Raw genomic sequence first — 115,343 nt, 5'->3', positions numbered from 1 at the left:
GGCCAGCGTGGTCGCGCCGAACAGGCGGGCGGGTGCTGTCGCGGCCATGTTCATGGGCTTGACGATCGCCAACGTCACCGGCGTTCCCCTTGCCTCCTGGGCGGGCGAGTGCTTGGGCTGGCGCGCCTCCTTCTGGGGCATCGCGGGGCTGGGCGCCCTGGCGATGGTCGCGCTTCGCTTGACCCTACCGCACGGCCGGGTCGAGCCCTCCGCCGACAGCGGCGTCATGAAGGCCGAAGTGGCGGTGCTCCGACGCGGCCCTGTTTTGATTGCCCTCGGCCTGACCGTTATCGGCTCGAGCGCCATGTTCACCGTCTTCACCTACATCGCTCCAATCTTGAAGGAGCAGACCGTGGCCTCGACGGGCTTCGTCACCGCCATGCTGGTGACCTATGGACTGGGGCTGACGATCGGAAACTGGCTGGGGGGCCGCTTCGCCGACAGGTCGGTGGACCGTACTTTGATTACCACCCTGGCAGGCCTTGCCTCCCTGCTGGTCGCATTTGCCGGGGTCATGCCGTGGCAGGTGCCCTCCGCCGTGGTGATCTTCCTCTGGGGCGTGGCGAGCTTCGCGCTGGTGCCGCCGCTGCAGATGCGCGTGATGCTCGCCGCCAGCGACGCACCGAACCTGGCATCGGCCATGAACATCGGGGCCTTCAACTTGGGCAACGCCCTCGGTGCGGCCCTCGGTGGGGCAGTCATTGGCCTCAACCTCGGCTATCCCGCCGTGGCCTTGGCCGGGGCGGCGATGGCGGGAGCGGGTCTCATCCTGGTCTTGTTGCTGGTTCGCCGCGAGGCCCGCGTGGTCGCGACGCTCCCGGCGCGCTGCTAAACCGAGCTTCGTGATTCGTGAGAGGCTTCAGGTGGCCTGCCTGCGGTTGCCTGGTGCAGGAATGGACTGGCGGCGCGCCGAGCGTTGCATGCGCTGAGCTGGCCGTACGGGGTCGCATGCTGACCCGTTCAGCGCCGTTGCGGGTCTTTCGCACGCGTGACACCTGTACTGGATACCGACCGGCTTGCTGGCGGCGATGTTTCTGATGTCCGGCACCTTCAACTTCACTCATCAGCCCAATGTGATGCAGATTCTGGCGCGTCTGGGCTCCCCCCCGTCCGGGGCACTGGGCCGTGGGCCGCCTCGAACACGCTCTGGGCGCGGGTCGCCTCGCCCGGAGCGTGTAGGGCGAGCGCTTCGGGCTGATTCGGAGCGAGACTCAGCGCTCGGCCGGGCTTTCGCTGGGTCACGTCCGTCCCCATGGGTCTTCTGTTCGTGGCGAAGTTTTGCCACAGGGGCGTTTGCCTGGTGGTCAACAGGTGTGCTTTGGAGGAGGCCCCGTATCGGTCACTCCGGAGTTCTTCATGTCTTGGTCGTCCCGATGGCTGCTGGTGCCGCTTTGTGCGGTGACCGTGCTGCTATCCGCGTGTGGTGACAACGATCCTGTCTGTGGAAACGGCATCGTCGAGAAGGGCGAAGCCTGCGACGACGGCAACGTCGCGGATGGGGATTCCTGCAGTCACACGTGCCAGCCGGCGAAGCCGGGGAGCGGCTCGCCGGTCTGCGGCAACGGGAAGGTCGAGACGGGCGAGGCCTGTGACGACGGCAACCGAGTCAACGGGGATGGGTGCGAGAACACGTGCACCGTCACGCCGGTGAATCCGAAGCCGGACGCGGGCGACGACGCGGGGACGCAGACGGACGCGGGCTCGGATGATGCCGGGACGCACACCGACGCCGGCACGAATGAGGATGCTGGCACGCAGACCGACGCGGGCACGACCACGGATGCCGGCACGTCGACGGATGCGGGAACGCAGACCGACGCGGGCACGACCACGGACGCCGGCACGTCGACGGATGCGGGAACGCAGACCGACGCCGGGACGTCCACGGACGCCGGTACGTCGACGGATGCGGGAACGCAGACCGACGCCGGGACGTCCACGGACGCCGGTACGTCGACGGAGGCGGGAACGCAGACCGACGCCGGGACGTCCACGGACGCCGGTACGTCGACGGAGGCGGGAACGCAGACCGACGCCGGGACGTCCACGGACGCCGGTACGTCGACGGATGCGGGAACGCAGACCGACGCGGGTACCTCCACGGATGCCGGTACGTCGACGGATGCGGGTACCTCTACGGACGCGGGCACGCAGACCGACGCGGGTACCTCTACGGACGCGGGAACGCAGACGGATGCCGGGACGCAGACCGATGCGGGTACGTCCACGGATGCCGGTTCCAACGATGATGCCGGCACGCAGACCGACGCGGGTACCACTACGGACGCGGGAACGCAGACGGATGCGGGGACGCAGACCGATGCGGGTACGTCCACGGACGCCGGCTCCAACGATGATGCCGGCACGCAGACCGACGCTGGCACGACCACCGACGCGGGCACGCAGACCGACGCCGGGACGTCCACGGATGCAGGAATGCAGACCGACGCCGGGACGTCCACGGATGCAGGTACGGGTGGACCGGGCACGGTGGTGATGTGCCCCGCGGCGTCGCTGCCGCCTCCGACGAGCGGCACGTGCCAGGTGACCCCGGGCACGGGGACGAGCAAGTTGATCACCGGTGTCATCCTGGCTCCGGACAAGGTGTACGCGGGCGGTCAGGTGCTGTTCGACTCGGCCGGCGTCATCCAGTGCGTGAGCTGCGATTGCAGCGCGGCGGCCGGCGCTGCGACGGCGACGCAGGTGGTCTGCCCGCAGGGCGTCGTGTCGCCGGGTCTCATCAACTCGCACGACCACATCACGTTCCAGGGCAAGCCCTACACGTTCAATGATCAGCGCTACGAGCACCGCCACGACTGGCGCAAGGGCAACAACGGGCACACGATGATCCCCTCGGGGGGGACCACGAGCTCGGCGGGCATCGAGTGGGCCGAGCTGCGGCAGGTGATGGCGGGCACCACGTCCATCGCGGGCTCTGGCGGACAGAACGGCCTGCTGCGCAACCTGGACAGGGCGAACACGAGCAGCAGCGGCGGCAACCAGGAGGGCCTCAATGCGAGCAGCAGCGGCGTGAACTACCAGACGTTCCCGCTGGGCGACGGCGCCACGGGCACGGAGCTCACGAGCGGCTGCGGCTACCCGAGCATCGACAAGCCCAGCGATATCCCGCAGGACGCGGCCTACCTCCCGCACGTCTCCGAGGGCATCGAGAAGTCCGCCAACAACGAGTTCCTGTGCCTCTCCGGCCAGGCCACGGGCGGCCAGAACCTGATCGGCGCTCGCACGGCGATCATCCACGGCATTGGCCTGCGCGTGTCGGACGTCGCCCTCATGAGCACGCAGGGCAGCAGCCTCATCTGGTCGCCGCGCTCGAACGTGGCGCTCTACGGCGACACGGCGGACATCCCGCTCTACAAGCGGCTCGGCGTGAACGTCGCGCTGGGCACGGACTGGCTGCCCACCGGCTCCATGAACCTGCTGCGCGAGCTGCGGTGCGCGGACAACCTGAACGCGACCTATTACAACTTCGCGCTGAGCGACGCGGACCTGTGGGCGACCGTGACGGGCAACGCGGCGAACGCGCTGAAGGCGAACCGCATCGGCGCGCTGGCGGTGGGCAAGGTGGCGGACGTGGCCATCTTCCGGCTGGGGACGCACGGAGACTCGCCGCACCGCGCGGTCATCTCCGCGATGCCGGCCGACGTGGCGCTGACGCTGCGTGGCGGCAAGGTGCTCTACGGCGAGCAGGCGCTCGTCAACGCGCTGTCCACCGGCTGTGACACGGTGGACGTGTGCGGCACGCCCCACGCGGTGTGCCTCCAGTCCGAGCTGAACAAGTCGTACACGACGCTGGCGTCGCAGGTCTCCAACCCCTACGGCCTGTTCGCTTGTACGGAGACGCCTCCGAACGAGCCCGCTTGCGAGCCTCAGCGGTCCTCCACCGACTCGCGGTGGCCCGGCTCGGTGAGCAGCTCCACGCGCTACAGCGGCGATCCCACGGGGACGGACATCGACGGCGACGGCATCCCGGACACGCAGGACAACTGCCCGGCGGTCTTCAACCCGGTGCGCCCGATGGACCAGGGCGTCCAGGGTGACGTGGACGGCGACGGCGTGGGCGATGCCTGCGACGTGTGCCCGCTCCAGGCGTACTCCGTGCAGTGCACGGCGCCCAACCCCAACGACTCGGATGGGGATGGCGTGGGCAACAGCATCGACAACTGCCCCACCACGCCCAACCCGGGTCAGGAGGACTCGGACGGCGACGGAATGGGTGATGCGTGCGACCTGTGCCCCACGCCCAACGGCAACGGCGAGGCGTGCCTCCTGAGCATCTACTCCGTGAAGCGCCCGAACGCGGCGGGCAACTCGCCGTGGGTGGGCAAGGTGGTCGCGCTGAACCAGGCGCTCGTCACCGGCGTGGGTCGCAACGGCTACTTCGTGCAGACGCACCCGATGGACAACGGCTACGAGGGCGCGGACTACTCGGGCCTGTTCGTCTTCACGAGCACCGACCCGAGCGCGACGGTGAGCATGGGCGACCGCGTGAACATCTCGTCGGCGTCCGTGGCCACCTACTTCGGCCAGGTGGAGCTCACCAACCCCGTGTTCACCGTGACCAGTCACGGCAGCTCGGCGCCCCCGGCGCAGACCGTGTTGGCCTCGGAGGTCGCGACGGGTGGCTCGCGCGCCACCGCGCTGGAGAGCGTGCTCGTGCGCGTGGCTCCGGTGACGGTGACGGCGGTGTCCCTGCCGCCCGTCAATGGCGACACGGCGCCCACCAATGAGTTCGAGGTGGCGGGCGTGCTGCGCATCAACGACTACCTGTTCAAGGCGACCATGCCCACCGTGGGGACGGTGTTCCAGTCCATCACCGGAGTGTTGGAGCTGCGCAACAGCAACTCGAAGATCGAGCCGCGCTCCGCCACGGATCTGGTCACGACGCCGAGCGCGCCTGTCACGCTCAGCGCCATGACCCCCGCGTTCACCTACGCGCACTCGGGCACCACGGGCCCCACCATCCCGGAGCCGCTGACCGTCACGCTCAGCGCGCCGGCGCCGGTGAACACGGTGGTGACGGTGACGTCGTCCAGTCCCATCCTCACGGTGGCGAACGAGGGCAAGGTGGTGGTGCCAGCCGGAGCCACCTCCGCGCAGGTCATCGTCACGGCGACTGAGCAGACGCAGCCGGGCCAGGAGGACGTGCAGATGACGGCCACGCTGGACGCGGTGTCCCTCACGTCCCGCCTCTGGGTCCTGGCCGCGAACCAGCCGGCGTACGCGTCCTCGATGACGCCGACCGCCGTGGACCTGACCTCGGGTCAGGCGGTCACCTTCACCGTGCTGGTGGATCCGCCCACGTTCCAGGACACGCCGATGACCATCGAGGTGGTTCCGACCGCCGCGGGCTCGGCGCCGACCACGGTCACCATCCCGGCCAACAAGGACCGCGTGTCGTTCACCTTCATCGCGGGGGCTTACAGCGGGAGCGGCGCGGTGTACGCGACGGTCGGCGGCCACACGGTCTCGGCGACCGTCGACGTGACGGGCAAGCCGCTGCCGTCCATGGACCACGTGGTCATCAGCGAGTTCGCGCCGCAGGGCACGGGTGGCGCGGATGACGAGTTCATCGAGCTGTACAACCCGACGAACCAGGAGGTGGACCTGAGCGGCTGGAAGGTCCAGTACAAGGCGGGCACTGCCACCGGCGACTACGGCGTGGGCTATGCGCTGCCCTCGGGCGCGCGCATCGCGCCGCACGGCTTCTACCTGGTGGTCTCCGGCTCGTATAAGGGCACCGTCTCGGGCGACGCGAACTGGGGCACGGCGATCGCCATGTCCGCCGCGGCGGCCAAGGGCGGCCACGTGCGCCTCGGTTCCGCGGGGTTGGGCGTCACCAACGCGGACCCTCTGGTGGTGGACACCGTCGGCTACGGTCCGGCGGTCACCCCCGAGACCCAGCCCGTGCCCTCGCTGCCTGGCGTGGCGGGGAGCTTCGAGCGCAAGGCGTCCGACAGCTCCACGGCGGCGTCCATGGAGAGCGGCGCGGACGTGAACCTGGGCAACGGGTTCGACTCGAACAACAACGCGGTGGACTTCGTGCTGCGCACCACGCGCGGCCCGCAGAACCGCACCAGTCCTACCGAGCCGTAACAGAAGTGGCGGCGGAGGCCCCCGTCCGGAGCACTGGAGCGGGGGCCTTGCCCGGCTTCCGAGCGGACAGGGCTGGAAAACCCCGCGCGCCCAGGCCATAAGCAGGGGCGTGCGAGTCGTCTCTTGGAACGTCAACGGTCTGCGCTCGGTGCATCGCAAGGGATTCCTCCCGTGGCTCGCGGGAGCGCGGGCGCAGGTGGTGGCCTTGCAAGAGGTCCGGGCCACCGAGGAGCAGCTTCCCGAAGAGGTGCGCGCCCCCGCGCGGTGGCGGACGCACTTCTCCTCGGCGGAGCGCGCGGGCTACAGCGGGGTGGGGCTGTACAGCCGCGCCACGCCCGATGACCTGGAGACGAAGCTGGGTGTGCGGGAGATGGACTGCGAGGGGCGCTTGCAGTTCGCCCGCTTCGGCAAGCTCACCGTGGTGAACGGCTACTTCCCCAACGGCAATGGGAAGGAGCGGGACCTCAGCCGCATCCCCTTCAAGCTCGCCTTCTATCGCAAGCTCTATCAGCGGCTGGAGAAGGCGCTGCGCGATGGCGAGCGCGTGCTGGTGGTGGGCGACTTCAACACCGCGCACCAGGATCTGGACCTGGCCCGTCCCCGCGAGAATCGCGAGACGAGCGGCTTTCGCCCCGAGGAGCGCGAGGAGTTCGACCGGTGGATCCGCTCGGGTTGGGTGGACAGCTTCCGGCACTTCCAGCCCGAAGGCGGCCACTACTCGTGGTGGAGCCAGCGCGTCGGGGTGCGCGAGAAGAACATCGGGTGGCGCATCGACTACGTCCTGGCGACGCCCGCGGCCATGCGGTACGTGCGGCGCGCGGACATCCACGCGCACGTGCTCGGCTCGGACCACTGTCCTGTGAGCGTGGACCTGGCACCGGAGGTCGTCCGGTGAATCCCTTCAACGAGATGCCTCTATGAATGCACTGCTGTCCATCTGGACGTGGTTGGAGATTGCGCTGGTGGCGTTGGTGGGCTTCTGCGTCCAGATCGTCCTGGTGTTCTTCACCTGGCCGTTCGATCGGCGGCGCCACATCCCTGGGAGGACGTTCCGGCGCGTGGGCTGGATGGCCGCGAAGCTGACGCCCTACTGGCGCTTCGGCGTGCACGGCGACATCCCCCGCACGGTGGCGCCGAACACGGTGGTGGTGAGCAACCACGAGTCCAACGCGGATCCGTTCCTCATCTCGCACCTGCCCTGGGAGATGAAGTGGCTGGGCAAGGCGAGCCTCTTCAAGATTCCCGTGGTGGGCTGGATGATGTGGTTCGCGGGCGACGTGCCGGTGGAGCGGGGCGATCGCGACTCGGCCACGGGCGCCATGGGCAAGTGCAAGAAGTGGTTGGCCAAGGGCATGCCGGTGATGATCTTCCCCGAGGGGACGCGCTCGAAGACGGACGAGCTGTTGCCCTTCAAAGACGGCGCGTTCCGCCTGGCCATCGAGGCGCAGGCGGACGTGCTGCCCCTGGCGGTGAGCGGGACGCGGCGCGCGCTGCCGAAGCACTCGTGGCGCTTCAACACCTCGCGCGGGCTGGTGACGGTGGGCACGCCCATCTCCACCCGCGGCATGACGGTGGCCGACCTGGAGCGCCTGAAGGACATGGCGCGGGCGCAGATTGAGTCGCTGCGCGCGTCCCTGGCGCCGCTCACGCGGGTCGAGCCCGCCGAGGCGCGCCCGGTCGCCTCGTAGTCCTCACGACGGAGCGGAGGTCCTCAGACCTCCTTGTCGTCGAGGATGTGGCAGCGCAGGTCCTTGTCGAGCGCGTCGTTGATGACGCCGCGGATGAGGTCCTCGCCGCCCAGCTCGAAGGAGAGGCCCACGCGGTCTCCCTTCACGTCCGACTCCGTGTCCACGGTGAGGCGCCCGCCGAGGGCCACGGCGCTGCCGTCCACGTGCGCGCCGGAGCGGACCCGGACGTCACCGCCAATGGACACGGCCGAGCCGGTGACACGCCCGCCCGCCTCGACGATGACGCGCCCGCGCACGGCGACGGCGTCCTCCACCACGGCGCCCTTGCGGACGATGACGTTGCCGTCCACCGCGACCACGTCCTTCACCTTCTCCCCGGCCTCGATGATGAGGTCGGTGCCCTGCACCGCGCGGCTGCCGTCCTTCGTGGAGTTCATGCAGACGATGCGCGGCGAGCCCGAGGCCTTCTTCGCGGTGTCCGCCGCGAGCGAGGGAGTGGCCAGCATCGAGCAGACGGCGAGGGTGGTGAGGAACGGTGCGCGCATGGGAGGGCTCCTGGCGAGGACTCCGTGACATGGGCTCCTACGGACATCCTGCCGAGCCATTGCATGCCCCTGGGCTGGGGAGGCCGGGACTTTGCGGCGGAATTCTCCGTGGGCACCCTTGCGGCAAGGAGCCACCACCATGCCCGTCACTGGACCCGAGGACCGCTACGCGGGGGTTGACCCCCAGGCCCGTGCCTTCCTGGCCATGCTGGAGGCCCGGGGTGGGCCCCCGCTGTCCACGCTCTCACCCCAGGCGGCGCGGGAGGTGTTGCGCGACCTCCAGTCCGGCGATGTCGCGCGGATGCCGGCCGCCGTGGAGGACCGTGTCATCCCCGGGGGGCCGAGCGGGCAGGTGCACGTTCGCATCGTCCGTCCGCCCGGAGCGTCTGGCCCGCTGCCTGTCTTGGTGTACTGCCATGGCGGCGGATGGGTGCTGGGCGACGGCGACACGCATGACCGACTGATTCGCGAGCTGGCCTTCGGCACGCGGGCGGCCGTGGTGTTCATCCAGTTCTCGCCCGCGCCCGAGGCTCGCTACCCCGTGCAGATCGAGCAGGCCTATGCGGTGCTCCAGTGGGTGGCGAACCACGGGGGCGTGGTGGGCCTCGACAGTGGTCGCATCGCGGTGGTGGGGGACGGCACGGGCGGCAACCTGGCCATCGCGCTCACGATGCTGGCGCGCGAGAGGGGAGGGCCGCGCATCGCGCAGCAGGTGCTGTTCCATCCCGTCACGGACGCACGCTTCGACACGGCCTCGTATGAGCGGTACGCGGAGGGCTACTTCCTCACGCGCCAGTCGATGGCGTGGTTCTGGGACTGCTATGTGCCTGACGCCTCGGCGCGCTCCCTGCCGCTCGTGTCGCCGCTGCGGGCTCCGGCCGCGAAGCTGAAGGGGCTGCCTCCCGCGCTCATCATCACCGGCGAGTGCGACGTGGTGCGCGACGAGGGCGAGGCGTATGCCCATCGGCTCATTGACGTGGGGGTGACTGTCACGCCCACGCGCTACCTGGGCGTCCCGCATGACTTCGTGGTGCTGGATGCGCTGGCCAGTACGCCCGCGGCGCGCGCGGCCGTCATCCAGGCCTGCGTGACGTTGGTGAGCGTGCTGGGCGCGGGGCTGCGCAGCGGGCAGCCCGCCATCCCGACCCGACCCTCGGGTGAAGCCGAAGTCGGGCCGGGCGCCAGCGTTCACTGAGCCTGCTTCCTCAGTCCGGTTGGCCGCCGCTTTCGAGCACGGCACGGGCGGCGTCGATCGCCTCGTGCGTGCCGGCCAATGCGAGGACATCTCCAGCGCGGAGCACCTCCTTCGCGGACGGCACGAGCACGTCCGCGTCCCCGCGCCGGATGGCGAGGACCGTGGCGCCCGTCATGCCGCGCAGGTCGAGCTCCGCGAGCGTGCGACCCACCGCGGGGCTCGTCTGGAGGAGTGAGATGGACTCGGGGTCGCCCATGCCGGGCAGCAGCGCGCGGATGTCCGCGAGCGAGTCCTTCTTCTCCTCGGCGTGCTCGTTGTCGCCCGTGGCGTGGGACTGCGAGGCGAGCGCCGCGACGATGACCTGCGCCCCCGCGCGCATGTGCCCCTGAAGGTTGGTGGCGCTGCGCCAGAAGCTGAAGCCCAGCACGGCGATCATGATCAACAGCAGGGTGGCGCCCGGCATGCCCGGGAGGAACGGCTGCGTGAACGCCATGACAGGGACGCCCACGATGACGACGATGCCGAGTTGGAGCGTGACGACGAGCATGCGGCGGGGCGCCGCCGCCAGGTCCACCTTGCCGTCGGGGGCCGCGGGCAGCGCGGCCTCCGCCAGCGTCCCGCCCAGGCGACGCGCCACGCGCACGATGCCCACGGCGAAGGGCACGCACAGCACGACGGACGCCACGATGAAGATCGTCCGCGCGACGGACTCGAGCAGGCCCACCTCGCGCACGAGGAAGTTCACCACGCGAGCCGAGCCGATGGAGGCGCCGATGACGATGGCCACGAGCAGCGCCGCGTCCAGCAAGAGGAGCAGGATGCTGCGGCGTGCGCGCGCGCCCACCGTCTCGCGTCGGGGCAGGTTGCCCAGGCGCTCCACCCAGCTCCCGTAGAGCGTGACGAAGGTCTGCAGGGGTTGCGGGAGCTTCCGGTCCAACAGGCTGGCGAACGGCCCCGAGGCCTTGATGAGCCACGGGGTGACGAGCGTCGTCACCACGGAGACGGCCACCGCGACCGGGTAGAGGAACGAGCCGGTGGCCTTCAGCGACAGGCCGAGCCCCGCGATGATGAAGGAGAACTCGCCAATCTGCGCCAGGCTCATGCCCGCCTGCACCGACGTGCGTAGGCCGTTGCCCGTGAGGAAGGCGCCCGTGGTGACGCTGAGAATCTTTCCGAAGATGACCACCAGGGTCAGCACCACCACCGCGCCCCAGTGCTGCGCCACGAGGGCCGGATCCAACAGCATGCCCACGGACACGAAGAAGATGGCGGCGAAGATGTCGCGCACGGGCTGCACCAGGTGCTCGATGGTCTTGCCCTCACCGGACTCGGACACGAGCGAGCCCGCGAGGAACGCGCCCAGCGCCACGGAGTAGCCGAGCGTCTGGGCGAGCAGCGCGACGGCGAAGCAGATGCCCACGCTCGCGACGAGCGTCGTCTCCGGGCGGTTGAGCTTGATGATGGCGCGCACGGCCCGAGGCACCACGAGCAAGCCCACCACGACGAGCGCGACGAGGAAGGCCACCAGCTTGCCCACGGTGGCGGCCAGCGCGCCCGCGGACAGGCCCGCGCCGGAGGACACCGCGGTGAGCGTGGCCATCAGCAGGATGGCGATGATGTCCTCGACGACGAGGATGCCGATGACGAGCTTGCGCAGGTTGCCACGGATGTTCTGCTCGTCGAAGGCCTTGGCGATGATGGTGGTGCTGGAGATGGCGATGGCCGCGCCCGCGAACAGGCACTCGAGCCGCGACCACCCGAACGCGCGGCCCGTGATGAAGCCCAGCCACATCATCACGCTGCATTGGATGACGGCGGTGATGCCCGCGGTGGGGCCCACCTGGATGAGCTTGCGCAGGCTGAACTCGAGCCCGAGCGAGAACATCAGGAGGATGACGCCCAGCTCGGACAGCGTCTGGACGATGCCCGCGTCCGCGACGAGTGGGATGGGGACGTGGGGCCCGATGATGAGGCCCGCGATGATGTAGCCCAGCACGACGGGTTGGCGCAGTCGCTGGAACACGACGGTGGTGACCGCCGCGACGCAGAGGACGATGGCGAGAGCTTGGAGGAAGGCGTGGGCGTCGTGCATGGGGCGCCTGCGGGAAGGGAGGTGGGGAAGGGGGCCTCGGCCCCGCGTCGCGCGGAGTCGAGGCCCGGAAGGTCATGCCTGCGCTCTCAGCCGCATTTATCGAACACGACGGCCGCGCCAATGATGAGCACGCACACCAGGATGCTCAACACCAGACGCGCCCACTGCCAGTGGACGTGCTCGGAGGGAGCCGCGGCCTGGGTCGCGGGTTGAGCGGTGGACGAAGTCGCCGGCTTCGGCTGGACACTCTGCTGGGACATGAAGGGACCTCTCGCGCCCGCGAGGCTCGCGGCGCGCGACATGAAGGGATGACGCGTCCGATTCCGGCACCACGGCCGTGCGCGCGACGGCATCGCGCGGGCGCACGACGGACGTGGGGCCGGTCAGACGACGGGAATGGGTGAGGGAAGAGAAGCGGTCCGCGTCACGCCGCGCGCGGTGGGCCCTGCGCGGGACAGTTCACGGTCCGCGGGCGATCCCCCACCGGGACATGGCGCGGGGGCAGGGCACAGGCGCGGATGCGCTGAGTGAGGGCCACGATGGCCGCATCGAGCCGCGTGGCCAGGGCCGCGCGCGAGGACTCCGCGCGCTTGGGAAACGGCGCCGGATGGGCGCTGGGCCGGGGGGCATCGAACCGCCCCGCGGGTGATGGATCGACCGCGCCGTCGCGTGGGTCATGAAGACCCGCGAGGCTCCACGCTCCGCACGAGTCCTCGCGCGCGTCCGCCACGCGAGCGGCCTGGGCCGGCTCGGACGCAGGACTCGCGGAGGGCGCGACGGCTGGCGCATGGGCCAGCCACGCAGCGAAGGTCAGGGCGCACGCCAGCAGCGCGATGGGAGTCCATCGTTCGCGAGGGGCCTGATGCCCTGCTGGACGAAGTGCCTGGGTCATGGGACTGGGAGCGGGCGACAGGGCGCCCCGCTGGCCGCCCGCCGGGGACGGCACGTGCCATCGGTCCCGCCCCTTTCTTCCTGTACACCACGACCGCGGACCGCGCACCCGTGAAGATGGGCGAATCGTGCTTCACGTGCAGGCGGCCAGGCGCGGTCCTTCCTTGTCGCCGCGGGTCCGCCTGGTGGCTCCTCAATGACGACGCGCGCGTGAAGCCGCGTGCTCCACGATGGTGAAGCGCTCGGGCCGTACACCCCACAGCAGCGACGCCTCCAGCTCACTCGCGAAGTCATCGAGCCTGAGCCCGGCCTGGCTTCGCAGCGCGGCATCCAGCTCCGCGTAGGTGGGGCGATGCGAGGGCAGGGTCACCGCGATGTCGCGGGCCTCGCGCCGCAGCTTCGCAGACGATGACAGTCCTTGGGCTCGCAGCTCCTCGAGCAGCATCGGCAAGGGCAGGACCCGCTCAGACAGCGGCGCGCGCAGCGGCCGGGCCATGCCTCGCGTCAGCGGAACCGCTGGCGCCAACGCCGCCGTGACGAGGGTGGTGGCCACCATGGCCATCAATCCGTATCGCCGTGAGGAGGTGCGCACGAGCAGGCGGATGAAGAAGCCCAGACAGCCCGCGGGCAACAGCATCATCAGCACCCCCAGCGGCAACAGGCTCCACACCGCGCCCCAGGCCACGCCCTCCAGTGCGTCACGTGTCATAGGACCCAAGAGCGCGGGATGTGCCTTCCTCAAGCTGGGCGCTGGGGTCGCGGGTGCATCGGTCACGGTCATGGCCAAGGGCCATCGCAAGGCTCGGGCCAGCCCGTGGGGCGCCAGTCCTCCCTTGAGGGCCGTGATGTCCCGGGTCACTTTGTCCCGGTTCGTTCGGGCCTCCGTGACGGGGTGGCCCGCGAATCCTGGCCCTTGGCACCCGGGAGTTCCGCTTTGGCCTGAAATTTGGCGCTTGAGTCATGTTCGAGCGGATTGACGCTCCGGCCGACAGCATGTATCTCTGGCAGCAGTGAAAATGAGAACTGTTCTCAATTTCGAGGATGCCTTGGTGGTGGGTGGCCCGGTCGGCGTCGAGCCGCGGACCGTGGACGCGGTGCGGCAGCGCGTGGAGCCGCCGCCTGGGCTGTTTCGGATGGGAGCACCCGCGCCGGGAGAGCAGGGGCGGGGCCGGTGGAGCCGCGCGTGTCTGATCGCCGGCATCGTGCATGTCGGGCTCTTGGCGGGAGGGATTGCCAGCGCGGGCGCGAACCCTCGCGTGCTTCCGGTCGCGGAGCCTGAGCCGGAGCTGGTGTTGCTGGCGTACGCGGCGCCGCCTCGTGCCGCCGCGGGTGTGCCGACCGAGGCTCGGAGCGCGCCGGTGACTCAGGTGCAGCGCAAGGCCCCGGTGCAGACGCCTCGGCTGAAGGCGCCGACGCCGACGCCGGTGGAGGCTCCGGTGGAGAAGGTGGAGCCGACGCCAGTGGACAGCGCGCCGGAGCCCGAGCCGGAGTCAGCGCCGGTGGCTGCCACGGCGGACACCTCCGCGAGCACGGGGGCCGTGGCGGGAGTCGTGGGCGGTGTGGTCGGGGGCGTGGTGGGTGGCGCGGTCGAGGGCCGCGAGGGTGGCGCGCTGGGGGCTGTGGGTGGGGATGCCCTCACGCTCAAGCAGGTGTCGCGTCCGCCCGTGGTGCTGACGCAGGTGGCTCCGCAGTATCCGCGTCGCGCGAAGGAAGAGCGCGTCACCGGGCTGGTGCTCGTGCGCGTCATCATCGGAACGGATGGGAAGGTCGAGCCGGAGCACACGCGCGTGATGCGCTCGGTGGCCGGGCTGGACGAGGCCGCGGTGGCCGCTGTCTCGCAGTGGCGCTTCTCTCCGGCGCTTGGACGCGAGGGCCGTCCGGTTCGCGTCATCGTCGACATCCCGATGAATTTCACCCTGAAGTGAATGGGTGGGCGCTGGCCGCCCACCTCCCGTTGGCGCGTGCCCGCGCGCGAGAGACTTCCATGTTCAGCCGTCTTCGCTCCGTCCTCTTCTGGGTCCACCTCGTGGCTGGCGTCGTCGCCGGTCTCGTCGTCGCCATCATGGCCTTCACGGGTGTGGCGCTGGCGTTCGAGTCCCAGGTGGTCGACTGGGCCGACCGCGACGCGCGCCACGTGCAGGTGCCTGGTGCGGACGCCTCGCGCCTCTCCGTCGATGCGATGGTGGCGCGCGTGCGCGAAGCACGGCCCGAGGCGCAGGTCTCCGGCATCACGGTCTACTCCGCGCCGGACTCCGTGGTGCTCGTGAGCACCGGTCGCTCGGGTGGCGTCTACGTCAACCCCTACACGGGCGAGGTGCGGGAGCAGGGCGCCGCGGGCTGGCGCGCGTTCTTCCACACGATGGAGGACTGGCACCGCTGGCTCGGCACGGAAGGTGAGCAGCGAGCCCTGGGCAAGGGCGCCACGGGCATCTGCAACGCCGCGTTCCTGCTCATGGCCATCACCGGGCTCTACCTGTGGTGGCCGCGCAAGTGGAACATGCGCGCCATTCGTCCGACGCTCTGGTTCCGCGGGGGACTGCGCGGCAAGGCGCGCGACTTCAACTGGCACAACGTCATCGGGTTCTGGACCTTGCCCGTGCTGATCGTCCTCACGGCGTCCGGCATGGTCATCTCGTACAAGTGGGCCTCGGATCTCGTGTACAAGGCCGCGGGTGAGGCGCCGCCCACCGCGCAGGGGCCGGCCTCGGCACCTCCAGTCAAGGTGCCTGCTCCGCCTCCGGGAGCGCAGCCGCGTGAGCTGGATGCGCAGTTCGCGGCGGCGATGGCTCAAGTCTCCGGATGGGAGAGCGCCACGCTGCGCATGGGCGGACCCGGTGGACAGGGCGGTGCGCCGCGACCTGAGGCGGGCAAGGGTGGTCCGGGCGCGGCTCCTCGCGGTGATGCCGACAAGCGCGGCCCATCCGCGACGAACTTCAACATCAAGGCGCACGGTGCGTGGCCGCCGTTCGCCTCCGTGCAGGTCGCGGTGGATCCCTTCACCGCGCAGTCGCTGCGACGCGACACCTTCGCGGATGCGAGCGCCGGTCGTCGCGTGCGCACGTGGTTGCGCTTCCTTCACACCGGTGAGGCGCTGGGCTGGATGGGACAGCTCATCGCGGCCATCGCCTCGTTCGGCACGCTCTTCCTCGTGTGGACCGGCTACGCGCTGGCGTGGCGCCGCTTCTTCCCCAAGCGCCGCCGTGCCCCCGCCTCGACCGAGGTGGCCTCCGCGCCGCTGTCGCCCGAGTCCGCCACGCCTCGCTCCGAATCAGCCTGACGCCGAGGCCTGAGTGTCCCGCGCGCGAAGTCATCGGTGAACGTCTGTCTTTCATTTGAAGTTGAGAATCATTCTCCAAATCAAGATTCACTGCGCGATGCGCCCGGTTCGCGGCGCGCCAGAGGGAGTGCACGTGTCTGCATCGAAGCTCGATAGGTCTGGGATCCGCTCCGCACAGGGAAACACGGGAGGCCTGCGGGCCGCGCTGAGGCCGTGGGGCCCGGCGGCGGTGGGGTTGGCGTCCGCGCTGGCGGCGAGCGGCGCGGCGGCACAGGAGGCTCCGAAGACCGAGGCGACCGAGGAGCAGTACGTGCTGCCCACCGTGCAGGTGGAGGCCGAGGCCGAGCAGGGCTACCACACCGAGGAGAGCCGCCTGACGAAGCTGCCGCGCCCGCTGGTGGATACGCCGCAGACCGTGGTCGTGGTCCCCGAGAAGGTGATGGAGGAGCAACAGGCGACGACGCTGCGCGATGCGCTGCGCAACGTGTCTGGCATCACCGTGGCCGCGGGCGAGGGGGGCCGTCAGGGTGACACGTTCAACCTGCGCGGCTTCTCCGCGCAGACGGACGTGATGCGCGACGGCGTGCGCGACCTGGGCTGGTTCACGCGCGACACGTTCAACGTGGAGGGCGTGGAGGTCTACTTCGGTCCGTCGTCGGTGCTGTTCGGTCGCGGCTCCACGGGCGGCGCCATCAACATGGTGACGAAGAAGCCCAAGAAGACGTCCTTCCAGGACCTGCGGCTCACCGCGGGCACGTCGCCGTCTGGCCGCTTCGAGGCCGATCTCAACGAGGTCATCTCCGAGTCGTTCCAGATGCGCATCAGCGCGATGGGGCAGCTCTCGGATGTGGCGAGCCGCGACATCGCCCAGGAGAACCGCGCGGGCATCGCGCCCTCGGCGCGGCTGGCGCTCGGCAAGCACGTCACGCTGGACCTGGACTACTTCTACCAGCGCGAGGACAGCGTCCCGGACTACGGCCACCCGTACTACCAGGGGTATCCCGTCTCCACGAGCCTCGACGTGCGCCGCGACGCGTTCTACGGCGTGGAGGGCTCGGACACGGAGAAGGTCAACGTCCACATCGGGACGGGCCGGCTGCTCGTGGACCTGGGCGGTGGCACGCAGCTCACCAACACGGTGCGCCTGGGCGGCGTGGATCGCTTCTCGCGGCCCACGTCTCCGCGCGGGCTCACGCCGGCCGTGGATCCGACGACCATTGGCCGCGAGCGGTACGAGACGGCGACGGACAACATGTACCTGGCGGAGCAGCTCGATCTGCGGGGCGTGTTCCAGACGGGCATCCTGAAGCACGCGGCCAACGTGGGCCTGGAGTACTCGCGCGAGTGGCGTGAGCAGCGCCGCTACAACCTGCGCGCGGTGGGGCTGCCCACGGGGCCCAACATCCCCGCGGACCTGTACGACCCGGAGCCCAAGCCGGACCTGTCCGCGGTGGACCGGACGTTCGGCTCGTCGAGCGGGACGACGCAGTGGTCCGTGGCGGCGTACGCGGCGGATCAGATCGCCATCGGCAAGTACGTGGAGCTGCTGGGCTCGCTGCGCTACGACATCTTCCGCACCGACTACGCGACGGTGAACGCGACGAACGTCACCACGCGCCTGGAGAACAAGAACAAGTACCTCAACTGGCGCGCGGGCGTGGTCGTGCACCCGATGGAGGCCACCAGCGTCTACGCGATGTACGGCACGTCCTCCAACCCGTCGGCCGAGGTGGGCACCATCAGCACGGGCCAGGACACGTTGGACCCGGAGAAGAACGAGACGGTCGAGGTGGGCGCGAAGGCGGACGTCATCTCGGAGCGTCTGAGCGTGAACGCGGCGGCCTTCCGCATCGACAAGAAGAACGCGCGCGTGGCGAACGCGGATCCTGCGGGTCCCCCCACGGTGCTGGATGGTGAGCAGCGCTCGCAGGGCATCAACGTGGGCCTCGCCGGCACGCCGCTGCGCCGCTGGAACGTGTTCCTCAACTACACGTTCCTGGACTCGGAGATACTCAAGCACACCAACGCGTTCATCGTGGGCCAGCGCATGCCGAGCACGCCGAAGCACAGCGGCTCGCTCTGGACGACGTACGGCATCACCGACGCGCTCACCGTGGGCGGCGGCGCCGTCTACCAGGACGTGGCGACGGTGAACAACCCGGCCAAGGACACCGACGTGCTCAACAAGGTGCCCAACTACTGGCGCTTCGACGCGTTCGCCAGCTACGCGGTCAGCCGGTACGACATCCAGCTCAACGTGAACAACCTCACCGACGCGCTCTATTACGAGCAGTACTATGCCGGGCAGGCCGTGCCGGCGAAGGGTCGCTCGGCGCTCTTGTCCGGTCGGGTCCGGTTCTAGGCGCGCTCGCTCGCCAGGAGACACCTCCATGATGCTGCACATCCCCCAGGTCCTCACCGCCGAGCAGGTGGCCCGCTGTCGCGCCGTGTTCGACGCGGCGACCTGGGAGGATGGCCGCAGCACCGCGGGCCACCAGTCCGCCCAGGTGAAGCGCAACGAGCAACTCCCCGAGGGGAGCCGTGAGGCGCGCGAGCTGGGCGACCTGGTGCTCGCGGGCCTCGAGCGCAGCCCGCTGTTCATCTCGGCGGTGCTGCCGCAGCGAGTCTTCCCTCCGCTGTTCAACCGCTACGGGCCAGGGATGACCTTTGGCTCGCACGTGGACAACGCCATCCGCCCCGTGCCGGGCACGCCGCATCGCGTGCGCACGGACGTGTCCGCCACGCTCTTTCTCTCGGAGCCGGAGTCGTATGACGGCGGCGAGCTGGTGGTCGAGGACACCTACGGCGACCACTCCGTGAAGCTGCCGGCAGGCGACCTCATCATCTACCCGTCCAGCAGCCTGCATCACGTCACGCCGGTCACCCGCGGTGTGCGCCTGGCGTCGTTCTTCTGGGTCCAGAGCATGGTGCGAGATGTCTCGCAGCGCGCGCTGCTCTTCGACCTGGATACCTCCATCATCCAGCTCAACAAGGAGGTGCCGAAGAGTCCGGCGCTGGTGATGCTGACGGGCGTGTACCACAACCTCCTGCGGCAGTGGTCGGAGCCCTGAGAGGCGAGCGCCGCGCCCGTCGCTGCTGCACAATGGGGGCATCGCATTCCCGAGGCCCGCCATCACCACGACATCGTCGCACGACGCTTCCCACTCCGACCTCTCCATCTGGCTGTACGCGCTGGGCTACTTCGCGGCCTATGCGCCCTACAGCGCGCTGACGAAGATGCTGTCGAGCGGGATGCTGGGCGGGATGTCGCATGGCATCTCCGGCTTCTCGTTGCTGCCGGCGAGCGCCTCCGCGTCCCTGGTGGGGATGTTCATCTTCCTCACGTGGAAGGGCTGGTGGAAGGACGCCGGCCATCGCGTGGTGCTCGGTCGGAGCGTCCCCGTGCCGGGGCGGTGGACGTTCGTGTCGGGCCTGTGCTCGGCGGCCATCATCGGGACGACGACGCTCGCGTACACGCTGCCGGGCGCGTCCATCGTCTTCATGATGCTGCTGATGCGCGGCGGTGTGCTGGCGCTCGCGCCGCTGGTGGACCTGTGGATTGGGCGCAAGGTCCGGTGGCCCTCGTGGGTGGCGCTGGCGCTGAGCCTGGGCGCGCTCGCGGCGGCGACGGGGCCTGGGGTGAGCCTGGAGCTCACGGCCGTGGCCGTGTTCGACATCTCGGTCTATCTCCTGGCGTACTTCATTCGCTTGTTCGCCATGAGCCACCTGGCGAAGTCTGGCGATCCCGCGGTGGCGCGGCGCTACTTCGTGGAGGAGCAGATGGTGGCGACTCCCGCGCTGGTGCTCGTGTTGAGCACGTTGGCGCTGGTGGGCGGCGATGGCGTCCTCGGAGACATCCGCGCGGGCTTCACCGAGTTCTTCGCGCGAGGGCACATGCTGGCCGAGGTGGCGGTGGGCGTGCTGTCCCAGGGCACGGGCATCTTCGGCGGACTCATCCTGCTGGATGGTCGCGAGAACTCCTTCTCCGTGCCGGTGAACCGGGCCTCCAGCGTGCTCGCGGGCGTGGTGGCCTCGGCGGCCATGGCGATGTGGCTGGGCGTGCCGGGCGCGGATGCGACCGAGCTGTTTGGCGCAGGACTCCTCGTCGCGGCCATGCTCGTGCTGGCCGTGCCCACGGTGCTGGCGGCTCGGCGGATCGCGCGCGCCGTGCCCGCGGCTGGGCGCTGAGCACGCCTACTGCGCGGGTTGCAGGTGCAGCGTCAGAACGGGGCTCGTGGCGCGCGACACGACCTTCTGCGCCACGCTGCCCAGGAGCAGTCGCGACAGGCCGCGCCGCCCATGCGTGCCCATGACGACGAGGTCGAACTTCCCCCGTTGAATCTCATCCAGGATGGTCGCGCCGGGTTCACCCACCAGCACGCGATGTTGGACGGAGACCTCCGGGTGCTCAAGGTCCTTCACGAGCGTGTCGAGGTCCTGCTTCGCCGTGTCCACGGCCACGGTCTCCAGCGTCTGGGAGCTCCAGCCCGGTGACGCCACCAGGAGATCCGGCGCCACGTACTGCGGCGGCTCCCACGCGTGGACGATGTCCACCGAGGCGCCGAAGGGCCGTGCAATCTGGAGGGCGTAGTCCACCACTGCCGCCGAGCCCTCCGTCAGGTCCACGGGCACGAGGATGTGAGAGGGTGCGGTCATGACAGGCCTCCAGGTGAGGGGAGCGCGGCGTCGTCCGCTGGCCCGCGTGTCCGGGCAGCGCCCAGGCGTCCGAGGGCCGTGGTTGTGGGGCGCGGCGCTCGCGCGGCATGGGCAGGTTTGTGGTCGAGACAGCGCCTCATGCGTCCCCCCATCGACAACAGTACCGTGCTCATTGTCGGCGCCGCCGACGGCCTGGGGCCGGAGCTCGCACGGCTGCTGGCTCGACGGGTTCGCACCCTGGTGTTGGTGGCCTCGAGGATTTCACGCTTGGAGCCGCTGCGCACCGAGCTTCGGGCCGCCAACCCCACGCTCGGCGTACTGCTGCGCACCTGCAACTTCTGCGATGCGGCGGACGTGGATGCGCTCCTGGGTTACCTGGAGCAGCGCATCGTTCGGGTGGATGTGCTGATCAACATCGCCGACATGGGCGCCCCCGGACTCTTCGCGCAGGAGCAGTGGGAGCGGCTGCGCCAGACGTTGCGCTCCAACATCGTGGTGCCGGCGCTGATCGCGCATCGGCTGGTGCCGGGCATGGTCGCGCGCGGACGCGGGGGCATCCTCAACGTGGGCTCGGGCGCGAGTCACCTGTTGCTGCCAGGGGCCTCGGTCTTCGCGGGCACCCAGCGCTTCGTGGATGGCTTCACCGAGGCGCTTCGCCTGGAGTTGGAAGGCACGGGCGTCACCGTCACCCAGGTAGCGCCCGGGCCGCTGGACTGGGAGCCGCCGCTGCCGGACGAGTGCACGCCGCTCTTTCATCTCTCCGCGCGGCGCGGCGCGCGTGAGGCGCTCGCGGGCTTCGAGCGGGGCGCGGCCCTCGTCTATCCGGGCGCAGGGCATCGGTGGGTGATGCGAGTCGTGCCTCGGCTGCCGCGTTGGCTTCAGCGCGGCGTGGGGCGCCTGGCGCTGCGGGGCGTGCGCGCGCGGATGTTGCTGACGCCTCCAACTCGGATGACGAGCCCCGGGCCGCCGATGTTGCTGGCCAGCCGCCCGGAGCCCGCCTGAGTCCGTTCTACAGCCCGATTTCAGCCAAGCGCGCGCGCACCCGCGTGGCCTTCACGCCGGTGTTGCCCGTGCCACGGCCCGAGGAGTTGCCGCCCAGGCCGATGTGGTGCAGCGCGACCACCTCGTTGCTGGTGGCCGAGAACACCGGCGAGCCCGACGAGCCACCCAGCGTGTCCGCGTCGTACGAGATGTCGGTGGTGCTGTAGCTGCCGTTGAGCACCTTGCCCGGCGAGTACTTCTTCGTCGGGGAGCAGCCGCTCGTCGTGTAGTAGTCGCAGTTCTGGTGGATGACGTAGACGCTGGCGTTGGTGGCCGCGTTGGTGGCCGAGACCGTCAGCCAGCCATACACCGCGCCCGGGAGGCTGCCGTTGACGGCGTCGCACTTCACCGCGGTCATGTCATCCGAGGACCACGTCTTCACGAACGTGGCGCACGGGTACCAGATGCGATCCGCCGAGGCGACGCCATCCTCGTAGTTGAACGACACCCGAGCGCCCACCGCCTCCGTCGACGAGCCGATGCAGTGGTTGTTGGTGATGATCGTGTCCGCGGACACGAGCCACGCCGTGCAGCGCGTACCGTTGGCGGGGATGGACAGATAGCCCACGGGCAGCGAGCGCGTGCGCAGCGTGCCCGTCAGCGTCGTGGCGCTGCTCCAGTTCACCGAGCCCACGATGACGTTGGACTCCACGGACTGGAGCGGCTCCGGCGCCTCTCCGTTCGGCACGTCCGGTGGCCCCATGGAACCGCAGCCGGTCAGCCCTGCCAGCAACAGCGCTCCAACGACGCTCCTCGTGTCCATTCCAGCCTCCTCGCGCGGAACTGCGCATCCGCCATCCTCGCGAAACCTGCCTAAATTGAATAGATGGTTTCTGAGGGTTCCGCGCGAGGGGAGGGGATCAGCCGATGATCATGTCCTCGCGCTCCAGCTTGCCCTCGGCGAAGCGGCGCAGGTTGAAGCGGGTGAACAGCTCATCGGACTCGTTGCGAGTCATCCACTGGGCCATGCGCTCGGCGACGGCGGGCGCCATCATGAATCCGTGGCCGACGAAGCCGGACATCTGGAGCAGGTTGTCCAGGCCCGGCGTGCGGCCGAGCACCGGGTTGTTGTCGGGCGTGACGTCGTAGCAGCCGGCCCACTGGCGCAGGACCTTGACCGAGCCCACCTGCGGCATCTGCTCGATGAGGGCCTCGGCGAAGCGCTTCACGAAGCGCAGCGTGCTGCCCATGTTGAGGCCCGAGGGCTCCAGCGGATCCCCCATGCCGCCGACGATCTCGCCGCGCATGGACTGGCTGAAGTACAGGCCCGTGTCGAGCACCGACACGAGCGGCGCGAGGAAGGGCTTGAGCGGTTCGGTGCTGAGGATCTCGTGGCGGTGCGGCTCGTTGGGCAGCTGCACGCCCACGAGCTTGGCCACCTCGGGGCTCCACGCACCGGCGGCGAGCACCACGGTGTCGCAGGCGATGTCGCCGCGATCCGTCTTCACCTTGCGCACCTGTCCGTTGCTCGTCTCGAAGCCGGTGACCTGCGTATAGGTCTCGACCTTGATGCCGCGCTTCTGACAGCCCTGCGCGTAACCCCAGAGGAAGGCCCACGGGAAGATGACGCCGTCCTCGGGATTGTAGGCCGCCGTCAGGCAGTCCTTCATGGTGAGGCCGGGGACGATGTCTCGCGCCGCGTCCGGGGTGATGATGCGCGTGGGCACGCCGTACTTGTTGTGCAGCACGGCGTTGCGCTCCAGGCGCTCGGCCACGTCCTTGCGCTTGGCGAGGAAGATGTAGCCGCCCTGGCGCAACCAGACGTTGACGCCCAGGTCGCGCGCGAAGTCCTTCATCAGGTCGATGGAGCGCTTGGCCAGTTCGATCAGCGCGGGCGTGCCCCACTGCATGCGCACGCCGCCGCCGTTGCGGCCGGACGCGCCGGCGCACAGGTAGCCGCGCTCCAGCACCACCACGTCCGTCTCGCCGCGCAGCGCGAGGTTGTACGCGAGCGCCAGGCCCATGATGCCGCCGCCGATGATCACCACCTTGGCCTTGGCGGGCACGGAGCCCTCGGGCCGCAGCGCGGAGGCGAAGTGCTCCAGCTCTTGCGGCACGCCGCCCACGGGCGGCTGGGACTCGTCCACCGGGGCGCTGGCGAGCACGCGCAGCTCGGTGGGGTAGAGCGGTGGGCGCGGGGTGAATGGCACCACCGCGTCCGCCTTGAGCGCCTTCTCACGCTCCAGCAACGAGGCCACCGCCGACAGGCAGTTCTTGCCCTGGCAGATGCCCGTGCCGAAGCCGGTGTAGCGCTTGACGGACTCCACATCGCAGAAGCCGCGGGACACCGCGTGCTTCACGTCGCTGACCGTCACGTCCTCACAGGAGCAGACCAACGCCTTGCTCATGACAGCCCTCCGGCCAGCGCCTCGGCCGCGCGGTGACCAGCGGCCGACGCGGCCTTCGCCGTCCCAGCCCCGGTGATGTCTCCGGCGACGAACACGTCTGGCATCTCGGTGCGCCCGTCCGCGTCCGCCTCCACCTGGAACGCTCCCGCTTGCGCGTCGAACGTCACCTTCGCGCCGCCCTGGCGCGCCAGCTCGAAGCCCGGCGACACCGGCACGGACACGAGCACCGCGTCGCACTCCACCTTGCGCCGCCCGCTGCCCTGCACGTCGAAGCTCAGGGCGCCCACCGCGCGCAGGCCGTGGGCCTTGGGCTCCGCGCCCAGGCACGCCGTCGGGTGTGCGTCCGAGGGCAGCGGTCCGCGCAGGTCCACCACCGCGGCCACCTTCACGCCGCGCTCGTCCAGCAGCCGGGCCAGCGCGTGCAGCTCCGGTCCCCAGCCCACCAGCGCCGCGACCTCGGGAGCCACCGCGTAGCGCCGCAAGAGCAGGCTCGCCGCGCGGCCCGCGTAGACGCCCGGGAGATCATTGTTCTCGAACGGATGGATGGGCGGATGACCGCCCACCGCGAGCAGGAATCGCTCGGCGTAGAGCTTGATGAGCCGCGGTCCTTCCTCTCCGCGCGTCACCACGGCGAGGTAGCGCCCATGCTCGTCGTCATACAGCCCCACCGCCGTCGCGCGCGTCATCACGCTGCCGGCGGGGAACGCGGTGGGCTCGGGGATGAGCGGCGCGTTCGCCTCGGGAGCGCCGTGCGCCAGCCGGCCGCCGAGCACGTCGTCGCGCTCCAGGATCCGGAACGGGATGCCGCGGGAGGACAGCACGCGCGCGGCCTCCAGGCCCGCGGCGCCCGCGCCCACCACCGCCACGCGGGTGCGCAGCGTCTGCGCGGGGGGGATGGGCTCCGCCGCATCGCGCGGCAACAGGCCGAGGCCCGCGAGCTGACGCGCCACCTTGGCCATCACCGTCTCGGCCACCGGCACGCCCGCGAACATCTCGTGATGGTCCAAGCCCTTGGGGAAGAACCAGTCGATGGTTTCGAACACATCCACCTTCGCGGAGGGGTATGCGTTCTGCCGCTCCAGCTTCATGCCGGCCTGCGCGGGCGTGCGGCACGTGTAGACGTTGGGCTGGCCATCCACTCGCATGAGGCAGTGCGAGCAGGCCGCGGCGAAGCAATACGGGCCGCGAGGCCGGTGGTACTTCACGGAGCGGGCAAGCACGGACTCGCCCGCGGCGATGAGCGAGCACGCCACCGGTTCACCTTCGATGGCGGGAATGCTCTCGCCCTCGAGGTCCACGGTGATGGCCCTGCCGCGCGGAGGTACATCGGGGAGGCGTCGCATGGGTGGGCGCAAAATGGCGCACCCGGACCGGGTGGTCAAAGCCTGTCGCGACCCACGCACACACCCCCACGCGGGGCAGTCGACAGTGCGCGTGATGGAGCGCGCGACGTTCTCTTGTACGCACCACCATGGCGCGGCGCGGTGTGCTGCCTCGCTCGGGCCCCAAACGATTTCGGGGACCGCGACGGGCCGTGAGGCACCGTGGCGATCCCCGAAGGGTGTTGCTTGACGCGTTGAGCTAACCGGGCTGGACGGTGTTCTCGTCGCGGAAGATGGGCTCGGGGATGCCGCGCAGCCGCTGACCGAACCGGGTGCGGATGACGGCGCCGAACGCGGCGAGGATGGCGGCGATGTTGGCGAGCCAACCGAGCACCGGGACATGGCCGAGCGCGAGGAGGATCGACAGGCCGAGCGCCAGCACCACAGCCTGCGTCTTGCGACCGCGCATCACCGGAAGCCGCGTGCCCACTTCACTCGCCACCGCCGCGTAGCCCAGGGCCGCCGCGAGCGGCGCCACGACCCAGAGGAGCACGGCCACCGGGATGCCGATGAGCGTGATGATGAGCACCAGCGTGAGCGGCACGAGCGCGAGCGCTCCGAGGAAGCCCGCCATTCCGCTCTGCAGCGGGCGGGTGCGGATCTCCTCGCCCAGCTCCTTCATGCGCGCGGGGAAGAAGAGCTGCCCCAGGAAGCCCAGGCCGAAGAGGACCGCGAACTGGAGGATGAAGCTCGCGAGCCCGCTGGAGCGGCCGTTGTCATCATCCTCGTCGGCGTCGCTGCTCGAGTTGTCGGAGTCATTCGAGTGCTTGCCCGTGTCGTGGCTCTTCGCGTAGCGGCCATTGCGAAGCTCGCGCAGGCCCTCCTTGAGTTCGCCGGCCACGACGCGGCCGATGCCCGCGCCGCCGAAGGACTCGGTGCTGCCGTCCACCTTGGCTCCGTCGGACTTCTGCACGGTGCCGCCGAAGGCGGACACATCGCCCTCGACGACGGCATCGGGACCGAGGATGACGTTGCCGCCGAAGGCGTGCGCGTCACCCTCCACGTGGCCGCGAATCTCCAGCGTCCCGCCAAAGGCCACCGCGTCGTCCTCCACGTGGCCGTTCACCACCAGGTTGCCGCCGTAGACGACGGCGCTCTCCACCGTCTCGCCCTCCTTGACCTCCAGGGACTGACCGCGCGCCACCACGTTCTTGGCGCCGCGGCGACCACTGCGGACCTCGTTCTGGGTCTGCTGGAGCTTCTCGCGCACTGCCTCGCGGACCTGCTCGCGGATCTCTTCCAGGTCCTCGCCCTCGGACGCGGTGTCGTCGGACTTGGCGCCATCCTGCGCGGCGACGGCGGCCGCCGGCTTGGGCGGAGCAGGAGGCGCGGGCGGGGCCACCGGCGCGGTGTCTTCCGGGGTGTTCGCGGCCTGCTCCTGCGCCGTCATGGGCCGCAGCGTGAAGATGGAGCCATCGGTGTCGATGCGCAGCGAGTAGGCGCGGGCCACCGTGCGCAGGGCCTGCTCGGCGGTGACGCCGCGCAGGCGCACCTCGGCGGGCGTGTCCAGCCCACCGGTGACGACGATGTTCAGGCCGCCCTTCTCGGCGATGGCCTTGAGCGCGTCGCGCAGCGTGCCGCGATAGCTCACATCGATGGTGGGCGCGGCGGCGGCAGCGACCGCGGGGGCGGGAGTGGGGGACTCGGCGCCGAGGGCGAGGGGGGCACCGAGCAGGAGGGCGGAGATGACGAGTCGCGAGGGGATTCTCATGGGGCGCTCAGGCTTCGGTGAGGGAGGGGGAACCGCCGACGAGCCGCTTGAGTCCGAACAATGAGGTGAGCAGCAAGAGGGCCAGGATGCCCGCGATGCTCACGCCCACCGTGCTCCACAGCGCATGGGCGCCGCTGAGGAGTCCTTCGAAGAACACCCGTCCGTTCACCACCGTGGATGCCGCGGTGGTGCCCAGCCGGCCCAGGGCCCTGTCGTTGGTGATCAGGTACCCCAGTCCCATGGAAATCGACGTGACGAGGATGATGAGGCCGGACCAGACCTCACGCTGACGCGGCACGGGCGCTTCCGCGACCCGGGCCATGACGGAGGCGACCAGCGTGGGCGGCGGGAGTGGATCCGCCAGCCGATACAGGTCCTGCTCCAGCAGTCGGTGCTCCTCGAGGACTCCAGCGCAGGCGGCGCACTCGGCGGCGTGGTCCAGCGCGGGACCCTCGCCGGCCTCCAGCTCCGTGAAGAGCTGCTCCAGGTCCGGGCAGGGATGCGGGCTCATGCGGACTCCTCCTCCGAGGGGGTCATCTTCTTGCGGAGCTTCTCGCGGGCGCGGAACAGCCTCGCCATGATGGTCCCCGGCGCGCAGCCGAGGATCTGGGCGATCTCCTTCGTCGTGCGCTTCTGGACGTAGTAGAGCGCCAGCACTTCGCGGTCATCCACCGAGAGGGTGTTCATCGCGGCCTCGAGGGACTGCCGCTCCTCGCGGGCGATGGCCCCCTCCTCCTGCGACGCTTCGCCGCTGGCGAGGACCTCCTTCATGGGCTCCAGCTCCTCGGTGCGCACCTTCGTGCGGCGCCGGAGCAGGTCCAGGCAGAGGTTCCGGGTGATGGCGAGCACCCACAGGTCGAACGGACGCGAGTCGTCGTACCGGTGGAGGTTCTGGTAGGCGCGGAGCAGGGCCTCCTGCGCGACCTCGGCGGCCTCCGCCTCGCTTTGGAGCAGGCGCAGCGCCAGGCCGTACACCGGCCGCTGGACGCTGCGCACGAGCGCCGCGAAGGCGGAGGGGTCTCCCCGGCGGGCGGCCTGCACGTCCGCCGTCCAGGGGAGGGGGGCGGCTTCCTCAGCCATCAACATTCCGATGGCCATGGGCAGCGAGTCGAGGGCGAGTGAGTTCACGCCCTCGTCTACGGGAAATCCGCCCAGCCATTGCAGCCCGCGTCACAATCACTTCTTCTTTCGTGATTTCGCGACCTTGGCGGCCTTGTCCGCGCGAGCCTGCGCCTTGACGAGCTTGCGCTGGCGCTGTTTCTCGCGGAAGCCGAGCGGGACGGCGGGCTCGGGAGGCGGCGGGGGCGCGATGACCTCCGGCTCGGGCGCGGCGCGGCGGGGGCGGCCCGTGGACGGGCGGGCGTCCTCTCGGGGGGGCGCCTCGTCGCGGGGCTCGGCCTTGGACCGGCGGGCGCTCCAGGCGGGGGCGCTGCTGGGGCGGGCGGGGCGACCGGCAGGGGCGGCCTGGCTGGCGAGGGTCCGGTGCCGCGAGGGCCCCGTGTCCGACGCGGGGGCCTTGGCTCCCGGGGCGCGGGAGCCACCGGTGGCGCGGGGGCTGGCGGTCCGGGGGGACGCCGCGGCCTCCATCTCGGTGCGCACGGGACGCTGGGTGGCGCGGATGGTCTCGGCCGAGTCCTCGGTGTACTCGAAGTGGAAGAGGCGCTTGACCACGAGGGTGGCGTAGGCGCCCGGCGGCAGGGTGAAGGCGACGTTGACCTTGATGTCGCCGCGGTTCACCTCGTCGCTCTGCGTGCGGCCCACGACGAGCTTGTGCGGGAACATCAACAGCGGGCGCTCCTCGGACTTGAAGTACAGCATCCGGGGGGCTTCCTCGATGGTCAGGTCCTTGAGCGCCAGCTTCTCGCGGCCCAGCACCCACTTCACCGCTTCCTCGATCTGCGGGTTGGTGATGGTGGTGTTCGGGCCCAGCAGGGGGAAGGTGGCGTCGCGCAGGGTGCGGAGCACCTCCGGGCTGGCGTCGCGGTGGTGCAGGAGCGTGCCGGCCTGGTACCGCATGGGGAACAGGTGCTCGCGCGGCATGAGCAGCTGGAGGTAGCGCCGCACGCCCTCGTTCCAGAGGTAGCTCTGGTACTCGAAGAGCATCATCGCCCGGTAGTCCGAGTCGATCTGCATGAAGGCGCGCACCCAGTCATTGGGGTAGTCGCGCAGCGAGCGCAGGACGCGGTGGTACTTGCGCGAGCCCTCGAAGGGGACGCGCGCGTCCCAGCGGCCCCAGTTGTCGCGCCAGAAGGCCTTCACCTTGGCGTCCTCGGTGCGGTCCAGCTCCGAGGGCTTGGCGAAGAAGTTGTGCAGCGCGGCCTCGAAGTCGCCCCGGATGAGGTCCTTGGCGATGAAGCCCTGGCCGTGCTTGAGCGAGCCGAAGCGCTGGCTGTCGAAGTAGTTGATGACCCCGAGGCGGTTGACCTCGGCGGCGGCCATGTTGAGCGGGCCGAGGGACTCCGGGCCCAGGGCGCGCACGGTGACGGAGAAGCGGTTGGAGGTGATGTTGGCCGCGGACAGGGGGCGGTCGGTCCGACCCAGGTACTTCAGGCGCAGGTCGGGGTCCTGCATGTCAACGTCGGAGCCGTCCACCGCGATGATCTGCTCGGTCCGGCCCTGCTTGTCCTTCAGGCCGCAGTAACTGATGGCGCCGGGCTTGAGGCCGAAGGCGTCACGGATACGTCCGACCGCGTCGAAGGTGGACAGCTTCTGCTTGTCCATGAGGTACACCCGGTGCTTACCGGTGGGGACCTCGTCGAAGCGGTAGGACTCTTTAACCGAGAAGTCCTCGGGCTTTTGCTTGATTCGCACGCCAGCCCCCTTACCAGCGCGGGGGCGTGGTTAGAAGGGCGAGCCCCAGGAAAAGGGGGCCCGGACGCTGACCGGCCGTACAGGAGGCGTATCCGGACGTTCCCCCTGGCTTGGTGGCTCTGGTAGTGTCCGGCGCTCTGAGGATCCGCGCGTGAGCCAGGCACCCGCTCCATTCCCACCCAAGCCCGGGTCGCAGCTCCGTGGACCGCACCTGACAGGGCGGTTCGCGGACGGCTCGCTTGGGGAGTTTCCGCTCGGCCCGAAGACGTCGCTCGGCCGCCACCCCTCCAACACGCTCCGGCTGGTGGACCGCGAGGTCTCCAAGGAACACGCCATCATCGAGCGCGTGGGCCGGGACTTCGTCCTGAAGGACCTGGGGTCCTCGAACGGGACCTTCGTCAACGGGCGCAAGGTGCTGGAGCTGAAGCTGCGGGACGGGGACGAGATTGCCCTGGGCGCCTCCCGGCTCGTCTTCCACAGCGGCGAGCCGCCGGCTGCCAGCAACACGGCGCCCACCATGCCGGGCGTGACGGTGGTTGCCCACTCGGTCTCCGTGCCGGCGTTCCTGGCGCAGATGGACGCGGTGCCGCAGAACTTCCGGCCGGCCGAGCAGGTGACGGACACGGAGGCGCTGCGCCGGGACTACGAGAAGCTGCGCATCGCGCACGAGTTCCACCGGCAGGTGACGGTCCAGGGGCGGCAGCAGGACCTGTTCGATCAGATTCTGAAGGTGGCCTTCCAGCTTTTGGCCGCGGACCACGGCGTCATCCTCAAGGTGGCGGACGGCCAGTTCATCCCGGTGGCGGTGCAGCACCGGCAGGGCCGCCAGGCCAACGTGATGCTGTCCGACACGGTGCTCAAGCGCGTGGTGGAGACGCGCAAGGCCGTGCTGACGGCGGACGCCATCATCGACGAGCGGTTCAGCGCCGCGGAGAGCATCGTCGCGCAGGGCATCCGCTCGGCCATGGCCGTGCCGCTGATGGTCAACGAGAAGCTCCAGGCGGTGCTGTTCCTGGACAGCCGGCAGCAGATCAACGCCTTCTCCGAGAAGGACCTGGCCATCCTCTCCGGCATCGCCGCGCAGGCCGGCATCGCGCTGGAGAACGCGGCGCTGGCCGAGCAGATCCGCGCCGAGGCGGTGACGCGCGCCGAGCTGTCGCGCTTCCTGTCCAAGGCGGTGGCGGACGCGGTCATCAACGGCGGGACGGAGGACCTGCGCCAGAGCCGGCTCGCGGAGGTGAGTTGCCTGTTCGCGGACATCCGGGGGTTCACCACCCTGGCGGAGAACGACTCGCCGCAGGAGGTGGTGTCCATGCTCAACGCCTTCTTCACGGCGATGGCGGACGTGGTGTTCCGCTACGAGGGCAACCTGGACAAGTTCATCGGGGACTGCGTGATGGCCGTGTGGGGCCCGCCGTCCTCGCACCCGGATGATCCCGGCCGAGCGCTGCGCGCCGCGCTGGAGATGCAGGACGCGGTGACGGAGCTCAACCGGCAGCGCGTGCTCGCGGGCAAGCGCCCCATCGAGGTGGGCATCGGCATCAACACGGGCCAGGCGGTTGTCGGCTACATGGGCAGCGCCGAGCGGCACGAGTTCACCGCCATCGGCGACACCGTGAACACCGCCTCGCGCCTGTGCGGCCTGGCCAAGAGCGGCGAGGTGCTGGCCTCGGAGATGACCGTGCGCAAGGCGGGCCCGGGCTTCGACGTGGAGGCGCTGCCGGTCGTCCAGGTGAAGGGCAAGGAGAAGGGCGTCCAGACGTACCGCGTCCACGGCGCCGAGCTGACCACCTCCACCTCGCGTCGCGCATGAGCACGACGCGGCAGGCCTGCCCCAACTGTGGCGTGGTGCACGACACGCGCGTGTACGTGAGCGGCCAGAAGGTGGCCTGCCGCTGCGGCATCCGCTTCGAGGTCCGCCGCAACGACGTGTCCGTCATCCGGCCCGCGGCGCGGCTGGAGGACGGGCAGGTCACGCTCGTTCCACACTCCGTGGCTCCTCCCTCGGCGGAAGCGCCTGCCGAGGCGCCGAGCGAGGGCGCGGTGTCACTTTCCGCCGGCTCGGGTGTTTCTCCCGCCATGGACGCGAGCGAACCCGCGCGCGCGGGTCGACCGGGTGGAAGTGAAGTGGCTGGAGCTGCCCCCGTGGGAGGGGCTTGGGCCCCTGCGACTCGAGAGCCCTCGGGCGTCGCCCTGCCGTCCACTTCCAGCGTGGAGGACGCCGAGGGGTCTGGCGCGGCGACCATGGTGCGTGGCTCCACGCCCGTGTCCGCGTCGTCCGCGGTCACTCCGGTGGCGAGCGGGGCAGAGGGGGGCGCGGAGACGTTCGTGGCCACGCCTCGGCCCGAGCTTCCGGGCTTCGAGCTGCAAGAGGTGCTGGGGCGCGGCGGGATGGGCGAGGTGTGGCGCGCGCGGCAGCAGTCGCTCGGGCGCACGGTGGCGGTGAAGCTCTTGCCGCCTCGGCTCGCCAAGGACCCCGAGTTCGTCACCCGCTTCGAGAAGGAGGCCACCGCGCTGGCGGCGCTGAGCCACCCGCACATCGTGCAGATCATCGACCGCGGCGTGGTGGGCGAGCACTACTACTTCGTCATGGAGTACGTGGAGGGCCGCTCGCTGCGCGAGGCGATGAGCACGGGCGAGGGCCTCACGCCGCCGCAGGCCCTGAAGCTGCTGCTCCAGGTGTCGCGGGCCATCGAGTGCGCGCACGACAAGGGCATCATCCACCGCGACCTCAAGCCGGAGAACATCCTGCTGGACGCGCGCGGCCACGTGAAGGTCGCGGACTTCGGGCTGGCGGGTATTCGGGAGCCGGACTCGCGCCTCCAGCTCACCGCGACCGCGGTGGCCATGGGGACGCTCAACTACATGGCCCCCGAGCAGCGCCGCGACGCGAAGAACGTCGACGGGCGCGCGGACCTCTTCTCGCTCGGCGTCATGCTCTACGAGACGCTCACCGGCGAGCTGCCGCTGGGCCGCTTCAAGCTGCCTTCGGCGCGCGTCCCCGGGTTGGATCCGCGCGTGGACGCCGTGGTGGAGCGCCTGCTGGAGACGGAGCCCGCCGCGCGGTACGCGAACGCCGGTGAGGTGTGCGCGGCGCTGGAGTTGATGGTCTCCAGCTCGTCCGCGCCGGCGATGTCGCTGGGTGACACCGCGCGGGTGTTCCCGGCGGGTCCGCATCGGGCGCGCAGCGAGCTGACGCGGCGACTCCGGCTGGGCTGGCGGCGCGTGCGCGCGGGGCTGTCCGTGGTGGGCGGGCTGGCGCTCCTCGGGCTCACGGTGCGATGGGCAGTGGGGCCCGTGAGCCTGCACGTGGGCCAGGATGACAAGGTCGTCATCGGCACCCAGGGCCTCAAGGTCCGGCCGGGCACGCTGCCCTGGCCTCCCAACACGGAGGGCGAGGTGTTCGCCTCGGCCAACGTGGTGGACGGCCCCGGTGGTACCACGCGCTTCGAGGTCGGCTTCGACGCGGGCGAAGAGGAGCTCAACGTCCACAGCGGCGAGTGGAAGATGATGGACGGGCAGCTCCAGGCGCGCCAAGGCGGCAAGGAGACGGACGGACATCGCCTGGTGCCGCGCGCGTACGTGGCCCACCGCTACTTCGTGAGCGACGACTTCACGTCCGAGGTGCTCATGGACGTGAAGCCGCTGGGCCCGGCCTATCCCGAGGAGCCGGACGCGCAGCACTTCGGCGAGCTGGCCTTCCGCATCAAGGACCTCCAGGTGTCCGCCTTCGCCATCCCCGAGGTGGGCATGCGGCTGTCCTGGCGCTACATCACCGACGCGGGGCAGGAGATCGTCGGCAACAGCGCGCAGGACCTGGACAACATGGTCGCGGACGAGATGCCGCTGCCCACGCACGGCCCGTTCCTCGTGCGGCTCCAGCTCCGGCGCCTCAAGAGCGACGCCGTGAAGGTGGAGGCCTTCCTCAACAACCAGCTCTTCGCGAGCAAGGTGCTGCCCGGCTTCCAGGGCCGCGTCGGCAAGGTGGCGCTTGGCTGCCGCAACCTCGCGTGCACCTTCGATGACCTCAAGGTGCGAGGCCTGCTCGGCGCTCGGCCCGCGCGCAAGCTGGCCTCGGGCATCGAGTAGCGCCACGGCCTGTCGCGCCGTGTCCGTCCAGGAAGGCCGGAGTGGGAGCGGACGGCCCCGCCGTGGACGCGGGGTGCGAACCCGCGAAGTCGCTCTACACCCTGGGTCGGGCCGCACGCGGCGCGCCTTCTCCGCGCCCGGACACCTCTGCTGCAATGCAGCGGCTCGCACTGGATTTCCCCCCTCGTCCCCTCACCGCGAGCCCCCTCTCGCCATGCCTCTCTCCACGTGGACCATTGATCCTGCCCACTCCTCCGTCCTCTTCATCGCGCGCCACATGGTGGTGGCGAAGGTGCATGGACGCTTCGAGCGCGTCACCGGGACCCTTCGCGTCGACCCCCAGCAGCCCACGCAGGGAGAGGTCGATGTCGAGGTGGCGACCGCGAGCATCTACACGGGCTCGCCTGAGCGCGACGCGCACCTGCGCTCGCCCGAGTTCTTGGACGTGGAGGTGTCGCCGCGGCTGTCGTTCCGGGGCATCCAGCAGGAGGCCGTGGTGGGCGCGGGCTTCCGCGTCCTGGGGGACCTGACCCTGCGGGGGGTGACGAAGCCCGTGTTGCTCGAGGCGCGCCACCTGGCGGCGCAGAAGGACCTGTGGGGCAACATGCGCCTCATCTACACGGCGCGCACCACGCTGAACCGCTCGGACTTCGGCATCCGCTGGAACAAGACGCTCGACAACGGCGGCTGGCTGGTGGGCGAGAAGGTGGACATCGAGCTGGATATCCAAGCCGTGCCCGCGTCCGCCTGACGTCCATCGTCGGACGGAGGACGGCCGACTGCCCCGGGAGTGGTCTTGTCCGGGGCGGCCTGGCGCCCAACCCTTTGTCCCGCGCGACGCGCCTCCCGAGGACGCGCGCGTGGAACAGCTCGGCGGGGGGTCGGGATGGAGTCGTGGCGCATCCTGCTGGCGCCCTTCTACGCGGCGGCGCTGGCCGCGTGGGTGGTCGCGGCCATCACGTTCGGAAGGCGCGAGCCGGGGCCCTCGCTCGCGCTGCGCGTGCACCTCTTGTGGCTGACGCTGCTCGCGGTCGGCTCGCTGCTGGTGCTCGTGCAGTTCCGGCATGAATCCCTGATGGAAGGGGATCCGTTCGACACGCTGGGGCGCGCCCTGGCCAGCGGCCTCCTGGTGCTGGCGGGAGCGCTCGCGGTGAGCGGCTCTCGCGAGCGCATCCGGGCCGTGGCGCTGCGCTCGTGTGCGCCGCTGTCACTCGACGAGGCGGTGGCGGAGCTGCGCGCGGGGCGTCCTCCCGGCGTCGCGGTCTATCGCGGCGTGCTGGATGCCACGGACTCGCTGCTGTCGCCCGGGGGCGTGACGTGCGCGTTCTACGACGCGGCGGTGCACGCGGTGGCGCCGCGGGGCCGCCGAGGGCCGCTGCTGTCCCGCGAGCGGGCCTACGTGCCCGTGCTGTCGCTTCGGGGCACCACCTCGCGCGCCACCGTGTGCTTCGCGCCGTCGACGCTGCGGGCGCCGTTGGAGGTGCGGCGGTGCCGGAATGTCTCCACGCAGGCCGAGGCGCTCAGGGAGCCCGCGGACGCGCTGTCCTGGGAACGCGTGGGCCTGGCGGGCGAGGCGTGCCTCGTGGAGGGCGAGCTGCGTCCGGGCAGGACCGAAGGCTCGTACGAGCTGCGAGGGCGGGATGGTCGCCCCGCGCTGATCATCCTGGGAGACGAAGCCCCCAGCACGGGCGCCGTGTTGGCGCGCCGGGCGTGGGGGCACTTCGCGGTGGCGGGGGCGCTGTCCGCCACCGCGATGCTCGTGCTGTCTCGCGCGATGTGAGCGCTACTTCGCGCCCGAGCCGCGCGCGGTGGTGAAGACGAGCTGCTGATCCTTCTCCACGCGCTTGATGGTGAACGTGCGCTCCACGCTGGCCAGCCCCTGCGAGGTGCCCTTCGCCAGCTCCAGCAGCAGGGCGCCGGTGGCGCGCAGGTGGAACCCGGTGTTCCACATGCCCTCGAGCTTGCCGAACACCGTCTGGAAGGACTCCGGACCCCAGCGCTGCGCGAACGCGTTGTTCAGGTGCGTCACGCCGTCCACGAAGTCCAGGCACTTGCCCAGCGTGCGTGGGTTCTTGTCCGTCACCTCCGCGAAGGAGAACGCGCCACCGGGCGGACGGAAGATGGACTCCATGGCCATCAGGTCCTGGCCCAGCGCGTGGGCGGAGGTGTCGTTCTTCAGGACCCAGGCGGCGATCTGCGCGGCGCGGGTGGGGGCGAGGTCCTGCACGCGGGCGCTGCCGTTCTGCCGCACCTCGCGCAGGTACGCGTCCCACATGGGGCCGTAGACAATCTGCCGGGTGTCCGCGCGAGCGCGAGCGGTGTTGGTGCTCCACGGCATGGCGCGCGCGAGCACCCGCGCGAACAGCGCGACGTCGAAGCCCTGGAGTCCGGAGAGCAGGGCGCGGAAGGTGTCGTTGTCGACCTTCAGGTCGAGCCGCGTCTCCAGCGCCTCCGAGTTCAGCGCGTCCTTCAGCGAGTCCAGGATGCCGGGCACGTCCTTCTCATCCAGCGCGCCCCAGACGACCGCGTCATCCAGCGCGGTGGAGAGGTCATCGCGCGACAGCTTCTTCTTGCTGCCCGACAGCATGAAGTGCAGGCCGCAGTAGAAGTCCGAAGCCACGGGGGTGGGGGAGAACTGCGTCATCTCCGCCTTGAGGTCCACCAGCCACTGGCCCCGGGTGCCGAGCAGCTTGTCCTCGTAGCCGCGCTGTCCCTGGAAGGCCATCCGGCGGGCGCCCTGCACGTTCTCCTGCGTCACCCAGCTCAGCTCGCGCGTGGTGCGCGACGTGAGCACCTCGGTGCCCCCGAGTCCCAGCGTGAAGCCATAGCTGTGGCGCTCGGCGAGGCTCGTCTGGCGCAGGAAGCTCTTGAGGGTGAAGGCCTGGGCGTTGGCGGGATCCCTCAGCCAGCCGAGCAGATCCTCCAGGTTGCCGCGGATGAGCGCGCCATGGAACCGCATGGCCACGGCGTCATCCAGTTCCACTTGCAACAGCGTAGAGGATTGGGGGATCCGCAGGTACTCGTAGCGGAAGCCTGCGGTGATCTGCGCCTGGGCCACCTTCTCCAGGGTGGACTGGATGTTGGCCTTCAGCTCCTCCCACTTCGTCTTGACGGTGGCCAGGTCCGCGAGCTGCGGATCCAACCCCAGGCGCTCCAGGACGAACGCGAGCGCCTTCTTCTCCAGGTCCGAGAGCTGGAGGTTGGCGGCCTTCTCCACGAGCGCGTCCACCTCCGCCATGGGCTTGCCGGCGATGGCCGTGACGAGGTCCGCGAGCTTGTTCTTCACCGCGTCCTTGTCCGCGAACTCCAGGGACAGGCTCAGCCCCGCGCCCAGCGCCGTCTCTCGGGACTTCGCCTTGCGCACCGCGAGTTCGATGCGCCCCGCGCGCGGGCGGGAGAAGGACACCTGGAAGTCATCCGTGACGGACACGGACGCCGTCACGGAGGCGCTCATGGCGAGCTTGATGCCGAGCAGCTCGCCGCCCTTCACGAAGGTGAGCGCCGCCAGGTTCGCCGTGAACAGGTCCGCCCAGTTGACCGCCACGGACGTCTTGAGCTGTCCGCGCGTCTGCCAGCCCAGCGCATCGCCCACGCCCAGCTTGGCCAGGTCCGTCTGCTGCACCGCGAGCCGAGGCGCGGAGAGGTCCGCCTTCACGGCGGCGGGCATGCGCTCGTTTAGGCCGTGGGCCCGGTAGTCGGACAGCGTCGCCGCGAACTCGCCCTGGCCCGAGGCAGTCGCGAAGAAGACCTTCGCGGTCGCGCCGGACTTGATGCGCGCGGACACCTGGTAGCGCAGCCAGCCCCGGGTTCCATCCAGCAGGAGCTGGGGCTGGAGCGACGTGCCCACGCCATTCGAGGACGTTTGCGGCGGATCCCCCACGATGCCGTTGTCGTCCTTGTCCCCAGCCGAGTTGAAGTTGCGGATGGTGCCGTCGCCCGCGGCCTCGAACGAGAGGGCGAAGTCCTTCAGGTCGAGGATGGGCGGGAGGATGTTCTCTCGCGTGAAGGTCCCTTGGGCCACGGACACGTCGATGTCCTGCGCGCCCAGGTTCACGTCCGGAATCTTCTGAGCGAGTGCGTCCGGAATCTTGTCCAGCAGTCGGTTCAGCGTGTCCGCCATGTGGGAACCCCCCAGGGGTGTGTCAGCGCCACCGCGGGCGCCGAGGCCTTGGTCGTATGCTGTCATCGCGCGTCCGGCAAGCTGCACTCGAATTCCATGAAAGGCGGCGTATCGCCCTCGACGAGAGGCCATATGCTCGGGGGCCTCCGGGAGCCCCATGTCCGAGTTCGTGTTGGATCTCCGCCTCGCGCTGCGGCGAATGCGCCGCGAGCCAGGCTTCACCCTCGTGGTCGTGGCCACGCTCGCGCTGGCGATGGGCGCGACCACGGCCGTGTTCAGCGCTGTCTACGGAGTCGCTGGTGGAGCGGATGCGCGGGCTGCCGGGCGTGGAGTCCGTGGGGCTCGCGAGCACGGTGCCGCGCTGGGACCGCGATGGGTTGGTGCCGGTGGTGCTTCCGGGTGAGGCCGCGGCCGTCGCGGAGTCGCGCGAGCCCATCCATTTTCGCACGGTGGGTGGGGACTACTTCGCCACCTTGGGGTTCGTGCTCAAGGAGGGCCGTCGCCTCGCGGCCTCGGATCGCTCCGGCGCGGCTCCGGTGATGGTCGTGAGCGAGGCGTTCGCGCAGCGCTATTTCCCGGGCCGCAGCGCCGTGGGCCAGCACGCCCGGCTCGCGTTCGACGACGAGCCCCTGCGGGAGGTGGTGGGGGTGGTGGGGGTGGTGGGGGACGTGCGGCACGGGGGACCGTGGGAGCCTCCGTCCTTGGAGGTGTACCTGCCATTGGGGCAGTTCTCCGCGCTGCGCATGCTGCTGACCGTGCGGACGCGGGGCGATGCTGTCTGGCTCGGGCCCGCGCTGCGCGAGCAGCTCCGGGCCGTGGACCCCAGCGTGCCGCTGGTGCACCTCCGCTCGATGGATGACGTGGTGGATGCGAGCCTGGGTGGCACGCGGGTGTTGGCCTCCCTCTTGGCCGCCCTGGCGGTGCTCGGGCTGGGGATCGCGGGCGTGGGCCTCTACGGTGTCCTGTCCTACGCCGCGAGCATGCGGACGCGTGAGCTGGGCATCCGGAGCGCGCTGGGCGCCTCGCGCGAGCACCTGGTGTGGCTGGTGGTGGGGCAGGGGCTGCGGCTCACCGCGCTGGGGGTGGCGCTGGGGCTCGCGGGGGCCGCGATGTTGGCGCGGAGCCTCGAGGGGATGGTCCACGGGGTCGCGCCGTTGGATCCGCTGACATTCGTGGCGGTGCCCGGCGTGTTGGCGACAGTGGCGCTGCTGGCGAGCTGGCTGCCCACGCGTCGGGCGTTGCGCGTGTCCCCGGGCGAGGCGCTGCGGCGCGACGGGTAGCGCTTGAAACGAAGAGGGCCGCTGTCGGAGAGGTCTCCGTCAGCGGCCCTCGGACATCTCAGCGCGACTCAGCCGATGATGGACTTGCAGACGGCGCTGCACGTGCGCGTCGGGCCGCCGTCGTCGCACTCCTCGCCGTAGTCCGAGTCGATGTGCTTGTCACCGCAGCGAGGGCCCCACACGCAGCCCGGGGAGCACTGGTTGTAGCCGCCGAGGTTGCCATTCTTGTTGTCGCACTCCTCACCGGCTTCGACCGTGCCGTTGCCGCAGGTCGAGGTGCACGAGGTCGTCCTGGTGGTGAAGTTGCTCAGGGTCAGCTTGTACGAGGACGCGGTCGTGTGGCGCTCGGCCTGGAGCACGACGACCTCGTAGATGCGGCCCTTCTGGAGTCCCAGGCTGCTCACCGGCGCGGCCTTGGTGAGGTCGACCGAGCCGGTCAGCGCTCCGTGCACGCCGCCCAGATCCAGCGCGAGCTTGCCGTTGATGTAGACCCAGACGTCGTCGTCACCGCGGAAGTCGAGCACCTCGGTGCCCTTGAACTCGAACCAGTAGCGGACCTCGCTGGTGAAGCTGAAGTTGTGATTGTTCGTGCGCTTGGGCTCCTTGCCCAGCGCCACCCAACCCTTGTCATCCAGCGGGAAGAAGTTCGGCTCGTCGAAGACGTAGATGGCGGAGGTGGGTCCGCCCGCGGTGTTGCGGGCCAGCTTCATGGTGGACACGTACGGAATGTTCACGTTCTTGGTGTCCTTGTACCACTGGTCGAAGGCCGTCTTGCCGTGGGTGGTCGCGGAGCCCGTGCCGTCGCCCTTGGCGTACACCGGCTTGTGCGTCGTGGGATCCAGCGGTGAGTAGAGCGCCCCCAGGATGCCCGTCTCGGTGTTGTTCTCGTTCTCGAAGTCGAGGTGGCCAGCGGGCAGGACGCCGTCGGCGGGCAGGTCGGCGCCGCGGAAGTCTCGGTAGACGACGGTGAGGTTCACTGCGTCCGGCAGGGTCGTGTCGGCGAAGGTGCAGGTGAAGCCCGGCTCCTTCTTGCACGTGTGCGAACAGCCGTCGTTGTCGCGGGTGTTGCCGTCATCGCACTCCTCGATCGTGGTGCCGGGGAGCATCACGCCGTCGCCGCAGACCTCCTGGCAGATGCCGTTGGGGCACTTGGGCTCGTTGCGGCACAAGGGCGAGCAGCCGTCGCCCATGTCGTTGTTGCCGTCGTCGCACTGCTCGTTGCCCTCGGCCACGCCGTCGCCGCAGCGGATGGTCACGCACGCGGCGCCGGCCGTGGGGCACTTGAAGTTGTCCTCGACGCGGCAGGTGGCGCTGCAGCCGTCGCCCGGCTTGTTGTTGCCGTCGTCGCAGTCCTCATCGCCCGCGATGATGCTGTCGCCGCACTGCTTGGCCACGCAGCGGCCACCGCTCTTGGGGCAGTTCCAGCCCGCCTCCTCCTTGCAGCTCGACGTGCAGCCATCTCCGGAGGTGGTGTTTCGGTCGTCGCAGCTCTCACCGGTCTCCACCACGCCGTTGCCGCAGGTGGGGATGCGGTAACAGGGCTTGCCCGCCTCCGGACACGTGAAGCCCGACTCGACGGTGTCACACTTGGCTGAGCACCCATCACCCGAGAGGGTGTTGCCGTCGTCACACGCCTCGGTGTCGTGCTTGATGTTGTCGCCGCAGATGGCGACCGTCGGCTTGGGGCCGCCGTCGCCCGCGTCGCTGGAATCCGTGCCACCGTCCGGATCCTTGCCAGGAGATGAATCCCCGCAAGCGGCGAGGGTGAGCATGAGGGAGGTCAACAACACCCTCAAAAGCAAGGGGCGGGTCGAGGAGGTCACCATAGGCCGTCGATCGTGGGAGGGCCGAGGACGGGGTGTCAACCTCAACATCCCCAGGGGCAGACGGATGTTGAACGCGCGAGCAGGGGTATCAGACTTGTTCACGTGGGCGCGATCGAGGTGGGTTCCACTCCTGCACCCTCACACTCGGCGCGGCCATCCATTCATCCCGAGATGGCCCGGCCCGTGTCCTCCGTCCGCTCCGGCGCGAGGTCGTGCGTGCCGGCCGTGGAGGCTGTCTCGGCGGTGATGCGGCTGGTGTCGCGTGTATCGCGCATGAACACGTAGACGGCCAGCGAGCAGGCGATGGCGGCGGTGACGTACCAGAAGAACCAGGACTCATGTCCCGCCAGCTTCAGCCGCGTGGCCACGTATTCGGCGCTGCCGCCAAAGACAGACACCGTGAGCGCATAGGGTAGGCCCACGCCCAGGGCGCGGATGCGAGCGGGGAACAGCTCGGCCTTCACCACGGCGTTGATGGACGTGTAGCCCGAGAGGATGCAGAGCGCCGCCATGACGAGGAGGAACGCGGTGAAGGCATCGCGCGTCTGGGTGAGGGCGGTCAGCAGGGGAACGGTGCACAGCGTGCCCAGGATTCCGAAGCCCATCAGCACCGGACGGCGGCCCACCTTGTCCGAGAGCAGGCCGAACACGGGCTGCAGCAGCATGTACACGAACAGGCTGGAGACCGAGACGCGCGTGGACTGCTCACGCGTCAGCCCCACGGAGTTCACCAGGAACTTCTGCATGTAGACCGTGTATGTGTAGAACGCGAGCGTGCCGCCCATCGTGAGGCCGACCACGGTGGCGATCTCCTTCGGGTGGCGCAGCAGCTCTCGCAGCGGGTGGGCTCGGGCCTGCGTCCGCACCTCTTGCTGGAACGCCTGGGTCTCCACCATGTCGCGCCGCACGGCGAAGCCCACCACCGCGAGCAGCGCGCCCAGGAGGAAGGGGATGCGCCAGCCCCAGGCCTGGAGCTGCGCCTCGGTGAGCACCGCCTGCTGGAGCACGAGCAGCGTCAGCGTGGCGAGCAACTGGCCCATGATGAGGGTGACGTATTGGAACGAGCTGAAGAAGCCGCGGTGCCGCGACGTGGCGACCTCGCTCAGGTAGGTCGCGCTGGTGCCGTACTCGCCGCCCAATGACAGCCCTTGCAGCAGCCGGGCGAGGAGGAGCACCGCGGGGGCCCACACGCCAATGCGCTCATAGGTGGGGCACAGCGCGATGACGAGCGAGCCCAGGCACATGAGCGCGACGGAGAGGCTCAACGCGGCGCGGCGTCCATGGCGATCCGCGTGGAGTCCCATCAGCCATCCACCTACCGGGCGGATCAGGAAGCCGAGCGCGAAGACGCCCGCGGAGTTGAGCTGCTCGACGACTGGATCCGCCGAGGGGAAGAACGCCTTGGCGAAGTACAGCGAGAAGGCGCTGTACACGTAGAAGTCGTACCACTCGATGAGGTTGCCGACCGAGCCACCGAGAATCGAGAGCAGGCGCTGGCGCATGTCGCGCCTTCTATCCCAGCTTCGGCCTATGCTGCCGCTCCACTCGCATGTCGACCCCATCCCTCGCTGAGACGCACGCGCAGCGCCCGCTGACCGCTCAGGACGCCAAGACCCTCGGGTTGGCGGCCCTCGGGGGCGCGCTGGAGTTCTACGACTTCATCATCTTCGTGTTCTTCACCCAGGTCATCGGCGCGCTCTTCTTCCCACCGGACACGCCGGACTGGCTGCGTCAGTTGCAGTCCTTCGGTGTGTTCGCGGCGGGCTATCTGGCGCGACCGCTGGGCGGCATCGTGATGGCCCACTTCGGTGACCGCGGTGGACGCAAGCGCATGTTCACGTTGAGCGTGTTCATGATGGCCGTCCCCACGCTGCTCATTGGCTTGCTGCCGACGTACGCGACGGCGGGACACTTCGCGCCGCTGGCCTTGCTCATCCTGCGCATCTTCCAGGGCGCGGCGGTGGGCGGCGAGGTGCCGGGCGCGTGGGTCTTCGTCTCGGAGCACGTGCCAGAGCGGCGCGTGGGCTTCGCCTGCGGCACGCTGACCTCGGGGCTCACGCTGGGCATCCTCCTGGGCTCGCTGGTGGCGACGGCGATCAACACGCTCTTCGTCCCCGAGCAGGTGCGTGACTTCGGCTGGCGCATCCCGTTCCTGGTGGGCGGCGTGTTTGGCTTTCTCGCCGTGTTCCTGCGGCGCTGGCTGGCGGAGACGCCGGTGTTCGAGGAGATGCGCCGTCGGCACGCGCTCGTGAAGGAGCTGCCGCTCAAGACGGTGCTGCGAGGGCATGGGCGTGCGGTGGTGGTGTCCATGCTGCTGACCTGGGTGCTCACGGCGGCCATCGTCGTCGTCATCCTCATGACGCCCACGCTGGTGCAGACCTTGTTCAAGATTCCCTCGGCCGTGGCGCTCGGCGCGGGCAGCGTGGCCACCGCGGCGCTCACCGTGGGGTGCATCTGCTTCGGGCTGATGGCGGATCGCTTTGGCGCGGGGCGAGCCCTGGGCGTCGGGTGTCTGGCCCTGCTCGTGACGACGTATGCCTTCTATCTGGGCGTGGCCTCGCAGCCGGAGCGCATCGTCCCGCTCTATGCGCTGGTGGGCTTCTGCGTGGGCGTGGTGGGCGTGGTTCCGACGGTGATGGTGCGGGCGTTCCCAGCCGAGGTTCGCTTCTCTGGCCTGTCGTTCTCGTACAACGTGGCCTACGCCATCTTCGGCGGGTTGACCCCGCTGGTGGTGACGCTGCTGATGAAGGCGGATCCCCGCGCGCCCGCGCACTACGTCGCGGCGCTGTGTGCCCTGGGCGTGGGCGTCTCGCTCTACCTCGTGGCGAGTGGCGGGGTGAGCCACCCGATGGCACTGCGCTCCGAGGCCGAGCGATGAACCGCGAGGAGGCCACCCAGGCACTGGAGCTGTTGCGGCGAGTCGTCACCCAGGCGCGCGACGACACGGCGTTGCAGAACTGGGGCCTCATCTGGATGGTGCACGCGTTCCTCAACGGCGGTGGCTTCCTCGCCACGGACGCGTTGTGGGCGCGCGGGGTGCGCGAGCCCGGCCCCTACATGGGGGTATGGGGCGTGTTGCTCGTGTTCAACTTCGCGAGCATCTTCTTCATGAAGCGCGGCCAGTCGGCCGGGGTCCGCTCGTTCATCGAGCGGCAGATCTGGGCCATCTGGACCAGCTTCATCGGCTGCATGGTGTTGGTGGCCGTCCTCAACCTGTTGCTGGGGTTGGATCGCCTGTTCTTCCCGTCGGTGGCGTGCGTCCTGTTCGCCATGGCTTTCTGTGGCATGGGCGCGCTGATGGGGCGGGGCTGGTATGCGATGGCGGCGCTGTTCGGGCTCGTCTCGCTGGGCCTTGCGCGCGTGCCGGAGCATGCCTTCGGCGTGCTGGGCGGGTTGTGGTTCCTCGTGCAGTTCTGTTCGGGCGTGGCGCTGCATCGTGCGCGCATCCGAAGGGTCGCGGCCGAGGGCCTGGGACCGCGGCTGGTATGAGGCCCGAGTCGCTCGCGGCCCTCGTCGCGCTGGCGCTCGAGCCGAGTGGCCCGCTGCGCGAGGAGGCCGCTCGACGGCTGCGGGAGGCGGGCGTGACTGACGCGGACGCGGCTTTGCGTGGGCTCGCGGAGGCGGGTCATGCGCGCGTGGCGTCACGTGGTCACTGGTTGCTCACGGCGCGGGGACACGAGGCGCTGCGAGAGGCCCACGCCGCGCTGGCCCTCGCGCAGGATGCGAGCCCGAGCACCCCGGGGATGGAGACGTGCCCGTCCGTGCCCTGGCTCACGCAGGTGCAGACGCACTGGGTGGAGGCCGTGTCCATCAACTACGCGGTGTCTCCCGAGCGGCTCGCGCGCCTGCTGCCCGCGCCGCTGGAGCCCGAGATCTTCCACGGCACGGCCTGGGTCCAGGTGTTGATGTCGTCGCTAAGGGACATGCGCCCGGTGGGCGTGGCGCCGGTGCTGGGCGTCTGCTTCTACCAGGTGAGCTATCGCGCGGCGGTCCGCTATCGCAACGCGCGCGGAGACTGGCGACGCGGCGGCTACTTCGTGCGCAGCGAGACCAATGATCCGGTCATGCGGCGCGTGGGCAACGCCCTCACCGAGTTCAAGTTCCACGCGTTCGGCGAGGCGGAGATGCTGATGGCGCGCGAGGGAGACCTGCTGACGACCGCGGTGGATCCCGAGCCCTCATCCCCAGGCGGGCGCCTGGTGGGCGTGTTCGACACGCGGCCGAGCACTCGACCGCCCGAGGGCAGCGTGTGGGAGGGGCTGGAGGCGCTGCAGGAGCCGCTCGTCGAGTGCTACGACGCGCTGGGCGTGGCGGACGGGTACGTGTACGTGCTGACCATCGACCGGGCGCCGTGGAACGCACGCTTCGTCACCCCGGTGCAACTGTATTGCGAGTACCTCCAGGAGGGCCCTCTGGCCGAGGGGGCTCGGCTGGACTCCGTGCTGCACCTCACCGAATGCGCCTATCGCTGGCGGCCACTCCGGCGCGAGCGACACGGGGCATGACGGACGAAAGGGGCGGGGAGCGCTTGACCCTCGCGCGCGTCCGGGGGAAGAGCCGGGCGCATGAAACCGTGGGAGACCCTCGACAGCGCCCAAGTCCCAGACGTGGGCGAAGTCATCCTGGCCCGGCGCTCGGACGAGTACGTCCTGCGCGTGCGTGGGCAGATCCTCATGTCGAGCCGACAGCATGGCTCCGAGGAGGCGCTGGCCGAAGCGGGCTGCGCGCATCTGTCAGGCAAGGGCGGTGGGCGGGTGCTCGTGGGCGGCCTGGGCTTTGGCTACACGGTGCGGGCCGCGCTCAATCGCCTGGGGCCCGAGGGCCACGTGACGGTGGCGGAGCTGCTGCCCGCGGTGGTGGTGTGGAACCGGGGCCCGCTCGCGCCGCTGGCGAGGGCCCCGCTGGAGGACCCTCGCGTGACGGTGGTGGAGGGAGACGTGGGGGCGCTGATGGCTCGGCACTCCGGAGTCTTCGACGCCATCCTGCTGGACGTGGACAACGGGCCCGTGGCCCTCACGCACCCGGACAACCATGCGCTGTATGGCCTGGGTGGGTTGGCCCGCGCGGCTCGGGCGCTGCGTCCTCAGGGCCGGTTGGTGGTGTGGAGCGCGGGACCGGCGCCGGGCTTCGAGAAGCGGCTGGGCATGGCGGGCTTCACCACCCAGGTCCTGAACCCCGCCGCGCATGGCTCCAAGGGCACGCGGCACACGTTGTTCGTGGGGCGGCGCGCGTGATGCGCCCGCCCGGACGCCGAGCCTGGTGCGGAGCGACATGAAGCTCTCGGGCATGTCCGTGCTCACGGCGGTGGCGTTGCTGGTGCTGGCCTTCGAGCTGTCCCTGGCCCTGTGGCCCGTGCCGGGGAAGTACCCGTGGGCGCTGCCGATCGTGATTGCCGTGGCAGGAGCGGGGATGGCGCTGCTCGGCCGGCACAATGATGTCGCGCGCTATGGGCTGGGGCTCGCGACGGTGGCGGGCCTGGCGGCCTGGACCGTGAAGTCCCTCGGCGACCTGGGCCTGGAGGTGGCGATCCTGCTGGGCGCGGGGATGCTCGGCCTGCCCATGGCCATGGTGGTGCTGGCGATGGAGCGCTCGGGGCGCGCCGACCCTTACGGCGACTGAGTCGCGGGCTCAGCCTTCGTCGCCCAAGCCGTACTCCTTGAGCTTGCGCGCGAGCGTGTTGCGGCCGATCTCCAGCGCCTTCGCGGCGGCGGTGCGGTTGCCCTTCACGGCCTCCAGCGCGCGCAGGATGTGGCGCCGCTCCACCTCGGCCAGGGGCAGCAGGGCCGGCTCCTCGCTCGCTCGCGCCGGGCTGGGGGCGCTGGTCGGAGCACGGTCCAGGTTGGGCAGGGGCAGGTGCTCCTCGAGGATCTCCCCCTCGCAGAGCACCACGGCGCTCTCGATGCAGTTCTCCAGCTCGCGCACGTTGCCGGGCCAGCGGTAGCGCTTGAGGCGATCCAGCGCCGCCGCGCTCAGCTTGGGAGGCGGCAGTCGGTGACGCCGCGCCACCGTGGCGACGAAGTGCCGCGCGAGTCGCTCGATGTCCTCGCCGCCGCGCTCGCGCAGGGGCGGGAGCACCAGCTCCACGACCTTGATGCGGTAGTAGAGGTCCTCGCGGAAGCGTCCGTCCGCGACCATGGCCGCGAGGTCGCGATGCGTCGCCGCGACGATGCGCACGTCCACTCGGACGGCTTGCGTGCCTCCCACGCGCTCGAACTCGCGGTCTTGAAGCACGCGCAGGAGCTTGCCCTGCACGGGCAGCGGCAGCTCGCCAATCTCGTCGATGAACACCGTGCCGCCATCCGCCGCCTCGAACTTGCCGGGCATGCGGTGGTCCGCGCCGGTGAAGGCGCCCTTCTCGTGACCGAACAGCTCGTTCTCGATGAGCGACGCGGGCAGCGCGGCGCAGTCCACCTTCACGAAGGGCCGATCGCGGCGCGGGCCGTTGACGTGCACCGCGCGCGCGAACAGCTCCTTTCCGCTGCCGCTCTCTCCGCGCAGCAGCACCGTGGCGTCCGTGGGCGCTGCCTTCTGCACCAGGCGGTAGAGCGTCTTGAGGGGCGGCGCCTCGCCGATGATGTGATTGAAGAAGTAGGCCACGGGGGCCTGGGGTTGATCCTTCGCGCGCTGGAGCTCCGAGTACAGGCTGGTGCGCTGCAGCGCGGTGCTCACCTGGGCGGTGATGCTCGTCAGTCGCTCGGTGTCGTCGGAGGTGAAGCGTCCACCGCCCAAGCGGTTGAGCACCTGGAGCACGCCGTACACGGCGCCGTCCGCGTCGAGCAGCGGCACGGCCAGGAGGCTCGTCGTGCGGTAGCCCGTCATCCGGTCGATGTCCGCGAAGAAGCGGCGCTCGCCGCGCGGATCCGGCACGTTGATGGCCTCGCCCGCTTGCGCGACGGTGCCCGCCACACCCTGGCCCAGCTTCACGCGGATCTGCGCCAGCTCGGGCAGGTGGGCCGCGCGGCTGAACAGCTCGTTGCGTGACGCGTCCAACAGCCAGAGCGTCCCGCGGTCCGCCTGCATCGTGGTGGCGACGCGATCCACCAGGTTCTGGAGGAACGCGTCGAGGTCCACCTCGCGCCCCACGAGTCCGCCGAAGGGAAGCAGGACCTGCGTCACATCCGTGGGCTGGGGCATGGAGGGCAGCGAGGGCAGGAGGAAGGCCGCCGGAGAACCATAGCGCATGGTTCCCGCCTCACGCGCCCGCGGCGCGGCCCAGGAGCAGTCGCTGGCCCTCGCGCGCCGGCTCGGTGGGCGCGAAGTACGCGCGCGCCTGCTGGGCCATGTCCTCCACGACCTCGTCCGGGTGGGACGGATCATGATGGAAGAGCAAGAGCCGGCCGGCGCCCACGGTGGCGGCCACCCGCGCGGCGTCCAGGTTCGTCGAGTGGCCCCAGCCCTTCTTCGGCATGCCCTTGCGCCCGTCGTACTCCTCCTGCGTGTACTGGGCATCCAGGCACAGCGCGTCCACGCCCTCGAAGCCGCGCGCGATGTCCGGCACCAGCTGCCCAGGCGACAGCTCCACGTCCGTGGCGTAGACGAACGCGTGTCCATCCGCCTCCACGCGGTAGGCCATGCACCCGTTCGGGTGAGGCACATCCAACGGCGTCACGCAGAACGGCCCCGTCTCCACCGTCCGCCCATGCTCGGCGGATCCGAAGGTCATCTTCGAGCGCATGGTGGACAGCGGCACCGGGAACTGCGGCGGCTGCATCTGCTGCGCGAGCGTGGACTCCAGCGCCTGCGCCCCATTGCTGCCCGGGCCGTACAGCGTCAGCTCGGTGGTGGGCAGGTACGCCGGCGTGAAGAAGGGGAAGCCCTGCACGTGATCCCAATGCAGGTGCGAGAAGAACAGCGTGGCCTTCTGCGGCGCGCCCTCGCGCAGCATCACCTCGCCCAGCCCGCGGATGCCCGTCCCCGCGTCGAGGATGATCCGGTGCCCCTGGCTCGTCACTTCCACGCAGGCCGTGTTCCCCCCGATGCGCGAGCCCGACACCGCGATGCTGCCCCGAACTCCGAAGAAGCGGATTTCCATGACTAATCTCCTGGCGCCCGGCGACCGTAGTCGGCGTGCCTGACGCGGGGGGCAAAAGCATGGGCAGTGCCAGGGTCAACCCCTGGAAATCATTGGTGAGAGGGCATGGGGGCGGCGGCCCTTGCACCATTCTGGGGCGCTCGGGATGGCGCGGGGTGCGCCAGTCTGGGGCAACGGGCGGTGGGGGGCTTGAGGTATAGGACGGGGCATGCCGTCGATCGCGTTCTGCACCATCAAGGGAGGGGTCGGGAAGACCACCCTCTGCGCGCACGTGGCCGCGGCCCTGGCGGACGCGGGGCACCGGGTGCTGCTGTTGGATCTGGATCCTCAGGCCCATGCCTCGCTCGTGCTGGGGCTGGAGTCACGTGAGGGGCCGTGCGTGGCGGATGCGCTGGGGGCTCGGCCCGCGCGCCGGCTGGATGACGTGGTGGTGGCGTCTCCCAAGCGGCCGGGGTTGTTCATCGCGCCCGGAGCGCCGCGCATGGCCACGCAAGAGCGCGAGCTGTTCCAGTGGGGACACCGCCTTCAGGCAATTCCGCGCGCGCTCAAGACGCTGAGCTGGACGCCGGACGTGGTGCTGGTGGACACGCCGCCGAGCATCAGCGCGTTCACCGAGGCGGTGCTGAGCTACGCGGACCTCGTGGTCGCCCCCGTGCCCACCGGAGCGTTCGCGCTCCAGGGGCTGGGTGAGATTGAGACGGCGTGGCGCGAGATTCGCGAGCAGGGCGGCGAGCTGGTGGCGGCGATCAACCTGTGGGATCGCCGGACCACCGCCACCAACGATGCGATGGACGAGGCGCTGAAGGACTCGACCGTCCCCGTGCTGCGCACGCGCATCCCCCGTTCGGAGTCCATCAACCAGGCGGGGCTGGGCTACGAGGTCGTGTTCGACACGAGCCCCGCGGCGCCCGGAGTTCAGGATCTGCGCGCGCTGGCGCAGGAGCTGGCCAGGCGCGCGGGGCTGCGCTGAGCGGAGCGCTCAGGCGCGATCGCGATCCGGGCGCACCGCCACCTTGCGACCGCGCACGGTGGCCTGCTTGAGCGCGGCGATGATGCGCGGCGCCTCACGCTCGGGGACCTCCACGAGCGAGTAGGTGTCCGCGATGTGGATGGCGCCGATCTGCGAGGAGTCCAGGCCGGACTCGCCGGCGATGGCACCCACGAGGTCCGCGGGCCGCATGCCCGCGTTGCGCCCCGCGTTGATGTGCAGCCGGGTGATCTCCCAGTCCTGGGGACCGCCGCCCCGGCGCCGGGGCGGGGCTCCGCGCTCGGGGCGCTCACCGCGCTCGGGACGCTCGCCGCGCTCGGGCCGTTCGCCGTACTCCGGCCGTTCGCCGCGCTGGGGACGCTGCGCGCGGGCGAAGGCGGGGCGATCCGTGCGCTCGGTGCGCTCGCGCCGCTCGGAGGGCGGCGGCAGGGCGGGGATGTCGTCCTCGGTGCTGTCGTGGCCCTCGTCCCGAGCCTCTTGGAGCAGCTTGAGGGCGGCGGCGGCCACGTCCAGCACGTCGAAGTCGGAGGCGAGGCCCTCGATCACGCCTCGGAAGGACTCCAGCTCACCGGCGAGCAGGGCCTCGCGCATGGACGCGCGCAAGAGGTCCATGCGCCGCACCCGGAGGTCCGCGACGGTGGGCACCGTGGCCACGTCGATGCGCTGACCGGTCAGCTTCTCGATGTTGCGCAGCAGCCGGTGCTCGCGGGGCTCCAGCAGGGTGATGGCCACGCCCTCTCGGCCGGCGCGGCCCGTGCGCCCGATGCGGTGCACGTACGCCTCCGGCGCGTTGGGCACGTCGAAGTTCACGACGTGCGACAGCCGAGGGATGTCCAGGCCGCGCGCCGCCACGTCCGTGGCGATGAGCAGGTCGGTGCCCTGCGACTTGAGCTGCTTGATGACCCGGCCGCGCTGCTCCTGCGTCATGCCGCCGTGCAGGGCGTGCGCGCGCCAGCCGCGACCGTTGAGGGACAGGGTCAGCTCGTCCACCTCCGTGCGCGTGCGGCAGAACACGATGGCGGCGCTGGGCGCCTCCAGGTCCAGCACGCGGCCCAGGGTGGCCACCTTGTAGGCGCGCGGGACGACGTACGCCGTCTGGCGCACGCGCGGCATCGAGCCAGGCTCCACCTTCTCCTTGGCGATCTTCACGCGCACCGGGTTCTTCAGGTGGCGCTCGGCGATGCTCGCGATGCGCGGGGGCAGGGTGGCGGAGAACAGCGCCGTCTGCCGGTCCTCGGGCGTCTCGGAGAGGATGGCCTCCAGGTCGTCCGCGAAGCCCATGTCGAGCATCTCGTCCGCCTCGTCGAGCACCACCGTGTGCACCGAGTCGAGCCGCAGCGTCTTGCGGCGCAGGTGATCCAACGCGCGCCCCGGCGTGGCGACGACGACGTCCACGCCGCGCTTGAGCACGCGCAGCTGGCGGCCAATCTCCTGGCCGCCGTACAGCGGCAGCGCGCTGATGCCCAGCTTCTGGCCATAGCGGTGGATGGCCTCGGAGACCTGCATGGCCAGCTCGCGCGTGGGCACGAGCACCAGCGCGGACGTGGCGTGAGGCCCGGCCTGGCCGGGGGTGATGTGGTGGAGCATCGGCAGCGAGAAGGCGGCCGTCTTGCCGGTCCCGGTAGCGGCGATGCCCAGCAGGTCCTTGCCCGCCAGGAGGGGCGGGAGGGAGGCCCGCTGGATGGGCGTGGGCTCCTCGTAGCCGAGGGTGGTCAACGCCTCGACGAGGGCCGGCTTGAGGCCCAGGGCGTCAAAGCCTGCATCAGGGGGGGGATTGGGGGCAGTCACGCCGCGGCTTGTAACACCTTCCTTCCCCTCAGGAGGCAATGAGGTTCGCAAGGGCGTCCCTGCCTGGACACCCGGGATGTTCAGCGACCCCGGTGAATCCAGGGATACGAGCGGGATTTCCGCCTTGGAGTCACGCCCGGATGGGGCTCGGGAGAAGGCCGCCCAGGCGCGGTTCAGCCGTGCGAGCGGGCGCCGGAGCTTCGCGTGGAGCCCGGAGGTCAGCTCGTCGCGGGCCATCGCCAGCACCGAGCCGAGCGAGGGGTGGCGAGTGACGACGGTGGCAACGATGAGCGTGTCCGGTGAACTGTCGGACAACCCATTGGCCCCAACGGAATAGGTGAGCTGGGGGAGGCCGTCATGGTTGAGGTGGAGCGTCACCCCAGGGGCGCCAGAGCCGAGGTTTCCCGCCACCACGGCGGTCCACACTCCCAGGGGATGTGTCGGGGATGACGGGGGGCCGCTCGCCTCCAACGGCGCTGCGGCGTGGACTAGGAGCAGCAGGGAAACGAGGGTGTGCATGGGGCCTCCTCGCGTGACGTCCGGCATTTATACGAAGCGCTTCGTAGATGTCTACGAAGAAGTTCGTAAATGAGATGCCGCGGGTCGTCACGTGCACAGCGCGAGAAGCCCCGGGCCACGACGGAGCGGGCCGCGAGGCGGTGCTCGGAGCCCCGCGTGGGCGTGGCCGCGATGGATGCTGCGCCTCCGGCCCGCACCTCGAGGTGTCCGAGCCAGCGCGCGCGCTCGCACTGGGGGAGCGGGCGGCGCGGACCCTACGGGTGGAAGCGGGCGATCGTCCCCTGCTGTCCGCTGGCCCAGAGCTCCGTCGGCGAGGGCCCGTCGACGGCGGTCAGCCCCGATGCGCCATCGTAGGCCGTCACCCACGTGGCTCCGCCGTCGGAGAACCGCACCTGGCCGTCGCTGGAGACGGCATAGATGGCATGTCGGCCATAGGCGACCACGCCCGTCGCGTCCCGAGGCGTTCCCGCAGCGTCCGCGAGGCGCGGGAGCATGCGCCAGACTCCGTCCGCGCGCTCCAGCACCAATCCTTGGTCGCCCACCGCGTAGGCCGTGCGCGCGTCCACCACGTGCACGCCGCGCAGGAAGCCCGGGCCCGTGTTGCCCAGGCTCTCGGAGGTCCAGTGGCCCGTGGCCACGTCGAGGCGGAACGCTCGGGGCTGCGGCGAGTCCACGCCCTGATCCAATGCGCCCACCGCCAGCAGCGTCTGCGGACCCGATGCGCCATGGATGGCGCGCAGGTTGACGCCCAGGTTCGCCACCTCCACGGGCGCGGCGGCCGAGGGGTAGTCCCAGCGCAGGACTCGGCCACTGCTCGACACGGCGTAGAGCGTGGTGCCGTTCGCGGTCTCAAAGCCCACGAGGCCGTTGATGCCCGCGCTCATGCCGGGGAGTGCCACCACCGCGCAGTCCTCGGTGGGCGTGCGCGTGGCGATGCGGCCGTCCTCGGCGCCCAGGAAGACCCGGCCCGAAGCGGTCGCCCACGCGGACCTCCAGTTGCCCGCGCAGGTGAGGCCGGTGCGCGCCGCGCCGTCCACGTGCAGGAGCTGCTGGTCCTCGCCCGCGAACCATGCCTTGCCCGGGGCGTAGGCCGCCACGGCGTTCCAGCGCGTGCTCGTGGAGGGAGCGTTGGTCAGGGGCGCCCACGTCAGCGTGCAGCTCGCGGTGTCCACCTGCCCGTCACAGTCGTTGTCCAACCGATCGCAGACCTCGGAGAGGCCCTGCGCCACGAAGCGCGAGCTCTCGTCGCAGTCCTCGGCCACGTGGGTGGCGCCAGGGGCGGGCGACACGCAGCTCGGCGCGGTGCTCGTCCCCGCGCGGCCATCACCGTCTTCGTCCACGAACCACGCCTGCGGACTCTGCGAGCCCAGGCACGCCGCGCCCGCGCCGCTGGACGCGCACGCATAGCTTCCCGGGCACTGCTGGTCCGTGACGCAGGCCTGTCCCACTCGGAAGGGCTCGTCCTTGGCGCCGTCGCAGTTCTCATCCACGCCGTCGCAGCGGGTCTCCTCCTGGCCGGGGTGGATGCTCGCGCTCGAGTCGTCGCAGTCGCCGCCCCGTGGCGCCGTGTTCGCGGGCCGGCCACAGGCGGGGAAGGGCGTGGTGCCATAGCCGTCTCCGTCCCGATCCACGTACCAGAGCTGACTGCCCGCGGCCTCGGACTCTCCCAGGGCGCAGTTGTTGTCCACGCCGTCGCAAACCTCGGGGGCCTGCGGGTTCACGTCCGCGCGGGTGTCGTCGCAATCCGTGCCGCCCTGCGCCTCGGAGATGAAGCCGTCGTCGTCGAGGTCCTCGGCGCGCAGGTCCATCTCCACGTCCAGGCGGCCCTCGCGCGGCACCGTCGCCGTCACCGTCTGCTCGGCCACCACGGGCCCCACGCAGGAGCGCTCGTGGGCCTGCACCGTCAGCCGCAGGTCCTGGCTCCAGCCCGGCTGGCGAAACACCGCCACGGTCCGTGTGTCACTCTGGCGCGCGGCGTCCACCGAGATGGGCGTCTGAGCCTCACGGCTCGTGTCGGCCACGTCACGCGCGGTCAGCGTCAGGCAGGCGGGCCGGAACGTCGCGTAGAAGACGAGCACGCGCAGGGCGCCCGTGCGGGGATCGTCCTTGGGCTCGCGCTTGCACGCCGTCATCGACACACACAGCAAGCCCAGCAGGAATAAACGCATCGCGGAGGCATTCTGGGGCACGCCGCGTGCCCCGGGAGAAGCGCGGTGAGGTCGACTACCGAGGAGAATCACGTCGCACCCTTAGACCGTGCCGCCGGCCATCGTCCAGGGTGGAACGCGGTCTGGGAATCCCGTGGGCCATGCCCGTGATATGGCCCGCCGACCCGCCACCGCCGGCTCGTACACCGCCCTTGCCCATGCTCACCGACGTCCGCCGCCCCCTCCTCGCCGCGCCCTTGTGTGCCTGGCTCACCCTGATTCCAGCCGGAGCCCGCGCCCAAGCCCCGGCCGCCGAGGCGCCGCTGACGCTCGAGCGAGCGGTGGCCCTGGCCGCGGAGCGCAACGAGAGCGTCCTGTCCGCGGACCAGCGCGCGCAGGCTGCGGATGCCCGCGTGGCCCGCGCCCGCGCCTTCTTCTTCCCCGAACTGACGGCGACCGGCACGTACACGCGCCGCCTGCACCAGTCGACGCGGGAGGTGGGCGGGCAGACGGTGGTGCTCCAGAAGTACGACGCGCTCGGCGCCAACTTCACCGGGCGCGTCACCCTGTTCGACGCGCGCGGCTTTCCCCTCTACACCGCGGCGAAGCTGGAGGGGCAGGCCGCTCGGCTGGACGCCCGCGAGGCTCGCCGGCAGGTGCAGTTCGAGGCCGCCAACGCGTTCCTCATCAGCCTGGAGAATCAGCAGGTGGCGAGCGCCGCGGAGCAGCGGCTCGCCTTCGCGCGCCAGGGGCTGGAGGACGCCCAGGCTCGCGCCAAGGCGGGGCTCTCCAGCTCCAACGACGTGACGCGCGCCGAGCTGGAAGTGGCCACGGCGGAGTCGGGCCGGGCCTCGGCGCTGGGCACCGCGCAGACGAGCAACCTGGAGCTGGGCTATCTGCTGGTGGAGCGCGTGGGTGACGCGCTCGCGCCGCCCGAGGTGCTGTTGTCGGACGCCGCTCGCCCGTCGCCCGCGCTGGATGTTCTGACGCAGGGCGCGGCGGACAAGCGGCTGGACATCCTGGCCGCGCGGCTGCGCGTGCGCTCGCTGGAGGCCAATGCCCGCGAGCCGCTGGCGCGCCTGCTGCCCACGCTGGGGGCCACCGCGCAGTACAAGCTGACCAACGAAGCGGGGCTCACGGGCCGCGTCGGGGACGGCTTCCTCTCGGTGGATCTCACCTGGAACCTGTTCGACGGTGGCGAGCGCTACGCCGAGCGACGTGAGCGCGTGGCCAACACGCGGGCCGCCGAGCTGGACGAGCAGGCGCGCACCCGCCGCGTGGATGTGGACATCGAGCGGGCGCGCGTGGCACTGGAGACGGCTCGGGCCGCGCTGGCGCAGAGCGAACAGGCGGCTCGGGCCGCGCGCAAGAACGCCGAGGAGACCGGCGTCCTCTATCGCCAGGGGTTGTCCACCGCGCTCGCGGTGGCGGACGCCTCGCTCCGGCTCTTCGAGGCCGAGGTGACGCTGGCGAGCAGCCGGTATGGACTGGGCGTCGCGCTGCTGGGGCTGCGCGCGGCCGTGGGACTCGATCCGCTGGGGAAGGAACCGTGAAGGCAATGCGACGCGCTGGAATCGTGGTCCTGTCGGTGGCTGTGCTGGCCACGGGCGCTGGTTGCAAGAAGGACGAGGCGGGCGCGCCCGGAGCCCCGCCGGCCGCGGGCAAGGGGGGACCGGGAGGCGGTCGCGGTCCGCTCCAGTTCCCCGTCGAGGTGGCCCCAGTCGAGGCGCGCGACGTGGAGTACGTCGTCAGCGCGGTGGGCTCGGTGGACGCCTTCGAGCGCGTGCAGATCACCGCGCGCGTGCCGGGCGCCGTGGAGCGCGTGCTGTTCATGGAGGGGCAGGCGGTGAAGCGCGGCGAGGTGCTCGCGGAGATCGAGCCCAACCGCTACGCCATCGCGGTGCGGGCGGCCGAGGCCGCGCTCCAGAAGGCACAGGCCTCGCTGGCGGATGCGCAGGCGGGCGCGCAGCGTCGCTCGGCGGTGAACACGGAGCGTCCGGGCCTGCTGCCCGCCGAGGAGCTCCAGACCTACAACGCCCGCGCGGCCACGGCGCAGGCGGAGGTGGCTGCGGCGAAGGCCTCGCTGGAGCAGGCGCAGCTCAACCAGCGCGATGCGTACGTGAAGGCGCCCATGGACGGCGTGCTCCAGACGCGCACGGTGCAGACGGGTCAGTACCTCCAGCCCGGCGCGGTGATGGCCACGCTGCTGCGCCGGGAGCCGCTGCTCTTGCGCTTCAACGTCCCCGAGGCGGACGTGGCGCGCATCCAGCCGGGCATGACGGCGCGCTTCACGGTGCGCTCGGATGGCGGCGCGTACACGGGGAAGATCACCCACGTGTCGGCGAGCGCGGATGATCAGAGCCGCATGGTGGCGGTCACGGCCGAGGTGTCCGGCGCGGACGCGGCCCGGCTGCGTCCCGGCGCCTTCGCCACGGTCAACGTCCCGGTGGAGACGCGCGGCGGCAGCCCCGTGGTGCCGCAGACCGCCATCCGCCCCAGCGAGCGCGGCTTCCTCGCCTTCGTGGTGGTGGGCGACAAGGCGCGTGAGCGCGTGCTCGACCTGGGCATGCGCACGGCGGACGGCCGCGTGGAGGTGCGCGATGGACTGAAGACCGGAGAGCAGCTCGTGGTCCGCGGTGCCGAGGCGCTGCGCGACGGCGCGTCGGTGCGCGTCACCCAGGGCACCGGCCCCGCCTTCACGGGGGAGCCGCGACAGCAGACGCCCGCAGGCGCGGATGTCGCCGGGGGCGCTCGCCCATGAACATCACCGAGGTCTGCATCAAGAAGCCCGTCCTCGCCTGGATGATCATGGCGGCGACCATCGTCTTCGGACTGGTGGCCGCGCAGCGCATCGGCATCAGCCAGTTTCCGGACGTGGACTTCCCCACCATCAACATCGGGGTGACGTGGGAAGGCGCCAACCCGGAGGCGGTGGAGAGCGACGTCATCGAGCCCATCGAGGAGGCGGTGACGCAGGTCGAGGGCGTCAAGAGCATCACCTCCACCGCGCGCCAGGGCGGCGCCAGCATCACGGTGGAGCTGGACCTGTCGCGCAACGTGGACCTGGCGCTCCAGGACGTGCAGACCAAGGTGAGCCAGGCGCAGCGCGCGCTGCCCCGGGACATTGATCCGCCCGTCGTCTCCAAGACGAACCCGGAGGATCAGCCCATCATGTGGCTGGGCGTGTCCGGTCCCTTCGCGCAGCAGGTGGTGGGTGACTTCGCCCGCTACCGCGTGAAGGAGCAGCTGCAGACGGTGCCTGGCGTGGGCGAGGTGCAGCTCGGCGGCCTCTTGGAGCGCAACGTGCGCATCTGGGTGGACGCGCAGAAGCTGGACGCGCACGGCCTCACGGTGGAGGACGTCATCAGCGCGCTCCAGCGCGAGCACGTGGAGCTGCCCGCGGGTCGCATCGAGACGCAGGGCCGCGAGGTCAACGTCCGGGTGCTGGGCGAGGCGTTGGACCTGGAGACGCTGCGCCACATCGTGCTGCGCGAGCAGAGCGGCCAGCCCGTCTACCTGAGCGACGTGGCGCTGGTGGAGGACGGCTTCGAGGACGTGCGCCGCATGGCCCGCGTCAACGGCGAGCCCGCGCAGGGCCTGGGCATCAAGAAGCAGCGCGGCGCCAACGCGGTGGCCGTGGCCCAGGGCGTGCGCACCGAGCTGGCGCGCATCCAGAAGGAAGCGCCCGCCGGGATGACCATCGGCATCAACTTCGACTCGTCGCAGTTCATCGAGGAGAGCGTCCACGAGATCGAGTTCGAGCTGATGCTGGCGTGTCTGCTCACCGCGCTCGTGTGCTGGGTGTTCCTCGGCTCGCTGTCCAGCACGCTCAACGTGGTGCTCGCCATCCCCATGTCGCTGTTGGGCACGGTGGCGGTCATCTACTTCCTCGGCTTCACCCTCAACACCTTCACGCTCCTGGGATTGGCGCTGGCGGTGGGCATCGTGGTGGACGACGCCATCATGGTGCTGGAGAACATCTTCCGGCACTCGGAGGAGGGGAAGGAGCGGGTGCGCGCCGCGCGCGAGGGCACCGCGGAGATCACCTTCGCCGCGCTGGCCGCCACGGTGGCCGTGGTGGCCATCTTCCTGCCCGTCATCTTCATGAAGGGCATCATCGGCCGCTTCTTCCTCCAGTTCGGCGTCACGCTGTGCGTGGCGGTGCTGCTCTCCTACGTGGAGGCCATCACCCTGGCGCCGGCGCGCTGCGCGCAGCTTCTGCGCACCACCCGCGAGGGCCGCGGTCGGGTGGGGCTCGCGGTGGACCGCGCCTTCACCCGCCTGGAGCACCTGTACGCGCGCGTGCTGGCGTGGGGCCTGAAGCGTCCGTGGCGCGTGCTGGGCAGCGCGTCGCTCATGCTGCTCGCGAGCGTGTTCGCGTTCCGCGCGCTGCCGGGAGAGTTCGTCCCGTCGCAGGACCAGGGGCGCCTGGTGATCCGCCTGCAGACGGCGGTGGGCAGCAGCCTGGATGAGACGAACCAGCTCTTCAAGCAGGCCGAGGAGTTCGTCATGCACCGCCCCGAGGTGGACCGCGTGTTCGCCGTGGTGGGCGGCATGGGTGGCTCGGGCGTGAACACCGGCATGCTGATGCTCACGCTGGTGCCCGCGAAGCAGCGCATGACGCAGGCCGAGTTCCAGCAGGTGCTGCGCAAGGGCCTCAACGCCTTCCCCGGCCTGCGCGCCGTGGTGCAGGACCTGTCGCAGAGCGGCTTCACCGCGCAGCGTGGCTTCCCCGTGGAGTTCAGCGTGCGCGGCTCGGATTGGGAGCGGCTGGTGGAAGCCAGCCAGGAGATGCGCGAGAAGCTCCAGGCCAGCGGCAAGGTGGTGGACGTGGACACCGACTACCAGCTGGGCATGCCCGAGCTGCGCATCACCCCGGACCGGGCGCGCGCGGCGGACCTGGGCGTGCCGATGCAGTCGGTGGCCTCCACCATCAACGCCCTGGTGGGCGGTGTGCGCGTGGGCAAGTACAGCACCGGTGGGCGCCGCATCGACGTGCGCCTGCGGCTGATGTCCGGACAGCGGTCGCGTCCGGAGGACCTGTCGCTGTTGAAGCTGCGCACCGCGAGCGGCACGCTGGTGCCCCTGTCCACGCTCGTGGCGCAGGAGGAGCGCCCCGCGCTCCAGGCCATCACCCGGCGGGACCGCGAGCGCGCCATCAGCATCTTCGCCAACGTGGCGCCCAGCTCGAATCAGGAGGAGGCGCTCGCCACGGTGGAGCGGCTGGCCAAGGACCTTCCCGGTGGCACGCGCGTGGTGGTCGGCGGCGCCAGCGTGGCGTTCCGCGAGTCGATGAGCAGCCTCGTCTTCGCGCTCTTCCTGGGGATTGGCGTCGCGTACATGGTGCTGGGCGCGCAGTTCAACTCGTTCCTGCACCCCGTCACGGTGCTCACCATCTTGCCGCTGTCGGTGGCGGGCGCGTCCTTCGCGCTGTTGGGCACCGGGAGCACGCTGAACATCTTCAGCATGATTGGTCTGCTGCTGCTGATGGGCATCGTGAAGAAGAACTCCATCATCCTGGTGGACTACGCGCTCCAGCAGCGCGAGCTGGGCGCGGACGCCGAGCAGGCCATGCTGCGCGCCGGCCCGGTGCGCCTGCGGCCCATCCTCATGACGTCCATGGCCACGATGATGGCGGCGGTGCCGGCCGCGCTGTCGCTGGGCGCGGGAAGCGAGACGCGCGCGCCCATGTCCATCGCGGTGCTCGGCGGCTTGTCCGTCTCCACCGTGCTCAGCCTCCTGGTGGTGCCCGCCTTCTATGTGGTGGCGGACCGCATCAAGACGCGGCTCGGCGGTGGCAAGGCGGATGTGGAGCCCGCTCCGGCCGAGGCCGCGCACCCGGCGCCGCACGGGTAGGGCGCCCGGGCGGGCGAGGGGCTTGTCCCGTCGCCCGCCGTTGCGTGCCAGGGGGAAGGGCCGTGCGCACCGTGACTGGCGGTGGACGGCCCGACGCGGGCCAGGAGGCTCTCCATGGCGCAGCACCCCGACGTTCCCCGCGATCCCGACACGGTGCCCGTGAAGGAGCGCGACGAATCCGCGGAGCTTCAGCCCTTCCTCGACGAGCTGCAGAACAGTCAGGAGCTGCGGGTCAACGGCTTGGATGCGCGCGACGCGGCCAGCGCCGTGCTGTGCACGCTCGCGCGGCGCCTGTCCGATGGCGAGGACGTGAAGCTGATGCGCGCGTTGCCGGGCGGAATCGGGCAGCTGCTGGGCGCGTGTGAAATCCACCGCGGCCCGTCTCACGCCAAGCGCATGCACCGCGCCGAGTTCATCGGCGACGTGGCGGACCACCTGCGCATCCCGGTGGACCAGGCGTTCCGCGTCCTCACCGCCGTCTTCACGGCGGTGCGCGACCGCATCCCCGAGGACGAGGTGGCGGCGGTGGCCTCACAGCTCCCCGCCGACCTCGCGGACCTCTTCCGCCGGCCCGTGTAGCGAGGGGCCTACAGGCGGAAGCCGACCTGGAGGGCCAGTCCGGGGTACTGGTCCACCGCGCCACCCGCGACGCGCGAGTCGCCCACCTCGGGCTTGAACTTGAAGAAGTAGCGCTTCAGCTCGGTGGACAGGCGCACGTCCAGGTTCTGCGTCAGGCGGTACGCCAGCCCGAGGCTCGCGGTGATGCCGCCCATGGACGTGTGGGGGAACCACTCGTCGGACGACAGCTCGCCCGCGCCGAAGGGCAGGAGGTAGCCCACGCGCGCGCCCACCTCCACCTTGCGAGTCACCTCCATCCGCAGGCCCACGTCCAGGCCGACCTCGTCGTAGGCCACGTTGGGCACGTCCACCGGACGCGAGCCGTCCTCGGCCGGATCGATGCGGAAGGCGTGCTGGCCATAGGTGCCGGAGAAGTCCACCGCGCTGCGCCCGGCCGAGTCGAGCGGCAGCACATAGCGAAGGCCCACGCGCCATTCGCTGGCCACCGTGGGATAGCGCGTCGCGCCCGTGGCGCCCGTGGAGTGCAGCACGAGCGACCGCTCCAGTCCGCCCGTGAGACCCAGTCGGGTGATGGGCCCATGCGAGAACGCCGCGGCGGGGTAGACGGTGAGGGTTCCCGCCACCTGCGGCGCCCCGGGCAGCGCGTAGCCCGCCACGTCCTTGCCCAGCGTGTACGGCCGCAGGGTTTGAAAGACGTCGTCGCGATATCGCAGTGTGCGTCCGAGGAGTCGCAGGCCCACCGCGCCCTCGACGATGCGCGGACGCTCCGCCGAGACCTGCGGGATGGGCGTCGCCTCGTCGTCGGGAGTCGCCGGCTTCTCGGGCTGGGTGGCCACGACGGCCGGCTTCGACACGGGCTTGCGCGTGTCCGAGGGCGGAGGCGCCGGGGGAGGCTCGGCCGGAGGCGGAGGGGGGGTGGGCCGCGTCGCCGTGGCGGGCTGGTCCGTCAGCTGCGTCGCGGGCTCCAGCGGCGTGGCGTCCGGGGGCGCTTCTGTCGGAGCCGGCGCGCGCGCCTTGCCGAGCCCTCGCTCTACGGCGGGCCACTGCCGCTTCACGGAGGCGGGAACAATACGCGCCGAAGGAACGCGCGCGGCGGCGGGCGATGCGAGCGCCTTGCCGTCATTGCCATTGCGCACGGAGAGGCGCAGCTGCTGCTTGCCCGCGGGGCCCGACGTGTCCACCACGATGATCGCGGCGAGCCTCAGCTCGCGCGCGACATCCGCGGCGCCATCGGCTTGGGTCGGATCCTCACCGTGCCGGGACGCGGCCGCTCGCACCTGCGACTCGGGCACCAGCGTGTAGCGCGCGGCGCGCCGGGCCAGCTCGGCCTCCACGGCGGTGCGCGCCTCGGCCGCCAGCGGTCCGGAGGCGAGCACGGCCACTCGGAGCTGCTCGGACTTCTTGCCCGTCGCGGACCTGGACTTCGCGGTCTTCTTGGTCGCACCGGCCTTCTTCGTCGCGCTCGCGGCGGGGCGGCCGCCCTTGCGGGCGGTGGGCGCGGCCTCCGACGTGGGCGCGAGCACCAGCGCCACACCGAGCGCGGACACCGAGAGGAGCGCTCGGCCTGAGCGCCACGAACGCACCATGCGCAGCCCGCTCATGGCGCACCGGCCTTGCCAGCGGTCAGCCACGCGGAGAGGCAGGCCACCTGCGCGGAGCTGAGCGCCTGGCCTCCCTGGGGCATGCGCACGCCGCACGACGGCTCCGCGCCCAGCTTCTGGAGGAAGTACGAGCCGGCCGGATTGCTCGAGTCCGCGAGGGGGCGCTGCTGGCCGCAGCTCGTGGTCGTCGTGGTGAACAAGCGCCCGGGAAGGCCCGCGGCCTCCAGGTCCAGGTCTCCCAGCTTCGACGCTGTCGAGTGACAGCTCAGGCACTGGCTCTGGATGATGCTTTGCGCGGTGGTTCCGCTGGGGCACCCGGTGCTCTCCCCGGTGAAGCGCTCGGGGTCATCGAGGGCGCCGGCACAGCCAGCGGTGAAGGAGAACCCCAGGGCGAGCAGCACGGTCGCCAGCGGAGTATGGGACGGACGGCGGGCAGGAGCGTTCGCGAACAAGTCGGCCATCTTGGAAGGGAAGGGAAACGGGGCTTCAGCCTAGCCCGGCGCCCTGCGCGACGCAGCCCCCAACACGCACGGGACGCATGTGTCACGCGCACGCGAAGCCACCCGGGTCCGCCGCGCTTCGGGTGGGGCGTTGACTACCGGTGCTTCTTGGTGAGCCACCGGCTGACGCTGACCTTCCCCAGTCGCCCGCCAAACAGGTACCAGGTGATGGCCGCGCCAAAGAGCGCCGCCGCGAAGGCGATGCCCACCACGCCGAGCACGGGGACATTGCCGTACATGGGCGGGCGGGGCGCGAAGGCGATGAAGGCTCCGACGATGAAGCCACAGGCGCACAGGCCGAGGAAGGCGATGACGGCCGCGCTGCGCAGGTTCTCGTTGAGCTTGTCGAACTGCTCGGCGCGCACGTTGACGCTGAACTTGCCGGACTCCAGGTCCAGGAGGATCTGCGACAGCTGCGTGGGCAGGTCCTGCGCCAGCGACTGGAAGCGCAGGAGCGTGCGCATCAGCCCGCCCTGGAGCTGCGTCGGGTCGTACCGGCCGGCGAGCAGCTCCTTGGCGTAGGGGAGCGCGACCTCCAGGATGTTCAGCTCCGGGTAGAGGCCGCGCAGCATGCCCTCGGTGGAGATGGAGGCGCGCGAGAGCAGCGCGTACTCCTTGGGGATGCGGATGCGATACTTGACGGCCAGATCCAGCAGGTCGCGCAGGAGCGTGCGCGCGTCCACCTGACCCAGCGTGGTGGGCAGGTGCTGGCCGAGGATGCCCTCGATGTCGTTGCGGAAGCCCACCAGGTTGGCCCGCGCGTCGGGGACGCCCACCCGGTAGAGGATGCGCGCCACCGAGTCGCTGTCCTTCAGCGCCACCGCGAGGCACAGCATGACGAGCGTCTCCTGCATGGGGCGCGTGAGCCGGCCCACCACGCCGAAGTCGAGCAGCGCGAGCCGGTGGTCCTCCATGAGCAGGATGTTCCCGGGGTGGGGATCGCCATGGAACAGCCCGTCGTCGAAGAGCTGCCGGAAGCTGGCCTCCACGATGTTCTGCGCGAGCTGCTTGCGCACCGGCTCGGAGAGCTGGGACGGGTTGACCTTCACGCCGCGGATGAACTCCAGCGTGAGCACCGTGCGGCTGGACAGCTCCGAGTACACGCGCGGAATCTTCAGGTACGGCCGCTCGCGGTGGTTCTCCAGGAACGCGCGGATGTTGGTGGCCTCGTTGACGAAGTCCAGCTCCTCGTGGATGGCGCGGTCGAACTCGTCCACGATGCCGCTGGGCGTGTAGATGCCCGTCTCCTCCACCACGGCCTCGAGCAGCCTCGCCAGCGAGCGCAGCACGCCCAGGTCCGAGTCGATCTGCGCGGCGATGCCCGGCCGCTGCACCTTCACCACCACCTCCTCGCCCTCGAGCGTCACCGCGCGGTGCACCTGCGCGATGGAGGCCGCGGCCAGCGGGGTGGGATCGATCTGCGCGAACAGCTCCGCGGCGTCCTTGCCCAGCGAGCCGCGAATCTGCGCGTGCACCTCGGCGAGCGGGATGGGCTCGACGTGGTCCTGGAGCGTGGCCAGCTCCTCCACGTACTCGGCGGGCAGCAGGTCCGCGCGCGTGGAGAGGACCTGCCCCAGCTTGATGAAGGTGGGGCCCAGGTCCGCCAGCAGCATGCGGAAGCGCCGGGCCGTGGACGCGCGCTGCGCCTCCGGCGACACCTCCACCTTCTCCTTGCGGCCGAGCATCCGCCACAGCCCGGCGCGCTCCGCCACCTCGCCGAAGCCGTGGCGCGCGGCGATGACGGTAATCTGACGGACGCGGTTGAGGTCCTGGAGGATCATTCGGAAGACGCCACGGCGCGGGAGGGCTTCGTCACGAAGCGCAAGAGAACGTAGCCCACCACGCCGGACAGGAGCGAGCCCAGGAGGATGCCCAGCTTCGCCTCGGTCAAGAGCACGGGCTGCGTGGGGAAGGCGAGGCCCGCGACGAACAGGGCCACCGTGAACCCGATTCCCGCCACCACCGAGACGCCGTGGATCTGCCCCGCGCTCGCGTTGCCCGGCGCGCTGGACACCCCCAGCTTCAGCGCGACCCAGGTGAACGTGAAGATGCCCACCTGCTTGCCCACGAAGAGCCCGAAGAACACGCCGAGGGTGAGCGGAGACAGCAGCTCCTCACGGCCCATGCCCGCCAGGCTGATGCCCGAGTTGGCCAGGGCGAACAGCGGCACGATGCCGAACGCCACCCAGCGGTGCCACAGGTGCTCGAAGCGGTTGAGCGGCGGCTCGATGTCCTCCAGCGCCTCCTCGATGTGGAGGATCTGGGCGCCCCGGCGCGTCTCGTCCTCGGGCTCGCTCACGCACGCGCGGAGGTAGGCCTGCAGCTCCTCCAGCACGTCGCGCCCGCGTCGCGTGGGGCGCGCGGGGATGCACAGGCCCAGCACCACGCCCGAGAGCGTCGCGTGGATGCCTCCATGGTGCATGCAGTACCAGAGCGCCGCGCCCGCCAGCGCGTAGGCCACGCCCCAGCGGACGGAGAAGGCGTTGAAGGCCAGCAGCACGAGCACCACGCCCGCCGCCGCGAGCAGCCACGCGGCGTGCAGGCCCGTGCCGTAGAAGAGGGCGATGACGAGGATGCCGCCGATGTCATCGAAGATGGCCAGCGCGGTGAGGAACACCACGAGGCCGTGGCCCACGCGCTGCTTCACCAGCGTGAGGCAGCCGATGGCGAACGCGATGTCCGTGGCCATGGGGATGGCCCAGCCGCTCTGGGCCGGCGTGCCCGCGTTGAAGGCGAGGTAGACGAGCGCGGGGACGATCATTCCGCCCATCGCGGCGATGAGCGGCAGCACCGCGCGCGAGAACGTGCGCAGCTCACCTGAGGACAGCTCGCGTTTGATCTCCATCCCCACGAGGAAGAAGAACACCGTCATCAACCCGTCGTTGATGAACTCGCGGAAGGTGAAGTGGCCCTCGGCACCGGCGATCGACAGGGAGAGGGGCGCATCGAAGACGGCCGTGTACGTGTCCGCCCACGGGGAGTTGGCCCAGACCAGCGCGGCCAGCGCACACAGGGCCAGCAGGATGCCGCTGCTCGCCTCCAGCCGGAAGAAGGCCTGCAAGGGAGCGAGCGCCACCCGGAACAACGCCGGCACGGGGGGCGGGGGTCGTGGCGCAGGAGCGGGAGTCGTGGGGGGCGTCGCCATCGCGCCGCCCAGCCTGCCGAGTGCGCGGCGCCCGGGGAATCGTTTTCGGTGAGGCTCGCGGCGAAATGTCGGGAGGCGGTGGTATGGGAACGCGGCGGGTAGGGCTCGCGTTCGTTGATCCACGGGTGGGGGCATGCGAGAAGGGCGGGGATGGCCGTGACGCAGCAGGCGAAGACAGCGAAGGCACCAGCGGTGGAGCCCTCCGAGGAGGAGACCTCGGACGTCGGAAACCCGTCGGGCGAGCAGCCCGCGGGCGCGAGGGAAATCGCCTCGCTCACCCCGATGATGCGCCAGTACCTGGAGCTGAAGGCGCTCCACCCCGACACCGTGCTCTTCTTCCGGCTCGGGGACTTCTACGAGATGTTCTTCGAGGACGCGATCCGCGCCTCGGAACTGCTCCAGATCACCCTGACCGCCCGGGCCAAGGGCTCGGACAAGGTGCCCATGTGCGGGGTGCCGTACCACTCGGCGCGCCGCTACATCGCGCGGCTGGTGGAGCACGGCCTCAAGGTGGCCATCTGCGAGCAGGTGGAGGCACCGGGCACCGGGCCGGGCATCGTCCGGCGCGAAGTGACCCGCGTCATCACCCCCGGCATGGTGCTGGACGAGGAGGTGCTCGAGCCCCAGGCGAGCAACTTCCTGGCCGCGCTCTGCTGGAACGAGCAGGGCTTCGGGGCCGCGCTGCTGGAAGCCTCCACGGGCGAGTTCCTCTCCCTGGAAGCGGCGACGCTGTCCGAGGTGGTGGAGGGGCTGTCGCGCGTGGATCCGCGCGAGCTGCTGGTGCCGGAAGGCAAGCGCGAGGCCCCCGAGGTGACGCAGGTCTGCCAGCGGCTGTCGCGGATGCCCGCGGTGGCGGAGGGCGAGGCCGCGTCGTTCGAGCCCACGCGCGCCTCCGCCTTCCTGCGCGCGCACTTCGCGGTGCAGTCGCTGGCCGCCTTCGGGTTGGACGGCGCGCCTCTGGCCATGGGGGCCGCGGGCGCCGCGCTGCGCTACCTGAAGGACACCCAGAAGACTCCGGCCGCGCACGTGGATCGGCTGAGCCGCGTGGAGCGCTCGGGTCAGCTCCTCATGGACGAGTCCTCGCGGGGCAACCTGGAGGTGCTCAAGAGCCTGCGGGACGGAGGGCGGCGCGGCTCGCTGCTGGGCGTGTTGGACAGGACCGCGACGGGGCTCGGGGCGCGCAAGCTGGCCCGGTGGCTGGCGGCGCCGCTGTCCTCGCTGCCGGAGATCCACGCGCGATTGGACTCCGTGGAGGAGCTGTCCCAGCGCGGCGTGTGGCGCGAGGAGCTCACCGGCATCCTCAAGGAAGTGGGCGACCTGGAGCGGCTGTGCGGCCGTCTGTCGCTGGGCGCGGGCAACGCGCGCGACCTGCGGGCGCTGGGCCTGTCGTTGCTTCAGCTGCCTCGGCTGGGGACCGCGTTGGCGCGCTGCCAGTCCGGGCTGCTCCAGTCCCTGGCGGGGCCGCTGGGCGCGCTGCCCGAGCTGGCGTCGCTGCTCGCGCGCGCGGTGGCGGACGAGCCGCCCGTGACGCTGAAGGACGGTGGCCTCATCCGGCCCGGCTTCCACGCCGAGCTGGACAAGCTGGTCGCCCTGTCCACCTCCGGCAAGGACGTGCTGCTGCAGATCGAGCAGCGCGAGCGGGAGCGCACCGGCATCAGCTCACTCAAGGTGCGGTTCAACAGGGTGTTCGGCTACTACCTGGAGGTCACCAAGTCGAACCTGCACCTCGTGCCCAAGGACTACATCCGCAAGCAGACGACGGTGGGCTCCGAGCGCTTCGTCACCCCGGAACTGAAGGAGTACGAGGAGCAGGTGCTCACCGCCGAGGAGCGGCGGGGCGTGCTGGAGCTCCAGCTCTTCGAGGAGCTGCGTGCCCAGGTGGTGGCCGCGGCGCCGCGGATCCGCTCGGCGGCCGAGGCGGTGGCCACGGCGGACGCGCTGCTGTCGTTCGCGCGCTGCGCGGCGGAGTACGGCTATGCCCGCCCGGAGGTGGACACGTCCGAGGGGATGGTCATCACCGGCGGACGTCACCCCGTGGTGGAGCGCATGCTGGGGGCGGGGGAGTCCTTCGTTCCCAATGACATCCGGTTGGATCCGCAGGACGCGCAGCTGCTCGTCATCACCGGCCCCAACATGGCGGGCAAGAGCACGGTGATGCGGCAGGTGGCGCTCACCGCGCTGATGGCACAGGCCGGCTCGTTCGTGCCCGCGAAGGCGGCGCGCATCGGGCTGTGCGACCGCATCTTCACGCGCGTGGGCGCGGCGGACAATCTGGCGCGTGGTCAGTCCACCTTCATGGTGGAGATGACCGAGACGAGCCACATCCTCCACCACGCCACCCGTCGCAGCCTCATCATCCTGGATGAGATTGGCCGCGGCACGTCCACGTTCGACGGGCTCTCCATCGCGTGGGCGGTGGCGGAGCACCTGCACGACAAGGTGGGCGCGCGCACGCTGTTCGCCACGCACTACCACGAGCTGGTGGACCTGGCGCGCGAGCGGCCTCGGGTGAAGAACCTCTGCGTCGCGGTGAAGGAGCAGGGCGGCAAGGTCATCTTCCTGCGCAAGCTCATCGCGGGCGGAGCCAGCCGCTCCTACGGCATCGAGGTGGCGAAGCTCGCCGGCCTTCCTCCCGAGGTGGTGACGCGCGCCCGGGAGCTGCTCCAGAACCTGGAGTCGGGAGAGCTGGACGAGGCGGGCCGTCCCCGCGTGGCGGTTCGTCAGCCCCCCGCGCGACGTGCGGCGCCAGCGGCCGGGGTGTCCACCGGGCAGCTCGGGCTGTTCGGCGCGGAGCCCGCGCCCATGGCGGCCGCTCCCGCTCCAAACCCCCTGCACCAGAAGGTCGTGGAGGCGCTCCAGGCGGCGGCCATCGAGCGGATGACGCCGCTGGATGCGCTCAACCTGCTCGCGAAGCTCCAGCGCGACCTGGGGTAGTCTCCCCGGTCGCCCATGCGACTCGCGATTCCCCATGCCCCTCGGCGCGTGCGTCTGACCCAGGTCCCCGGCGCCGTGGGGCGGCTGGTGCGCGGCGTCGTGGTGGGCCTGGTCCTCATGGGCGGGGTGGCGGCCGGAGTGGGCTGGGCCGGTCGCTACTTCGTGGAGGAGCAGGCCTTCGCCGCGCGGGCCGAGGAGGTGGAGGCCCGGGTGGCTCGCAGCCACTCTCCGCCCCCGGCCGAGCGCGAGGGCGCGGAGGGCACCCTGGATGTCCTCTACACCTACGCGCGGATGGAGCACGCCATCACCGGCGTGCGGACCTTCGCGGCCTCCGCCGCGGAGATGGGGCCGGGCGCTCGGGTGATGCTGTTGGTGGACCCACGCCAGCCGGATCGCCCTCGCGAGGCGCGGTTCGCCCGGGCCCTGGCGTCACGGGTGGGGTGGCTGCCCTGGGGCCTGGCCGTGGGCGCGCTCCTGGCGGCGGGCGTCCTCGGGTGGGAGCTGCGGCGCTTGTGGCGCGCGGAGGTGGAGCCGCTGCGGCTGGGCGCCCTGGTGTGGCTCACCGTGGAGGAGCCCCTGCCTCGCACGCGCGCCGAGGTCGTCTTCCCCGCGCACTATTTCCGGCAAGACGTGAAACACGATGTCCGCGCTCGGGCTCGGCCGGGCCGCGCGCCGGTGCGCAACGGGGAGAAGGTCCTGGCGGCGGTGGTGCCTCGACAGCCCGGGTGGTGCCGCGTCATCGACGAGGACCTGGCGCGCACGTTGGGGTGGGTGGGGGCGCACTGAGGGCCCCATCGCGGGGGCCGAAAATTTGCCGGGGTGTGGGGGCCGTGTGACACACGCATGTAGCTCCATGGTCCGGAGGACCTCATGTCCGTGCGCCTGTCCCACCTCGTCCTGCCCGTGTTGCTGTTGCTCGCCCCGCGCGCATCCGGGGCCAGCAAGCGCGACGAGGCCGAGGCCGCGTACCAGCAGGCGCGTCGGGCCTACTACTCGCTGAAGGACGATGCCGCGCGGCGGAAGCTGCGCCACCACTGGCTCAACGTGACGGCCCGCTTCGAGGCCGTGGCCGCGCGCTACCCCAAGAGCGACCGCGCGCCGGACGCGCTCTTCACCGCCGCCGAGCTGCTCCAGGAGCTGAGCCGCATCTCCTTCGTCGAGGGCGACCTCCAGTCGGCCATCGCGGACTACACGAAGCTCTTGGAGGCGCACCCGAAGCACCGGCTCGCGGACGACGCGGCGCTGGCGCTCGCGCGCATCGACCTGAACCGGCTGGACAAGCCGGAGGCCGCGCGCCGCGTGCTGACCGAGGCGCTCTCCACCAACCCCAAGAGCGATCAGGCCAAGGAGCTGCGCGAGCTGCTCGCCACGCTGCCGCCCCCGCCCAAGCCGGCGCCCACGAAGTCCAGCCCGAAGTCCACGCCCGCGGCCCGCACCACCCCGGACATCACCGTGGCCGAGGCCCCTGTCGCCGAGCGCTCCGCGCTGGTGGAGGCCGTGACGAAGCTGGCGCGCGAGCCGTCGCCCATGATTCCCCGCCTGGATCCGTCCACCGAGGGCGTGAAGGAGGCCTCCAGCGCGCCCGCGAAGGACATGCATCCGTCGCGCGAGCCGTCCGCTCCGGCCGTGGCCTCGGCCAAGGACACCAGGCCCGCCAGCGAGCCCGTCGCGAAGTCCGAGCCGGCCGTCGCCAAGGCCGAGCCTGCGTCGAAGCCCGAGCCCACGAAGCCCGAGTCCATCGCCAAGGCGGAGTCCGCCACCAAGCCCGAGCCCGCCCGTGAGACGCCGTCGGGTCGCGCGGTCGCGTCCAGGTCCGAGGCGCGCAAGGAGCCCGTGTTCGAGTCCGAGCCGCCGCGCCCCGTGACGGCGCCGGTGGATGAGCGCGTGGCCCAGGCCCGCCTCAAGGCCGTGGCCCGTCAGTCCAAGAGCGCCGAGCTGACCCTGGCCGAGCAGCTGGGGCTGAAGGTCCGCCGTGTCGTCATCGACCCGGGCCATGGCGGTCACGACCCCGGCTCCATGGGCAAGGGGGGCACGCGCGAGAAGGACGTGGCGCTGTCCATCTCGAAGAAGCTGGCGGCGGAGCTGCGCGAGCGCGGGCTGGAGGTCCTCCTGACGCGCGAGGACGATCGCTTCATCCGCCTGGAGGACCGCGCGAAGTTCGCCAATGAGCAGCACGGCGATCTCTTCATCTCGGTGCACTGCAACTCGGCGGTGAGCCGCAAGCTGCGCGGCATCGAGACGTACACGCTCAACACCTCGGCGGACCGCTACTCCATCCGGTTGGCCGCGCGCGAGAACGCGTCCTCGGAGAAGGGCATCGGCGACCTCCAGTTCATCCTCGCGGACCTGGCGACCAAGGCGAACACCGAGGAGTCCTCGCGGCTGGCCATGCAGGTGCAGAAGAGCCTCGTGTCCAACCTCTCGCCCAAGTACGGCGGCATCAAGGACCTGGGCCACAAGGAGGCCCTCTTCTACGTGCTGCTCGGCGCGAAGATGCCGGCCATCCTGGTGGAGACCGCCTTCATCTCCAACGCGGAGGAGGAGGAGCGCCTCGCGTCGGACGGCTACCAGGAGGCCGTGGCGCAGTCCATTGCCCACGGTGTCGAGGAGTTCCTCGGCGACCGCAGCCGCGTGGCCAAGGTGGACTGACGAGCCAGGGCACTCGGGGGACGTGGGAGTGCACTGAACCGGACAGGCGCTGATAACCAGACTAGTTGGCAAGCCCCTCCATGGCGTATGGACGAGGGGGCGCCGACTGGCGCTCCGATGCGGCCCCAGCCGAGACCGTGCTCCACGATCCGCAGCCGACGGGTGCTCCCGTGACTGAATCCGCCGTCGTTCACTCGAACGCGTTGGGTGCCGCCGAGGCGGCGCGCGAGCTGTGCGAACGGTTGGAGCAGGCCCTGCCAGGAGGGGCCCCGGACGCGCTCGTCGTCTTCGCCTCGCCCGCGTATGAGCAACCCGCCTTGTTGCGCGCCCTGCATGACGCGCTCTCGCCGAGTGCGCTCATCGGCGCCTCGTCCGCCGGCGAGTTTGCCTCGGGGATGCGAGGTTCAGGTCGGGTGTGCGCACTGGCGCTGCGCTCCTCGGTGATGGCCTTCCACGCGGGAATCGGTCGAGGCCTCGCGGGGAATCGCGCGGGCGCGGCGCGAGAGCTGGTGTCGTCCTTCCGCGGGCTGGCCCAGGGCTCGTACGCACATCGCACGGCGCTGCTCTTCACGGACGCATTGTCGGGCGAGACGGACGACCTGGTGAGTCAGCTCACCCTGGCCACCTCGGGCAGCTACCAGTTCTTCGGGGGCGCCGCGGGAGACGACGCGCGCTTCCAGCAGACCTCGGTCTTCTTTGGCGCCGAGGTGCTCACGGATGCGGTGGTGGGGCTGGAGATGCTCTCGCATGCGCCCGTGGGCGTGGGGGTAGGTCACGGGTGGGAAGTGGCCTCGCGCCTGATGCGTGTGACGGCCGCGGAAGGGCGGCGGCTCATCAGCCTCAACGGCCTGCCCGCGCTCCAGGTGTTCGAGCAGCACGCGGAGGAGACGGGCCAGCGCTTCCTCCTCACGGGCCCCGACCGATTCTTCCTGCACAACCTGCTGGGCATCGAGACCGCGACCGGCCAATCCCTCTTGCGGGTGCCGCTCGCGGCGCGGCCGGACGGCTCCATCGTCTGCGCGTCCGAGGTGCCCGTGGGCTCGAAGGTGCATCTGATGCGCACGACGGTGGACGCGGCCGTCGAGGCGACGACGTGGGCCACGCGACAGGCGCTGAGTGCCCTGCGCGGACATCCGGCCCAGGTGGCGCTGTTCTTCGATTGCGTCGCGTCCCGCCTGCGGATGGGCGAGGCGTTCGGGCAGGAGCTGGGCGCCTTGGCCGCGCAGCTCGGCAAGGCGGAGTACGTGGGGTGCAACACCCACGGGCAGATTGTCCGCGCGCCGGGCCAGTTCAACGGCTTCCACAACTGCACGGCCGTGGTGTGCGTCTTGCCTGGCTAGCACGGGGATTCTCGCACCATGCCCGCATCGCTGGCGCTCAGGCTCTGCTGTCAGCTCGCGGTCCCCCAGACCCGAGCCGACGCGGCGGCGGCGCTCGCTCGCGAGCTGGGGGCCGAGCACTGTCTGGTGTTCATCCTCGATGACGAAGTGGAGGCGTTCGTCCCCGCGCCCGGCTTCCCGCAGACGCTCCCGGGCGGCCCCGCGTGGAGCAGTCTCCTGGAGCGCTGCCGGACGCCCGGCCTGCACCTGGGCGACGTCGCCTATCCCTCGCCGGAACACATGACGCGAGCGCGCGTCTGGAGCCTCTCCGAGGGGCTGTTGTTCATGTTGCTGGGGGGCGAGCCACGCCCCATCGAGCCCGACGCCCTGGCGCTGCCATTGCTGGCCACGGCGCTGCGCGCGGAGAGCGCGAACACGCAGACCCAGCGACAGCTCACCGCGGAGCGCGAGAGCGCGCGGCACGCCACCGCGTTGGCGACCGCGCTGGACAAGGCGCGATGGGAGCTGGAGGCCGTGCTCGCCGAATCCGATCGGCTGAACCGGGAACTCGCCGCGGCGGCGCAGGAGCGCACCGCGCTGCTGGCGAGCGAGCAGTCCGCGAGCCGGGCCAAGGATGAGTTCCTGGCCATGCTCGGCCACGAGCTGCGCAATCCGCTGGCCCCCATCGTCACCGCGCTTCAGCTCCTCAAACTGCGCGGTGGGCCGACGCAGCCGCGAGAACTCTCCGTCATCGAACGACAGGTGACGCACCTGGGGCAGCTCGTCGACGACCTGCTCGATGTCTCGCGCATCACCCGGGGCGTGGTGGTGCTCAAGCGCGCGCGCGTCGAGCTGTCCGTCGTCGCGCACAAGGCGGTGGAGATGGCGGGGCCGCTGCTGGAGCAGCACCGTCACCGCCTCACGGTGAACGTGCCCGAGCACGGACTCTTGCTCGACGCGGACGAGCGCCGCATGGCGCAGGTGCTCTCCAACCTCCTCACCAACGCCGCGCGCTACACCCCGCCGGGCGGAGAGGTGTCGCTGACCGCCGCGAGGGAGGGCGCGCGCATCGTCGTGCGCGTGCGCGACAACGGCATGGGCATCGAGCCGTCGATGCTCCGTCGCATCTTCGACCTGTTCGTCCAGGGCGAGCGCTCGAAGGACCGAGGTGGCCTGGGGCTGGGCCTGTGCATCGTGAGCAACCTGGTCACGCTGCACGGGGGCTTCGTGGAGGCGCGGAGCGCGGGGCTCGGGATGGGCAGTGAGTTCGTGGTGGATCTGCCCGCCGCGCAGCTCCACGTCGCGGAGGAGCCCGCGCAGACATCACCGACCTGGGGACGTCCGCCCCTGCGGGCCAAGGGCACCCGCGTCCTCGTCGTCGACGACAACGAGGACGCGGCCGAACTCCTCACGGAGGCCCTGCGCCTGCACGGCTACGAGGTGGCGTGCTGCAACGACGGGCCGGGCGCGCTCGAGGCCGTGGGCCGCTTCGCGCCTGACGTCGCCATCCTCGACATCGGGTTGCCGGTGATGGACGGCGTCGAGCTGGCCCGACGCCTTCGCGGGCGCGCGGACCTCCCGCGCCTGCGTCTCATCGCCGCGACCGGATACGGTCAGGAGGCCGATCGCGCGCTCACGCGGGAGGCGGGCTTCGAGCACCACCTGGTGAAGCCCATCCGCGTGGCCTCATTGGTGGAGCTGATTGAAGGCGCGCCAGAGGCCGCGTGAGTCGCGAGGCTCACGAGTCGTAGCCGTAGTGCCCGGACAGCACGATGACCTTGTGGCTCGCCGGGTAGTACAGGACGGCCCACGCGCCGAACTGGTGGCAGTTCTGGCACGACTCCGGCTGCGTGGAGATCCACGCCTGCACCTCGCCGCCGCCCCCGAAGGCATCCAGCGCGGCGAGCAGCGCGGCGCCATCGCCGTAGTAGTTCTGCGTGAAGAAGACGCTCTGGCTCAGGCCCGCGCGGTTGGTGAAGGTGCCGTCCTCGATCGGGGGCTGGCCCTGGTTCTCGGCCAGCTTCGCCATGATGGTCTGGATGGGCGTCGGATCCGCGAAGCAGCTCGGGGTGCTGTAGGTCGTCATGGCGTTGAGCGAGTGCCACGCGCCGTTGTTCGAGCCCGCGTTCCACGCCGTGCGCGCCGGCTCCAGCGACGAGCCGTCGATGGGCGACAGCGTCAGCGGCGGCAGCGGGTTCACCTGGCAGGCGCTCACGTAGAGGCAGCTGGTGACCTGGCGGTACTTGCCACAGGCCGAGAAGTCCACGGTGCCCGCGGGCTGCGCGTGGACACAGTCATAGACGGGCTGCTGGCAGCCCGGCTCCGGCCACACGTCGTAGGCATCGCCCGTGGTCAGCGCCAGGCTCACCACGCGCGCGACCAGCCGCGCCGTCTTGGACGCCGTCGCGCCGCCCGGCAGCGCGGCGGTGAAGGTGAGCGGCACGGTGTGCGGGTCGATGGCCTGGTGCAGCGCCGTGTAGGACCAGTCGAGCTGGAAGGTGTCCGCGTCCACGCGGCTGACCGCGGGCGCCCCGTCCGGAGCGGTGACCGTCAGGCCGTCCGCGAGCACACCGGCGCTGCCGCGGTAGTCGATGTCGTTGGTGCCGTTGCGCACGTAGTAGGGCGTGACGGTGGAGTCCACCCAGATGGAGTCGTCGCCCCGGAAGTCATAGAACTGGGGCGCGACCTCGATGCGCGCGGTGTACTGCGTGGGCGTGCCCGTGAAGGTGTTGATGAGGATGAACAGCGGCAGGCCGGACAGCACGCTGTTGAGCTCGTGGCCCTCGTGCAGGACGATCTCGAAGCGGCGCTCGCTGATGACGTGCGCATCGCCGAAGGCGTCATCCGGGACGAAGCTGAGGACGCTGTTCACATAGCGGTTGGCCGTGGCGCGCAGCACGAGCGCGCGAACGCCGTCGCGCTGCTCGAACGTGCCGAGCGTCTCGAAGCTCAGGTTGTGGGCGCCCAGCTCCGCGTACAGCCGGGTGGGCACCGTCACCGCGCCCGTGCTCGTGCCCGTCTCCTGGGCGGGGGGAGGGGGCGTCGGCGCATCCGTGCCGGAGCAGGCCGGCGCGGCGAGGGCGAGGAGTGAAGCGAGGGCGAGATGTTTCATGTGCGGGGACTCCAGGTGTGAACTCCAGGTGTGAACTCTAGGAGAGGTCAGTATCGTGCACATTCGCTGTAATAGCGGTGCCGATGGTGAAACGAGAGTGTCACGTCGGAGGTGCTCGCACGGGAAGGACGGGGTGCGTAGTGTGTGTGCGTGGCCGCGCGACCGCCCTTGTTGGATGACATGTTGCTGTTCTCGGAGGTGGTGGCCACGGGTGGAATCACGGCCGCGGCCGAGCGCCTGGGGTTGCGCAAGTCGACGGTGAGCCGGCGGCTCGCGGCGCTGGAGGAGCGGTTGGGCATCCGGCTGGTGGAGCGCAACACGCGCCGGCTGCGGCTCACGGAGGCGGGGCGCGAGTACCACCTGCAATGCGCGCGGCTCGTCGCCGAGGCGCAAGAGGTGAACCGGGCGGTGAGCGAGGCGCGCGGCTCGGCGCGAGGGACGCTGCGGTTGGCGACGCTGTCGCTCTTGGGTGAGTTGTTGACCCCGCTCATCGCGGAGTTCCTGGTGCGTCAGCCGCAGATGCGTGTGGAGGTGTCGCTGGCCCAGGCGCACGTGGATCTCATCGCCGAGGAATATGACCTAGCGCTGCGCACGGGGCCGCTCGCGGATTCATCGCTCGTGGCAAGGCGCTTGGGTCGCCTGCGCACCGGGTACTACGCCAGCCCCGCGTACTTGCGCCGGCAAGGCACGCCGCGCCAGCCGGATGAGCTGCGGCGCCACGCGTGTGTCGTTCTGGCGGAGCCTGGGACCGAAGAGGTGTGGTTCTTTGGGGAGGGCAAGGGGGCTCGGACCGTGCCCGTCACGGGACGGCTGCGCGTGGCCAGCGTGCGTGCGGGGCAGATCGCCGCGCGGGCGGGCCTGGGCGTGGTGCGTTTGCCCGCGTCGCTCGTGGCGGAGGACGTGCGGGCGGGGCAGCTCGCGCCGGTGCTGGAGGACGTGACGCCGCCGGGCATCCCGGTGTTCGCGGTCTACCCGAGCAGCCGCCAGCTTCCGCTCAAGGTGCGCGCCTTCCTCTCGCTGTTGGCCGAGCGCGGCGCCGAGCTGCCGTGGGATGCAAGAGAGGCCGACGCAAGCTGACTCCCTGCGAGGTGCTTGGATGGCGAGGCGAATCGAAGACGTGGAGTCGGGACCGCCGCGCGCGACGGGACGCGCGGGCATGGCGCGCCTGGGCTTCGAGCGCTGTGGCGAGCGCACCATCGTGCGCACCGCGCTCGCGCACAGTCCGCTGAGACTGCTCACGCCTCGCAACCATGGCCATGCCGCGTGGGTCTACAGCAGCACGCTGGGCGGTGGGCTGGTGGATGGGGACGTTCTGCGCCTGGAGTTGGAGGTCGGGCCCGGTGCCTCGGCGCTCCTGGCCAGTCAGGGCGCCAATCGCGTGTATCGCTCGCCGTCGGGTTGCGGGAGCGAGGTGCGAGCTCGGGTGGAGGAGGGGGCCTTGCTGGCGCTCACTCCCGACCCCACCGCGTGCTTCGAGGGCGCGCGCTACGCCCAGCTCACGGACGTGCGGCTGGCGCGAACCGCGTCGCTCGCGCTGACGGAAGTCTTCACCTCGGGCCGCAGCGCGCGGGGGGAACGGTGGGCCTTCGCGCGCCAGTCCTCCACGGTGCGCGTCTTCGTGGAGGACCGAGCGCTCCTGGATGAGTGTTGGCTATTGGACCCCGCGCACGGCCCGGTCGCGGAGCGGATGGGGCGCTTCGAGGCGCTCGCGACGGTGGTGCTGGTGGGGCCCGCGACGGAAGGCGCGAGAGCACGGCTGTCGCGTGACTTCGCCTCGGAGCGCGTGACGCCTCGCTCGAACCTCGTTCGTTCGGCGAGCCCGCTGGGGGAGTCGGGCCTGCTGTTGCGCGCGGCGGCGGTGTCCGTGGAGGCGCTTCAGGGCGCCGTGCGCACGTGGCTGGACTTCCTGCCGGAGGGGCTGGGGGACGACCCCTGGGCGCGGCGGGTGTGAGCGTCGTGCTGGTGGCCGCACGGACGCGGAACTAGGGTAGCGCGCCGCTGGCACATCGCTGCGCGCCGTTCGGGAGTTGGGCTCATGCACCTGTCCCCACGAGACGTCGACAAGCTGTTGCTGCATCAAGCGGGCTTCCTCGCGCAGAAGCGGCTCGCGCGCGGCCTGAGGCTGAGCTACCCGGAGGCCGTCGCGCTCATTGCCACTCAGTTGCTGGAGTTCATCCGTGACGGGAAGAGCGTGGCCGAGTTGATGAACCTGGGGCGGGGCCTGCTGGGGCGCGCGCAGGTGATGGACGGCGTGCCGGAGATGCTGGTCGAGGTGCAGGTGGAGGGCACGTTCGCGGATGGCTCGAAGCTGGTGACCGTGCACCACCCGGTGGAGGCGGACCACGGTGACCTCGAGCTGGCGCTTCATGGCAGCTTCCTTCCAGTGCCTGCGCGCGAGCGCTTCCCGTGGCCCGTGGCCTCCGCGGAAGGTCCCCCCGGAGAGGTGCGCACGGCGCCGGGAGAGATTGTCCTGAACGCGGGCCGCGAGCAGGTGTCGCTCGTCGTCACGCACCGAGGAGATCGTCCCATTCAAGTGGGCAGTCACTACCCCTTCTTCGAGACGAACCGTGCGCTGGTGTTCGACCGGGCGCGGGCCTACGGACACCGCTTGGACATCCCCGCGGGCACCGCGGTGCGCTTCGAGCCAGGGGAGCGCAAGACGGTGCGGCTGGTACCCATCGCGGGCGCGCGCATCGTGCAGGGTGGCAACGCGTTGGGGAGCGGAGAGGTGACGCCCGAGGGGCTGGAGCGCGCCATGGCCCAGGTGCGCTCGCGCGGCTTCGGTCACGAGGAGGAGCAGTCATGAGCCGGGGAATCGATCGCCGTCACTACGCGGACATGTTCGGGCCCACCACGGGCGACCGCGTGCGGCTGGGCGACACCGGCCTGTGGGCCGAGGTGGAGCGCGACGCCACCGTCTACGGAGACGAGTGCAAGTTCGGTGGAGGCAAGGTCCTGCGCGAGGGCATGGGGCAGCGCGCGGGGACGGGCGACGCGGATGCGCTCGATTGCGTCATCACCAACGCGCTCATCCTGGACTGGACCGGCATCTACAAGGCGGACATCGGCATCAAGGCGGGGCGGATCAGCGCCATTGGCAAGGCGGGCAACCCGGATGTCATGGCGGGCGTGACGCCGGGCATGGTGGTGGGGGTCACCACCGAGGCCATCTCCGCGGAAGGCCTCATCGTCACGGCCGGCGGGTTGGACACGCACATCCATTTCATCTGCCCGCAGCAGGCGGACGAGGCGCTCGCCAGCGGCATCACCACCTGGGTGGGCGGAGGCACGGGGCCCGCGACGGGCAGCAAGGCGACCACGTGCACGCCGGGCGCGTGGAACCTGCGCCGGATGCTCCAGTCCACGGACTCGCTGCCGCTCAACATCGGGCTGACGGGGAAGGGGAACACGTCGCTGCCGCAGGGCCTGCTGGAGCAGATCCGCGCGGGCGCCATCGGCCTGAAGCTTCACGAGGATTGGGGCACCACTCCCGCCGCCATCGACACGTGCCTGAGCGTGGCCGAGGGCGAGGACATCCAGGTCACCATCCACACGGACACGCTCAACGAGTCGGGCTACGTGGACGATTCGCTCGCGGCCTTCCGTGGGCGCACCATCCACACGTACCACTCGGAGGGCGCGGGCGGCGGACACGCGCCGGACATCATCCGCGTGTGCGGCGTGGAGCACGTGCTGCCCAGCTCGACGAACCCCACGCGGCCGTACACGGTGAACACGCTGGATGAGCACCTCGACATGCTCATGGTGTGTCACCACCTGGATACGGAGATTCCCGAGGACGTGGCGTTCGCGGAGAGCCGCATCCGGGGCGAGACGATCGCCGCGGAGGACATCCTCCACGACCTGGGGGCCATCAGCATGATGTCCTCGGACAGTCAGGCGATGGGGCGCGTGGGCGAGGTCATCTGCCGCACCTGGCAGACGGCGCACAAGATGCGCGAGCAGCGCGGGCGCCTGGGTGAAGAGCGAGGCGACAACGACAACCTGCGCATTCGTCGCTACGTGGCCAAGTACACCATCAACCCCGCCATCGCCCACGGGCTGTCGCATGACGTGGGCTCGGTGGAGGTGGGGAAGCTGGCGGACCTGGTCCTGTGGCGTCCCGCGTTCTTCGGCATCCGTCCGGAGCTGGTGCTCAAGGGCGGGCTCACCGCGTGGGCGCAGATGGGAGACGCGAACGCATCCATCCCCACGCCGCAGCCGTACCTCATGCGTCCGATGTTCGGCGCGCGCGGACGCGCGGTGGGCGCCACCAGCGTGGCCTTCGTGTCGGCGCGCGCGCTGTCCGAGGGGCGATTGGACGAACTCGGGTTGACCAAGCACCTGTCCGCGGTGCGGCGCTGCCGGGGCCTGACCAAGCGCGACATGCGGCTCAACGATGCGCTGCCTCACCTGACGGTGGACCCAGAGACCTACGAGGTCCGCGCCGACGGCGAGCTGCTGCGCTGCGAGCCGGCCGTGCGCCTTCCGCTCACGCAGCGCTACTCGTTGTTCTGAGAGGCACGGGCCTTGGGCACTTCCTGGCGCGTGTTGCAGCTCGCGGACTCCGGCTTTCCCACGGGGGGCTTCGCGCACTCCGGTGGACTGGAGGCAGCGGTCCAGCAGGGCGAGGTGCGCGGCGCCGACGGCATGCGGCGCTTCGTGCGCGAGCTGCTGTGGCAGGCCGGCCTGGGAGGCCTCCCCTTGGTGAACGAGGCGCACGCGGACCCCACCGCGCTGCCGCGCCTGGACGCGCGCGCGGACAGCTTCCTCTCCAACCACATGGCCCATCGCGCGAGCCGCACGCAGGGCCGCGCGTTCCTGGACACCTGTGCCCGCATCTTCCCGGAGACCGTCGCGCCGCTGCGCGAGGCCGCGCGAGCCCAGGGACTGCGATGCCACCATGCGCCGCTGTTCGGCGCGGTGCTGCGGGTGTTGGAGGTGGATGCGGATGACACGCGGCGCCTCTTCCTCTCATTGACGCTGCGAGGCGCGCTGTCCGCGGGCGTGCGGCTGGGCATCATCGGCACGCACGAGTCGCACCAGCTCCAGCATGAGAGTGCGCCACGACTCGACGCGGTGTTGGCGCAATGCGCGGACCTGGGCGTGGCGTCGCTGGCGCAGCCTTCGCCGGTGTTGGACCTGCTCGGCTCGACGCACGACCGACTCTATTCGAGGCTCTTCCTGTCCTGAGGTGAGGCGACATGCACGACGACCACCGTGGCCATGGCCATGACGACACCGACCACGAGCATGAGGAATGGGAGCACCCTGGGCACTACGAGGAGCGCGAGCCAACCCGCCGGCGCGACTTCTCCACGCGCGCGTTCACGATTGGCATTGGCGGCCCCGTGGGCAGCGGCAAGACGGCGCTCGTGCTGGCGCTGTGCCGGGCCCTGCGCGAGCGGATCCGCCTGGGCGTGGTGACGAATGACATCTTCACGAAGGAGGACGCGGAGTTCCTCGTCCGCAATCAGGCGCTGTCACCCGAGCGCATCCGCGCGGTGGAGACCGGCGGCTGTCCGCACGCGGCCATTCGCGAGGACATCAGCCACAACCTGCTGGCGCTGGAGCAGCTCATGGAGGAGCTGAAGCCGGAGTTGCTCATCGTCGAGAGCGGGGGCGACAACCTCGCGGCGCAGTACAGCCGCGAGCTGGCGGACTACACCGTGTATGTCATTGACGTGGCGGGTGGAGACAAGGTGCCGCGCAAGGGCGGTCCTGGCATCACCCAGTCGGATCTCCTCATCATCAACAAGACGGACCTGGCGCCGCACGTGGGCGCGGACCTGGGTGTCATGGAGCGCGATGCGCGCAAGATGCGGGGCACCGGGCCCTTCGTCTTCACCCAGGTGACGCGAGGCGTGGGGCTGGACGCGGTCATCACGCATCTGCTCGAGGCGTGGCGGCGCCATGGTGGGAGGGCCGTGGCATGACGCCTCTCAGCACAGGGCAGGTCGCGTGGTATGTGACGGGGCGCTTCTACAAGTCCTTCGAGGGCTGGCTGGAAGACCTGGGCTACTTCATCCACCTCCAGGGGCTGGACGGGCCGCTGTTCGACGCACCGCCTGGGGCACCTCCGAGCGAGTCCACCGCGCTGCTCACGTTCCGCGCGGAGCCGTTCCGCTCCGTGTCATTCACCAACGGCGATCTCGCCCTGAGCGTGGATCCGGTGGGTGAGTTCTCGCTGTTTCTCCGGCAGCGACCCGGCGCGTCCTTCGCTCGCCCGGACTCGTTCTCCGAGGGGACGCGCATCGCGACGTTCCGTCGGGCGAGCGTGGTGCTGGGCGCGGACTTCACGGAGGAGCGCAAGCGCGCGCTGTCCCTCAATGTCTTCACCGCGAAGCTCGTGTGGAGCACGGAGTTCGAGTTCCAGGGCCGCATCCACGACCTGAAGCGGCTGCTGCCGCACGGCATCACCCAGTGGGGCGAGGCCGGGCCCACGGGCGTGATGCCTCCGACGTCCCGGTTCACGAGCGTCGTGCCCTTCATCGGCTCGGCGGTGACCGTGGGACCCTGAGCAACGCCGCGCTTGCGCAAGCGCCCGCGTTGAGGTTCGTAGGCGGATCAAGCCCGCACCATGTCGATCCGCCCCGTCCCCGCAGCTCCCGCGCTCCCCGTGGCGGTGTCCCCTCACCGCGCGTGGGTCGCCCTGGCGTTCCTCGTCCTCTTCGCCGCCTACGAGGCACCCGAGGGGCTTGGCGGCCGGCTGCTCGGCAACGCAACGCTGGCCGCCGTGCTGATGGTGTCCTTCCATGCGGTGGCGTGGGGCGTGGGGCGCGGGCTGGGCTATCGCAACGGCTTTCACGCCTACGCGCTGGAGTGGCGACCGCGTGCGCTGCTGCCCGCGCTGGCGGGGATGCTCGTGCTCAAGCCGCTGTCCCTGTTCGTCGGGGCTGCGCTCGGCTGGGTGCGCATCCAGCCCCTGGCGAGTCCGCCCCAGGCGAGCACCGTGGCGGTCGCGGCGCTCGGGCTCCTGGTGACGACGTTCGTGCCGTCGCTGGCGGAGGACATCGTCGCGCGAGGCTTCTGGCTGCGCGCGTGGCCCGTGGCCGGGCGAGGCGTGGGCTACGTGTTGTTCTCCGCCGCGTGCTTCGTGCTGACCCACGTCTATCGCTTGGGGAAGGGGCCGATGGAGTGGCTGATGCTCTTCTCCCTCGGACTGGCCTTCGCGGCGGCCGCCGCGCGCACGGGCTCTCTGTGGGGCGCGGTGGGACTGCACTGGGGCTGGAACCTCGCGAATGGAGGGATGGACCTGGTGGTGGATGTCACCCCGGTGGGCGGGTGGATGCCCGTGCTGTCCGCCGTGACGGGGCTGGTGGCGTTGGGGTGGGTGGTGCTCCTGCCGCCATGGAGCACTGCGGCATCCACGGGGTCGTCCGTGCCCCGGGACCCCGGTGAGTAGGCTGGGCATGGCTGTCTGGTTTACAATCGTGTGCCGTGCCTACCGAGACCGGCCCGATCGACCGTCGTTCGTTCCCTCGCCTCCAGGCCCCGTTGTATGCGCGTCCGGCGCGGGTCCAGTTCGGAGAGAAGCGAAAGGTGCTGGACGTCAGCCTCAGTGGCGCCCGCATCTACTCCGACGAATACCACGCCGAAGGCAGTCGCCTGGACGTCGAGCTGTTCCTGCCGGACGGTGGGAGCCTCGAGTGTACCGCGCGCGTGGTGTGGACGTTGAAGCTCCCCAAGGACTCGGTGGCCCGCTACGAGGTGGGGCTGGCGTTCCTGGACGTGTCGCCGGATGCGCTCGCCCGGCTCCAGCCCGTGCTCATCGACGACCTGGGCCAGTGAGCCTCCGGGCCCGCGAGGCCCGAGCCCACGCCGTCACCTTCGCACAGCAGGAATCGCCTTCACATGATTGATGAGAATGCCGCTGTCGCCACGGGGGAGGCGACGGACGTGCCGGCTTCAGGGGCCCCTCTCGCGGAGCCCGAGGTGGTGCTTCGCACGTTCGGCCTCGTGCGCGCGTTCGATGCCGTGCGCGCGGTCAACGGCGTGGACCTGGAGCTGCGCCGCGGTGAGGTCTACGGCTTCCTCGGGCGCAACGGCGCCGGGAAGACGACGACGCTGCGGATGCTGATGGGCATCCTGCGTCCGGACGCCGGTGAGATCGAGCTGATGGGCGAGCGCGTGCGCCGCGTCCGCGCGGCCCAGAAGCGACGGCTCGGCTACGTGTCCCAGGAGCAGGTGTTCTATCCGTGGATGTCGGCGAAGCAGCTCGGGGAGTTCGTCGCCGGCTTCTATTCGGATTGGGACGCGGCCCACTTCACGCGGCTGTTGCGCGTGCTGGACGTCCCGGTGGATCGCAAGTCCGCGCAGCTCTCCGGCGGCACGCGCATGAAGTTGGGTTTGGCGCTGGCCCTGGCGCATCGCCCGCCGCTGCTCATCCTGGATGAGCCCACCGCCGGATTGGATCCGGTCGCGCGGCGCGAGTTCCTCGACATCCTCCGCGAGCAGGTCCGGAGCGAGGGCCAGACGGCGCTGTTCTCCTCGCACCTCGTGGGCGAGGTGGAGGAGGTGGCGCATCGCATCGGCATCCTCCACGAGGGGCGCCTGCGCTATCAGGGGAGCCTGGAGCGGCTGCGCCAGTCCGTGCGTCGGGTGCGCCTGGACGAGCCCGGGCCCGAGGCGGTGCCTCCCGGTCTGGAGCTGGTGCGCAAGGAGCGCGCGAGCGAGGGCCGCCGAGCCTGGGTCTACTCGGGTGCGCCCGAGTCCTGGGACACGAGCCCGTTCCCGCGCGAGGCCATCGAGGCGCTCTCGCTGGAGGACATCTTCCTCGCGTACGCGCGGCGGTCGGACGAGGCATGAGCGCCGCGTTGTTGCGCAAGGAGTGGCGCGAGCACCGCGGCGCGCTCATCCTCCTCAACGTGCTGTTCGGTGTGTTGGGCGTGCTGCTGGTGCTCAACGAGGCGCGCTACGCGACGCACGGCACCTTGATGGAGGTGCTCAAGATACCGGCGGTGATGCTGTCCACCGCGGCGGCCTTGTTCGTGGCGCACCGGCTGGTGACGCGCGAGTACGGCCAGCGCACGCAGCTCTTCTTGGAGTCGCTCCCGCTCTCCCGCGCGAGCATCCTCGCCACCAAGCTCCTGCTGGGCGGTGGGGTGTTGTTGTTGCCGCTCGCGTTGACGGGATTGGCGCTGTGGGGTCGCGCGCGCCATCACGAGGACTTGTCCTCGCGGTTCCTGCTCATCCTGAGCCTGCGCGCGGCCACGCCCGTGCTGCTGGGCTGGATGTTCTTCGCGCTCGCGGGGCTGATTGGTCGCTATCGCAATCCGCTGTACCTGATGCTCGTCATCGCGCTGTTCGCGGCGGATCGCCTCACGGACTTCGACCTCTCGCGGTTCGGGCCCACGGTGCTCCTGGGCAGTGACTTCGCGTTCGAGCGCCAGCACTTCCCCTGGGGCGCGTTGGCGATCTGCTGGGTCGCCATCCTGAGCCTGGTCGCGCTGTGCTTCGCCCTCGTGTTGCACCGCGATGGGACGCTCGCCGAGCTGCTCTCCCAGCGGATGAGTCACCGCGAGAAGGTCTTCATCGCGTGCGTCAGCGTCGGGATGCTGGTCGTCATCTCGGTGATGGACGCGGCCAAGCAGCGTCAGCCGTTCACGTTGCACGACGCGGAGCAGGCCCTGGCCGTGGGCTCACCTGTCCAGGTGTCTTCGGGCGTGGGTTTCTCGCATGAGGACGCGGCCCGGCTCGCCACGCGCATCGCGAACGACCTGGGCGCGCTGGCCAGCTATCTGGGACTGGCGAAGCTGCCCGCGGTGGCGGTGATGCCCATCCGCGAGCTGGACGCGGACGTGTACCAGCGCGCGGAGTTGGAGAACGCGGACGGGGTCGTCGTGCGCGCCAACCTCGCGGACCCCGCGTTCGACGTGCGTGACTTCGAGGCCTTCCTCTTCCAGCAGGTGCTGATCTGGACGAGCAAGGGACAGGTGTTGCGCGAGGACCGGCGGTGGTGGCTGGACGGCTTCACGGCATGGTGGGCGCGCCGCGAGCAGGAGGATGCCCGCCTGTCTCCGCGCGTCGCCGTGGCCTCGCGAGACGAGTTTGATCCACGCGCCTGGCTCACGACGCGCGAGCGCCTGGGCCCGTGCCTTGCCGGAGCACTGGCCGCGCGAGGCATCACCGTGCTGCGAAGTCAGCTGCGCGAAGAGGCCTTCCAGGCGATGGCGAGACAGCTGCTGGCCTGGCCTCCGGGGACGGGCGTCGCGGGGCGGTTGAGCGAGCCTCGGTTGGAGGCCTTGCTGCGCGCGCAGGGCCTCGGCTCCGAGGCCGAGCTGTTCACGCGCTGGCGCGCCGCCGCGAGCGCGGATCGGGCCGCGCACCCCGCCTTGCTCGAAGCCCTGGCGCGCCTGCATCCCTCCCTGACGCTGGTGGCGGAGTCGCAGGAGACGTTCCGATTGGAGCACCGGCTGCGAGGGGAGGGGAGCACCGCGGTCGGACGGTATGCGCTGCTGTCCCAGAATCTCGGTCCGTTCACCGCCGAGGTGGCGCCGTACGCGCTGTCGCGACAGGACGCGGTGGGCGCGGATGAAGCGGTCATCCTTCCCCAGGCCCTCGCGCGGGGAGAGCGCTGGTTGTTCGTGATGCAGCGGGAGATGCCGGAGCTGGGGTGTCCGGTGCGGCTGCTCGCGGAGCGGAGGGAGATTCAATGATCCGCCCGCTCATCGCGAAGGAGCTGAGAGACCAACGCCCGTTCCTCTGGCTCTCGTTGTTCTTCCTGGCCGTGGAGGTCATCACCTCGCTGTGGACAGAGCCGCTGGGGTTCAGCCCCTACGCGGAGACGTTCGTCGAGCGCTTCAAGGTGGGCGGGGACCTGTCCACCATGACCTTCGTCCTCGCCTTCGCGCTGGGGACGGGTCTGCTCGTGCGTGAGCAGGATGATCGCACGCTGGAGTTCCTCGACGCGCTGCCCACCTCGCGCGGGATGTTGTTCACCGTGAAGCTGGGCGTCGCGTTGGGTCTGGTGTTGCTGTATCCGCTGGGACTCACGGCCTGGACGCTCGTGGAGCACGGGCTGTCGCGCACCTCGCTCGACGCGGGCCTGCACGTGGATCTGCTGCTGGTTGGCTCGGTGCTGCGCATCATCCAGGCGCTCGCGGTGCTGTCGCTGGCCTTGGCGCTCGCGCCGCTGCGGCGACTGTCGTGGACCGCGCTGGCGGTGCTGATGATGGCGCTGAGCCTCTGGCAGGATCGCGTGCCGTGGCTCGCCGCGCTCAACCCGCTCCAGCTCACCTCGCCGGAGTTCGAGGGGACGCGCTGGCCGTGGCCCCTGGAGGCCATGGCTGTCCAACTCGGGGGCTCGGGCGTGCTGCTGTTCATCGCGCTCGCGCAGTTCCTCGGCCTGGGGCAGCGGCGGTTGGGCGCGCTGCTGCGCTGGTTGCAGAACTCGTGGATGAGCGGCGTGGTGACCCTGGCCACACTCGGACTGTTCATCGCGGTGCTCGCGCGGCTGCTCGGCCCCAATGCGGGAGGGGCGGAGGGTGGAGCTGCCCCGGACGAGAGTCCCCGCGTCCGCTTCCCCGTGAGCGCGGTCGCGCAGGCGGCCACGCGCTACTACCGCTTCACGTATCCCGCCGAGCTGCGCACGCGCGCCGGCCCGTTGCTCGATGCGGCGGATGGTGTGCATGAGCAGGTGCGCCAGTTCCTCGGTGAGGAACCTGGCGCCCTCATCCATGCGGACCTCGGCGGCAGCGCGGTGCACACGGGCGGCACGGCCTACTGGAACACCCTGCGGATGGATCTCGCGGGTGCGTCCGACGCGGAGCGAGCGCGCGCGGTGCTCGGTCACGAGACGACGCACGTCCTCGCCCATCGGTTGGTGGGCGTGGCCTCGGTGCCCAAGCTGTCTCGCATGAAGTTGCTCAGCGAGGGGCTGGCCACCTACGTGGAGACGCGCTTCTTCTCGCCGTCGCGGACGTCGGATTATCAACTCATCGCCGCGGCGGCGCGGGCGCGGCGCGAGGTGAAGGTCGAGGAGTTGCTGGAGCCGGAGCGCCTCGCGGCGGACCGGGATGCGGACTGGGTGTATCCACTGGGACGGGCCTTCGTGGACGCGCTCGTGCGGAGATACGGAGATGGCGCGCCGGCCCGCGTGCTCGCCGCGATCGGGCGCAAGGATGCCCCCGAGGGGCTCGACGGCGCGCTCGCGTGGCAGGACGCGTTCCAGACCGCCGGCATCGACTTGTCCCAGGTGTTCGACGACATGTTCGCCGGACTGGACGCGCAGGTGACCGAGCAGCGTGCGTTCTTGGAGTCATTGCCACGCCCGCGCGGTGTGGTGGAACGTCAAGACGGTCGAGTGGCCGTTCGCGCTCGCCTCGACAAGTCGTTGCCGTCCGGCTGGCGTGTAGTCTGCCGCTTCCGGCGGACAGAGCGCGCCGAGTCCTACGAACTGGACGGGCCGTATGCCGGTGAGGGTCCGCACTGGCGCGAGGCAACCGACGTCTCAGAGGGTCGTATCTGGTATCAACTCGGCATCCAAGGGCCCGAGTCGCTCATCCTCTATGAGCCCTGGACGTTGGTGCGGGTGAAGTGAGGATGACCCGAGCAGTTGGGGGCGCGGGGAAAGGGCGCCTGCTATCGTCCGCGCGGTCGCCATGATGCCCCGTTCGTTCTCTCGCCTTTCGGCGCTCCTCTTCCTGCTGCTGGCGCTCCCCGCCGCAGCCGCGAGGACGCCCCCGCCGCCCGTGGCGGACGTCATGGCGATGCTGCGAACGGTGGAGACGCGGCGCGTGCGCGGCAAGTCCACCTTGCTGGGATTGGAGCTGGATGATCAGGTCCGTGCGCGCCCCACGGACCCCATGCCGCGCATCTACAAGGCCTGGTTGTCGTTTCCCTCGGATGCCTGCTGGAACGAGCTGAAGGCTGTCTCGACGTTGTACCCGGAGAACCCCTGGTCGTTCCTGGGCATGGGGCTCATCTACGTGAAGTGGGGCCTGCTCCGCGAGGCGCACGAGCCGATGGACGCCGTGCAGCGCCTGGCGCCGGACTCCGTGCCCGCGCTCTGGGGCCAGGCCGTGTTGCTGCAAGCCGAGGGAAAGAGCCGTGACGCCGAGGCGCGCTACCGCGCCTCGCTGGAGAAGCTGGACGCGCCGCAGGTCCGCGCGGCGTTGGGCCTGCTGCTGGCGGGGCAGTCCGGGCGCGCGGCGGATGCGAAGGCCGAGCTGGCGCGCGCGGTGGAGGCGTGGCCGGATCAGCCCGAGGCGCTCGAAGCCCTCGCGCGTTTGGGGCGTGAGACGCAGGACCCTCGCGCGGCGGCGCAGGCGGGTGATGCGCTCGTGTCGCTGCGGCCTGGCGACAAGGAGGCCCACCGACGGCAGGCGGATGCATGGCAGGCCGTGGGCGACCGCGAGAAGGCAGTGGCCTCGTTCGAGCGGTACGTCGCCCTGGGCGGCGCGGCCCCCGAGGCGCTCGGCGCGCTGGCGCGACTGGACGCGGAGCTGGGCCGGAGCGCCGAGGAGGAGAAGGTCCTCGTGCGCCTCGCGGAGGTCGCCCCCACCGATGCCGAGCCGTTCCTGCGCCTGGCTGACCTGGCCGAGGCACGAGGCGACGCCGCGGGCGCGGAGCAGTGGCTGCTCAATGCCTCCGAGCGAACCCCCGCGCGCGCGGACATCCAGGTGCGCCGGGCGCGGTTCCTCCAGAAGCAGGAGCGGCTGCGCGAGGCCCTCGTGGCCTACCGCGCCGCGCTCTCCGCCACCGAGCGCCGCGTCCCCGAAGCAGAAGCCGAGGCCGCAGCCCTCACCAAGCGCTTCCACCTGCCGCCCACGCCCGCGAGTGGCGCGGAGGATCGCGTCTACTCGCGCGTGTCGTTGGGGCTGGTCGCGCTCTACACCGAGCGCCTGAAAGAGGCACCTGACCTCAAGGGCATCCTCAAGGTCACCGTCCGCGTGGACGATGCGGGCCACGCCACCCAGGTGGCCATCGTCTACGACACGCTGAAGGATCCGCTGCTCGCCGCGCACGCCTACTTCGCGTTCCTGGATGCCCAGTATCTGCCCGCGAAGGCCGAGCCTGTTTTCCAGTACGTCTTCCGTCCACCGAAATGACCTGTACAGCTCGTGTTTCTGCTATTCCTGAACTCGCTAGTTCGATGCTGTGATTGACACGGCATCACCGAGACACAGGACAGAAGTCATGAGCATGAAGAACCTGGGCCGTGCGTATGCGCTGGCCGGAGTGGTGGCGTCGCTGGCGTTGACCGGATGTGGCGAGGACGAGCCGAAGCCGCCGGAGCCGCAGCCGCTGGTGTGTGACGCGCAGGCCTATACGAACGGCGTCCACGATGCCGCGGAGCCCACCCAGGACGACGTGGTCAACGGGCTGTGGGCCATTGCCCCGTCCAACACGAAGCTCGTGTGGAACGAGACGAAGACCGCGGTGCGGATGGTCATCTGGACGGACTACACGGGGTACAAGCCCGGCGACATGTCGCTCACCCGCGAGGTGTGGATGACGGCGGCGCCGCAGCTCCAGGAGATCTGCCGGACGGTGGCGGCGGACAACGTGTCCGAGCGGATGAACCAGGTGCTGGGCCTGCCGCCCTTCACCGCGCAGAGCAATCCGCGCTTCTTCGTCGAGGCATGGGTGAAGCCGTCGGACATGTTCCGTCCGTGCCCGGACTCGGAGATCGACGACACGACGTGCGGCCTGACCTTCCCGCCGAGCGCGACGGCCGAGCACAAGAACTGGATCAACGCCAACTACGCCAACAGCTATGGCTTCTGGCTGAAGACCCAGTATCCGTGGACGGGCCTGGGCTACACGTATGACTGGTGCAACGCCAGCACGCACGTGGGCGCCAGCGAGTTCGTGGTGCGCTCGGGCTCGCAGATCACCGTGTCGGGCGTGTTCGACAAGGCCGATTACTGCAAGCCGTAGTGCTGGAGGGAGCGCGCCCGGGGCCCAGGATGGCGCCGGGCGCGGTGCCCGCGGGACTACTCGAAGCGGCCCGCGCGGGCCTGATCGAACGGGACGCGGTGGGGCAGGTAGGCCGTGTCCAGCATGTGGTTGCTGATGAGGTTGAGGTTGCCGTCGGTGAAGCGGTGCACCACCGCGCCCTTGCCCGCGTCCTTGGCGAAGGCGAGCGGATCAATGCTGCCTCCCAGGCCCGTGAGCGTGGGGACGGCATCCGCGTTGTTGACGTAGTGCACGTAGTTGGGGCCGTCCGGGTAATGCGTGGACGCGGCGCCGAAGGTCTCCACGTTGATGTGGCTCATGGCCTTCTCCGCATCCGCGGCGGACAGGCCATCCTCGATGCGCAGCCGGCGCTGGACATCACCCAGGGCGCGCGCGGTGATGAGGCCACCCTGGCTGTAGCCCACCAGGTGGACGTCCCGGCCGGCCTTCAGCTCGTTGTAGACGGTGTCCGCCAGCGTATCGACGGCCGGGTTCTTGCCCTTGTCCAGCTTGTCCGTCACGCACTGGGCCAGGTCCGTCACCAGCCCTTGCGTGGCGTTGTGGATGCCAATGACGCGCGCGCCGGACTTGTCCGCCAGCGCCTGCATCTCACCGAGCTGGCCCTGCAGCGGCGTCATGATGCCGTTGACGTAGATGAGCGTCTCGGACGCGTTCGGGTTGTTGCGCGGCGTGACGGCCGGCATGTCCTTGAGCGCGGTGTTCGGCGGGAACGTCTGCCCCTGGGCGCCCACGAACTTGCCGTCCGTCATCCGGTCCGGCTTGGCATCCGAGCCGAAGATGCGGCGCAGCTCCTTCACCGTGGAGGCCTCGAAGACGTCCTTGCCCATCTTCACGAAGCGGGGGATGTCCTTCAGGCCGTCCTTCGCCGCATCGATGATCGAACCGAGGGGGTTGCTCAGCGTCTTCGCGGGCGCGGGCTGGCGCGCCGCGGGAGTCGCCGGAGTGGTCAGGCCTCGGTTGCGATCAATCGTGCTCATGGAACCCTCGCGACCCACGGGGGAGGTGGGCGTCACACCATTGTCTTCCTGTCCCGACAGAAGTTGCGAGTCCGCTAGAGTCCGCCGTCGTTCTCGCGCTGATGCAGTGCGTCACGATGCGCGAGGTCCACTCCCCCAAGAGGAATCCCATGGCCTACACCCCCATCATCGCGACGCTGGGCTACGTGCTGTCTCCGGATGGCCAGCGGGTGCTGCTCATCCACCGCAACGCGCGGCCGGACGACGCGCACTTCGGCAAGTACAACGGCCTGGGCGGCAAGCTGGAGCGCACCGAGGACGTGGCGGTGTGCATGCGCCGGGAGCTGCGCGAGGAGGCCGGCATCGAGTGCACGCGCATGTCGCTGCGGGGCACGGTGAGCTGGCCTGGGTTCGGGAAGAAGGGCGAGGACTGGCTCGGGTTCGTCTTCCGCGTGGACGCCTTCGAGGGAACGCCCCTGGAGCGCAACCCCGAGGGCACGCTGTCCTGGGTGCCCGTCGCGGACATCCTGACGTTGAACCTCTGGGATGGGGACCGGCACTTCATCCCGCTCGTGTTCGACGCGGATCCGCGTCCCTTCCACGGGGTGATGCCCTACGCCGAGGGCCGCGCGATGAGCTGGAGCTTCACGCGGCTGTGAGGCTTCAGCCGCGGATGAGTTCGCGCATCGGCTGACCGTCCGGGCCCACGCCATCCAGTCGCACGAAGTCGATGGAGAAGGGCCAGGACGTCTTCACGAAGATGTGCTCGAGCTGCGCGCGCTTGCCGGACATGTTCGTCCAGGCCTGCACGGCGCACTGCCCGTTGACCGCCGTGACGGAGAACTCGATGGGGCGATCCGCGAAGGCGCGCAGCCGGAACTGGACGCGCCAGCCCTCGGTCGTGCTCTCCACCGCCTGCGTGTCGGCGACGCCGTACACGGGCCCCTCGACGCTCAGCAGGTCCTCCACCTCGGACTCGCCGCGCTCCAACATGCGCCAGTACGCGTAGACGGGGCTGGCGCCAATGGGGCGGCAGCCCTCGCCCAGGCGGAGGCCGTAGTGGACCTGGTTGCGGTTCTCGCTGCGGGAGATGAAGAACACGGAGCTGGGCGTGGTGGGGGCCGCGGCGCTCGCGACGAAGGGGCAGGCGAGGAGGAGCGCCGCCGCGAGTCCGGTCCATGTCGTCCTGAGAGTCGAAGCCACCCGGTCCATCCTTCCATCCGTCGCGGCCGGGCCTGTGAGAAGGCCTCGCGCGTTCGCGCGCCGCATGTGCTTGATGGACGGTGACTGCCTTCCCGCCGGTCCGGACGAGGCGCTGTCCGGACCCGCGCGCCATATATCTGGCTCGCCCGCCGGATGCACCTTTCCACCCGCACTTCATCGCCGCCCCGAGGCGCGCGGCGACGCGACTCACTCCGTCCGCAAGGGGAAACACCTCGCGGCCCACGATGTGTCACCCGCCCTGGCGTCGCGACGCGGGCTTCCTCAGGGCGTGGAGGTCAGCGGCACCTTGCCCTCGGTGCGCTCGACCTCGGGGGCCTCGTTGAATTCCTTGTAGATGCGCCGGCCGAAGACGGTGCCCAGACACAGTGACAGCACGAGCCCCGCCGCGGACACGCCGGTCATCACGGCGCGCCCTTGTGCCAGTCCACTGCCGAACTGCGCGGTGAGGAACGTGCCCGGCAGCGTGCCCAGCATCATCCCGCCCACCGTGGGCCAGAAGCGCGCGCCGCTCGCCGCGCTCGCGATGAGCGTCACGTCGGTGGGACACAAGGGGTTGATGCAGGCGAGCAGGCTGAAATGAAAGTCATGGCGTCGGGCCACGCGCATCAGCGCTGGATACTTCCCGCCGGCCAAGCGCTTCATCGGCCCCGTGCCCAGCTTACGAGCCAGCATGAAGAGCAGCGTGGCGGACAGGAAGCTGCCCGTTAGTGAATAGAGGGTCGCGGCGAGCGTTCCAAACATCATGCCGCCCACCGCGGTCAGGACCTGCCCTGGCAGCAGCGTGAGCGGGCGCACCGCCAGGAACGCGATGTATGCCCATGGCGCTGCGGCACCCAGGGGCAGGAGCAGCTCGTGGAGGCGTCGCTGATCGACGAAGTCCGGCCCCAGCAGCCGGAGCATCACCATTCCCCCGATGGAAATGACCATCGGGGCCAGAACGCGAACCCATGTCGTTGCCTGTCCTCTGCCTCGCATCACGCAGAGCCTCCCCACGCGCCCCCCGCAGTGTGGAGACAACCTGAGGGTGGGTTGGGGAATCGGCAATGCGGTGGGGCGTGTTCTCGACAATGCAGCGTCCTGGCGGACGGGCCTCCGGCTGGCACGGATGCTCGGTTCGCGTGGGAAACCCGCCGGAATCATTGGGATTTCGGAGTGGCGGGGCCGGCGTGAACGGCTGGCGGTGTACGGAGCTTGCTTGCATCGGGGCGCTTCCGTCCCAAGGTTTCAGGCAAGGGGCGCCGAGGCGAGGCCGGGGACGGCAGCAACGAGAGGAGATGGCGACATGTCGGACAAGGACAACAAGGGCAGCATGACGGTGGCCGAAGCGGGCCGAAAGGGTGGCGAGACGGTCCGCAACGAACGAGGTCGTGAGTTCTACGAGACCATCGGCCGCAAGGGCGGCGCGACGGTGAAGGCCGAGCGCGGTCGCTCCTTCTACGAGGAGATCGGCCGCAAGGGCGGCGAGACCGTGAAGGCCGAGCGCGGCGCGAAGTTCTACGAGGAGATCGGCAAGAAGGGCGGCGATCGCGTGAAGGCGACGCGAGGGCCGAACTTCTACGAGGAGATTGGCCGCAAGGGTGGGCAGAAGGTGAAGAAGCTCATCGAAGAGGGCAAGCGCGCGGCTCGCGCCGCGATGGCCGCACAGGAAGGCGCGGCGGCGCCCGCGTCGCAGGAAAGCGCGACCCCAGCGGCTCCTCCGGAGTCGACTGGCCCCAGCGGCAACGAGTGACGGGGCGACACGGCGCGCGGACTTTGCGGTAAGAGGACCGCGTGTACCTGGTCATCACGTTCCTCGAGGCAGTGGAGACGACTGAACGGGCCATCCGTCGGCTCCGGGAGTTCGGTATCCCGGAGCCGCTGGTGGTGCGTGCTCGCAGTGCCGCGGCGGCGCTGTCCGCGGAGGTGCCCATCTTCGCGGGGCTGCGCAGCCTGGCGCTCGGCGCGGATGAGGACCGGGTGCTGCTGGTGAGCGTGGTGCCCGCGTTGCCGCAGGAGGAGATGGAGCGGATGATCCAACGCGTCCAGTTGGAGATGGATGCGGACGATCCCCCCATGGGCCGGCTGGTTGCCCTGCCGGTACTCGCGGCACCCACCCACCGTCGTTCGTGACGGACGTGGCGGTCCGTTGTAAGCACGTTGCGTGCAAGCGCTGCTCGTCTTCCTCGCCATCGCGGCGCTGTCGCTGCTCGCTTCGAGCCGCGCGCTGCTTGATCCCGGGCGCCACCCTGCGCTCGCGCAGCTCGCCGCCAGCGGACTGCTGTTCCTCGTCTTCGGCACGCTCCTGGGGCCGTCTGGCGTAGCGGTCCTCACGCCGGTGAACCTCGAGTCCTTGCGCCCGCTGGTGGCGCTGGGACTGGGCACCGCGGGGGTCATCCTCGGTCTCAACCTGGAGCCCCGCGTGCTGCGGCTGTTGCCTCGGCCCGTGTACGCGGCGGCGCTCGCGCATGCGGGCACGGCCTTCTTCTTCGTGGCGGTGCCGCTGTCGGTGCCGCTGCTGCTGTGGATGGACTTCCCGTCGCAGGCGGCGGTGGGCGCGGCGGCGCTGCTCGGCGCGGCGGCGAGCCTCTCCTCCGGGCACTTCGCGGTGCTGGGCCACCGCAGCGGGCGCCTGGAGCGCGCGCGCGGCCTGGGCGTGGCGCTGCTCACGATGATGGACGATGCCGTGGGCCTGGGCGTGCTGGCGCTGGCGTTGGTGCTGGGCGCGGCCTCTAGCGTGCCGGAGGGCGTGGCGCTGGTGGGGCTGGCGTTGCTCCTCGGCGTGCTGTGCGGCGCGCTGCTGGCGTTCCTCACGTACTCGCTGAAGGACCCGGCTGAGCTGACCACGGTGACGCTGGGCATGGTGGCGCTGGTGGGCGGCGCGGCGGCGTACCTGCGCGTATCGCCGCTGCTGGCGGGGGTGGCGTGTGGCGCCACGCTCGCGCTGGTAGGGGGCCGCGCGGTGGACCGCGTGTCTCGCGCGCTGGGGCGGGTGGAGCGGCCCTCGTATCTGGTGTTGGTGTTCCTGGTCGGGTGTCAGCTGCACGCACGGGACTGGCAGGCCTGGGCGCTCCTGCCCGCGTTCGTGGTGCTGCGGTTCATGGGGAAGATGCTGGGCGGCAAGCTGGCGCAGCGCCTTACGGTGGGGCTGTTGGATCTGCCGCCGAAGCTGGGCAACGCGCTCATCTCTCAGGGCGGTTTGGCGCTGTGCCTCGTCGCTGACTTCTCCTTGCTGGTCCCTGGAACGCTGTCCCAACGCGTCTTCGACGTGGTGGCGGTGGGCGCGGTGGTCAACGAGATGCTCGCGCATCGCGCCTTCCGGCAGGTGGCGCCGCCTCGCGCGGTGAAGGGCGCTCCCGCGTCTCCGGGCGCGGGTGGGGAAGGGGTGGCGGCATGACGGGGTCCGTCTTCCGGCTGGGCCTGTTGATGGTGCTGCTCGCGGGAATCACGCAGGCGCGGGGGCTGCGCGCCGACGCGGGGACGCCGGTGCTGCTCGCCGCGGGGGCGCTGCTCCTGTGCGGCCTGTTCGCGGGCAAGGTGGCCAAGGGGCTCGGCCTGCCGCGCCTCACGGGCTACCTGCTGGTGGGCGTAGCCGTGGGGCCGTATGCGCTGGGGTTCATCCCGGGCGCGGGCGTGAAGGGCTTGGAGCTGGTGAAGGGGCTGGCGGTGAGCCTCATCGCGCTGGTGGCAGGCACCGAGCTGCACATGGGATTGCTGCGGCGCGTGGGCGCGCGCGTGGCCATCCTCTGCGCCACGGTGTGCGGCATCACGTTCTGCGTCTGCTTCGCGACGATGGTGGCCCTCAAGCCCGTGCTGCCTTTCCTCACGCCCATGACGATGCCGCAGGCCATGGCGGTCAGCGCGTTGGTGGCCACGGTGGTCGTGTCGTTCTCGCCCACGGTCACCATCGCCATCGTCCAGGAGACCTCCGCGCGCGGCTCCTTCACCGAGTTCCTCATGGCGCTCGTCATCATCGGCGACCTGTTCGTCATGGTGGCCTTCGCGCTGGCGGCGGGACTGACGCGGGCCAGCTTTGGCGGTGGGTTGGACCTCGGCGCGCTCCTGGGCGGCGTGGGCTGGGAGCTGTTCGGCTCGGTGGGCGTGGGCGCGCTGCTCGCCATCGCGATGCTGTTGTACATGCGTGGCGTCAACCGCGAGCTGCCGCTGTTCCTGGTGGGCCTCTCGTTCGCGTCCGCGGAAGGGGGCGCGCGGCTGCACCTGTCTCCGCTGCTCATCTCGCTGGCGGCCGGGGCGATCATCGCCAACCTGGACGAGCGCGAGGGCGCGCGCATCCATCAGGCCATCCAGCGCGCGGGCCTGCCGGTGTTCGCGCTGTTCTTCGCCGCGGCGGGCGCGGGGCTGAAGCTGGACTCGCTGGTGACAGTGGGGCCGGCGGCCGTGTTGCTCGTGGGCTTGCGCGCGCTGGCCATCTGGCTGGCGTGTCGCCGCTTCGCGCCCGCGGATGACGCGCGCCTCAAGCGCTACCTGTGGATGGGCCTCATTTCCCAGGCGGGCGTGACGTTTGGCCTGGCGGCACTGGTGACCAAGACGTTCCCGTCGTTCGGTCCCCAGGTCGAGGTGCTCATCGTCGCGATGATTACCGCACACGAGCTGGTGGGCCCGGTGCTCACGCGTCGTGCGCTGTCCGCCAGTGGAGAGATCCGCGCGGACGAGGGAACGGAAAGCGCATAGGCTTTCAGGGCGCCGCGTCATCGACGCTCGGAGGCCCTGTCACGCCATGTCCGCACCCATCCTCGAGGTGGACCTGAAGCATCCCTCGCCACGCCATGTGGCCCGGGCCGTGGAAGTGTTGGAGAAGGGCGGACTGCTCGCCTATCCCACCGACACGTATTACGCCCTGGGGTGTGATTTGACCTCGAAGAAGGGCATCGAGCGGCTTTACCAACTCAAGGGGCGCGACAAGAAGAAACCCTTGTCCATTCTGTGTCCGGATCTCTCGGACGTGGCGCGCTATGCCCATGTGAGCAACTTCGCGTACCGGACGATGAAAGGACTCACACCGGGAGCCTTCACGTTCGTGCTGGAAGCCACACGGTTGGTGCCAGAAATCATGATGACGAAGCAGAAGCAGGTGGGCATCCGTGTGCCGGATCTCACTCTGCCGCGCGAGCTGGCCAAGGCCTTGGGGCGCCCGCTCGTCACGACGTCCGCCACCAACACGGAGGGTGAGCCCCTCACGGTCGCGCGTGACATCAAGACATCCCTTGGCCATGGGCTCGATCTCATCCTGGACGGTGGCGTGACATTGAACGAGCCGTCCACGGTGATTTCACTCATGGGCGATGCACTTGAAATCCTCCGGCAAGGCAAGGGTAGTCTGGAGTCCTGAACCCAAACCTTAGGGGGGGATGCTTGGATCAGGGGGGAAGTCAGTCACGGCAAGCCGACGTGCCAGAGCGGGTGCCCGGTGCGTTTGCCTTGCTGGTGCTGTTGTTGTTGCGCCCGGTGGATCTGCATTACCGGCTGAGGTCCGCTGGAATCCGAGTTCCCGGAGGTCGCATCGGCCAGCTCTGGCGTGAGCAGTCCGAGGGAGGCCGCGCCGCGGGTGCCTATGTCCGCCGGCTCTTGTTGCTGCTCGTGGTGATGTCGCCGGGCATGACGGCCTTCTCGGGGCTGATGCTGCGCGCGGCGGGGGTTCCGCTGGCGGGCGGGTGGATCGCCTCGGCGGTGTTCTGCTCCACGGTGGGGTTGTTGATCGCCCTGGTGTCGGGGCTGGCGTCGGGCGTGCTGCTCGGCTCGCTCGCGAGCCTGTCCATGTTGATCGGGCTCCACGCCAAGGCGGGTGGCGCGTTCGGGCCGGAGCTGGGTGGGGCCGCTGGGGTGGCCGTGGGCGTGTGCCTGGGGGTCGTCTCGGGGCTCGCGTCGGGCAGCATCGGCGGGCTGATGACGGGGCGCGGGCCGTCCGTGCGCCGCGTCCAGGTGGCGGCCATCGCCACGAGCCTGGTGCCGATGCTCGTGTGGAGCGGGGCTTCGTCGGTGTCGTTCGCGGGCGCGGTGGCCGCGAGCGCGTTGGTGACATTCCTGACCTGCGCCTTCCGGCTCCCACTGTATGCGCTGGAGGTCCTGGCGCAGGCTCTGGCGTACGCCGTCGAGCGGTGGACCGGGCGTCCCACGCTGCAATGGGCGCCGGTGCGCCACCACAACCTCAGCTACCTGCCGCACCCGTTCCTGGGCCGGCACCTGGCGCTGGCCGTGCGGTCGCGTCCGGAGGAGGTGCTGGCCGTGGCGGACGCCTGCCTGCGCTCTCCTGGCAACATCCTGGTGGGGTGGCCCTGGGTGGTGGAGGCGCTGGAGCGCGCCCACGCCGCGAGTCCCGCCGAGCCTCGCTGAGCCTCGCGAGGCCCTTTCGAGGGCCGAAACTGACGGGTTGCCCTGACCGCCGCCTCCGGTAGCCTGCGCGGCATGGAAGGGCTGCTCGATGCGTTCATCGCCTTCATCCGCGCGGAGCGGGGCCTGTCGGGGAAGACGGTGGACGCCTACGCGGCGGACCTCACGGTCTACTTCGAGGACCTGCGCTCGCGCGGCGTCGCCGACGCGACTCGCGCCACGCAGGAGGATGTCCTCGCGCACCTGGTGACGCTGGGCCGACGGGGGCTGGGCCGCAGGAGTCAGGCGCGCCATCTGGCCGCGCTGCGCGTCTTCCATCGCTTCCTCGTCGCCGAGCGGCTGGCCGAGAAGGACCCGACCGAGGACGTGGACACGCCGCGCTCGCCTCGGAAGCTGCCGTCCTTCCTCACCGTGGAGGAGGTGGAGCTGCTCCTGTCCGCCCCCGACGAGCGGACGGCGACCGGGCTGCGGGACAAGGCGATGATCGAGGTCCTCTACGCCACCGGGCTGCGCGTGAGCGAGCTGTGTGGCCTGGAGCTCAATGCGGTCCAGCTCACCGCGGGCTATCTGGTGGCCAAGGGCAAGGGCTCCAAGGAGCGCATCGTGCCCCTGGGCCGCGTGGCCATCGAGAAGGTCCAGGAGTACCTGGCCGCGTCGCGCCCGGCGCTGCTGGGAAAGCGGGTCGCGGACGCGCTGTTCGTCACGCCTCGTGGCAGCGGCTTCACGCGACAGGGGTTCTGGAAGCTGTTGAAGCGCTACGCGCTCAAGGTGGGCATCCGGAAGCCCCTGTCACCGCACAAGCTGCGCCACTCGTTCGCCACCCACCTCGTGGAGCGCGGAGCGGACCTCCGGGCTGTGCAGCAGATGCTCGGCCACGCGGACCTTGCGACCACGCAGATCTACACCCACGTGAACAGCGCTCGGTTGCGCAGCGTGTACGACGAGTTCCACCCGCGCAGCGATGCCTTCACGCCGAAGCCGCCGCGCAAGCGCAGCAGGGCAGGGAGCTGAGTCGGACCGCGTCGGAACAGTCACGCCTACATGGCTGGATGTTCAGTGAGGTCGCGTGAGGAGGCAGGTCGGTGTTTGAGCGCGCCCTGCGCGTCGTCGACTCGCCCTCTTGCCGCTGATTGGAATGCTCATGCCTACATGGTCGGATGTTCAGGCATTTCTCCGCGAGGTGAGGTTGCCCGCCGGCAGGAACTCTCGCCCATGGGCCCGAAATCTGGAACGTGCAGGAGGTGCCATGCCTACATGGCTGGATGTTCAGTGATTTCTTCGACGATCTTGAGCGGGGCGGCCCACGGCACAATCAATGTCAAACATCAGTCACAGATAAATAAATTCGCGCGACCCGTCGGGTCGGCCTGTCTTTTGTCTGTGATTGTGTTTGTTGGCAGGGGCGGATGGTGATGTCTGTCTTTGTTGTCTGTCTTTATGTTCCCGACTTCGCCAACGGGATTCCAAAGGGCTCGGTCGTCGTGCGCCGCGGGGCGCCTCGGCTGGCCTCACCGGAGAGCGGTGCGACGTGGATGAGCCCGCAGGCCATGAGTCGATGCACCGAGCGCGATGCCGCCAACTCGCCCATCGCGGCGGTGCGCAGCGCTTGCCGGATGCTCCGGCTGCCTCGCAGCTTGGAGTAGAGATACAGATCATCCGCCGTCAGCTCGGACGGGGTCGGGCGAGGGATGGGCTCGAACACCAGACGCCCGTCCAAGGCGAACAGCTCGTCGCTCAAGGCCAGCGTCAGTCGGATCTCCGCCTCGCGATACAGGGCATGGGCCTCGGGCACCGGCCCGCGCTCCAGGATCTGCGCGGCGAGCGCCACGGCGTGGTCGAACTTCCCCGACGACAGGAACGCGCGCACCAGTCCAAGCAGCTCGGCGAACTCGGCGGACTCACCCACGCGCGGCCCCTTGGGACGCTGTGGCGCCAGCGCGCCTCGCCGGTACAAGTGCAGGACCCAGCGTGCCGCGAACAGCGGGGCCTCGCGGGCGCTGGCCAGCAGCTCGCCCAGCGTCGCGCCTCCCGCGGCCAGATCCAACAGCACGTCCTCCTCCTCGGAGAACGTCTCGACGGCGAACTCGCGGAACACGCGGAACGTCACGTCCAGCCGGGGGAAGATCTCCCGGAACACGCCCCACTCGCGCAGGCGTGAGACGGCGTCCCGGTGCAGCGTGGCCAGCGGCAGGCGCAGCCCGATGGCTCGCGCCGACAGCGGGAGCCCTGGCGTGAACTCCACCTCGCCCGACTCCCAGTCGTAGCAGTCGAAGAGGGCCTCGCGGGCCTTGTGCTCCATGGCCTCCAGCAGCCGAGGCAGCTCCACGAAGCAGCGCTGCACCAGGAACGTGCCGTAGGGCATGCCCGCGCTCTCGGCTGCCTCGAACGCCGCCGCCGCGCGCGGCGCATCCAGGATTCGCAGGTGGACCAGCACCTGCGCCAGGTGCTCGCGTGGATCCGTCGAACTCTCGCCCACCAGGAAGCCGTCCTTGATGAAGAACTGGCGGCGGACGGCCCCTCGCTCGACCCGGAGCGTCCCCTCCAGCTTCTCGGCCGTGAACAGCGGTGGCATCACCATCTGCAGCCGGTAGCTCGACAGGCTTCCCGTGAATGGTTCCATCCGCGGACTCCTTCTGAGGTGGGTTGGTCGATGGGAGAGGTGTCAGGGTAACTCCTAACCCTGAGGTGTCTCAAGTGTCCGAAATTGCAGGTGTTTTTCGGTCTCGCCACCAAATTCCAGCCCGGGTCGTGCTCGCCCTGGGGACGCGCGGGCCGCTCGGGCAGGGTGACCGGAAGGTTGCAGGGGGGCGGCGGGTGTGCGAACCAGCCTCGTCGTCCACCCGTCACCTCACTATTGGTATCGCCATGCGGATTCTCTCAGGCGTGCAGTCGTCCGGACGGCTGCATATCGGCAACTACTACGGGGCCATCCGCCAGTTCGTGCAGCTCCAGGAGGAGGGCGAGGCGTACTTCTTCATCGCCAACCTCCACGCGCTCAACACAGTGCGCGATCCCAAGCTCGCGCTGGACCTGACCCGCGAGGCCGCCCTGGCCTACCTGTCCCTGGGGCTGGACCCGAAGAAGGCCGTGCTCTTCCGCCAGAGTGACGTGAAGGAGGTCCTCGAGCTCAACTGGATCCTTGGGACCGTGGTGCCCCATGCGCACCTGGAGCGCGCCCACAGCTACAAGGACAAGGTGGCCAAGGGCTTCAGCCCGGACTTCGGCCTGTTCGCCTATCCGGTCCTCATGGCGGCGGACATCCTGCTCTACAGCACGGACGTGGTGCCGGTGGGCAAGGATCAGATCCAGCACATCGAGTTCGCCCGCGACTGGGCCGTGAAGTTCAATACCCAGTACGTCCCCGGCTACGACCCGGCGGACCCCGATGGCAAGGAGCGCGGACACGCGCCCGGCCTGCTCAAGCTGCCGGCGGCCCGCGTGCAGGAGTCCACCGCCACCGTGCCGGGCGTCGACGGACAGAAGATGTCCAAATCGTACGGCAACACCATCGAGCTGTTCGGGGACGAGAAGGAGATCAAGAAGCGGATCATGTCCATCAAGACGGACTCGACCGCGGTGGACGCGCCCAAGCCCACCCAGGACAGCCCGCTCTACGACTTGCTCAAGCTGATGCTGCCCGAGTCCGAGTTCGCCGAGGTGGACGCCACCTGGAAGGCGGGCGGCAAGGGCTACGGCGACTACAAGAAGAAGCTCCTGGAGGCCTACCACACCGTCTTCGGCCCGGCCCGCAAGCGCTACGCCGAGCTGGTGGCCGACCCCGCCGAGGTCGAGCGCATCCTCCAGGACGGCGCCAACCGCGCCCGCCACGAAGCCAGTCGCCTCATGACGCAGGTGCGACGGGCAGTGGGAATCCCCTGAACGTTTGTTCCTGTCAGTTTCTTTGACCCCCCTGGGAGGCACTGTTAAGGAGGTGTGTCCCCCCCGGCTCGCGCCAGAGGCCGGTTTTTCGGGCTTGTGCGCGATGACGACCCGAATCCACCTCGAACCCGCAGCGAAGGACATCGTCCGGTGAGTGAAGGTCGCCACGCGCCGCCGCCCGATGACTTCCCGCGTGACGGGGATGGGCCGCGCACTCCCGGAGATGCCTTCCGGGTCGCGCTGCCCAACTTCGAGGGCCCGCTCGACCTGTTGCTCCACCTGATCAAGGAGCACCGGGTCGACATCTTCGACATCCCCCTGGCGCTCATTACCGAGAAGTATCTCGAGTACTTGGAGCGGATGCGGGAGGTCAATCTGGACATTGCCGGGGAGTTCCTGGTGATGGCGGCCACCCTGGCGCACCTCAAGAGCCGCATGCTCTTGCCGCGTCAGGATGCGGCGGCGGTGCCCGAGGGGGCCGAGGCGCTGGCGGCGGTGGAGGAGGCGCAGGATCCGCGCGCCGAGCTGGTCCGCCGCCTGCTGGAGTATCAGAAGTACAAGGATGCGGCCGAGCACCTGTCCATGCAGGACCTGCTCGGCCGTGACGTCTTCGCCCGGAGCGTCCCGGTGGAGGCGGTGCCCATCCCCGAGGAGGAGGTGGGCCTCCAGGAGTTCTCGGTCCTCAAGCTCATCGAGGCGCTGGACCGGGTGCTCGAGCGGCTGACCCCCAAGGTGCAGCACGAGGTGGTGCTCGAGCGGGTCAGCCTGTCCGAGGCCATCCTCCGGGTGGCGGAGCACCTGCGGAAGAGCGAGCAGGCGACGTTCGAGAGCCTGTTCTCCGAGCAGACCAGCCGGCAGGAGGTGATCATCACCTTCATCGGCATCCTGGAAATGGTGAAACGACGCCTCATCAAGGTGTACCAGGAGGAGCCATTGGGCCCCATCCTGCTGATGCCCAATGGGGATGCCCTGGAGCGGCTGGTCCCCACGGAGGTCGACGAGAGTGACTACCGGTAGCAACGGTCCCGACGACGAGATGCCCGCGCCTGGTACCCCCGGAGGCCCGGGGCAGTTCTCCGAGGAGGAGATCGCCGCCGTCACCGGCCCTGGCCCCGCGGACAGCGACCTGGACGAGGTGGAGGCCGCGGCCATCGAAGAGGACTCGGAGGACTCCGCCCCAGACCTCCAGACCTCGTTCGAGAAGATGGTCTCGAAGAGCCGGGGGCTGTCCGGGGATCGCGTCCGGACGGTCATCGAGAGCGTGCTCTTCGTGGCCGAGCGCCCCCTGTCCGTGGACGAGCTGTACCAGGCGACGGGCATCACCCGGGAGCTCATCGCCGAGGCGCTCAACCAGCTCTCCGGCATCCACCGCGACGGCATCAGCGGCATCGTGCTGTACGAGGTGGCAGGCGGGTGGCAGTTCCGGACGGACCCCCACTCGGCCGAGTATGTGCGCCGCTACCTGCGGGTCAAACCGCAGCGGCTCACCCGCGCCGCGGTCGAGACCCTGGCCATCATCGCCTACCGCCAGCCCGTCACTCGCCCCGAGTTGGAGGAAATACGTGGCGTGGATTGCGGCGCCGTGCTGAAGGCCCTCATGGACCGCAAGCTGGTGAAGATCCTCGGCAAGCGCGAGGAAGTGGGGCGGCCCATTTTGTACGGCACGACGCGCGAATTCCTGGAGTTCTTCGCGCTGAAGGACCTGTCGGCGCTCCCGACGCTGCGTGAGTTCCATGAGCTCACGCAGGAGCACCGAGAGATCGTCGAGAAGGAGACGCAGCCGGTTCCGGTGGCTGCGGGTACAGTGGAAGTCCTGGCGGATCCAGGCTTCACGAAGCGGATGGAGAAGAGCGCGGCGGCCAGCGAGGCCGCGCTCGAGGAACTGGAGGAAGCCATGGCCGCAGCGGAGCGGACTCAGAAGGTGAGCTCCAGTGTCCTAGACGCGCCCCCACCGCCCGAGACGGGCGGCACCGAGGGGCCCAAGCCCGAGTGACGGGCAGCAATGGAAGAAGGGGAAGTATGGCGGCGGAACGTTTGCAGAAGTATCTGGCTCGCGCGGGAGTGGCTTCGCGCCGGCACGCAGAAGAACTCATCACCGCTGGCCGGGTGACGGTGAACAACAAGACGGTGACGGAGCTGGGCAGCCGGGTGGAGCCCGGAACGGACCTGGTCGCGGTGGATGGCAAGCTCGCCACGCCGCCTGAGGAGACTTCCTACTTCCTGCTGTACAAGCCCGTGGGCGTCGTGACGACGCTGTCGGATCCGCAGGGCCGTCCCACGGTGGCCGGCTACGTCGAGGAGACGGGCAAGCGGCTGTTCCCGGTGGGGCGTCTGGACTACGACGCCGAGGGAGCGCTGCTCTTCACGGATGACGGCGCGCTGGCGCACAAGCTCACGCACCCCAGCTTCCAGGTGCCTCGCACGTACCTGGCGAAGGTGAAGGGCGTCCCGGACGCGGCCACGCTCGACAAGCTGCGCGGCGGCGTGCGGCTCGAGGACGGCATGGCCACGCCGGTGTCCGTGGATGTCTTCGAGCGGGCCGAGCGCAACACGTGGCTCAAGCTGGTGGTCGCCGAGGGGCGGCCGCACCTCATCAAGCGCCTGTGCGCGGCGGTGGGGCACCCTGTCGTTCGCCTGTTCCGCCCGGCCTACGCGGGCATCCAGGTGGAGGGGCTGCGCCCCGGTGCGCTGCGCCCGCTGTCGGCGCAGGAAGTGAAGTTCCTCCAGGGCGTCGCGGATGGAACGGTCACTCCGCCGGACGTTTCGCTGAAGCTGCCGCCTCGGCGCCATGGGCGCTCGGCGCCGGGCTTCGAGGGCATGGAGGATGACGAGGAGCTGTCGATGGATGACGAGGCTCCCGCGCCCAAGCGCAAGGCCGCCGAGACGAGCGCGCCGCGCGCCCGAAAGTCCGCGGGTGGCGAGCGGTCGGAGCGCAGCGAGCGGAAGCCGGTGATGGATGGCGGCACGCGCCCGGCGCGGTTCGCGTCGCGTTCGCGCGATGCCGAGGCGGGTGAGCGGCCCGCGCGTCGTGGCTGGAAGGAAGATGACGACGCGGCCGAGGCTCCGTCGTCCGACGAGGGTCGTCCCGAGCGGCGTGAGTGGAAGCCGGCGGGCGAGGCTCGTGGCGGTGCGGGCAAGTCGGCGGGTGCTCCTCGGGGCCGTTTCGGCGGTGACGAGGGTGGGGCTCGTGGCGGCCGCTTCGGTGGATCCGAGGGCGGAGCGCGCGGCGCTTCTCGCTTCGGTGCGGGCAAGCCGGCCGGTGCACCTCGGGGCCGCTTCGGCGGTGATGAGGGCGGAGCGCGCGGCGCTTCTCGCTTCGGCGCGGGCAAGCCGGCGGGTGCCCCGCGCGGCCGTTTCGGTGGTGATGAAGGTGGGGCTCGCGGTGGTTCTCGCTTCGGTGGATCCGAGGGCGGAGCGCGCGGCGCTTCTCGCTTCGGTGCGGGCAAGCCGGCCGGTGCACCTCGGGGCCGCTTCGGCGGTGATGAGGGCGGAGCGCGCGGCGCTTCTCGCTTCGGCGCGGGCAAGCCGGCGGGTGCCCCGCGCGGCCGTTTCGGTGGTGATGAAGGTGGGGCTCGCGGTGGTTCTCGCTTCGGTGGATCCGAGGGCGGAGCGCGCGGCGCTTCTCGCTTCGGTGCGGGCAAGCCGGCCGGTGCACCTCGGGGCCGCTTCGGCGGTGATGAGGGCGGAGCGCGCGGCGCTTCTCGCTTCGGCGCGGGCAAGCCGGCGGGTGCCCCGCGCGGCCGTTTCGGTGGTGATGAAGGTGGGGCTCGCGGTGGTTCTCGCTTCGGTGGATCCGAGGGCGGAGCGCGCGGCGCTTCTCGCTTCGGTGCGGGCAAGCCGGCTGGGGCGCCTCGCGGTCGTTTCGGCGGTGACGAGGGCGGGGCTCGCGGCGGCTCGCGCTTCGGCGGTGACGAAGGTGGCGCTCGTGGCGGTTCGCGCTTCGGCGCGGGCAAGCCGGCGGGTGCTCCTCGGGGGCGCTTCGGTGGTGACGAGGGCGGAGCCCGTGGCGGCTCTCGCTTCGGTGCTTCCGAGGGTGGCGCTCGTGGCGGTTCGCGCTTCGGCGCGGGCAAGCCGGCGGGTGCTCCTCGGGGCCGCTTCGGTGGTGACGAGGGTGGGGCCCGTGGCGGCTCTCGCTTCGGTGCTTCCGAGGGCGGTGCTCGTGGCGGTTCGCGCTTCGGCGCGGGCAAGCCGGCGGGTGCTCCTCGGGGGCGCTTCGGTGGTGACGAGGGGGGGGCCCGTGGCGGCTCTCGCTTCGGTGGTTCCGAAGGTGGTGCTCGTGGCGGCTCTCGCTTCGGCGCGGGCAAGCCGGCGGGTGCTCCTCGTGGCCGCTTCGGCGGCGATGAGGGGGGCGCCCGTGGTGGTTCGCGCTTCGGTGGTTCCGAGGGTGGCGCTCGTGGCGGTTCGCGCTTCGGCGCGGGCAAGCCGGCGGGTGCTCCTCGGGGCCGCTTCGGTGGTGACGAGGGTGGGGCCCGTGGCGGCTCTCGCTTCGGTGCTTCCGAGGGCGGTGCTCGTGGCGGTTCGCGCTTCGGCGCGGGCAAGCCGGCGGGTGCTCCTCGGGGGCGCTTCGGCGGTGACGAGGGCGGAGCCCGCGGCGGCTCTCGCTTCGGTGCTGCCGAGGGTGGCGCTCGTGGTGGTTCGCGCGTCGGCGCGGGCAAGCCGGCGGGTGCTCCTCGGGGGCGCTTCGGCGGTGACGAGGGCGGAGCCCGCGGCGGCTCTCGCTTCGGTGCTGCCGAGGGTGGCGCTCGTGGTGGTTCGCGCGTCGGCGCGGGCAAGCCGGCGGGTGCTCCTCGGGGGCGCTTCGGTGGTGACGAGGGGGGGGCCCGTGGCGGCTCTCGCTTCGGTGGTTCCGAAGGTGGTGCTCGTGGCGGCTCTCGCTTCGGCGCGGGCAAGCCGGCGGGTGCTCCTCGTGGCCGCTTCGGCGGCGATGAGGGGGGCGCCCGTGGTGGTTCGCGCTTCGGTGGCTCCGAGGGTGGCGCTCGTGGCGGTTCGCGCTTCGGCGCGGGCAAGCCGGCGGGTGCTCCTCGGGGGCGCTTCGGTGGTGACGAGGGGGGGGCCCGTGGCGGCTCTCGCTTCGGCGCGGGCACGCCGGCGGGGGCTCCTCGCGGGCGCTTCGGCGGCGATGAAGGGGGCGCCCGTGGTGGGTCGCGCTTCGGTGCTTCCGACGGCGGTGCTCGTGGCGGCTCGCGCTTCGGTGGTTCCGAGGGCGGCGCTCGTGGCGGTTCGCGCTTCGGCGCGGGCAAGCCGGCGGGTGCTCCTCGCGGGCGCTTCGGCGGCGATGAAGGTGGCGCCCGTGGTGGTTCGCGCTTCGGTGCTTCCGAGGGCGGTGCTCGTGGCGGTTCGCGCTTCGGCGCGGGCAAGCCGGCCGGGGCTCCTCGGGGGCGCTTCGGCGGTTCCGAGGGCGGCGCTCGTGGCGGGTCGCGCTTCGGCGCGGGCAAGCCGGCGGGGGCTCCTCGCGGGCGCTTCGGCGGCGATGAAGGTGGCGCGCGTGGGGGTTCGCGCTTCGGTGCTTCCGAGGGCGGTGCTCGTGGCGGTTCGCGCTTCGGCGCGGGCAAGCCGGCCGGGGCTCCTCGGGGGCGCTTCGGCGGTTCCGAGGGCGGCGCTCGTGGCGGGTCGCGCTTCGGCGCGGGCAAGCCGGCGGGGGCTTCTCGGGAGCGCTTCGGGGGTGACGAGGGGGGTGGTCGCGCCCCTCGCTCCCCGGGTGGGGCTCGGGGTGGCTTCGGGGCCGGCAAGCCCGCGGGTCGTCCGGAGCGGCGCGAGTGGAAGCCCGCCGGTGAGGATCGCGCGCCGCGTGGGCGTGGACCTCGCTCTGGTGGCTCCGAGGGGCGTTCGTGGGCGCCGTATGACGCCTCTGGACGTCCGCAGGAGCGCGTCGTGAAGGCGGGCTCACGTCGGGGCGCGTCGGACGACTTCGGGTCCAAGCCTCCTCGTGGGGGTGCCGGCCGTCCGCCGTCGCGTGGGCCTCGCCGTCCCTCCTGAGTCGGGTAGGGAAGAGCCGCCCCCAGTGGGCGGCTCGGGGGCGCGTTGATATAACCCCGGCCGCATACTCCACCGTCTGCCTCCTCGGAGATCGATGCGAACCGGCGCGCGCCCCCTCATTCTCGCAATGGCACTGGTCCTCGGGTGCAACGGCAGCCGGGACCAGCTCCTGGCTGATATCCAGAGCCCTCGCCCGGAGATTCGCGCCGCGGCGGTGAAGAAGCTGGCCACCCAAGGCAACGCGGATGACCTCGTCCTCTTCACCCGCGCGGCCAAGGACCTCGCCGCCATCGTGCGCGGCGAGGCCGCTGTCGCGCTGGGAGAGAGTCAGGATCCTCGCGTCGTCGATCTGCTCGGCGAGCTGCTGGAGGACCCCGACGAGGATGTCCAGGGTCGCGCCGCCATGGCGCTCGCCAAGGTCAAGAACGACAAGGCCAAGGGCTACCTCAAGCTTCAGTACGGTCGGCGCGGCCGGGCCACGCGGCAGGTCATCGTCCAGGCCCTCAAGAGCGCGAACGTTCCAGGCGCGATGGCCGAGGTCGTCGCCGCCGAGTCCAAGGGCCTCTGGGATCGCAACCTCCTTGCCCTGACCGAGGGCGCGCTGCCCGAGCGCGTGGGCGCGGCTGAAGAGCTGGGCAAGAGTGGACGCGCCGAGGCCGTCAATCGCCTCCTGCCGCTCGTGCGCGACAGCCAGGTCATCCTCGCCGCCGCCGCGGTCCGGGGCCTGGGCGACGCGGGAGACAAGGCCGCTGTCGGTCCCATCGGTCTGCTGCTCGACGAGAGCTTCCCGGAGCTGCGCGAGTCCGCGCTCATCGCGTTGATGAAGTTGCAGGACCCGGCCATCGCGCCGCGCCTCCAGGCCGTGGCGATGGAGAAGAGCGCCGTGAGCCCTCAGGCCACGGACGCGATCCTGTCCTTCCCGCGCACGCCCGCGACCGACGCGGCGCTGTGTGCCATTGCGCTCGACGGTGCTCGCGCCGAGGCCCTGTCCTCTGGCCGGGCCATGCGCCAGCGCGGCGGATGCCCCGCGGAGCCCATCGCGGATCGCCTCTCGCGGGCCACCACCGCGGCCACGGGACTCCAGGCCATCATGGGCCTGGGGCCTTCCGCGCAGGCGCTGCTTCCCAAGGTCACCCCCTGGCTGAACCAGTCTGATGCGGGCCTGCGTGGGCTCGCGGTGGAGGCCGTGGCGGCCGTGGGGGATGCCTCGGTCGTTCCCGCGCTCCAGAAGCTGTACGAACAGGAAGTGAAGGGGCTCGCGGCGCTGCGCGCGGACTGGGTGTCGGATGCGCTGCCGCGCCAGTACGGCCCGGGCTTCGATCCGGATGGACCCGCTGCCCCGGGACGCGGGAGCGAAGATGGGCGAGCGGCCCGTCACACGCAGTTGTTCGATCGGATCCGCGCGCTCAACGCGGCGCGGGCTCGTGCGGCGGGGCGGGAAGTGGTTGCGCCTCGCGCGCCCTCGGAGCTTTGCGACGACGTGGAGCCGGCGCGCCTGGTTCCCTTGGCGAGCCTCCTGGGCGCGTTGGGCGAGCTGAAGGCGCCCGGGGCGCTGGAGCTTCTGACGGGCTACGCGAACGACTCCAGCACCACGCTGCGTACCGCGGCGCTGGTGGGGCTGACGCACCTGGGCCCCGAGGGTGTGGCGCTGGCGAAGTCCGCGCTCCTGGAGCCGGACCGAGACCTCCAGAAGGCGCTCGCCGAGGCGCTCTCCGAGCAGGCCGAGCCGGGCCGGGACGCCCTGGTCGAGGCGCTGCCGAAGATGGGCGGCGAGAAGCTCCTCGTGCTGGATGCGCTGTCGCACAGCGCGACGGTGCCCCCCGCGGCCTCCGAGTCACTTCAGGCCGTGGTTCGCGAAGGGGGCCCCGAGGCCGCGCTGGCGGCGTCGCTGCTGGGGCGAATCCCCGCCAAGGACGCGGTGCCCACGCTGCTCAAGGCGCTGGACGAGACGAACAGCGTGGCGCGCCGGGATGTGCTGCTCGCGCTGGGCGCGATTGGGGATCCGCGCGCGGCGGATGCCGTGGCTCGCGACCTGTACCACGACCTCCCCGAGATTCGCGCGGCGGCGGCCCGAGCGCTCAAGGAGATTGGCGGCGGGCCGCAGAGTGAGCCGCTCGATGCGCTCAAGGGCGACTACTTCCGCTCGGTCCGCGAGTCCGTGGGAGCGGCGCTCGCCAAGGGAGGCACTGCTTCCGAGGGGGCTCACTAGATGGAACTGCGCCAGCTCAAGGACAAGGCCAGCGAGGCCTTCACCAAGGGGCGCTTTTCCAAGGCCGCGGAGCTGTACGACGAGTACTGCCGGGCCGATCCGAAGGACCACCAGTCGCGCCTGCGCCTGGGGGATGCGTGGTCCAAGGCGGGCCAGCGCGTGCGAGCCATCGCCGCGTATCAATCCGCCGCGGAGGGCTTCGCGCGCGAGGGTTTCCTTCCACGAGCCATCGCAGCCAGCAAGCTGATCCTCGAGCTGGATCCGCAGCACAGCGGTGTCCAGCAGATGCTCGCGGACCTCTATGCGCGCCGAGGCACGCCTGCCTCGCCGCGTGCCCGGAGGTCTGACGGTCCACCACCCGCCGCCGCGACCGCGGTAGGGCCGGAGCTTCCCGTCCCGCTGTCGTCTCGGCGTCCCGCGCCGGTGTCGCTGGACGCTGCGGGCGAGCCCGTGGACCTCTCGGACGAGCTGCCGCTCGAGCTGGTCCGGCCGACGGGGGGCGTCGAGCCTGACTCGGTCGTGGTGACGGTCGAAGTGGAGGTCGAGCCCGCGGATGTCACGGGCGTGGAGATCTTCCCAGCGGACGCCCCTGCGCCCGTGGACACGCGGGCACTGCCCCCGGGGCTGTCTCCGCGCAGCGCAGGTCGTGCGCCCGAGGCCGGTGGTCGGTCCGATGGCGCGCCTCGAAATGAAGGCGCCGCGCTTGGGGGCGCTGTTCGTCGGGCCGACTCCGGCGCGCTCGCGGACAGTGCTCCGGCCGTGCCGATGGGTGCGGCCGTTCGTCCTGCGGCGGGACCGAGCGCTGACGCCTCGGCTTGGTCCGCGGTCGCCGCGCCCGATGGGGCGGGGGCTCACGCGGAGGGCGCGGCGCGGACCGAAGTCGCTCCTGGCACGGGGCCTGCGCCGGGTGGCGCGTCGACTCGGTGGACTGCGCTTGCGGCGCCCATGCACACCGCGACGTCAGCATCGGAGCCCGCCGTGGCGCGCGCTCCCGCCGCGGCTCCTCCCGGAATGCGGCCTCGCCGGGCGGAGTCCACGCCTCGGACCCCGGAGCCCGTGAGCGCGCCCGCGCGTCCCTCCGTGGTGGTCTCGTCGTTCACGGAGCTGGAGCTGGAGGCGGACTCGCTTCTGCACGCGGTGGAGCTGGCCGCGCGCGCGGGCAGCGAGGCTCAGGCGGTTGAGGTCGCCGTGGAGGAAGAGGCCTATCCGCTCACGGAGGAACTCGGCGCCGAGTCTCCGGATCTGGAAGCGCTGCCCACCATCCCGCTGTTCTCGGACCTGCCTCGCGAGGCGTTCATCGCGCTGTTCGAGCGGTGTCCGCTGCGCCGGCTCGTCGCGGGCGAGCGCATCATCGAGCAGGGCAGCCTGGGCGACGCCTTCTACGTCATCTGCGAGGGCAGCGTGCGCGTCTTCCGGGAGGACTCCGGTCGTCGCGACGTGCTGGCCACCCTCGAAGGCGGCACCTTCTTCGGCGAGATGGCGCTGCTCTCCGGCGCGCCTCGCACGGCTTCGGTCGAGGGCGCCTCCGAGGACACGCAGCTCCTGGAGATCTCCGCGTCCGTGCTCGCGGAGCTGTCGCGGAGCTATCCGCAGGTTGCCCAGGCCCTCAAGAAGTTCTGCCGCGAGCGCCTGCTCGTGAACGTCATGAATGGCTCGGCGCTGTTCCGTCCGTTCAGCCGGAAGGACCGCCGTGGCCTGGTGGAGCGCTTCCGCGCGCGCGACGTCGAGCGCGATGACGTCATCATCCGCGATGGCGCCGCGACGGATGGCCTCTACGTCGTCCTGTCCGGCGAAGTGGAGGTCCACAAGGACGGCCACCTGCTGACGCGGCTCAAGGAGGGGGAGCTCTTCGGAGAGATCTCCCTGCTCCAGAAGACGCCTGCCACCGCGACGGTGAAGGCGGCTCGGCACACCACGCTGCTGCGGCTGCCGCGCGAGGACTTCGATCAGCTCATCTCCAGCCACCCGCAGATCCTCGTGCTCGTGTCGGAGCTGACCGACGAGCGCCTCCGTCGAACCGAGGCGCTCTTGAGCACGCAGGCCGCGGGGGCCGATGCGCATGAGCTGGAGGAGGACCTCATCCTCGTCTGAGGGCTCGCTACTTCCCCTTCGACAGCAGCTCCTCGCGGGTGGCGAGCCCCCGCGACTCCATCACCGCCATCACCCCGCGCACGACGCGCGCCTGCTGGGCGACCATCCGCTCCAGGTCCGCGACCTGCTGCGTGAGGGCCTCCACGCGACGCGCCAGCTCGGACTCGCGCGGAGGACTGGCGACGGGGCCCGTCGAGGCGCGGACGCTCTCGGCCTCGGCGGGTGGAGCCAGCTCGAAGAGGGCCTCCTCCATGCCGAAGGTGAGCGGCGTCGCGGCGGTGGCGGTGACCTCGCCGTGGTAGTTGCGGCGGATGGCGCGCTCGATGGACGACGCGCTCGCCACCACGACGCCGATGCGCAGGCCCGCGTGGAAGGCCAGCTCCTGGAGCGACTCGACGTTCGTTGGATCCGCCGTGGCCACGGTCAGCAGCTTGTGCTGGGTGTCCACGGCGGTGGGGAACACGGTGTAGCGCTCGGCGATGTCCACGCGCAGCGCCTGGAGCGCGGGCGGGGAGGGGACGAACGACTCCAGCTCCACCGTGGGGATGGAGAGCTGCCGTGACAGTGCATGGACCATGGAGCTTTCGTCCAAGTAGCCCATCTGCACCAACGTCAGGCCGAGCCGTCCGCCCCACTTGCGCTGCTCCGCGAGCGCGGAGCGCAGCTGCGTCTCCGTCAGCAGGCCAGCGTCCATGAGGATTTCACCCAGGCGGCGCTTGCGGCCCATCGAGGGTGCGGAAGGTGGGGGCGACAGGGGATTCACGGCCGTCGAGCATACCAGCGAGCGGGCGAGGTCGCGTCCGAGGAACCTGCTCGGGAAGGCGCCTGCGGGGCTCGGTTGAGGTAGCTTTTGCACATGGCTCGAAGTCTGTTCATGGGAATCCTTGGGTTGCTCATCTCCGGTTGTGCCACCCAGCGGTTGGCGGGGGCGGACCTGGACAGCGTGCAGCGGCCCGCGTTCATTTCGCGCATCGAGGATGGCGCGGGGCCTCGCAGCGTGGTGTTCCGCGACGATGACTCGTACGGCGGCAAGCTGAAGAAGCTGGAGCCGAAGGAGGCGGATCGCCGGCTCGTGGTGAAGCTGCAGAAGGCCGTCACGCGCTTCGAGATCTCCGAGCGCCTGCGCGTCAACACGCTGACGCAGCTGCCGCGCGAGGCGCCGTGGACGCAGACGGTGGATCCGGCGCAGGTGGCCTCGTCGCTGGAGAGCTTCCTGGTGGAGGAGGTCCCCGCCAACGCGCCGGACTACGAGCTGCTCTCGCCGCTGGGGGCGGACACCATCGTCGAGTTCGTCATCCAGGACTACGGCATGCGCAGCAAGGGCGGGCGCGCGGGCGCGTTCGTCGAGGGCTACGGGCGCATGTTCTCGCTGAGCGGTCGCTCGGAGGTGTGGCGCCGGCCGTTCCACGTCGATCAGGTCGTCGCGGGCGCGCCGCACCTGGATCCGTTCAAGGTGGGCAAGGAGCCGGAGCTGTTCCGGATCGCGGTGACGGCGATGCTGGACGAGGTGGCCGCGACCTTCGTGAA

87 protein-coding genes and 5 pseudogenes (2 of these 92 running past the window's edge) are annotated in these 115,343 nt (G+C 70.5%); 62 read left to right on the top strand and 30 right to left on the bottom strand.

What is annotated here, in order from left to right; genetic code table 11:
* The 6 genes and pseudogenes from JGU66_16000 to JGU66_15975 all read left to right on the top strand — a co-directional run.
* A protein-coding gene (locus JGU66_16000; GenBank protein MBJ6762273.1) for an MFS transporter crosses the window boundary here: on the top strand, positions 1 to 832 show its 3' portion. The gene continues 353 nt to the left of window position 1, outside the view; only the last 832 of its 1,185 coding nucleotides appear in the window; its start codon lies beyond the left edge, outside the window; the stop codon is at positions 830 to 832.
* 524 nt (positions 833 to 1,356) lie between these two features.
* Positions 1,357 to 1,641: pseudogene (locus JGU66_15995) on the top strand (DUF4215 domain-containing protein).
* A 3-nt stretch (positions 1,642 to 1,644) separates the two neighbouring features.
* Positions 1,645 to 1,953 (top strand): annotated as a pseudogene (locus JGU66_15990) (hypothetical protein).
* A gap of 1,338 nt (positions 1,954 to 3,291) precedes the next feature.
* Positions 3,292 to 4,263, top strand: a pseudogene (locus JGU66_15985) (thrombospondin type 3 repeat-containing protein).
* A 1,960-nt stretch (positions 4,264 to 6,223) separates the two neighbouring features.
* Positions 6,224 to 7,009 carry an exodeoxyribonuclease III gene (xth, locus tag JGU66_15980; protein MBJ6762272.1) on the top strand — a complete coding sequence of 262 codons (786 nt, stop codon included), beginning with the start codon at positions 6,224 to 6,226 and terminating at the stop codon, positions 7,007 to 7,009.
* 22 nt (positions 7,010 to 7,031) lie between these two features.
* A complete protein-coding gene (locus JGU66_15975) occupies positions 7,032 to 7,802 on the top strand; it encodes a 1-acyl-sn-glycerol-3-phosphate acyltransferase (protein MBJ6762271.1) in 771 nt (256 codons plus the stop codon).
* 23 nt (positions 7,803 to 7,825) lie between these two features.
* On the opposite strand, the gene JGU66_15970 is transcribed toward JGU66_15975, so the two are convergent.
* On the bottom strand, positions 7,826 to 8,347 hold the full coding sequence (locus tag JGU66_15970; GenBank protein ID MBJ6762270.1) for a hypothetical protein: 522 nt from the start codon (positions 8,345 to 8,347) through the stop codon (positions 7,826 to 7,828).
* A 139-nt stretch (positions 8,348 to 8,486) separates the two neighbouring features.
* Here JGU66_15970 and JGU66_15965 point away from each other — a divergent pair, with 139 nt between their 5' ends.
* Positions 8,487 to 9,542 carry an alpha/beta hydrolase gene (locus tag JGU66_15965; protein MBJ6762269.1) on the top strand — a complete coding sequence of 352 codons (1,056 nt, stop codon included), beginning with the start codon at positions 8,487 to 8,489 and terminating at the stop codon, positions 9,540 to 9,542.
* A gap of 10 nt (positions 9,543 to 9,552) precedes the next feature.
* Here JGU66_15965 and JGU66_15960 read toward each other — a convergent pair whose 3' ends face one another.
* From JGU66_15960 to JGU66_15945, 4 genes are all read right to left on the bottom strand, one after another.
* Positions 9,553 to 11,634 (bottom strand): cation:proton antiporter, encoded by a 2,082-nt coding sequence (locus tag JGU66_15960; protein ID MBJ6762268.1) that lies wholly within the window; start codon positions 11,632 to 11,634, stop codon positions 9,553 to 9,555.
* Between the two features lie 86 nt (positions 11,635 to 11,720).
* Positions 11,721 to 11,894, bottom strand: a complete 174-nt coding sequence (locus JGU66_15955) for a hypothetical protein (protein MBJ6762267.1) — start codon at positions 11,892 to 11,894, stop codon at positions 11,721 to 11,723.
* A gap of 164 nt (positions 11,895 to 12,058) precedes the next feature.
* Positions 12,059 to 12,526: a hypothetical protein gene (locus JGU66_15950; protein MBJ6762266.1), complete on the bottom strand. Its 468-nt coding sequence runs from the start codon at positions 12,524 to 12,526 to the stop codon at positions 12,059 to 12,061.
* A 192-nt stretch (positions 12,527 to 12,718) separates the two neighbouring features.
* A complete protein-coding gene (locus tag JGU66_15945) occupies positions 12,719 to 13,234 on the bottom strand; it encodes a hypothetical protein (protein MBJ6762265.1) in 516 nt (171 codons plus the stop codon).
* Between the two features lie 424 nt (positions 13,235 to 13,658).
* On the opposite strand from JGU66_15945, the gene JGU66_15940 reads away from it, so the two are divergent.
* The 5 genes and pseudogenes from JGU66_15940 (at position 13,659) to JGU66_15920 (ending at position 19,990) form a co-directional block, all read left to right on the top strand.
* On the top strand, positions 13,659 to 14,450 hold the full coding sequence (locus tag JGU66_15940; protein MBJ6762264.1) for a TonB family protein: 792 nt from the start codon (positions 13,659 to 13,661) through the stop codon (positions 14,448 to 14,450).
* Positions 14,451 to 14,509: 59 nt separating this feature from the next.
* Entirely contained in the window at positions 14,510 to 15,802 is a 1,293-nt protein-coding gene (locus JGU66_15935; protein ID MBJ6762263.1) for a PepSY domain-containing protein, read from the top strand.
* 133 nt (positions 15,803 to 15,935) lie between these two features.
* Positions 15,936 to 18,164 carry a TonB-dependent siderophore receptor gene (locus tag JGU66_15930; GenBank protein ID MBJ6762262.1) on the top strand — a complete coding sequence of 743 codons (2,229 nt, stop codon included), beginning with the start codon at positions 15,936 to 15,938 and terminating at the stop codon, positions 18,162 to 18,164.
* Positions 18,165 to 18,192: 28 nt separating this feature from the next.
* Positions 18,193 to 18,873 carry a Fe2+-dependent dioxygenase gene (locus tag JGU66_15925; GenBank protein ID MBJ6762261.1) on the top strand — a complete coding sequence of 227 codons (681 nt, stop codon included), beginning with the start codon at positions 18,193 to 18,195 and terminating at the stop codon, positions 18,871 to 18,873.
* 97 nt (positions 18,874 to 18,970) lie between these two features.
* Positions 18,971 to 19,990: pseudogene (locus tag JGU66_15920) on the top strand (hypothetical protein).
* A gap of 6 nt (positions 19,991 to 19,996) precedes the next feature.
* On the opposite strand, the gene JGU66_15915 reads toward JGU66_15920, so the two are convergent.
* Positions 19,997 to 20,458, bottom strand: coding sequence for a universal stress protein (locus JGU66_15915; protein MBJ6762260.1), 462 nt, complete (start codon positions 20,456 to 20,458; stop codon positions 19,997 to 19,999).
* Positions 20,459 to 20,596: 138 nt separating this feature from the next.
* On the opposite strand from JGU66_15915, the gene JGU66_15910 reads away from it, so the two are divergent.
* Positions 20,597 to 21,460 carry an SDR family NAD(P)-dependent oxidoreductase gene (locus JGU66_15910; protein ID MBJ6762259.1) on the top strand — a complete coding sequence of 288 codons (864 nt, stop codon included), beginning with the start codon at positions 20,597 to 20,599 and terminating at the stop codon, positions 21,458 to 21,460.
* A gap of 7 nt (positions 21,461 to 21,467) precedes the next feature.
* Here JGU66_15910 and JGU66_15905 read toward each other — a convergent pair whose 3' ends face one another.
* The 7 genes from JGU66_15905 to truD form a co-directional block, all read right to left on the bottom strand.
* Positions 21,468 to 22,262, bottom strand: a complete 795-nt coding sequence (locus JGU66_15905) for a trypsin-like peptidase domain-containing protein (GenBank protein ID MBJ6762258.1) — start codon at positions 22,260 to 22,262, stop codon at positions 21,468 to 21,470.
* Positions 22,263 to 22,359: 97 nt separating this feature from the next.
* The gene (locus tag JGU66_15900; protein ID MBJ6762257.1) at positions 22,360 to 23,847 is read right to left on the bottom strand and encodes an FAD-dependent oxidoreductase; all 1,488 of its coding nucleotides are present in this window, start codon (positions 23,845 to 23,847) and stop codon (positions 22,360 to 22,362) included.
* Positions 23,844 to 25,190 carry a (2Fe-2S)-binding protein gene (locus JGU66_15895; protein ID MBJ6762256.1) on the bottom strand — a complete coding sequence of 449 codons (1,347 nt, stop codon included), beginning with the start codon at positions 25,188 to 25,190 and terminating at the stop codon, positions 23,844 to 23,846. Before JGU66_15895 ends, JGU66_15900 begins: the two co-directional genes overlap by 4 nt.
* A 238-nt stretch (positions 25,191 to 25,428) precedes the next feature.
* Positions 25,429 to 26,940 carry a hypothetical protein gene (locus tag JGU66_15890; GenBank protein MBJ6762255.1) on the bottom strand — a complete coding sequence of 504 codons (1,512 nt, stop codon included), beginning with the start codon at positions 26,938 to 26,940 and terminating at the stop codon, positions 25,429 to 25,431.
* 7 nt (positions 26,941 to 26,947) lie between these two features.
* A complete protein-coding gene (locus JGU66_15885) occupies positions 26,948 to 27,451 on the bottom strand; it encodes a hypothetical protein (protein ID MBJ6762254.1) in 504 nt (167 codons plus the stop codon).
* The gene (locus tag JGU66_15880) at positions 27,448 to 28,104 is read right to left on the bottom strand and encodes a sigma-70 family RNA polymerase sigma factor (protein ID MBJ6762253.1); all 657 of its coding nucleotides are present in this window, start codon (positions 28,102 to 28,104) and stop codon (positions 27,448 to 27,450) included. Before JGU66_15880 ends, JGU66_15885 begins: the two co-directional genes overlap by 4 nt.
* 12 nt (positions 28,105 to 28,116) lie before the next feature.
* Positions 28,117 to 29,751 carry a tRNA pseudouridine(13) synthase TruD gene (gene truD, locus JGU66_15875; GenBank protein MBJ6762252.1) on the bottom strand — a complete coding sequence of 545 codons (1,635 nt, stop codon included), beginning with the start codon at positions 29,749 to 29,751 and terminating at the stop codon, positions 28,117 to 28,119.
* Between the two features lie 151 nt (positions 29,752 to 29,902).
* Between truD and JGU66_15870 the strand changes: the two genes are divergently transcribed.
* The 4 genes from JGU66_15870 to JGU66_15855 all read left to right on the top strand — a co-directional run bounded on the left by JGU66_15870 (position 29,903) and on the right by JGU66_15855 (position 35,620).
* Positions 29,903 to 31,564: an FHA domain-containing protein gene (locus JGU66_15870; GenBank protein ID MBJ6762251.1), complete on the top strand. Its 1,662-nt coding sequence runs from the start codon at positions 29,903 to 29,905 to the stop codon at positions 31,562 to 31,564.
* A complete protein-coding gene (locus JGU66_15865; protein MBJ6762250.1) occupies positions 31,561 to 33,840 on the top strand; it encodes a protein kinase in 2,280 nt (759 codons plus the stop codon). Before JGU66_15870 ends, JGU66_15865 begins: the two co-directional genes overlap by 4 nt.
* Before the next feature lie 214 nt (positions 33,841 to 34,054).
* On the top strand, positions 34,055 to 34,591 hold the full coding sequence (locus tag JGU66_15860; protein MBJ6762249.1) for a YceI family protein: 537 nt from the start codon (positions 34,055 to 34,057) through the stop codon (positions 34,589 to 34,591).
* A gap of 135 nt (positions 34,592 to 34,726) precedes the next feature.
* The gene (locus tag JGU66_15855) at positions 34,727 to 35,620 is read left to right on the top strand and encodes a hypothetical protein (GenBank protein MBJ6762248.1); all 894 of its coding nucleotides are present in this window, start codon (positions 34,727 to 34,729) and stop codon (positions 35,618 to 35,620) included.
* A gap of 3 nt (positions 35,621 to 35,623) precedes the next feature.
* On the opposite strand, the gene JGU66_15850 is transcribed toward JGU66_15855, so the two are convergent.
* On the bottom strand, positions 35,624 to 37,960 hold the full coding sequence (locus tag JGU66_15850; GenBank protein MBJ6762247.1) for a hypothetical protein: 2,337 nt from the start codon (positions 37,958 to 37,960) through the stop codon (positions 35,624 to 35,626).
* 308 nt (positions 37,961 to 38,268) lie between these two features.
* On the opposite strand from JGU66_15850, the gene JGU66_15845 reads away from it, so the two are divergent.
* Complete coding sequence (locus JGU66_15845) at positions 38,269 to 39,240, top strand: ABC transporter permease (protein ID MBJ6762246.1); 972 nt, start codon at positions 38,269 to 38,271, stop codon at positions 39,238 to 39,240.
* 68 nt (positions 39,241 to 39,308) lie between these two features.
* Here JGU66_15845 and JGU66_15840 read toward each other — a convergent pair whose 3' ends face one another.
* Entirely contained in the window at positions 39,309 to 41,066 is a 1,758-nt protein-coding gene (locus JGU66_15840; protein MBJ6762245.1) for a DUF4215 domain-containing protein, read from the bottom strand.
* A 161-nt stretch (positions 41,067 to 41,227) separates the two neighbouring features.
* Positions 41,228 to 42,568, bottom strand: a complete 1,341-nt coding sequence (locus JGU66_15835; protein ID MBJ6762244.1) for an MFS transporter — start codon at positions 42,566 to 42,568, stop codon at positions 41,228 to 41,230.
* A gap of 47 nt (positions 42,569 to 42,615) precedes the next feature.
* Between JGU66_15835 and JGU66_15830 the strand changes: the two genes are divergently transcribed.
* From JGU66_15830 to JGU66_15810, 5 genes are read left to right on the top strand one after another with little or no spacing between them, the layout of a single operon-like run.
* Positions 42,616 to 43,944: an MFS transporter gene (locus JGU66_15830; GenBank protein ID MBJ6762243.1), complete on the top strand. Its 1,329-nt coding sequence runs from the start codon at positions 42,616 to 42,618 to the stop codon at positions 43,942 to 43,944.
* A complete protein-coding gene (locus tag JGU66_15825; GenBank protein ID MBJ6762242.1) occupies positions 43,941 to 44,555 on the top strand; it encodes a hypothetical protein in 615 nt (204 codons plus the stop codon). The genes JGU66_15830 and JGU66_15825 overlap by 4 nt, the downstream gene beginning before the upstream one ends.
* Positions 44,552 to 45,571, top strand: coding sequence for a DUF2071 domain-containing protein (locus JGU66_15820; GenBank protein MBJ6762241.1), 1,020 nt, complete (start codon positions 44,552 to 44,554; stop codon positions 45,569 to 45,571). The genes JGU66_15825 and JGU66_15820 overlap by 4 nt, the downstream gene beginning before the upstream one ends.
* Before the next feature lie 60 nt (positions 45,572 to 45,631).
* Complete coding sequence (locus tag JGU66_15815) at positions 45,632 to 46,300, top strand: hypothetical protein (protein ID MBJ6762240.1); 669 nt, start codon at positions 45,632 to 45,634, stop codon at positions 46,298 to 46,300.
* Between the two features lie 37 nt (positions 46,301 to 46,337).
* Entirely contained in the window at positions 46,338 to 46,685 is a 348-nt protein-coding gene (locus JGU66_15810; protein MBJ6762239.1) for a hypothetical protein, read from the top strand.
* Between the two features lie 9 nt (positions 46,686 to 46,694).
* On the opposite strand, the gene JGU66_15805 is transcribed toward JGU66_15810, so the two are convergent.
* Positions 46,695 to 48,200, bottom strand: coding sequence for a sigma 54-interacting transcriptional regulator (locus JGU66_15805; GenBank protein ID MBJ6762238.1), 1,506 nt, complete (start codon positions 48,198 to 48,200; stop codon positions 46,695 to 46,697).
* Positions 48,201 to 48,258: 58 nt separating this feature from the next.
* Positions 48,259 to 49,098: an MBL fold metallo-hydrolase gene (locus JGU66_15800; GenBank protein MBJ6762237.1), complete on the bottom strand. Its 840-nt coding sequence runs from the start codon at positions 49,096 to 49,098 to the stop codon at positions 48,259 to 48,261.
* A gap of 208 nt (positions 49,099 to 49,306) precedes the next feature.
* Between JGU66_15800 and JGU66_15795 the strand changes: the two genes are divergently transcribed.
* On the top strand, positions 49,307 to 50,068 hold the full coding sequence (locus JGU66_15795; GenBank protein ID MBJ6762236.1) for a ParA family protein: 762 nt from the start codon (positions 49,307 to 49,309) through the stop codon (positions 50,066 to 50,068).
* A 9-nt stretch (positions 50,069 to 50,077) separates the two neighbouring features.
* Here JGU66_15795 and JGU66_15790 read toward each other — a convergent pair whose 3' ends face one another.
* Positions 50,078 to 52,111 (bottom strand): DEAD/DEAH box helicase, encoded by a 2,034-nt coding sequence (locus JGU66_15790; GenBank protein MBJ6762235.1) that lies wholly within the window; start codon positions 52,109 to 52,111, stop codon positions 50,078 to 50,080.
* Positions 52,112 to 52,647: 536 nt separating this feature from the next.
* Entirely contained in the window at positions 52,648 to 54,561 is a 1,914-nt protein-coding gene (locus JGU66_15785) for a hypothetical protein (GenBank protein MBJ6762234.1), read from the bottom strand.
* Positions 54,562 to 54,758: 197 nt separating this feature from the next.
* Here JGU66_15785 and JGU66_15780 point away from each other — a divergent pair, with 197 nt between their 5' ends.
* The 4 genes from JGU66_15780 to JGU66_15765 all read left to right on the top strand — a co-directional run bounded on the left by JGU66_15780 (position 54,759) and on the right by JGU66_15765 (position 60,975).
* On the top strand, positions 54,759 to 56,093 hold the full coding sequence (locus tag JGU66_15780) for a TolC family protein (protein ID MBJ6762233.1): 1,335 nt from the start codon (positions 54,759 to 54,761) through the stop codon (positions 56,091 to 56,093).
* Between the two features lie 5 nt (positions 56,094 to 56,098).
* Positions 56,099 to 57,301, top strand: a complete 1,203-nt coding sequence (locus JGU66_15775) for an efflux RND transporter periplasmic adaptor subunit (protein MBJ6762232.1) — start codon at positions 56,099 to 56,101, stop codon at positions 57,299 to 57,301.
* Positions 57,298 to 60,396: an efflux RND transporter permease subunit gene (locus JGU66_15770; protein MBJ6762231.1), complete on the top strand. Its 3,099-nt coding sequence runs from the start codon at positions 57,298 to 57,300 to the stop codon at positions 60,394 to 60,396. Before JGU66_15775 ends, JGU66_15770 begins: the two co-directional genes overlap by 4 nt.
* Before the next feature lie 114 nt (positions 60,397 to 60,510).
* The gene (locus tag JGU66_15765; protein MBJ6762230.1) at positions 60,511 to 60,975 is read left to right on the top strand and encodes a DUF2267 domain-containing protein; all 465 of its coding nucleotides are present in this window, start codon (positions 60,511 to 60,513) and stop codon (positions 60,973 to 60,975) included.
* Positions 60,976 to 60,983: 8 nt separating this feature from the next.
* Here the strand turns inward: JGU66_15765 and JGU66_15760 are convergent, their stop codons facing one another.
* The 4 genes from JGU66_15760 to nhaA form a co-directional block, all read right to left on the bottom strand.
* Positions 60,984 to 62,561, bottom strand: coding sequence for a hypothetical protein (locus JGU66_15760; protein ID MBJ6762229.1), 1,578 nt, complete (start codon positions 62,559 to 62,561; stop codon positions 60,984 to 60,986).
* An 11-nt stretch (positions 62,562 to 62,572) separates the two neighbouring features.
* Positions 62,573 to 63,028, bottom strand: coding sequence for a hypothetical protein (locus tag JGU66_15755; protein MBJ6762228.1), 456 nt, complete (start codon positions 63,026 to 63,028; stop codon positions 62,573 to 62,575).
* Positions 63,029 to 63,171: 143 nt separating this feature from the next.
* Entirely contained in the window at positions 63,172 to 64,857 is a 1,686-nt protein-coding gene (locus tag JGU66_15750) for an AarF/ABC1/UbiB kinase family protein (protein MBJ6762227.1), read from the bottom strand.
* Positions 64,854 to 66,221, bottom strand: coding sequence for a Na+/H+ antiporter NhaA (gene nhaA / locus JGU66_15745; GenBank protein ID MBJ6762226.1), 1,368 nt, complete (start codon positions 66,219 to 66,221; stop codon positions 64,854 to 64,856). Before nhaA ends, JGU66_15750 begins: the two co-directional genes overlap by 4 nt.
* 150 nt (positions 66,222 to 66,371) lie before the next feature.
* On the opposite strand from nhaA, the gene mutS reads away from it, so the two are divergent.
* The 5 genes from mutS (at position 66,372) to JGU66_15720 (ending at position 74,851) form a co-directional block, all read left to right on the top strand.
* A complete protein-coding gene (gene mutS / locus JGU66_15740; protein ID MBJ6762225.1) occupies positions 66,372 to 69,155 on the top strand; it encodes a DNA mismatch repair protein MutS in 2,784 nt (927 codons plus the stop codon).
* 15 nt (positions 69,156 to 69,170) lie between these two features.
* A complete protein-coding gene (locus tag JGU66_15735; protein ID MBJ6762224.1) occupies positions 69,171 to 69,941 on the top strand; it encodes a DUF3592 domain-containing protein in 771 nt (256 codons plus the stop codon).
* A gap of 84 nt (positions 69,942 to 70,025) precedes the next feature.
* A complete protein-coding gene (locus JGU66_15730) occupies positions 70,026 to 71,804 on the top strand; it encodes an N-acetylmuramoyl-L-alanine amidase (GenBank protein MBJ6762223.1) in 1,779 nt (592 codons plus the stop codon).
* A gap of 170 nt (positions 71,805 to 71,974) precedes the next feature.
* Positions 71,975 to 73,144: an FIST C-terminal domain-containing protein gene (locus JGU66_15725; GenBank protein ID MBJ6762222.1), complete on the top strand. Its 1,170-nt coding sequence runs from the start codon at positions 71,975 to 71,977 to the stop codon at positions 73,142 to 73,144.
* Positions 73,145 to 73,162: 18 nt separating this feature from the next.
* The gene (locus JGU66_15720; protein ID MBJ6762221.1) at positions 73,163 to 74,851 is read left to right on the top strand and encodes a response regulator; all 1,689 of its coding nucleotides are present in this window, start codon (positions 73,163 to 73,165) and stop codon (positions 74,849 to 74,851) included.
* Positions 74,852 to 74,861: 10 nt separating this feature from the next.
* Here the strand turns inward: JGU66_15720 and JGU66_15715 are convergent, their stop codons facing one another.
* On the bottom strand, positions 74,862 to 76,235 hold the full coding sequence (locus tag JGU66_15715; protein MBJ6762220.1) for a hypothetical protein: 1,374 nt from the start codon (positions 76,233 to 76,235) through the stop codon (positions 74,862 to 74,864).
* Between the two features lie 180 nt (positions 76,236 to 76,415).
* Between JGU66_15715 and JGU66_15710 the strand changes: the two genes are divergently transcribed.
* The 14 genes from JGU66_15710 (at position 76,416) to JGU66_15645 (ending at position 91,118) form a co-directional block, all read left to right on the top strand.
* Positions 76,416 to 77,312 carry a LysR family transcriptional regulator gene (locus JGU66_15710; GenBank protein ID MBJ6762219.1) on the top strand — a complete coding sequence of 299 codons (897 nt, stop codon included), beginning with the start codon at positions 76,416 to 76,418 and terminating at the stop codon, positions 77,310 to 77,312.
* Positions 77,313 to 77,331: 19 nt separating this feature from the next.
* On the top strand, positions 77,332 to 78,186 hold the full coding sequence (locus tag JGU66_15705) for an urease accessory protein UreD (GenBank protein MBJ6762218.1): 855 nt from the start codon (positions 77,332 to 77,334) through the stop codon (positions 78,184 to 78,186).
* Positions 78,187 to 78,270: 84 nt separating this feature from the next.
* A complete protein-coding gene (ureA, locus tag JGU66_15700; GenBank protein MBJ6762217.1) occupies positions 78,271 to 79,041 on the top strand; it encodes an urease subunit gamma in 771 nt (256 codons plus the stop codon).
* A complete protein-coding gene (gene ureC / locus JGU66_15695) occupies positions 79,038 to 80,753 on the top strand; it encodes an urease subunit alpha (protein ID MBJ6762216.1) in 1,716 nt (571 codons plus the stop codon). The genes ureA and ureC overlap by 4 nt, the downstream gene beginning before the upstream one ends.
* 12 nt (positions 80,754 to 80,765) lie before the next feature.
* The gene (locus JGU66_15690; GenBank protein MBJ6762215.1) at positions 80,766 to 81,428 is read left to right on the top strand and encodes an urease accessory protein UreF; all 663 of its coding nucleotides are present in this window, start codon (positions 80,766 to 80,768) and stop codon (positions 81,426 to 81,428) included.
* A gap of 11 nt (positions 81,429 to 81,439) precedes the next feature.
* Positions 81,440 to 82,171: an urease accessory protein UreG gene (gene ureG / locus JGU66_15685; GenBank protein ID MBJ6762214.1), complete on the top strand. Its 732-nt coding sequence runs from the start codon at positions 81,440 to 81,442 to the stop codon at positions 82,169 to 82,171.
* Positions 82,168 to 82,755: a hypothetical protein gene (locus tag JGU66_15680; GenBank protein ID MBJ6762213.1), complete on the top strand. Its 588-nt coding sequence runs from the start codon at positions 82,168 to 82,170 to the stop codon at positions 82,753 to 82,755. Before ureG ends, JGU66_15680 begins: the two co-directional genes overlap by 4 nt.
* Positions 82,756 to 82,815: 60 nt before the next feature.
* Positions 82,816 to 83,640 (top strand): CPBP family intramembrane metalloprotease, encoded by an 825-nt coding sequence (locus tag JGU66_15675; protein ID MBJ6762212.1) that lies wholly within the window; start codon positions 82,816 to 82,818, stop codon positions 83,638 to 83,640.
* An 11-nt stretch (positions 83,641 to 83,651) separates the two neighbouring features.
* The gene (locus JGU66_15670; GenBank protein MBJ6762211.1) at positions 83,652 to 84,026 is read left to right on the top strand and encodes a PilZ domain-containing protein; all 375 of its coding nucleotides are present in this window, start codon (positions 83,652 to 83,654) and stop codon (positions 84,024 to 84,026) included.
* Positions 84,027 to 84,089: 63 nt separating this feature from the next.
* Positions 84,090 to 85,043 carry an ABC transporter ATP-binding protein gene (locus tag JGU66_15665; GenBank protein MBJ6762210.1) on the top strand — a complete coding sequence of 318 codons (954 nt, stop codon included), beginning with the start codon at positions 84,090 to 84,092 and terminating at the stop codon, positions 85,041 to 85,043.
* A complete protein-coding gene (locus JGU66_15660; protein MBJ6762209.1) occupies positions 85,040 to 86,893 on the top strand; it encodes a hypothetical protein in 1,854 nt (617 codons plus the stop codon). Before JGU66_15665 ends, JGU66_15660 begins: the two co-directional genes overlap by 4 nt.
* Positions 86,890 to 88,776: an ABC transporter permease gene (locus JGU66_15655; GenBank protein MBJ6762208.1), complete on the top strand. Its 1,887-nt coding sequence runs from the start codon at positions 86,890 to 86,892 to the stop codon at positions 88,774 to 88,776. Before JGU66_15660 ends, JGU66_15655 begins: the two co-directional genes overlap by 4 nt.
* 61 nt (positions 88,777 to 88,837) lie before the next feature.
* Positions 88,838 to 90,286 (top strand): hypothetical protein, encoded by a 1,449-nt coding sequence (locus tag JGU66_15650; protein MBJ6762207.1) that lies wholly within the window; start codon positions 88,838 to 88,840, stop codon positions 90,284 to 90,286.
* 88 nt (positions 90,287 to 90,374) lie between these two features.
* Entirely contained in the window at positions 90,375 to 91,118 is a 744-nt protein-coding gene (locus JGU66_15645; GenBank protein ID MBJ6762206.1) for a hypothetical protein, read from the top strand.
* A gap of 56 nt (positions 91,119 to 91,174) precedes the next feature.
* Here JGU66_15645 and JGU66_15640 read toward each other — a convergent pair whose 3' ends face one another.
* Positions 91,175 to 92,134 (bottom strand): hypothetical protein, encoded by a 960-nt coding sequence (locus JGU66_15640; protein MBJ6762205.1) that lies wholly within the window; start codon positions 92,132 to 92,134, stop codon positions 91,175 to 91,177.
* Positions 92,135 to 92,283: 149 nt separating this feature from the next.
* On the opposite strand from JGU66_15640, the gene JGU66_15635 reads away from it, so the two are divergent.
* Positions 92,284 to 92,772, top strand: coding sequence for an 8-oxo-dGTP diphosphatase (locus tag JGU66_15635; protein ID MBJ6762204.1), 489 nt, complete (start codon positions 92,284 to 92,286; stop codon positions 92,770 to 92,772).
* A 4-nt stretch (positions 92,773 to 92,776) separates the two neighbouring features.
* Here the strand turns inward: JGU66_15635 and JGU66_15630 are convergent, their stop codons facing one another.
* Positions 92,777 to 93,325, bottom strand: a complete 549-nt coding sequence (locus JGU66_15630; GenBank protein MBJ6762203.1) for a DUF4833 domain-containing protein — start codon at positions 93,323 to 93,325, stop codon at positions 92,777 to 92,779.
* A 273-nt stretch (positions 93,326 to 93,598) separates the two neighbouring features.
* A complete protein-coding gene (locus JGU66_15625) occupies positions 93,599 to 94,237 on the bottom strand; it encodes a TVP38/TMEM64 family protein (GenBank protein MBJ6762202.1) in 639 nt (212 codons plus the stop codon).
* A 382-nt stretch (positions 94,238 to 94,619) separates the two neighbouring features.
* On the opposite strand from JGU66_15625, the gene JGU66_15620 reads away from it, so the two are divergent.
* The 7 genes from JGU66_15620 to xerD all read left to right on the top strand — a co-directional run bounded on the left by JGU66_15620 (position 94,620) and on the right by xerD (position 100,672).
* The gene (locus JGU66_15620) at positions 94,620 to 95,066 is read left to right on the top strand and encodes a general stress protein (GenBank protein ID MBJ6762201.1); all 447 of its coding nucleotides are present in this window, start codon (positions 94,620 to 94,622) and stop codon (positions 95,064 to 95,066) included.
* 41 nt (positions 95,067 to 95,107) lie between these two features.
* Positions 95,108 to 95,446, top strand: coding sequence for a hypothetical protein (locus tag JGU66_15615; GenBank protein ID MBJ6762200.1), 339 nt, complete (start codon positions 95,108 to 95,110; stop codon positions 95,444 to 95,446).
* A gap of 31 nt (positions 95,447 to 95,477) precedes the next feature.
* Positions 95,478 to 96,710, top strand: coding sequence for a sodium:proton exchanger (locus tag JGU66_15610; protein ID MBJ6762199.1), 1,233 nt, complete (start codon positions 95,478 to 95,480; stop codon positions 96,708 to 96,710).
* Positions 96,707 to 98,005: a cation:proton antiporter gene (locus JGU66_15605; protein ID MBJ6762198.1), complete on the top strand. Its 1,299-nt coding sequence runs from the start codon at positions 96,707 to 96,709 to the stop codon at positions 98,003 to 98,005. The genes JGU66_15610 and JGU66_15605 overlap by 4 nt, the downstream gene beginning before the upstream one ends.
* A gap of 46 nt (positions 98,006 to 98,051) precedes the next feature.
* Positions 98,052 to 98,663: a threonylcarbamoyl-AMP synthase gene (locus tag JGU66_15600; GenBank protein ID MBJ6762197.1), complete on the top strand. Its 612-nt coding sequence runs from the start codon at positions 98,052 to 98,054 to the stop codon at positions 98,661 to 98,663.
* 23 nt (positions 98,664 to 98,686) lie between these two features.
* A complete protein-coding gene (locus JGU66_15595; protein MBJ6762196.1) occupies positions 98,687 to 99,664 on the top strand; it encodes a hypothetical protein in 978 nt (325 codons plus the stop codon).
* A gap of 72 nt (positions 99,665 to 99,736) precedes the next feature.
* A complete protein-coding gene (xerD, locus tag JGU66_15590; protein ID MBJ6762195.1) occupies positions 99,737 to 100,672 on the top strand; it encodes a site-specific tyrosine recombinase XerD in 936 nt (311 codons plus the stop codon).
* Between the two features lie 424 nt (positions 100,673 to 101,096).
* Here xerD and JGU66_15585 read toward each other — a convergent pair whose 3' ends face one another.
* Positions 101,097 to 102,281, bottom strand: a complete 1,185-nt coding sequence (locus tag JGU66_15585; protein ID MBJ6762194.1) for a DUF4388 domain-containing protein — start codon at positions 102,279 to 102,281, stop codon at positions 101,097 to 101,099.
* Positions 102,282 to 102,526: 245 nt separating this feature from the next.
* On the opposite strand from JGU66_15585, the gene trpS reads away from it, so the two are divergent.
* The 6 genes and pseudogenes from trpS (at position 102,527) to JGU66_15555 (ending at position 113,816) form a co-directional block, all read left to right on the top strand.
* Positions 102,527 to 103,540, top strand: coding sequence for a tryptophan--tRNA ligase (gene trpS / locus JGU66_15580; protein ID MBJ6762193.1), 1,014 nt, complete (start codon positions 102,527 to 102,529; stop codon positions 103,538 to 103,540).
* Between the two features lie 150 nt (positions 103,541 to 103,690).
* The gene (locus JGU66_15575; protein ID MBJ6762192.1) at positions 103,691 to 104,557 is read left to right on the top strand and encodes a segregation/condensation protein A; all 867 of its coding nucleotides are present in this window, start codon (positions 103,691 to 103,693) and stop codon (positions 104,555 to 104,557) included.
* Positions 104,544 to 105,533 carry an SMC-Scp complex subunit ScpB gene (scpB, locus tag JGU66_15570; GenBank protein MBJ6762191.1) on the top strand — a complete coding sequence of 330 codons (990 nt, stop codon included), beginning with the start codon at positions 104,544 to 104,546 and terminating at the stop codon, positions 105,531 to 105,533. The genes JGU66_15575 and scpB overlap by 14 nt, the downstream gene beginning before the upstream one ends.
* Before the next feature lie 26 nt (positions 105,534 to 105,559).
* A pseudogene (locus tag JGU66_15565) lies at positions 105,560 to 107,464 on the top strand (pseudouridine synthase).
* A 2,146-nt stretch (positions 107,465 to 109,610) separates the two neighbouring features.
* A complete protein-coding gene (locus JGU66_15560; GenBank protein MBJ6762190.1) occupies positions 109,611 to 111,725 on the top strand; it encodes a HEAT repeat domain-containing protein in 2,115 nt (704 codons plus the stop codon).
* Complete coding sequence (locus JGU66_15555) at positions 111,726 to 113,816, top strand: cyclic nucleotide-binding domain-containing protein (protein ID MBJ6762189.1); 2,091 nt, start codon at positions 111,726 to 111,728, stop codon at positions 113,814 to 113,816.
* Positions 113,817 to 113,823: 7 nt separating this feature from the next.
* On the opposite strand, the gene JGU66_15550 is transcribed toward JGU66_15555, so the two are convergent.
* Positions 113,824 to 114,510 carry a general secretion pathway protein GspE gene (locus tag JGU66_15550; protein ID MBJ6762188.1) on the bottom strand — a complete coding sequence of 229 codons (687 nt, stop codon included), beginning with the start codon at positions 114,508 to 114,510 and terminating at the stop codon, positions 113,824 to 113,826.
* A 162-nt stretch (positions 114,511 to 114,672) separates the two neighbouring features.
* Between JGU66_15550 and JGU66_15545 the strand changes: the two genes are divergently transcribed.
* Positions 114,673 to 115,343 carry the 5' portion of a hypothetical protein gene (locus JGU66_15545; protein MBJ6762187.1) on the top strand. 163 nt of this gene lie beyond the right edge of the window, so the window shows 671 of its 834 coding nt (coding positions 1–671); it begins with the start codon at positions 114,673 to 114,675; its stop codon lies beyond the right edge, outside the window.

This window comes from Myxococcaceae bacterium JPH2 (genome assembly GCA_016458225.1).
Lineage (GTDB): Bacteria > Myxococcota > Myxococcia > Myxococcales > Myxococcaceae > Citreicoccus.
The sequence above is the reverse complement of the archived record's forward strand: the minus strand, read 5'-3'. Positions and strand labels throughout refer to the sequence as shown.

Coding starts and splice junctions, on each gene's coding strand:
- JGU66_15975 (MBJ6762271.1), top strand. CDS start 7,032: ATGAATGCACTGCTGTCCATCTGGACGTGGTTGGAGATTGCGCTGGTG.
- JGU66_15970 (MBJ6762270.1), bottom strand. CDS start 8,347: ATGCGCGCACCGTTCCTCACCACCCTCGCCGTCTGCTCGATGCTGGCC.
- JGU66_15965 (MBJ6762269.1), top strand. CDS start 8,487: ATGCCCGTCACTGGACCCGAGGACCGCTACGCGGGGGTTGACCCCCAG.
- JGU66_15960 (MBJ6762268.1), bottom strand. CDS start 11,634: ATGCACGACGCCCACGCCTTCCTCCAAGCTCTCGCCATCGTCCTCTGC.
- JGU66_15955 (MBJ6762267.1), bottom strand. CDS start 11,894: ATGTCCCAGCAGAGTGTCCAGCCGAAGCCGGCGACTTCGTCCACCGCT.
- JGU66_15950 (MBJ6762266.1), bottom strand. CDS start 12,526: ATGACCCAGGCACTTCGTCCAGCAGGGCATCAGGCCCCTCGCGAACGA.
- JGU66_15945 (MBJ6762265.1), bottom strand. CDS start 13,234: ATGACACGTGACGCACTGGAGGGCGTGGCCTGGGGCGCGGTGTGGAGC.
- JGU66_15940 (MBJ6762264.1), top strand. CDS start 13,659: ATGGGAGCACCCGCGCCGGGAGAGCAGGGGCGGGGCCGGTGGAGCCGC.
- JGU66_15935 (MBJ6762263.1), top strand. CDS start 14,510: ATGTTCAGCCGTCTTCGCTCCGTCCTCTTCTGGGTCCACCTCGTGGCT.
- JGU66_15925 (MBJ6762261.1), top strand. CDS start 18,193: ATGATGCTGCACATCCCCCAGGTCCTCACCGCCGAGCAGGTGGCCCGC.
- JGU66_15915 (MBJ6762260.1), bottom strand. CDS start 20,458: ATGACCGCACCCTCTCACATCCTCGTGCCCGTGGACCTGACGGAGGGC.
- JGU66_15910 (MBJ6762259.1), top strand. CDS start 20,597: ATGCGTCCCCCCATCGACAACAGTACCGTGCTCATTGTCGGCGCCGCC.
- JGU66_15905 (MBJ6762258.1), bottom strand. CDS start 22,262: ATGGACACGAGGAGCGTCGTTGGAGCGCTGTTGCTGGCAGGGCTGACC.
- JGU66_15900 (MBJ6762257.1), bottom strand. CDS start 23,847: ATGAGCAAGGCGTTGGTCTGCTCCTGTGAGGACGTGACGGTCAGCGAC.
- JGU66_15895 (MBJ6762256.1), bottom strand. CDS start 25,190: ATGCGACGCCTCCCCGATGTACCTCCGCGCGGCAGGGCCATCACCGTG.
- JGU66_15890 (MBJ6762255.1), bottom strand. CDS start 26,940: ATGAGAATCCCCTCGCGACTCGTCATCTCCGCCCTCCTGCTCGGTGCC.
- JGU66_15885 (MBJ6762254.1), bottom strand. CDS start 27,451: ATGAGCCCGCATCCCTGCCCGGACCTGGAGCAGCTCTTCACGGAGCTG.
- JGU66_15865 (MBJ6762250.1), top strand. CDS start 31,561: ATGAGCACGACGCGGCAGGCCTGCCCCAACTGTGGCGTGGTGCACGAC.
- JGU66_15860 (MBJ6762249.1), top strand. CDS start 34,055: ATGCCTCTCTCCACGTGGACCATTGATCCTGCCCACTCCTCCGTCCTC.
- JGU66_15855 (MBJ6762248.1), top strand. CDS start 34,727: ATGGAGTCGTGGCGCATCCTGCTGGCGCCCTTCTACGCGGCGGCGCTG.
- JGU66_15850 (MBJ6762247.1), bottom strand. CDS start 37,960: ATGGCGGACACGCTGAACCGACTGCTGGACAAGATTCCGGACGCACTC.
- JGU66_15845 (MBJ6762246.1), top strand. CDS start 38,269: ATGCGCGGGCTGCCGGGCGTGGAGTCCGTGGGGCTCGCGAGCACGGTG.
- JGU66_15840 (MBJ6762245.1), bottom strand. CDS start 41,066: ATGGTGACCTCCTCGACCCGCCCCTTGCTTTTGAGGGTGTTGTTGACC.
- JGU66_15835 (MBJ6762244.1), bottom strand. CDS start 42,568: ATGCGCCAGCGCCTGCTCTCGATTCTCGGTGGCTCGGTCGGCAACCTC.
- JGU66_15830 (MBJ6762243.1), top strand. CDS start 42,616: ATGTCGACCCCATCCCTCGCTGAGACGCACGCGCAGCGCCCGCTGACC.
- JGU66_15825 (MBJ6762242.1), top strand. CDS start 43,941: ATGAACCGCGAGGAGGCCACCCAGGCACTGGAGCTGTTGCGGCGAGTC.
- JGU66_15820 (MBJ6762241.1), top strand. CDS start 44,552: ATGAGGCCCGAGTCGCTCGCGGCCCTCGTCGCGCTGGCGCTCGAGCCG.
- JGU66_15815 (MBJ6762240.1), top strand. CDS start 45,632: ATGAAACCGTGGGAGACCCTCGACAGCGCCCAAGTCCCAGACGTGGGC.
- JGU66_15810 (MBJ6762239.1), top strand. CDS start 46,338: ATGAAGCTCTCGGGCATGTCCGTGCTCACGGCGGTGGCGTTGCTGGTG.
- JGU66_15805 (MBJ6762238.1), bottom strand. CDS start 48,200: ATGCCCCAGCCCACGGATGTGACGCAGGTCCTGCTTCCCTTCGGCGGA.
- JGU66_15800 (MBJ6762237.1), bottom strand. CDS start 49,098: ATGGAAATCCGCTTCTTCGGAGTTCGGGGCAGCATCGCGGTGTCGGGC.
- JGU66_15795 (MBJ6762236.1), top strand. CDS start 49,307: ATGCCGTCGATCGCGTTCTGCACCATCAAGGGAGGGGTCGGGAAGACC.
- JGU66_15790 (MBJ6762235.1), bottom strand. CDS start 52,111: ATGGCCCGCGACGAGCTGACCTCCGGGCTCCACGCGAAGCTCCGGCGC.
- JGU66_15785 (MBJ6762234.1), bottom strand. CDS start 54,561: ATGCGTTTATTCCTGCTGGGCTTGCTGTGTGTGTCGATGACGGCGTGC.
- JGU66_15780 (MBJ6762233.1), top strand. CDS start 54,759: ATGCTCACCGACGTCCGCCGCCCCCTCCTCGCCGCGCCCTTGTGTGCC.
- JGU66_15775 (MBJ6762232.1), top strand. CDS start 56,099: ATGCGACGCGCTGGAATCGTGGTCCTGTCGGTGGCTGTGCTGGCCACG.
- JGU66_15770 (MBJ6762231.1), top strand. CDS start 57,298: ATGAACATCACCGAGGTCTGCATCAAGAAGCCCGTCCTCGCCTGGATG.
- JGU66_15765 (MBJ6762230.1), top strand. CDS start 60,511: ATGGCGCAGCACCCCGACGTTCCCCGCGATCCCGACACGGTGCCCGTG.
- JGU66_15760 (MBJ6762229.1), bottom strand. CDS start 62,561: ATGGTGCGTTCGTGGCGCTCAGGCCGAGCGCTCCTCTCGGTGTCCGCG.
- JGU66_15750 (MBJ6762227.1), bottom strand. CDS start 64,857: ATGATCCTCCAGGACCTCAACCGCGTCCGTCAGATTACCGTCATCGCC.
- nhaA (MBJ6762226.1), bottom strand. CDS start 66,221: ATGGCGACGCCCCCCACGACTCCCGCTCCTGCGCCACGACCCCCGCCC.
- mutS (MBJ6762225.1), top strand. CDS start 66,372: ATGGCCGTGACGCAGCAGGCGAAGACAGCGAAGGCACCAGCGGTGGAG.
- JGU66_15735 (MBJ6762224.1), top strand. CDS start 69,171: ATGCGACTCGCGATTCCCCATGCCCCTCGGCGCGTGCGTCTGACCCAG.
- JGU66_15730 (MBJ6762223.1), top strand. CDS start 70,026: ATGTCCGTGCGCCTGTCCCACCTCGTCCTGCCCGTGTTGCTGTTGCTC.
- JGU66_15720 (MBJ6762221.1), top strand. CDS start 73,163: ATGCCCGCATCGCTGGCGCTCAGGCTCTGCTGTCAGCTCGCGGTCCCC.
- JGU66_15715 (MBJ6762220.1), bottom strand. CDS start 76,235: ATGAAACATCTCGCCCTCGCTTCACTCCTCGCCCTCGCCGCGCCGGCC.
- JGU66_15710 (MBJ6762219.1), top strand. CDS start 76,416: ATGTTGCTGTTCTCGGAGGTGGTGGCCACGGGTGGAATCACGGCCGCG.
- JGU66_15705 (MBJ6762218.1), top strand. CDS start 77,332: ATGGCGAGGCGAATCGAAGACGTGGAGTCGGGACCGCCGCGCGCGACG.
- ureA (MBJ6762217.1), top strand. CDS start 78,271: ATGCACCTGTCCCCACGAGACGTCGACAAGCTGTTGCTGCATCAAGCG.
- ureC (MBJ6762216.1), top strand. CDS start 79,038: ATGAGCCGGGGAATCGATCGCCGTCACTACGCGGACATGTTCGGGCCC.
- ureG (MBJ6762214.1), top strand. CDS start 81,440: ATGCACGACGACCACCGTGGCCATGGCCATGACGACACCGACCACGAG.
- JGU66_15680 (MBJ6762213.1), top strand. CDS start 82,168: ATGACGCCTCTCAGCACAGGGCAGGTCGCGTGGTATGTGACGGGGCGC.
- JGU66_15675 (MBJ6762212.1), top strand. CDS start 82,816: ATGTCGATCCGCCCCGTCCCCGCAGCTCCCGCGCTCCCCGTGGCGGTG.
- JGU66_15665 (MBJ6762210.1), top strand. CDS start 84,090: ATGATTGATGAGAATGCCGCTGTCGCCACGGGGGAGGCGACGGACGTG.
- JGU66_15660 (MBJ6762209.1), top strand. CDS start 85,040: ATGAGCGCCGCGTTGTTGCGCAAGGAGTGGCGCGAGCACCGCGGCGCG.
- JGU66_15655 (MBJ6762208.1), top strand. CDS start 86,890: ATGATCCGCCCGCTCATCGCGAAGGAGCTGAGAGACCAACGCCCGTTC.
- JGU66_15650 (MBJ6762207.1), top strand. CDS start 88,838: ATGATGCCCCGTTCGTTCTCTCGCCTTTCGGCGCTCCTCTTCCTGCTG.
- JGU66_15645 (MBJ6762206.1), top strand. CDS start 90,375: ATGAGCATGAAGAACCTGGGCCGTGCGTATGCGCTGGCCGGAGTGGTG.
- JGU66_15640 (MBJ6762205.1), bottom strand. CDS start 92,134: ATGAGCACGATTGATCGCAACCGAGGCCTGACCACTCCGGCGACTCCC.
- JGU66_15635 (MBJ6762204.1), top strand. CDS start 92,284: ATGGCCTACACCCCCATCATCGCGACGCTGGGCTACGTGCTGTCTCCG.
- JGU66_15630 (MBJ6762203.1), bottom strand. CDS start 93,325: ATGGACCGGGTGGCTTCGACTCTCAGGACGACATGGACCGGACTCGCG.
- JGU66_15625 (MBJ6762202.1), bottom strand. CDS start 94,237: ATGCTCCGGCTGCTGGGGCCGGACTTCGTCGATCAGCGACGCCTCCAC.
- JGU66_15620 (MBJ6762201.1), top strand. CDS start 94,620: ATGTCGGACAAGGACAACAAGGGCAGCATGACGGTGGCCGAAGCGGGC.
- JGU66_15605 (MBJ6762198.1), top strand. CDS start 96,707: ATGACGGGGTCCGTCTTCCGGCTGGGCCTGTTGATGGTGCTGCTCGCG.
- JGU66_15600 (MBJ6762197.1), top strand. CDS start 98,052: ATGTCCGCACCCATCCTCGAGGTGGACCTGAAGCATCCCTCGCCACGC.
- xerD (MBJ6762195.1), top strand. CDS start 99,737: ATGGAAGGGCTGCTCGATGCGTTCATCGCCTTCATCCGCGCGGAGCGG.
- JGU66_15585 (MBJ6762194.1), bottom strand. CDS start 102,281: ATGGAACCATTCACGGGAAGCCTGTCGAGCTACCGGCTGCAGATGGTG.
- trpS (MBJ6762193.1), top strand. CDS start 102,527: ATGCGGATTCTCTCAGGCGTGCAGTCGTCCGGACGGCTGCATATCGGC.
- JGU66_15560 (MBJ6762190.1), top strand. CDS start 109,611: ATGCGAACCGGCGCGCGCCCCCTCATTCTCGCAATGGCACTGGTCCTC.
- JGU66_15555 (MBJ6762189.1), top strand. CDS start 111,726: ATGGAACTGCGCCAGCTCAAGGACAAGGCCAGCGAGGCCTTCACCAAG.
- JGU66_15550 (MBJ6762188.1), bottom strand. CDS start 114,510: ATGGACGCTGGCCTGCTGACGGAGACGCAGCTGCGCTCCGCGCTCGCG.